111 protein-coding genes, 12 tRNA genes and 1 pseudogene (2 of these 124 only partly in view) are annotated in these 115343 nt (G+C 30.9%); 63 read left to right on the top strand and 61 right to left on the bottom strand.

Annotation, left to right across the window (positions count from 1 at the left end; all coding sequences use genetic code 11):
- The 8 genes from rpsB to FH779_RS12645 form a co-directional block, all read right to left on the bottom strand.
- On the bottom strand, window positions 1–499 hold the 5' portion of the coding sequence (gene rpsB, locus FH779_RS12680) for a 30S ribosomal protein S2 (RefSeq protein WP_038334479.1). It extends 248 nt beyond the left edge of the window; 499 of the gene's 747 nt are visible here — the first part of the coding sequence; its start codon is at window positions 497–499; the stop codon falls past the left edge of the window.
- A gap of 124 nt (window positions 500–623) precedes the next feature.
- Complete coding sequence (gene rpsI / locus FH779_RS12675) at window positions 624–1010, bottom strand: 30S ribosomal protein S9 (protein WP_038334481.1); 387 nt, start codon at window positions 1008–1010, stop codon at window positions 624–626.
- 9 nt (window positions 1011–1019) lie between these two features.
- A complete protein-coding gene (rplM, locus tag FH779_RS12670; RefSeq protein ID WP_038334665.1) occupies window positions 1020–1475 on the bottom strand; it encodes a 50S ribosomal protein L13 in 456 nt (151 codons plus the stop codon).
- A 354-nt stretch (window positions 1476–1829) separates the two neighbouring features.
- Window positions 1830–2690 (bottom strand): fumarylacetoacetate hydrolase family protein, encoded by an 861-nt coding sequence (locus FH779_RS12665; RefSeq protein WP_180904968.1) that lies wholly within the window; start codon window positions 2688–2690, stop codon window positions 1830–1832.
- A 122-nt stretch (window positions 2691–2812) separates the two neighbouring features.
- Window positions 2813–3952 carry an acyl-CoA dehydrogenase family protein gene (locus FH779_RS12660; protein ID WP_115001412.1) on the bottom strand — a complete coding sequence of 380 codons (1140 nt, stop codon included), beginning with the start codon at window positions 3950–3952 and terminating at the stop codon, window positions 2813–2815.
- A gap of 51 nt (window positions 3953–4003) precedes the next feature.
- Complete coding sequence (gene porT / locus FH779_RS12655) at window positions 4004–4804, bottom strand: type IX secretion/gliding motility protein PorT/SprT (protein ID WP_180904967.1); 801 nt, start codon at window positions 4802–4804, stop codon at window positions 4004–4006.
- A 26-nt stretch (window positions 4805–4830) separates the two neighbouring features.
- Window positions 4831–5571, bottom strand: a complete 741-nt coding sequence (gene ubiE / locus FH779_RS12650) for a bifunctional demethylmenaquinone methyltransferase/2-methoxy-6-polyprenyl-1,4-benzoquinol methylase UbiE (RefSeq protein ID WP_180904966.1) — start codon at window positions 5569–5571, stop codon at window positions 4831–4833.
- Between the two features lie 25 nt (window positions 5572–5596).
- Complete coding sequence (locus tag FH779_RS12645) at window positions 5597–6160, bottom strand: hypothetical protein (RefSeq protein ID WP_180904965.1); 564 nt, start codon at window positions 6158–6160, stop codon at window positions 5597–5599.
- A gap of 123 nt (window positions 6161–6283) precedes the next feature.
- On the opposite strand from FH779_RS12645, the gene FH779_RS12640 reads away from it, so the two are divergent.
- Window positions 6284–7357 carry a 3-oxoacyl-ACP synthase III family protein gene (locus tag FH779_RS12640; protein ID WP_180904964.1) on the top strand — a complete coding sequence of 358 codons (1074 nt, stop codon included), beginning with the start codon at window positions 6284–6286 and terminating at the stop codon, window positions 7355–7357.
- A 22-nt stretch (window positions 7358–7379) separates the two neighbouring features.
- On the top strand, window positions 7380–8438 hold the full coding sequence (aroC, locus tag FH779_RS12635; protein ID WP_180904963.1) for a chorismate synthase: 1059 nt from the start codon (window positions 7380–7382) through the stop codon (window positions 8436–8438).
- A 53-nt stretch (window positions 8439–8491) separates the two neighbouring features.
- On the opposite strand, the gene FH779_RS12630 is transcribed toward aroC, so the two are convergent.
- Both FH779_RS12630 and FH779_RS12625 read right to left on the bottom strand, forming a co-directional pair.
- Window positions 8492–9172 carry a LytR/AlgR family response regulator transcription factor gene (locus FH779_RS12630; protein WP_180904962.1) on the bottom strand — a complete coding sequence of 227 codons (681 nt, stop codon included), beginning with the start codon at window positions 9170–9172 and terminating at the stop codon, window positions 8492–8494.
- Window positions 9159–10226: a sensor histidine kinase gene (locus FH779_RS12625; protein WP_180904961.1), complete on the bottom strand. Its 1068-nt coding sequence runs from the start codon at window positions 10224–10226 to the stop codon at window positions 9159–9161. The genes FH779_RS12630 and FH779_RS12625 overlap by 14 nt, the downstream gene beginning before the upstream one ends.
- A 142-nt stretch (window positions 10227–10368) precedes the next feature.
- Here FH779_RS12625 and FH779_RS12620 point away from each other — a divergent pair, with 142 nt between their 5' ends.
- The gene (locus tag FH779_RS12620; RefSeq protein WP_180904960.1) at window positions 10369–11193 is read left to right on the top strand and encodes a DUF5694 domain-containing protein; all 825 of its coding nucleotides are present in this window, start codon (window positions 10369–10371) and stop codon (window positions 11191–11193) included.
- A gap of 209 nt (window positions 11194–11402) precedes the next feature.
- Here FH779_RS12620 and rplI read toward each other — a convergent pair.
- From rplI to rpsF, 3 genes and pseudogenes are all read right to left on the bottom strand, one after another.
- Window positions 11403–11900 (bottom strand): annotated as a pseudogene (rplI, locus tag FH779_RS12615) (50S ribosomal protein L9); the annotation flags it as partial.
- A gap of 21 nt (window positions 11901–11921) precedes the next feature.
- On the bottom strand, window positions 11922–12224 hold the full coding sequence (rpsR, locus tag FH779_RS12610) for a 30S ribosomal protein S18 (RefSeq protein ID WP_019976570.1): 303 nt from the start codon (window positions 12222–12224) through the stop codon (window positions 11922–11924).
- Window positions 12225–12232: 8 nt separating this feature from the next.
- A complete protein-coding gene (rpsF, locus tag FH779_RS12605) occupies window positions 12233–12580 on the bottom strand; it encodes a 30S ribosomal protein S6 (RefSeq protein WP_038334492.1) in 348 nt (115 codons plus the stop codon).
- Window positions 12581–12918: 338 nt separating this feature from the next.
- On the opposite strand from rpsF, the gene FH779_RS12600 reads away from it, so the two are divergent.
- A complete protein-coding gene (locus FH779_RS12600; protein ID WP_180904959.1) occupies window positions 12919–14223 on the top strand; it encodes an aminopeptidase P family protein in 1305 nt (434 codons plus the stop codon).
- 56 nt (window positions 14224–14279) lie between these two features.
- Here FH779_RS12600 and FH779_RS12595 read toward each other — a convergent pair whose 3' ends face one another.
- From FH779_RS12595 to FH779_RS12585, 3 genes are all read right to left on the bottom strand, one after another.
- On the bottom strand, window positions 14280–14840 hold the full coding sequence (locus FH779_RS12595) for a hypothetical protein (RefSeq protein ID WP_180904958.1): 561 nt from the start codon (window positions 14838–14840) through the stop codon (window positions 14280–14282).
- Between the two features lie 219 nt (window positions 14841–15059).
- Window positions 15060–16262 (bottom strand): nicotinate phosphoribosyltransferase, encoded by a 1203-nt coding sequence (gene pncB, locus FH779_RS12590; RefSeq protein ID WP_180904957.1) that lies wholly within the window; start codon window positions 16260–16262, stop codon window positions 15060–15062.
- Between the two features lie 96 nt (window positions 16263–16358).
- Complete coding sequence (locus tag FH779_RS12585; RefSeq protein WP_180904956.1) at window positions 16359–17117, bottom strand: hypothetical protein; 759 nt, start codon at window positions 17115–17117, stop codon at window positions 16359–16361.
- Between the two features lie 67 nt (window positions 17118–17184).
- On the opposite strand from FH779_RS12585, the gene FH779_RS12580 reads away from it, so the two are divergent.
- Window positions 17185–17598: an RNA-binding S4 domain-containing protein gene (locus tag FH779_RS12580; protein ID WP_180904955.1), complete on the top strand. Its 414-nt coding sequence runs from the start codon at window positions 17185–17187 to the stop codon at window positions 17596–17598.
- Here FH779_RS12580 and FH779_RS12575 read toward each other — a convergent pair.
- Together FH779_RS12575 and FH779_RS12570 are read right to left on the bottom strand one after the other, a co-directional pair.
- Complete coding sequence (locus tag FH779_RS12575; RefSeq protein ID WP_180904953.1) at window positions 17595–18122, bottom strand: shikimate kinase; 528 nt, start codon at window positions 18120–18122, stop codon at window positions 17595–17597. The two genes, FH779_RS12580 and FH779_RS12575, sit on opposite strands and share 4 nt — an antisense overlap.
- Before the next feature lie 2 nt (window positions 18123–18124).
- Window positions 18125–18730 carry a hypothetical protein gene (locus FH779_RS12570; protein WP_180904952.1) on the bottom strand — a complete coding sequence of 202 codons (606 nt, stop codon included), beginning with the start codon at window positions 18728–18730 and terminating at the stop codon, window positions 18125–18127.
- Window positions 18731–19028: 298 nt separating this feature from the next.
- Here FH779_RS12570 and FH779_RS12565 point away from each other — a divergent pair.
- The 5 genes from FH779_RS12565 to FH779_RS12545 all read left to right on the top strand — a co-directional run bounded on the left by FH779_RS12565 (window position 19029) and on the right by FH779_RS12545 (window position 19642).
- A tRNA-Lys gene (locus FH779_RS12565) sits at window positions 19029–19101 on the top strand.
- A gap of 96 nt (window positions 19102–19197) precedes the next feature.
- A tRNA-Lys gene (locus FH779_RS12560) sits at window positions 19198–19270 on the top strand.
- Window positions 19271–19321: 51 nt separating this feature from the next.
- Window positions 19322–19394: transfer RNA gene (locus FH779_RS12555), tRNA-Lys, on the top strand.
- Between the two features lie 51 nt (window positions 19395–19445).
- Window positions 19446–19518 (top strand) — tRNA-Lys (locus FH779_RS12550).
- A gap of 51 nt (window positions 19519–19569) precedes the next feature.
- A tRNA-Lys gene (locus FH779_RS12545) sits at window positions 19570–19642 on the top strand.
- Window positions 19643–19695: 53 nt separating this feature from the next.
- Here the strand turns inward: FH779_RS12545 and FH779_RS12540 are convergent.
- Both FH779_RS12540 and FH779_RS12535 read right to left on the bottom strand, forming a co-directional pair.
- Window positions 19696–20409, bottom strand: a complete 714-nt coding sequence (locus FH779_RS12540) for a LytR/AlgR family response regulator transcription factor (RefSeq protein ID WP_180904951.1) — start codon at window positions 20407–20409, stop codon at window positions 19696–19698.
- Window positions 20406–21485: a sensor histidine kinase gene (locus tag FH779_RS12535; protein ID WP_180904950.1), complete on the bottom strand. Its 1080-nt coding sequence runs from the start codon at window positions 21483–21485 to the stop codon at window positions 20406–20408. The genes FH779_RS12540 and FH779_RS12535 overlap by 4 nt, the downstream gene beginning before the upstream one ends.
- A 199-nt stretch (window positions 21486–21684) precedes the next feature.
- Here FH779_RS12535 and FH779_RS12530 point away from each other — a divergent pair, with 199 nt between their 5' ends.
- The 3 genes from FH779_RS12530 to typA all read left to right on the top strand — a co-directional run bounded on the left by FH779_RS12530 (window position 21685) and on the right by typA (window position 24963).
- Complete coding sequence (locus FH779_RS12530) at window positions 21685–22089, top strand: hypothetical protein (protein WP_038334505.1); 405 nt, start codon at window positions 21685–21687, stop codon at window positions 22087–22089.
- 6 nt (window positions 22090–22095) lie between these two features.
- Window positions 22096–23067, top strand: coding sequence for a hypothetical protein (locus FH779_RS12525; protein WP_038334506.1), 972 nt, complete (start codon window positions 22096–22098; stop codon window positions 23065–23067).
- A gap of 93 nt (window positions 23068–23160) precedes the next feature.
- Window positions 23161–24963, top strand: coding sequence for a translational GTPase TypA (gene typA, locus FH779_RS12520; RefSeq protein WP_180904949.1), 1803 nt, complete (start codon window positions 23161–23163; stop codon window positions 24961–24963).
- A gap of 56 nt (window positions 24964–25019) precedes the next feature.
- Here typA and FH779_RS12515 read toward each other — a convergent pair whose 3' ends face one another.
- From FH779_RS12515 to FH779_RS12505, 3 genes are all read right to left on the bottom strand, one after another.
- Window positions 25020–25340, bottom strand: coding sequence for a hypothetical protein (locus tag FH779_RS12515; protein WP_180904948.1), 321 nt, complete (start codon window positions 25338–25340; stop codon window positions 25020–25022).
- Window positions 25340–27634, bottom strand: coding sequence for a choice-of-anchor L domain-containing protein (locus tag FH779_RS12510; RefSeq protein ID WP_180904947.1), 2295 nt, complete (start codon window positions 27632–27634; stop codon window positions 25340–25342). Before FH779_RS12510 ends, FH779_RS12515 begins: the two co-directional genes overlap by 1 nt.
- 92 nt (window positions 27635–27726) lie before the next feature.
- Window positions 27727–28125 (bottom strand): hypothetical protein, encoded by a 399-nt coding sequence (locus FH779_RS12505; protein WP_038334509.1) that lies wholly within the window; start codon window positions 28123–28125, stop codon window positions 27727–27729.
- A gap of 41 nt (window positions 28126–28166) precedes the next feature.
- Between FH779_RS12505 and FH779_RS12500 the strand changes: the two genes are divergently transcribed.
- The 5 genes from FH779_RS12500 (at window position 28167) to FH779_RS12480 (ending at window position 30731) form a co-directional block, all read left to right on the top strand.
- Window positions 28167–28763: an NUDIX hydrolase gene (locus FH779_RS12500; protein WP_115001370.1), complete on the top strand. Its 597-nt coding sequence runs from the start codon at window positions 28167–28169 to the stop codon at window positions 28761–28763.
- 11 nt (window positions 28764–28774) lie between these two features.
- A complete protein-coding gene (locus FH779_RS12495; RefSeq protein ID WP_115001368.1) occupies window positions 28775–29341 on the top strand; it encodes a DUF4920 domain-containing protein in 567 nt (188 codons plus the stop codon).
- 75 nt (window positions 29342–29416) lie between these two features.
- Entirely contained in the window at window positions 29417–29845 is a 429-nt protein-coding gene (locus FH779_RS12490) for a chalcone isomerase family protein (RefSeq protein ID WP_038334512.1), read from the top strand.
- A 53-nt stretch (window positions 29846–29898) separates the two neighbouring features.
- The gene (locus tag FH779_RS12485; RefSeq protein ID WP_115001366.1) at window positions 29899–30240 is read left to right on the top strand and encodes a hypothetical protein; all 342 of its coding nucleotides are present in this window, start codon (window positions 29899–29901) and stop codon (window positions 30238–30240) included.
- Between the two features lie 107 nt (window positions 30241–30347).
- The gene (locus tag FH779_RS12480; protein ID WP_115001364.1) at window positions 30348–30731 is read left to right on the top strand and encodes a hypothetical protein; all 384 of its coding nucleotides are present in this window, start codon (window positions 30348–30350) and stop codon (window positions 30729–30731) included.
- Between the two features lie 49 nt (window positions 30732–30780).
- Here FH779_RS12480 and FH779_RS12475 read toward each other — a convergent pair whose 3' ends face one another.
- Window positions 30781–31383: a hypothetical protein gene (locus FH779_RS12475; RefSeq protein ID WP_180904946.1), complete on the bottom strand. Its 603-nt coding sequence runs from the start codon at window positions 31381–31383 to the stop codon at window positions 30781–30783.
- A gap of 4 nt (window positions 31384–31387) precedes the next feature.
- A complete protein-coding gene (locus FH779_RS12470) occupies window positions 31388–32614 on the bottom strand; it encodes an exo-beta-N-acetylmuramidase NamZ family protein (RefSeq protein WP_244957957.1) in 1227 nt (408 codons plus the stop codon).
- Window positions 32615–32688: 74 nt separating this feature from the next.
- Between FH779_RS12470 and FH779_RS12465 the strand changes: the two genes are divergently transcribed.
- The 4 genes from FH779_RS12465 (at window position 32689) to FH779_RS12450 (ending at window position 37008) form a co-directional block, all read left to right on the top strand.
- Window positions 32689–33918 (top strand): ABC transporter permease, encoded by a 1230-nt coding sequence (locus FH779_RS12465; RefSeq protein ID WP_180904944.1) that lies wholly within the window; start codon window positions 32689–32691, stop codon window positions 33916–33918.
- 33 nt (window positions 33919–33951) lie between these two features.
- Window positions 33952–35313, top strand: coding sequence for a pyridoxal-phosphate dependent enzyme (locus tag FH779_RS12460; protein ID WP_115001359.1), 1362 nt, complete (start codon window positions 33952–33954; stop codon window positions 35311–35313).
- Between the two features lie 30 nt (window positions 35314–35343).
- Window positions 35344–36072, top strand: coding sequence for an LPS export ABC transporter ATP-binding protein (gene lptB / locus FH779_RS12455; protein WP_125348857.1), 729 nt, complete (start codon window positions 35344–35346; stop codon window positions 36070–36072).
- A gap of 270 nt (window positions 36073–36342) precedes the next feature.
- Entirely contained in the window at window positions 36343–37008 is a 666-nt protein-coding gene (locus FH779_RS12450) for a polysaccharide deacetylase family protein (RefSeq protein ID WP_180904943.1), read from the top strand.
- 31 nt (window positions 37009–37039) lie between these two features.
- On the opposite strand, the gene FH779_RS12445 is transcribed toward FH779_RS12450, so the two are convergent.
- Together FH779_RS12445 and FH779_RS12440 are read right to left on the bottom strand one after the other, a co-directional pair.
- Window positions 37040–37279 (bottom strand): hypothetical protein, encoded by a 240-nt coding sequence (locus tag FH779_RS12445; protein ID WP_038334521.1) that lies wholly within the window; start codon window positions 37277–37279, stop codon window positions 37040–37042.
- Window positions 37280–37406: 127 nt separating this feature from the next.
- The gene (locus FH779_RS12440) at window positions 37407–37925 is read right to left on the bottom strand and encodes a nucleoside 2-deoxyribosyltransferase domain-containing protein (RefSeq protein WP_180904942.1); all 519 of its coding nucleotides are present in this window, start codon (window positions 37923–37925) and stop codon (window positions 37407–37409) included.
- Between the two features lie 148 nt (window positions 37926–38073).
- On the opposite strand from FH779_RS12440, the gene FH779_RS12435 reads away from it, so the two are divergent.
- On the top strand, window positions 38074–38667 hold the full coding sequence (locus FH779_RS12435) for a hypothetical protein (protein WP_180904941.1): 594 nt from the start codon (window positions 38074–38076) through the stop codon (window positions 38665–38667).
- 46 nt (window positions 38668–38713) lie between these two features.
- Here the strand turns inward: FH779_RS12435 and FH779_RS12430 are convergent, their stop codons facing one another.
- Window positions 38714–38848, bottom strand: a complete 135-nt coding sequence (locus FH779_RS12430; RefSeq protein ID WP_180904940.1) for a 30S ribosomal protein THX — start codon at window positions 38846–38848, stop codon at window positions 38714–38716.
- A 153-nt stretch (window positions 38849–39001) separates the two neighbouring features.
- Here FH779_RS12430 and FH779_RS12425 point away from each other — a divergent pair, with 153 nt between their 5' ends.
- From FH779_RS12425 to FH779_RS12415, 3 genes are read left to right on the top strand one after another with little or no spacing between them, the layout of a single operon-like run.
- Window positions 39002–39157 carry a hypothetical protein gene (locus tag FH779_RS12425; RefSeq protein WP_180904939.1) on the top strand — a complete coding sequence of 52 codons (156 nt, stop codon included), beginning with the start codon at window positions 39002–39004 and terminating at the stop codon, window positions 39155–39157.
- 2 nt (window positions 39158–39159) lie between these two features.
- Window positions 39160–40365, top strand: a complete 1206-nt coding sequence (locus tag FH779_RS12420; RefSeq protein ID WP_180906854.1) for a metallophosphoesterase family protein — start codon at window positions 39160–39162, stop codon at window positions 40363–40365.
- Complete coding sequence (locus tag FH779_RS12415; RefSeq protein ID WP_180904938.1) at window positions 40365–43406, top strand: SbcC/MukB-like Walker B domain-containing protein; 3042 nt, start codon at window positions 40365–40367, stop codon at window positions 43404–43406. The genes FH779_RS12420 and FH779_RS12415 overlap by 1 nt, the downstream gene beginning before the upstream one ends.
- A gap of 47 nt (window positions 43407–43453) precedes the next feature.
- Here FH779_RS12415 and FH779_RS12410 read toward each other — a convergent pair whose 3' ends face one another.
- The 4 genes from FH779_RS12410 to rlmH are packed head-to-tail and all read right to left on the bottom strand — an operon-like array spanning window position 43454 to window position 46255.
- Window positions 43454–44377, bottom strand: coding sequence for a ribonuclease Z (locus FH779_RS12410; protein WP_180904936.1), 924 nt, complete (start codon window positions 44375–44377; stop codon window positions 43454–43456).
- Window positions 44374–44955, bottom strand: coding sequence for an RdgB/HAM1 family non-canonical purine NTP pyrophosphatase (rdgB, locus tag FH779_RS12405; RefSeq protein ID WP_125348823.1), 582 nt, complete (start codon window positions 44953–44955; stop codon window positions 44374–44376). The genes FH779_RS12410 and rdgB overlap by 4 nt, the downstream gene beginning before the upstream one ends.
- Complete coding sequence (locus tag FH779_RS12400; RefSeq protein ID WP_180904935.1) at window positions 44956–45789, bottom strand: CPBP family intramembrane glutamic endopeptidase; 834 nt, start codon at window positions 45787–45789, stop codon at window positions 44956–44958. It abuts the gene before it with no gap.
- On the bottom strand, window positions 45782–46255 hold the full coding sequence (gene rlmH / locus FH779_RS12395; RefSeq protein WP_038334530.1) for a 23S rRNA (pseudouridine(1915)-N(3))-methyltransferase RlmH: 474 nt from the start codon (window positions 46253–46255) through the stop codon (window positions 45782–45784). The genes FH779_RS12400 and rlmH overlap by 8 nt, the downstream gene beginning before the upstream one ends.
- A gap of 26 nt (window positions 46256–46281) precedes the next feature.
- Between rlmH and FH779_RS12390 the strand changes: the two genes are divergently transcribed.
- Entirely contained in the window at window positions 46282–47253 is a 972-nt protein-coding gene (locus tag FH779_RS12390) for a YihY/virulence factor BrkB family protein (protein ID WP_180904934.1), read from the top strand.
- Here the strand turns inward: FH779_RS12390 and FH779_RS12385 are convergent.
- The gene (locus FH779_RS12385) at window positions 47250–48125 is read right to left on the bottom strand and encodes an ion transporter (protein WP_180904933.1); all 876 of its coding nucleotides are present in this window, start codon (window positions 48123–48125) and stop codon (window positions 47250–47252) included. The two genes, FH779_RS12390 and FH779_RS12385, sit on opposite strands and share 4 nt — an antisense overlap.
- A 45-nt stretch (window positions 48126–48170) precedes the next feature.
- Between FH779_RS12385 and FH779_RS12380 the strand changes: the two genes are divergently transcribed.
- The 3 genes from FH779_RS12380 (at window position 48171) to FH779_RS12370 (ending at window position 52927) form a co-directional block, all read left to right on the top strand.
- Window positions 48171–49061: a TIGR01777 family oxidoreductase gene (locus FH779_RS12380; protein WP_180904932.1), complete on the top strand. Its 891-nt coding sequence runs from the start codon at window positions 48171–48173 to the stop codon at window positions 49059–49061.
- A gap of 70 nt (window positions 49062–49131) precedes the next feature.
- Window positions 49132–51000, top strand: coding sequence for a DUF3857 domain-containing protein (locus FH779_RS12375; protein ID WP_180904931.1), 1869 nt, complete (start codon window positions 49132–49134; stop codon window positions 50998–51000).
- A 67-nt stretch (window positions 51001–51067) separates the two neighbouring features.
- Window positions 51068–52927, top strand: a complete 1860-nt coding sequence (locus FH779_RS12370; RefSeq protein ID WP_180904930.1) for a DUF3857 domain-containing protein — start codon at window positions 51068–51070, stop codon at window positions 52925–52927.
- Window positions 52928–52969: 42 nt separating this feature from the next.
- Here the strand turns inward: FH779_RS12370 and FH779_RS12365 are convergent, their stop codons facing one another.
- From FH779_RS12365 to FH779_RS12350, 4 genes are all read right to left on the bottom strand, one after another.
- Window positions 52970–53953, bottom strand: coding sequence for a long-chain-fatty-acid--protein ligase (locus FH779_RS12365; protein ID WP_038334559.1), 984 nt, complete (start codon window positions 53951–53953; stop codon window positions 52970–52972).
- A gap of 44 nt (window positions 53954–53997) precedes the next feature.
- Entirely contained in the window at window positions 53998–54516 is a 519-nt protein-coding gene (locus tag FH779_RS12360) for a DUF6584 family protein (protein WP_180904929.1), read from the bottom strand.
- Window positions 54517–54691: 175 nt separating this feature from the next.
- Window positions 54692–55081, bottom strand: a complete 390-nt coding sequence (locus FH779_RS12355; protein WP_180904928.1) for a hypothetical protein — start codon at window positions 55079–55081, stop codon at window positions 54692–54694.
- Between the two features lie 30 nt (window positions 55082–55111).
- The gene (locus FH779_RS12350; RefSeq protein ID WP_180904927.1) at window positions 55112–56758 is read right to left on the bottom strand and encodes a Na/Pi cotransporter family protein; all 1647 of its coding nucleotides are present in this window, start codon (window positions 56756–56758) and stop codon (window positions 55112–55114) included.
- Window positions 56759–57035: 277 nt separating this feature from the next.
- On the opposite strand from FH779_RS12350, the gene FH779_RS12345 reads away from it, so the two are divergent.
- The 5 genes from FH779_RS12345 (at window position 57036) to FH779_RS12325 (ending at window position 57519) form a co-directional block, all read left to right on the top strand.
- Window positions 57036–57109 (top strand) — tRNA-Thr (locus FH779_RS12345).
- Between the two features lie 17 nt (window positions 57110–57126).
- Window positions 57127–57207 (top strand) — tRNA-Tyr (locus FH779_RS12340).
- A gap of 7 nt (window positions 57208–57214) precedes the next feature.
- Window positions 57215–57291, top strand: a tRNA-Thr gene (locus FH779_RS12335).
- A 41-nt stretch (window positions 57292–57332) separates the two neighbouring features.
- A tRNA-Thr gene (locus FH779_RS12330) sits at window positions 57333–57406 on the top strand.
- Between the two features lie 32 nt (window positions 57407–57438).
- Window positions 57439–57519 (top strand) — tRNA-Tyr (locus FH779_RS12325).
- A gap of 99 nt (window positions 57520–57618) precedes the next feature.
- On the opposite strand, the gene FH779_RS12320 is transcribed toward FH779_RS12325, so the two are convergent.
- A complete protein-coding gene (locus FH779_RS12320) occupies window positions 57619–58377 on the bottom strand; it encodes a 5'-methylthioadenosine/adenosylhomocysteine nucleosidase (RefSeq protein WP_125348831.1) in 759 nt (252 codons plus the stop codon).
- A 218-nt stretch (window positions 58378–58595) separates the two neighbouring features.
- Here FH779_RS12320 and FH779_RS12315 point away from each other — a divergent pair, with 218 nt between their 5' ends.
- The 3 genes from FH779_RS12315 (at window position 58596) to FH779_RS12305 (ending at window position 60494) form a co-directional block, all read left to right on the top strand.
- Entirely contained in the window at window positions 58596–59249 is a 654-nt protein-coding gene (locus FH779_RS12315) for a YceI family protein (RefSeq protein WP_180904926.1), read from the top strand.
- Window positions 59250–59321: 72 nt separating this feature from the next.
- Window positions 59322–59648 (top strand): DMT family transporter, encoded by a 327-nt coding sequence (locus FH779_RS12310; RefSeq protein ID WP_180904925.1) that lies wholly within the window; start codon window positions 59322–59324, stop codon window positions 59646–59648.
- A 21-nt stretch (window positions 59649–59669) separates the two neighbouring features.
- On the top strand, window positions 59670–60494 hold the full coding sequence (locus tag FH779_RS12305; RefSeq protein WP_180904924.1) for a helix-turn-helix domain-containing protein: 825 nt from the start codon (window positions 59670–59672) through the stop codon (window positions 60492–60494).
- A 393-nt stretch (window positions 60495–60887) separates the two neighbouring features.
- Here FH779_RS12305 and FH779_RS12300 read toward each other — a convergent pair whose 3' ends face one another.
- Genes FH779_RS12300 through FH779_RS12290 form a run of 3 tightly spaced genes read right to left on the bottom strand, consistent with a single transcriptional unit; the run spans window position 60888 to window position 63807 of the window.
- On the bottom strand, window positions 60888–62240 hold the full coding sequence (locus FH779_RS12300) for a UDP-N-acetylmuramate--L-alanine ligase (RefSeq protein WP_180904923.1): 1353 nt from the start codon (window positions 62238–62240) through the stop codon (window positions 60888–60890).
- An 18-nt stretch (window positions 62241–62258) separates the two neighbouring features.
- A complete protein-coding gene (locus FH779_RS12295; RefSeq protein ID WP_038334575.1) occupies window positions 62259–63143 on the bottom strand; it encodes a lysophospholipid acyltransferase family protein in 885 nt (294 codons plus the stop codon).
- 19 nt (window positions 63144–63162) lie between these two features.
- Window positions 63163–63807, bottom strand: a complete 645-nt coding sequence (locus tag FH779_RS12290) for an NUDIX hydrolase (RefSeq protein ID WP_180904922.1) — start codon at window positions 63805–63807, stop codon at window positions 63163–63165.
- A 224-nt stretch (window positions 63808–64031) separates the two neighbouring features.
- On the opposite strand from FH779_RS12290, the gene FH779_RS12285 reads away from it, so the two are divergent.
- The 4 genes from FH779_RS12285 (at window position 64032) to FH779_RS12270 (ending at window position 67677) form a co-directional block, all read left to right on the top strand.
- The gene (locus FH779_RS12285; RefSeq protein WP_180904921.1) at window positions 64032–66140 is read left to right on the top strand and encodes a M3 family metallopeptidase; all 2109 of its coding nucleotides are present in this window, start codon (window positions 64032–64034) and stop codon (window positions 66138–66140) included.
- Window positions 66141–66235: 95 nt separating this feature from the next.
- On the top strand, window positions 66236–66967 hold the full coding sequence (locus FH779_RS12280) for a YebC/PmpR family DNA-binding transcriptional regulator (RefSeq protein ID WP_180904920.1): 732 nt from the start codon (window positions 66236–66238) through the stop codon (window positions 66965–66967).
- An 85-nt stretch (window positions 66968–67052) separates the two neighbouring features.
- Complete coding sequence (locus tag FH779_RS12275) at window positions 67053–67460, top strand: hypothetical protein (RefSeq protein ID WP_180904919.1); 408 nt, start codon at window positions 67053–67055, stop codon at window positions 67458–67460.
- Between the two features lie 132 nt (window positions 67461–67592).
- Window positions 67593–67677 (top strand) — tRNA-Ser (locus FH779_RS12270).
- A gap of 45 nt (window positions 67678–67722) precedes the next feature.
- On the opposite strand, the gene FH779_RS12265 is transcribed toward FH779_RS12270, so the two are convergent.
- Together FH779_RS12265 and FH779_RS12260 are read right to left on the bottom strand one after the other, a co-directional pair.
- The gene (locus FH779_RS12265; protein WP_244957956.1) at window positions 67723–68235 is read right to left on the bottom strand and encodes a hypothetical protein; all 513 of its coding nucleotides are present in this window, start codon (window positions 68233–68235) and stop codon (window positions 67723–67725) included.
- Between the two features lie 9 nt (window positions 68236–68244).
- Window positions 68245–69660, bottom strand: a complete 1416-nt coding sequence (locus tag FH779_RS12260; protein ID WP_180904918.1) for a hypothetical protein — start codon at window positions 69658–69660, stop codon at window positions 68245–68247.
- 200 nt (window positions 69661–69860) lie between these two features.
- Between FH779_RS12260 and FH779_RS12255 the strand changes: the two genes are divergently transcribed.
- Window positions 69861–71150: a DUF3748 domain-containing protein gene (locus FH779_RS12255; protein ID WP_180904917.1), complete on the top strand. Its 1290-nt coding sequence runs from the start codon at window positions 69861–69863 to the stop codon at window positions 71148–71150.
- A gap of 151 nt (window positions 71151–71301) precedes the next feature.
- Here FH779_RS12255 and FH779_RS12250 read toward each other — a convergent pair whose 3' ends face one another.
- Entirely contained in the window at window positions 71302–72813 is a 1512-nt protein-coding gene (locus tag FH779_RS12250; protein ID WP_180904916.1) for a carbon-nitrogen hydrolase family protein, read from the bottom strand.
- Between the two features lie 104 nt (window positions 72814–72917).
- Between FH779_RS12250 and FH779_RS12245 the strand changes: the two genes are divergently transcribed.
- A complete protein-coding gene (locus FH779_RS12245; RefSeq protein ID WP_180904915.1) occupies window positions 72918–73955 on the top strand; it encodes a hypothetical protein in 1038 nt (345 codons plus the stop codon).
- 51 nt (window positions 73956–74006) lie between these two features.
- Here FH779_RS12245 and FH779_RS12240 read toward each other — a convergent pair whose 3' ends face one another.
- The 3 genes from FH779_RS12240 to FH779_RS12230 form a co-directional block, all read right to left on the bottom strand.
- Complete coding sequence (locus FH779_RS12240) at window positions 74007–74261, bottom strand: hypothetical protein (protein ID WP_180904914.1); 255 nt, start codon at window positions 74259–74261, stop codon at window positions 74007–74009.
- A gap of 26 nt (window positions 74262–74287) precedes the next feature.
- The gene (locus FH779_RS12235) at window positions 74288–77284 is read right to left on the bottom strand and encodes a T9SS type A sorting domain-containing protein (protein ID WP_180904913.1); all 2997 of its coding nucleotides are present in this window, start codon (window positions 77282–77284) and stop codon (window positions 74288–74290) included.
- Window positions 77285–77465: 181 nt separating this feature from the next.
- Window positions 77466–78905, bottom strand: a complete 1440-nt coding sequence (locus tag FH779_RS12230) for a glyceraldehyde-3-phosphate dehydrogenase (protein ID WP_180904912.1) — start codon at window positions 78903–78905, stop codon at window positions 77466–77468.
- Between the two features lie 340 nt (window positions 78906–79245).
- Between FH779_RS12230 and FH779_RS12225 the strand changes: the two genes are divergently transcribed.
- Window positions 79246–79330: transfer RNA gene (locus FH779_RS12225), tRNA-Ser, on the top strand.
- A gap of 2076 nt (window positions 79331–81406) precedes the next feature.
- Here the strand turns inward: FH779_RS12225 and FH779_RS12220 are convergent.
- Entirely contained in the window at window positions 81407–81610 is a 204-nt protein-coding gene (locus FH779_RS12220; RefSeq protein WP_180904911.1) for a YwbE family protein, read from the bottom strand.
- Window positions 81611–81841: 231 nt separating this feature from the next.
- Between FH779_RS12220 and FH779_RS12215 the strand changes: the two genes are divergently transcribed.
- The 18 genes from FH779_RS12215 to FH779_RS12130 all read left to right on the top strand — a co-directional run bounded on the left by FH779_RS12215 (window position 81842) and on the right by FH779_RS12130 (window position 100734).
- Window positions 81842–82294 (top strand): hypothetical protein, encoded by a 453-nt coding sequence (locus FH779_RS12215; RefSeq protein WP_180904910.1) that lies wholly within the window; start codon window positions 81842–81844, stop codon window positions 82292–82294.
- Between the two features lie 21 nt (window positions 82295–82315).
- Entirely contained in the window at window positions 82316–84016 is a 1701-nt protein-coding gene (locus FH779_RS12210; protein WP_180904909.1) for a hypothetical protein, read from the top strand.
- Between the two features lie 18 nt (window positions 84017–84034).
- Window positions 84035–84247: a hypothetical protein gene (locus tag FH779_RS12205; protein WP_180904908.1), complete on the top strand. Its 213-nt coding sequence runs from the start codon at window positions 84035–84037 to the stop codon at window positions 84245–84247.
- Window positions 84247–84780 (top strand): hypothetical protein, encoded by a 534-nt coding sequence (locus FH779_RS12200; RefSeq protein ID WP_180904907.1) that lies wholly within the window; start codon window positions 84247–84249, stop codon window positions 84778–84780. Before FH779_RS12205 ends, FH779_RS12200 begins: the two co-directional genes overlap by 1 nt.
- 1 nt (window position 84781) lies before the next feature.
- A complete protein-coding gene (locus FH779_RS12195; protein ID WP_180904906.1) occupies window positions 84782–86335 on the top strand; it encodes an ATP-binding protein in 1554 nt (517 codons plus the stop codon).
- A gap of 253 nt (window positions 86336–86588) precedes the next feature.
- The gene (locus tag FH779_RS12190) at window positions 86589–87128 is read left to right on the top strand and encodes a hypothetical protein (protein ID WP_180904905.1); all 540 of its coding nucleotides are present in this window, start codon (window positions 86589–86591) and stop codon (window positions 87126–87128) included.
- Window positions 87129–88248: 1120 nt separating this feature from the next.
- Window positions 88249–88656, top strand: a complete 408-nt coding sequence (tssD, locus tag FH779_RS12185) for a type VI secretion system tube protein TssD (RefSeq protein ID WP_180904904.1) — start codon at window positions 88249–88251, stop codon at window positions 88654–88656.
- Window positions 88657–88842: 186 nt separating this feature from the next.
- Window positions 88843–90993, top strand: a complete 2151-nt coding sequence (locus tag FH779_RS12180; RefSeq protein ID WP_180904903.1) for a type VI secretion system Vgr family protein — start codon at window positions 88843–88845, stop codon at window positions 90991–90993.
- Window positions 90994–90997: 4 nt separating this feature from the next.
- Window positions 90998–92065 carry a LysM peptidoglycan-binding domain-containing protein gene (locus tag FH779_RS12175; protein WP_180904902.1) on the top strand — a complete coding sequence of 356 codons (1068 nt, stop codon included), beginning with the start codon at window positions 90998–91000 and terminating at the stop codon, window positions 92063–92065.
- Window positions 92065–93144, top strand: a complete 1080-nt coding sequence (locus tag FH779_RS12170) for a DUF4280 domain-containing protein (RefSeq protein ID WP_180904901.1) — start codon at window positions 92065–92067, stop codon at window positions 93142–93144. The genes FH779_RS12175 and FH779_RS12170 overlap by 1 nt, the downstream gene beginning before the upstream one ends.
- A gap of 3 nt (window positions 93145–93147) precedes the next feature.
- Complete coding sequence (locus FH779_RS12165; RefSeq protein WP_180904900.1) at window positions 93148–93753, top strand: hypothetical protein; 606 nt, start codon at window positions 93148–93150, stop codon at window positions 93751–93753.
- Window positions 93754–94356 (top strand): hypothetical protein, encoded by a 603-nt coding sequence (locus FH779_RS12160; RefSeq protein WP_180904899.1) that lies wholly within the window; start codon window positions 93754–93756, stop codon window positions 94354–94356.
- 38 nt (window positions 94357–94394) lie between these two features.
- Window positions 94395–95018, top strand: a complete 624-nt coding sequence (locus tag FH779_RS12155; protein ID WP_180904898.1) for a hypothetical protein — start codon at window positions 94395–94397, stop codon at window positions 95016–95018.
- A 196-nt stretch (window positions 95019–95214) separates the two neighbouring features.
- Window positions 95215–95742 carry a hypothetical protein gene (locus FH779_RS12150; protein ID WP_180904897.1) on the top strand — a complete coding sequence of 176 codons (528 nt, stop codon included), beginning with the start codon at window positions 95215–95217 and terminating at the stop codon, window positions 95740–95742.
- Window positions 95743–96485: 743 nt separating this feature from the next.
- Window positions 96486–97949, top strand: coding sequence for a helix-turn-helix domain-containing protein (locus tag FH779_RS12145; RefSeq protein WP_180904896.1), 1464 nt, complete (start codon window positions 96486–96488; stop codon window positions 97947–97949).
- 157 nt (window positions 97950–98106) lie between these two features.
- Window positions 98107–98973, top strand: coding sequence for a C1q-like domain-containing protein (locus FH779_RS12140; protein ID WP_180904895.1), 867 nt, complete (start codon window positions 98107–98109; stop codon window positions 98971–98973).
- A 10-nt stretch (window positions 98974–98983) separates the two neighbouring features.
- Complete coding sequence (locus tag FH779_RS12135) at window positions 98984–99787, top strand: hypothetical protein (RefSeq protein ID WP_180904894.1); 804 nt, start codon at window positions 98984–98986, stop codon at window positions 99785–99787.
- Between the two features lie 5 nt (window positions 99788–99792).
- Window positions 99793–100734, top strand: coding sequence for a hypothetical protein (locus tag FH779_RS12130; protein ID WP_180904893.1), 942 nt, complete (start codon window positions 99793–99795; stop codon window positions 100732–100734).
- A 157-nt stretch (window positions 100735–100891) separates the two neighbouring features.
- Here FH779_RS12130 and FH779_RS12125 read toward each other — a convergent pair whose 3' ends face one another.
- The 13 genes from FH779_RS12125 to FH779_RS12065 form a co-directional block, all read right to left on the bottom strand.
- On the bottom strand, window positions 100892–102616 hold the full coding sequence (locus FH779_RS12125; RefSeq protein WP_180904892.1) for a HAMP domain-containing sensor histidine kinase: 1725 nt from the start codon (window positions 102614–102616) through the stop codon (window positions 100892–100894).
- Window positions 102613–103743 (bottom strand): sensor protein KdpD, encoded by a 1131-nt coding sequence (locus FH779_RS12120; RefSeq protein WP_180904891.1) that lies wholly within the window; start codon window positions 103741–103743, stop codon window positions 102613–102615. The genes FH779_RS12125 and FH779_RS12120 overlap by 4 nt, the downstream gene beginning before the upstream one ends.
- Complete coding sequence (locus FH779_RS12115) at window positions 103744–104817, bottom strand: porin (RefSeq protein ID WP_180904890.1); 1074 nt, start codon at window positions 104815–104817, stop codon at window positions 103744–103746.
- Window positions 104817–105383: a K(+)-transporting ATPase subunit C gene (locus FH779_RS12110; RefSeq protein WP_180904889.1), complete on the bottom strand. Its 567-nt coding sequence runs from the start codon at window positions 105381–105383 to the stop codon at window positions 104817–104819. Before FH779_RS12110 ends, FH779_RS12115 begins: the two co-directional genes overlap by 1 nt.
- Window positions 105384–105464: 81 nt before the next feature.
- Complete coding sequence (gene kdpB, locus FH779_RS12105; protein WP_180904888.1) at window positions 105465–107480, bottom strand: potassium-transporting ATPase subunit KdpB; 2016 nt, start codon at window positions 107478–107480, stop codon at window positions 105465–105467.
- Window positions 107481–107483: 3 nt separating this feature from the next.
- On the bottom strand, window positions 107484–109178 hold the full coding sequence (gene kdpA, locus FH779_RS12100; RefSeq protein ID WP_180904887.1) for a potassium-transporting ATPase subunit KdpA: 1695 nt from the start codon (window positions 109176–109178) through the stop codon (window positions 107484–107486).
- Between the two features lie 18 nt (window positions 109179–109196).
- On the bottom strand, window positions 109197–109274 hold the full coding sequence (kdpF, locus tag FH779_RS17730; RefSeq protein ID WP_084106879.1) for a K(+)-transporting ATPase subunit F: 78 nt from the start codon (window positions 109272–109274) through the stop codon (window positions 109197–109199).
- Window positions 109275–109364: 90 nt separating this feature from the next.
- Window positions 109365–109655, bottom strand: coding sequence for a DUF7674 family protein (locus FH779_RS12090; RefSeq protein ID WP_114999274.1), 291 nt, complete (start codon window positions 109653–109655; stop codon window positions 109365–109367).
- A 367-nt stretch (window positions 109656–110022) separates the two neighbouring features.
- Window positions 110023–111357: a sigma-54-dependent transcriptional regulator gene (locus FH779_RS12085; protein WP_180904886.1), complete on the bottom strand. Its 1335-nt coding sequence runs from the start codon at window positions 111355–111357 to the stop codon at window positions 110023–110025.
- Between the two features lie 159 nt (window positions 111358–111516).
- The gene (gene abc-f, locus FH779_RS12080; protein WP_180904885.1) at window positions 111517–113103 is read right to left on the bottom strand and encodes a ribosomal protection-like ABC-F family protein; all 1587 of its coding nucleotides are present in this window, start codon (window positions 113101–113103) and stop codon (window positions 111517–111519) included.
- A gap of 197 nt (window positions 113104–113300) precedes the next feature.
- On the bottom strand, window positions 113301–113507 hold the full coding sequence (locus tag FH779_RS12075) for a (4Fe-4S)-binding protein (RefSeq protein WP_180904884.1): 207 nt from the start codon (window positions 113505–113507) through the stop codon (window positions 113301–113303).
- A gap of 29 nt (window positions 113508–113536) precedes the next feature.
- Window positions 113537–114931 carry a sensor histidine kinase gene (locus tag FH779_RS12070; protein WP_180904883.1) on the bottom strand — a complete coding sequence of 465 codons (1395 nt, stop codon included), beginning with the start codon at window positions 114929–114931 and terminating at the stop codon, window positions 113537–113539.
- Window positions 114924–115343 carry the 3' portion of a response regulator transcription factor gene (locus FH779_RS12065; RefSeq protein ID WP_180904882.1) on the bottom strand. Its footprint extends 264 nt past the window's final position, so only the last 420 of its 684 coding nucleotides appear in the window; the start codon falls outside the window, past its right edge; its stop codon occupies window positions 114924–114926. Before FH779_RS12065 ends, FH779_RS12070 begins: the two co-directional genes overlap by 8 nt.

The following is a 115343-nucleotide window of genomic DNA, read 5'->3' as shown; positions in this document are numbered from 1 at the left end:
CGATATCTACAATAAATACTGCAGATGGTAAACGTGTCATATCAGCGATAGAACCTAAGTTTTTCTCTAAAGATGCTCTTTGACGATCAACTTGTAATCTTTCTTTTTTAGATAGTGTTTCAAACGTACCGTCTTTTTTCATACGATCGATTGAATTCATTTTTTTAACTGCTTTACGGATAGTAACAAAGTTAGTTAACATCCCACCAGGCCAACGTTCTGTAATATAAGGCATGTTGATTTCTTCAGCATGCTTAGCTACAACATCTTTCGCTTGTTTTTTAGTTGCAACAAAAAGAACTTTACGTCCAGATGCAGCAATTTTTCCTAAAGCTTCAGATGCTTCATCTAATTTCACTGCAGTTTTGTGAAGGTCGATGATGTGGATTCCGTTTTTCTCCATAAAAATATAAGGAGCCATAGCCGGATTCCATTTTCTTGTTAAGTGACCAAAGTGCACACCAGCACCTAATAAGTCCTTTACATTTACTTTTGCCATTTTCTTTTTTTTAGTTTACGTTCCGTTATCTCAACAAGCAACAAACAAGTGGTCGAAAAATTCTAGCCTTATTTGTTTAGATGCTAAACCAACGGAAAATGGATTTTTTAATGAATTGAATAAATTAACGTTTAGAGAATTGGAATTTCTTACGCGCTTTCTTTTGACCGAATTTTTTACGTTCAACCATACGTGGGTCACGTGTTAATAACCCTTCTGGTTTTAATTGTAAACGAAAATCTGCGTCAACTTCACATAAAGCTCTAGAAATTGCTAAACGAATTGCTTCAGCCTGACCAGTGATTCCACCACCAAATACTTTGATATCTACATTGTATTTCTCTTTTGTACCAGTGATTAAAAATGGTTGTTCTACTTTGTATTGTAATACTGCCGTAGGGAAGTAGATTGCTAACTCGCGCCCGTTAATGAAGATTTCTCCATTACCTTCTTGTAAGTATACACGAGCAACAGATGTTTTTCTACGTCCGATTTTATGAACTATTGCCATGGAATTAGATTATAAATATTCGTTAATATCGATTTGTTTTGGTTGTTGAGCTTCGTGATTGTGCTCAGTACCAACAAATACATGTAAATTAGTCAATAATTTACTACCCAATTTATTTTTAGGTAACATTCCTTTTACTGACTTTTCGATTAAGCGTACAGGATCTTTTGCAAAAACTTCTTTCGCAGTTAAAGATCTTTGTCCACCTGGGTAACCTGTGTGACGGATGTATAATTTGTCATCCCATTTGTTACCTGTTAATTGAATTTTGTCAGCGTTTAAAACAATTACATAATCTCCACAATCTGCATGAGGAGTGAAGTTTGTTTTGTGCTTACCTCTGATAAGCTTCGCAACACCTGACGCTAAACGACCTAATGATAAGTCAGAAGCGTCCACAACTACCCATTCTTTCTGAGCAGTTTCTTTGTTGGCTGATGAAGTTTTGTAACTTAACGTGTCCACTATCTTGATTTTTAATATTTTATAAATTACCGACAATCCGATCGGGGTGCAAATGTACAAAATGATTCTGTTTTCCCAAAAGATTTTAGGAATTATTCATCATTTTGATGGATTTGTACCATTTAGACGGTTGTCAAAACCGTTTGCAAAATTACGTTAATTAATTGAATATCCAATATTTTTTTCGAATTAGACGTTCTATTTAACCGATTGATTGTTTTAAAATGATTAACAGATTACATAAAAAAGTATTCATTTTATCGTTTAATCAATTAAGTATGATGCTAAACAAAATTTAAAAACCGCGCAATTCAAAATTTAAATTGCACGGTTTTTATTGTAAGATATCTTATTTTAACCTCTTGAGAAAGGTAAAATAGTTTGAGTTGTAGAACCTAAACCTTCAATTCCATATTCGATAACATCTCCTGGTTTTAACCAAACTTGAGGTGTTTTCCCCATTCCTGATCCTGCTGGAGAACCTGTAGAAATAATATCTCCTGGTAAGAAAGACATAAATTGAGATAGGTAAGAAATTAATTTAGGAATACGGTAAATAAAATCACTTGTATTACCATCTTGCATTAATTCTCCGTTTAATTTTAACCAAACACGTAAATTATTTACATCCTCGATTTCGTCTTTTGTTGCAATAAAAGGTCCAACAGGTGCAAATGTATCACATCCTTTTCCTTTGTCCCAAGTACCACCACGTTCTGTTTGGAAAGCACGTTCAGAAATATCATTAATCAATGCATAACCATATACGTGATTCATTGCGTCTTCTTCCGTTACATTATTTGCTTTTTCACCAATAATAATACAAAGTTCTGTTTCCCAGTCCATTTTTGTAGAACCATTTGGTTGCATAATTCCGTCTTCTGGTCCGTTAAACGATTGATTCGCTTTGATAAACATAATCGGTTCTGCTTGTTGTTGTAAACCTGTTTCTTTTACGTGATCATCGAAGTTAAGACCTACACAAACAATTTTTCCTGGACGAGTTAAAGGTGTACCAATACGTACATCATCTTCAACTAATGGCAAGCTATTAATGTTAAGCTCGATATATTTTTGTAAAGTTTCTTGTTTTTCTGTATTTCCAAAAAAATCATCATCATAAATAATTCCAGATGCTGAAACATCGAATTTTTTCTCATCGATGATTACACCTGATTTCTCCTGACCTTTTGGTCCGAATCTAAAAATTTTCATCTTCTTTATATTTTTTCCGCCACAAATATACGACGTATTGTTTTTTGATTAAATAAATAAAAAAAGACATCTGTCATTAACAAATGTCTCATAAAGATAAAAATAATTATATTTATCTAAAATTATTTAGCAATTCCTCTCGAAATTACAATTTTTTGAATTTCTGATGTTCCTTCGTAAATCTGAGTAATTTTTGCATCACGCATCATACGCTCTACATGATACTCACGAACATAACCATTTCCTCCATGAATTTGAACGGCTTCCGAAGCAACTTCGTTCGCTGTTTTAGAAGCAAATAGTTTTGCCATTGCACCAGAAATAGAAATATCTTTTCCTTCGTCTTTCTCAACCGCAGCTTTGAAACATAACATACGAGCAGCTGTAATATTAGTTGCCATATCTGCTAATTTGAATGCAACAGCTTGATGATTGATGATTTCTGTTTTGAATGCTTTACGAATTTTTGCATAATCTAACGCTAATTCATAAGCACCTTGAGCAATACCTAATGCTTGAGAAGCAATACCGATACGTCCTCCGTTTAAGACATTCATTGCGAAAGCAAATCCAAATCCATCTTCACCGATACGGTTTTCTTTTGGAACTTTTACATCATTAAAGAATAATGAATGTGTGTCAGAACCACGGATTCCCATTTTTTGCTCTTTTGGTCCAATTTCGAAACCTGCCCATCCTTTTTCTACGATGAAAGCATTGATTCCTTTGTGACCTTTTTCTGGATCAGTTTGAGCGATTACTAAATAAGTAGAAGCTGTTCCACCATTCGTAATCCAGTTTTTTGTTCCATTTAATAAATAGTGATCTCCCATATCTACCGCAGTAGTTTTTTGAGAAGTTGCATCAGAACCAGCGTCTGGCTCAGATAAACAAAATGCTCCGATCACTTGACCAGAAGCTAATGGTACTAAATATTTTTGTTTTTGATCTTCGTTACAATATTTTTCCATACCAGCACAAACCAAAGAGTTGTTAACTGACATGACAACAGCAGCAGAAGCATCAACTTTAGCGATTTCTTCCATTGCAATGACATAAGAAACGCTATCTAAACCAGATCCTCCGTATTTTGGGTCAACCATCATACCTAAGAATCCAAGTTCTCCCATTTTTTTTACTGCATCAGTTGGGAAAGTAGATGTTTCATCGCGTTCGATAACTCCTGGTAATAATTCGGCTTTAGCGAAATCACGAGCAGCTTCTTGAATCATTAATTGTTCTTCCGATAATTGAAAATTCATGTGATTATTTATTTATGGTTTTTATTATTTTGTGATTATGACTTTTAATTTTTATTCAAATTTTAGAGAAAAAACAAATGCTCTGGTTGATAATGAATTCAAGCTTCCTGTCCAATAAGGGTCTGTAGAAGGTTTATCAGGAACAATTTCATTATTAAAGAAGAACATACCTTTTAGAGCTGGTGTAAGTTTAAATCGTTTGAAATAAATTTCAACTCCAATTTCAGCTTGCCAGTTAAAGTTATTCGTTGTTGTTCTAAAAACTCCAGTTGCGTTATCGTCTTCCTTATTTTCGTTAGATTGTAAATTCATTAGATAACCCAAACCTCCTTGAATGTATGGACGTGTATTGAACCAACGATCTCCGTGAAAGTTAAGTAACAATGGAATTTCGATATAAGTAGATTTTACTTCGCGTTTTACATTAGAATCTTCTAAATCTCCTTCATAAGTACCAGTTGATGTACCAGCTAAAGGGGCATTACGAAAATGTAAAATACGTTGAGCAAAATGCAATCCTGGTTCTGATTTTAAATCAATATAATCATTTACTCGCATTTTTGCGATTAATCCAACAGAGAAACCAGCTTTACTTTCTTGATCTAAATAAACTAAACCGTGTTCATTTACTCCATCATCTTCTGGAGTTTGAGGAGTTCCTGGTAACGGATTTGTTTGAGCTTTAGGAACAATCTTGTAACTCATCATATTAGTTCCCAAGAAATATCCAAAACTAAATTTTTTCTGATCAGTTTCAGTTCTGTTTTCGCTTCTGTCATTATTAGGGCGAAACTGCGCATTTGCAATGCTAGCAACAGTTAACGATAATGCGATGATTAGATTTTTTCTCATAGACTTTCAACGAATAACAAGCAATTTTATTTTATACTCTTATAAATGCTTGCAATACCAAAAGTAAGTTTTTTATCAATAGGTTGTGTAAATTTTACACTTTTCAGGATGTTTTTCATTTCTTCTCCATGTGGAAAAGCACGAACTGAATCTGGTAAATAGGTATAAGCACTTTGATCTTTCGAAACCATTTTACCAATTGCAGGTAAAATATTTTTAGAATAAAACGTGTACAATTGTTTCATTGGGAAAGCTGTAGGATAAGAAAACTCTAAAATAACAAAAGTTCCGCCTGGTCTTAAAACACGATTAATTTCTGCTAAACCTTTCTCTAAGTTTTCAAAATTACGAACACCAAAAGAAACGGTTACACAGTCAAAAGTGTTATCAGGAAAAGGTAAATTTTCCGAATCACCTTGTACCATTTCGATACGATTTTCTAATCCAGCTTCTTTTACTTTTTTGCGACCAACTTCCAACATTCCGTTAGATAAGTCTAATCCAGTAATTTTTGCATCGATATTTTTACCCATCATAATCGCTAAATCTCCTGTTCCAGTCGCGATATCTAAAATCGTTTTTGGTTGAGAAGCTTTTACCATTTTGATGACATCTTTTCGCCATTGAATATCTATTCCCATTGATAAAACACGGTTTAATAAATCGTATTTTGGCGAAATATTATCGAACATTTGCTCGACTTGTTTCTTTTTATTTAGATCTGATGCTTCGTAAGGAGTTACTGCATCGTGTTGATGATTTGCCATTTTGTAAAGTTATAAAATCTAAATCTTATTCGTAATTCTCGAAATAAAATTGTTTAAAATCTTCTTTGTTAAATATTTTCGATAAATCAGTTGCTTTCTCGCTTCCGCCACTTTTTATAAACATCTTAGGATAATCCTGATCGATGTTGTAGTAAAAGTTTTCGATGTATAATTGAGAAGATTTTTCGATAATTCCGTGATAAACCTTGTTATCTATTGCAATATTGTTTGATAAAAAGATAGAATCTTTGTTTTTTCTAACACCATAAGGTCGTGTAAATGTATAATATTCTTGATGCGTTGGATTTATAAAACCATTTGCTCTTGTAATATCTACAACTGTATCTACATTTTTGTTATTAAAACTATAAACGATATGCGCTTTTCCTTTTTTCAGGTCTACTCTTGCATTTTGTTGCGGTGCAATTGTAAAATCTTTATCGTTAATTTTGATTGTCAAGGTTTTGTTTGATGGATTGTCAATCACATACCCATCTTTTTTGCTCAAAAAAGTGTTATAAACAACAACGATCAAAGCAGCTAATCCACAGACGATTAAAAGACCAATTAATGAAGGATTTTTTTTCATGCTGCTAAATTAATTATACTTTATTAATTTCGGCATGAGTTATTACATATTTTTCATGACTATTTTAATGAAATGTGTAACTTTGTCGCTATTATTTTTTTATTAAAATTGAACAATATTAATATGATAAACTCTGTAATTACAGGTTCTGGACACTATTTACCAAATAGAATTGTTACGAACGAAGATTTTGTTAACCACGAATTTTATGACGAAAGTGGAAATCGTTTGGATAAAACTGGTGAAGAAATTACGCGTAAATTTGAGGAAATTACAGAAATCAGAGAAAGAAGATATGTAGAAGATGATTTATTAAATTCTGATATCGCAACTTTTGCAGCTAAAAAAGCAATTGAAGAATCTGGCGTTAATCCAGAAGAATTAGATTATATAATCGTTGGACACAACTTTGGAGATATTGATCCTGTTGGTCATCAAATTGATATTATGCCGTCAATTTCGGCAAAAGTAAAACACAATTTAGGAATCAAAAACCTAAAATGTAAACCTTATGATATGACATTTGGTTGTCCAGGTTGGATAGAATCATTGATTTTAGGACATCAATTTATTCAAGCAAATATTGCAAAGAAAGTTTTGGTAATCGGTTCTGATACGTTATCTCGTGCTGTAGATCCACATGATCGTTCTGCGATGATTTTTGCAGATGGAGCAGGAGCAGTTGTTTTAGAAGCAAAAGAAGCTGACTATAAATATGGAATCATCAATCATGAAACTTTAAGTTATACAGGTGATGAATTGGCTTACTTGACAAATGGACGTTCTGCAAATCCAGACTATAAAGGTTCAATCAAAACAATTAATATGAAAGGTCGTAAAGTTTACGAATTCGTATTAAAAAATGTTCCGCCGGCAATCAAAGAATTGTTAGACGAAACAAATTTATCAATTACTGATATTGATAAAATTTTATTGCACCAAGCAAATGCAAAAATGGATCATGCGATGATAGAGCGTTTATACAAATTATATGGTGTAGCTGTTCCAGAAAAAATTGATCCAATGACGGTTCAATTCTTAGGAAATACATCTGTAGCAACGGTTCCTACAATGTTTGATTTAATCAAAAAAGGAGAATTAGCTCCTCATCAATTTCACGCAAATGATACAATTATTTTAGCTTCTGTTGGAGCTACAATGAATGTTAATGCGGTGATTTATCAATTCGAAAAATAAAAACAAAAACTCATATACTATTGTGAATACATTCGGAAGACTATTTAAAATTTCAACTTTTGGCGAAAGTCATGGTGTAGCGATTGGAGGTGTAATTGATGGCGTTCCTAGTGGAATCGAATTAGATTTTGATTGGATACAAGCGCAATTAGATCGTCGTAAGCCAGGGCAATCTGCAATTGTGACACAACGAAAAGAACCAGATACAGTACAATTTCTTTCAGGTATTTTTGAAGGAAAAACAACAGGTGCTTCTATCGGGTTTATTATTCCGAATGATAATCAAAAATCTCACGATTACGATCATATCAAAGGCGTTTTTCGTCCTTCTCATGCCGATTTTACATACGAAACCAAATATGGTGTTCGCGATCATAGAGGTGGAGGAAGAACTTCTGCGCGCGAAACGGCTAATTGGGTTGTTGGTGGCGCTGTTGCAAAACATGTGATTCCAAATATCAATATTACAGCTTATGTAAGCGGAGTAGGTGAGTTGAAGTTGGATAATGATTATTCTACATTAGATTTTTCTAAAATTGAAGATACGGCAGTACGTTGTCCAGATCTAGAAATGGCAGAAAAAATGATTGATCGTATCAAAGAAATTCGCAAAGAAGGTGATACAATTGGTGGTGAAGTTACCTGCGTTATTCAAAATGTGCCAGTTGGTTTAGGTGAACCAATTTTTGATAAATTGCATGCTCGTTTAGGGCAAGCAATGATGTCGATAAACGCGGTGAAAGGTTTTGAGTACGGCGAAGGTTTTGCTTCAACATCAATGAAAGGTTCAGAAATGAATGATCAATTCAACCAAGATGGAACAACAAAAACCAATTATTCTGGAGGAATACAAGGTGGAGTTTCGAATGGAATGGATATTTATTTCAAAGTTGCTTTCAAGCCAGTTGCGACATTAATGCAAGAACAAACGACGTTGAATGCTGATGGCGAAATGGTAGAAATGCATGGAAAAGGTCGTCACGATCCTTGTGTTGTTCCAAGAGCCGTACCTATTGTAGAAAGTTTAGCTGCGATGGTTTTGGCTGATATGTTGCTGATACAACGAACAAGAAATATATAAATAACAAAAACTCCAACTTTTAAAGTTGGAGTTTTTTGTTTTGCTTAACGCTTTTAGCCAAAATCCTTCATTTCTTTTCTGTATGTTTCTCCAATTGGTACAATTTTCTGATTGAGATAAACAGAATTACCATCTATTGAAGTTAAAAAATCAAGATTGATGATATACGAACGATGAATTCTCTTGAAATGATTTGGTAATTTTTCTTCGAAAGATTTCATAGTTTCTAAGACTAATAATTTTTCAGTTTTAGTATGAATTCGAATATAATCTTTCAAGCCTTCAATATAAATTAAGTCCGAAAAATTAATTTTCACTTGCTTTCCATCTGCTTTTACAAACAAATAAGTCGATTGATTTTTAGTTGATGTCGTTTGAAAAAAATCAACATACTTTTTTACTGACGAATCAAAACGATCTTTCGTAATAGGTTTCAATAAATAATCAACCACATGAAAATTAAAACTTTCTAAAGCATAATCTTGATAAGCAGTTGTAACAATAAATTTCTGAGAATGATCAAGGATTTTCATCAATTGAATTCCTGTTAATTCGGGCATTTGAATATCTGTGAAAATAAGATCAACTTTATTATTTTTGAGAAAATCAATTGCTTCAAAAACTTCAGTTGTAGCAAGTGAAACAATTAAATTTTCATTTTCAGAAGCGTGTTTTTTTAATAATTCAACAGCCAAAGGTTCATCGTCTAAAATAATACACTTAATTTTCGTCATTTAATGGAATTTTTAGGTAAATATGAAAGGTTTCATAATCGTTTTTAATCTCGAAACTATAATTATTTCCGAAATAATAATTCAATCTTTTTTTCAAATTTGTTAATCCAATTCCTGAAGTTTCATCTTTTTGATGTTGATTAATTTTATTTGAAACGGAAATCTCAAGGTATTCAGAATTGGTTTTTAAATTGATTTTAATTGGATGATTAATGTCTTTTACAACACCATGTTTTATTGCATTTTCGATTAAAGGCGAAATAATATATGGATGAATTAATTTTTTAGAATTCTCGATCAAAAATTCTTTTTCGACATAAAATTTCTCTCCATAACGAATCTGCTCCAAATCTAAGTATTGATTGATGTAATCAATTTCTCGTTCAATTTCTATTTTATCTTTATTGGTTTCGTAGGTTGTAAAACGCATAATTGCACTCAAATTTTCGATAGCTTTTAACGAATGAGGAGAATTTACACTCACCAAACTATAAATATTATTAAGGGTATTAAATAAAAAATGAGGATTAATTTGAGATTTCAGAAAATTGATTTCAGCTTCTTTTTTCTCTTTCTCGATAATGTTATTTTGTTTTAGTGTATGGATTGAGTGGAATGTCATCCATAAAAAAAGTGACGAAAAAACGATAAAAGAACCATAATGTAAATTGTCGTAAATGTAAAAACTAATCGTTGTTCCTTCAAAATAATTGACTTTGTGAAACAAAAAATCTGTAATAATTTGCTCAATAAAATAACGAACAATAATGAATGTTGTAAAGGAACATATTATAGAGAATAATATCGATTTCCAATTGATATTTTTTAGAAAATAGGGGGCAATAAAAAAATAGATAATAAAAATTGTAATTAACTGAACAATATACATTGTTGATGCAAATAAGTTAATTGCTTCAAAAAATGAATTTCCGTTAGTTAGATTTACTAATCCAATTGTTATGTAGTCAAACAGAATGTAAATAAGCCAGAACCCTAAAAGTATAAGTATACTTTTTTGTTTCGAGAAACTTAAATTTTTTTTATCACGCTCCATTGTTTTTGTTTTTTGTAAAATTAGATTCTTTTCTACATAAAAGTGAAGTGATTCGTCGATAAATCAAATGGGTTAGTCGATAAATAGAAGTCAATTTTTTCAGAATCACAGAAATTTGAATCATAATTAAAAATTAACTCAAATGAAAAACTTATTTATTGCAATTGCTACATTTATTGGTACTATGAATTTATCTGCTCAAACAAAATATCAATTTCAAACAAAATTTGATGATGCTATTCCAGTTCTTAATATGGGAACTTTTCACATGGGATATACGCCAGATGCAAGTACGACTGAATTTGATGAGAATAATCAAGATAATGTTCGTCAAATACATGAAATAGCGAAGCAGATTGCGGCTTTTAAACCTACAATTATTTTAGTTGAACAAAATCCTTCTCGCAATAAAATGTTGAATAAACTTTTTCAAGATTATTTACTTAATCCTAAAATGAAGTTTGAAAATCCAAACGAAGTTGAGTTATTGGCTTATGAAGTTGGGAGATTAAGCGGATCGAAGAAAATTTATGGAATTAATTATCAAGAAGATTATCTTTATATGCTTGGTGATTTGTTGAAAGAGCAAGATGATTCGATTACATTCAAAAAATACATCGAAATGTTCCGAAATAATGAATCAAAAAATGGAGTAACAAAAAAAGATGTAAAATTAAAAGAGTTATTGCAATACTATAATCAACCAGAATTTTTAGATTTTTCGGTTGCAGTTAATGCAGATTTATTAACAACTGTTTCTGTAAATGGTTATCCATTGGGAGCGGAGCAAGCGGCAAAGTTTTATGAAAGAAATTTGTGGATGTTTGCGAATATGAACAATGTGCCAATTACAAAAGACGATCGTATTTTTGTATTAATGGGAGCTACACATACGGCTTTCTTCAAAGATTTCTTACGACGTTCGCCAAAGTTTAAAGAAGTAAATACGTTAGATTATCTAAAATAAAAACATAAAAAAAACCTCGCAAACTGCGAGGTTTTTTTATATATGTTGAATAATAATTATTCTTCTGTAGATGGAGTTTCTTCTGTAGCAACTTCTTCAGATACTTCCTCTTTTTTCGCTTTCTTGTCGTTAGCGTAAATTGGGTTATCATAGTTGAAGAAAGAACCTTCTTCTTTAGTAGCATTAGCTGCTTTTTGAGCATCTAATTTAGCTAATTCTGCTCTAGTTTTAGCAGCTTCTTCAGCAGCTTTGATAGATGCAGCATCTGGTACAATTTCAAATCCGAAATCTACTTCAACATCTCTGTGGAAACGAACTTTAGCTTCGTATTTTCCTAAACGTTTAATAGTATTTCCAGGGATTCTAATGTTTTTCTTCTCGATTTCAACACCAGCTTTTACTAAAGCTTCTGCTAAATCTGCATTGTTGATAGATCCAAATAATTTGTCTCCAGAACCAACTTTAGCGTCGATTTTAACAACTAAACCATCTAATTTAGCCGCTTTTTCTTTCGCTGCAGAGATTAATGTAGCTTCTTCTGCTTTACGAGCGTCTAAAACTTCATTTAATTCTTGTACATTTTTTGGAGTTGCAACTGATGCTAATCCACGAGGGATTAAGAAGTTACGTGCGTATCCAGGTTTTACTGAAACAACTTCAAATTCAAAACCTAAACCTTCTACATCTTGTCTTAAAATTACGTTCATGATATTTTAATATTTAGGTTATTATTTTAATTGATCACCAATAAATGGCATTAATGCTAAGTGACGAGCTCTTTTGATCGCTTTAGAAACTTTTCTTTGGTATTTTAAAGATGTTCCTGTGTAACGACGAGGTAAAATTTTACCTTGCTCATTCACGAATTGAATTAAGAAATCAGCGTCTTTATAGTCAACGTATTTGATTCCAAATTTTTTGAAACGACAATATTTTGAGTTTGATTGTGTTTCGATATCTAAAGGAGATAAATAACGGATTTCTGATTCGCTACCTCCAGCTGCTTTTTTTGCTAAATCGTCAATTGCCATAGCTTTGCTTATTTGTTAGAGTTAGACTTTAATTTTGTTCTACGTTTTTCTGCCCAGTCCATACCGTGTTTGTCTAATTTCACAGTTAAGAAACGGATTACACGCTCATCACGTTTGTAAGCAACTTCTAATTGAGAAACTAACTCGTTATTGTCTGATTTAAATTCTACTAAGTGGTAGAATCCATTTCTTTTGTTTTGAATTGGGTAAGCTAATTTTTTTAAGCCCCAGTTCTCTTTTGCTACGATTTCACCACCGTTAGCAGTAACAAAGTCATTGAATTTATTAACTGCTTCCTCTACCTGAGAATCAGATAGAACGGGAGTCAAAATGAAAACAGTTTCGTAATGTGTCATTTTTAACTTCTTTTAAGTTATTATTTATACTAAAATTCGAGGTGCAAATATAAGAATAATTATTTGAATATCGCAAATGAATAATTATTGAATTTTTATAGATAGCTTATTTGTTGAATATTATCGTTTTATCATATTGACGTTAAAAAAATATTGACTTTTTTAAAAAAAAATTTGCAGTTTAAAAAAAGTAGCTTACATTTGTCAACATAAAAGGCTAATGGCTTTTTCATAGGTTTAGGTTGGTTAAGGTTAAAACCCTCGTTTCTGCGAGGGTTTTCCTTTTTTTTCTAAAAACATCTTCTTAAATTTGGTCATAATAATTAATGTAAAATTTTATGACAACAAAATACAATCCTATTCCAAGCGAGTTATTCGTAAAGAACAGAGCGAAATTTGTAAAAGCAATGAAACCTCGTTCTCTTGCTATTTTCAATTCTAACGATATTTATCCAATTTCTTCAGATTCTACGTTACCGTTTGCACAACATCGTGATATTTTTTATTTATCTGGAGTTGATCAAGAAGAATCTATCTTATTAATTTTTCCTGACGCTTACGATCCTAAATATAAGGAAGTATTATTTGTTCGTGAAACAAACGATCATATTGCAGTTTGGGAAGGAGAAAAATTATCAAAAGCTCAAGCAACAGAAGTTTCTGGAATCAAAACTGTACTTTGGTTACAAGATTTACCAAATGTTTTGCGCAAATTGATGGTAGAAGCAGATAATGTTTATGTAAATAAAAATGAGCATTATCGCGTAACAGAAGCACCTCAAGTAGAAACGCGCGAAGATCGTTTTGTAAAACAATTGAAAGTAGATTATCCTGGACATACTTATTTACGTTCAAATCCTATTTTGCAACGTTTACGTTCTGTAAAAGAACCAGAAGAAATTCAATTGATTCAACAAGCGTGTGATATCACAGAAAAAGGTTTTCGTCGTATTTTAAATTTCGTAAAACCTGGAGTTTGGGAATTCGAAATCGAAGCTGAGTTTGTTCACGAATTTCTTCGTAATCGTTCAAAAGGTTTTGCATACACGCCAATTATTGCGTCTGGAAATAATGCAAATGTGTTGCATTATATTCAAAATAATCAAGAATGTAAAGACGGTGATTTGATTTTGTTTGATGTTGCAGCTGAATATGCAAATTATTCATCAGATATGTCACGTACAATTCCAGTTAATGGAAAATATACAAAACGCCAACGCGAAGTTTATGATGCAGTTTTACGTTGTAAAAAAGAAGCGGAAACGATGTTAGTTCCTGGGAATAATTGGTACAAATACCACGAAGAATTAGGAAAAGTTTATACTTCTGAATTGTTAGGTTTAGGTTTGTTGGATAAAGCAGATGTACAAAACGAAGATCCAGCTTGGCCAGCTTACAAAAAATACATGATGCATGGAACGTCTCATCATATGGGATTAGATACACATGATTATGGTTTATTGACTGATGATTTTGTGGCTGGAATGGTTTTCACAAACGAGCCAGGATTCTATATTCCAGCAGAAGGTTTTGGAATTCGTTTGGAAGATGATTATGTAATTCAGAAAGAAGGAAAACCTTTCAACTTGATGCAAAATATTCCGTTAGAAGCAGAAGAAATCGAAGATTTAATGAATAAGTAATTTATTAAATTTTAAATCATAAAAAATCCACTTCAAACGAAGTGGATTTTTTATGATTAATTGTTTGGATAAAACTTCTTAAAATCTACATAATACACACTATCCCAATTTATTTTAGAAAAATCATCCGAAGTATTATTGAATTTTGCATTAGCAACTAAACGTTCTCGAGTAGAAAGTGGACGAAAATTGTATCTATAATTTTTATTGATTAGATATTTTCTAAGTTGATTAAGCGACTTACTTTTTATTGAATCTTTATTAATTGCCAGAATTAAAGCAAAAGGATAAAATCCCTCATTAGAATTTTTAGTTTCTAACTTTTGAATAAAATGTTCAATAGTATCAGATTTAATATTAATCAGATCTTTCTTTTTAACTTTATATAATTCGGTAATTTTCTTGTCTTCAAAATCATTTATTGCACCAGTTCCACACATTTTATCGTAAGGAAATTCATTAAAATAGTAATAGGTTAAAGTGTCATTATAAAATATAAATTGATGTTCTGCAAAAGAAGGTGATACTATGCGGATTAAAGAGTCTGTATTATTTCTGTTCTTTAATTTTTTATTGTACTTATTATATGAAAACGATGAATCTGGATTTATACCCATCGCTAATATTATTTGATTGATAGAATCTTGGTGTAATTTTTCATGTTTTTCTCTTGTTAATTCGCGTTTACAAGATATCAACCCAATTAATAAAAAAAGTAAAAAATTATTTTCATAGCTATTTAATTTTTTAAAGTTAATAAATTAAATAGCTATTGTTGTAAAAAAATGTTCTGAGAATCATTTCAGAACATTTTTTATATGGATTATCGTAAGATTTTAATCATTTTCTGGCGCATCATGTGATGGAATGTCATCTAAATCTAACATTTCTTTTGCAAGAGCAATCATACGTGGCGTTCCGGTATGTTTATTTTTTTCGTCCGAAAGTTTTACAACACCTGTCCATTTTATATCTATCGAAGAAATTTCGGTCAATTTCATCACGATATTCATAGGTTTTAAATCAGTGTCGTTTGTTAAGTTGGTTCCAATTCCAAATGATAATCCAATTCTTCCTTTGAAAGCTTTTGTAATCATTTCCACTTTTTCTGAATTTAATCCATCCGAGAAAATAATCGTTTTGAATAAAGGGTTGATACCCATTTTTTCGTAATGTGCAATTGTTTTTTCTCCAAACTCAATCGGATCTCCAGAATCATGACGAACGCCATCAAATAATTTAGATAATTTTTTATCAAATTGTCCAAAGAAAACATCCGATGTATAAGTGTCAGTCAAAGCAATTCCTAAATCACCATAATAAACTTTTACCCAACGATCTAAACTGATTGAATTCGCAATTTTGAATCCGTAACGTGCACCATGAAACATAAACCATTCGTGAGCATGAGTTCCAATTGGTTTTACGCCATATTTATGTGCAAAGTGAACATTAGAAGTTCCAACAAAACTTTTTCCTTTATGGTTTGTTAATTCTTTCATCACGACATCATGAACTTCGTAACTGTGACGGCGACGCGTACCAAATTCCGCAACTGTAACGCCAAGACGATTGTATAAATCAACTTTATCGCTTGTACGTTTTGTGATTTCTTCGTTAGAAATGCGTTGCGCATTTGTCAATTTATAGAAAATTTCGCTAATCAAACATAAGATTGGAACTTCCCATAAAATTGTGCGATACCAATATCCTTCTACATGCACTTCTACATCAGGACCGTTTTGAGTGATTTTTACTTCATTTGGATCATAACGATAACCTTGTAAAAAATCTAAATAAGCAGGACTTAAATAAGGACAATTCGTTGTGAAAAAGTTTTTTTCGTCTTTGGTTAAAGCAAGTGAAGCCATTGCATTGATTTCTTTTTGCAATTCTTCTGCAAAACCTTCAGGAAATTGATGTTCACCACGATTAATGAAATTATAGCGAGCCATTACATCTGGATACAATTTTGTAACGCCAAATTGCATGGTAAATTTATAGAAATCGTTATCTACGATAGATTTTATAGTACTCATTTTTTAGGTTTAATTCTAATATATTTTGAAATTTAAAGATAAAAAAAAACCATCAATGTAGATGGTTTTTGTAAGATTATCTTGTTTTGAAGATAATTATTTTGTTGTTCTTTTCTCGATTTTAGGTAATTCGAAATTGAAAATTATAGTTGCGTCTCTGTATGTTGAATATTCAGTTAACCCTGTACTTTGAACGTAATATTTGTTTCTTGCATAAGCTAAACGAGAAGGTAAAATAATTACACCTTGAAAGTTATACAAATCAGTTGTAGCACGTTCAGTTGTTTTGAAATGTTTTAATCCTTCTACAAAGTTTTTTAATTCGATGTGTTCTCTTTTTACACCATTTTTAATTTCTGTTGCTGTTGGTGTAAAGTAATAAAAAGTTGGATCTTGTGTAGCAGAACCATCTCCAGTATTTATACTTGAATAATAAAACTGACCCAAAGAACCATATTTTCTTTTGTAGTCTGTACTATTTGTTGCAACAAAATATGTTGAAATAGAACTTAGATAAATAGATGTACTATCATTAGAAACAATAGATTCTCCTGTTCCTTTATGATTTGGATTTTCGGCATACCAAATTCCTAAGTTATCTTGTTTTGCTAAACTTTTTAATGTTGGATAAGCATCATCATCGTTTCCTTTTATGGTATCAAACTTTGTAAGTTTTCCATTTTTAGGATTGAAATAATAATCTTCCATATATTGTTGAATCGCTTCATCATCTAATGCATTACGTTCTTCAACTGGAATTTTAGTTTCTTTATTTACACCATTATCATCATCATTATTACATCCTACTAAAACAGCAGAACATGCAATTAAAGTAACGAAGAATTTCTTTATCATGTTATTTCGATTTATATTGCGAATTTAGAAAAAATATTAGTTTAACCTAACAAATATTCAGTTTTAAATGAGATTAGATAAATTTCTTTGGAGTGTTAGATATTATAAAACGAGATCTTTAGCGGCTGATGCGGTAAAAAAGAATCGTGTAAAAGTGAATGGAGATGTAGCAAAAGCGTCGCGAGATATAATTCCAGGTGATGCGATTGAGGTGAGAAAAGATCAAATTAATTTATCTTTTAAAGTATTGCAAGTGCCAAATAATAGAATTGGAGCTAAATTATTAACCTTACATATTGTGGATACAACGCCAAAAGAAGAATATGATGTGTTAGAGCTTCGTAAACTTTCGCAAGATTATTATCGTGAAAGAGGAGAAGGTCGACCAACGAAAAAAGATCGCCGAGATTTGGATGATTATTTAGAAGAGGGTGGAGAAGATACTGAAGGTATCATTATAAAAGGAGAAGATTTGGATTAATTCCAAATCTTCTCCTTTTTAAGATGTTTCATAATTTCGTCCAAAATCTCTAATGTACTTTGGTTTGAAATGCTGATTGTATATTTTGCCTTTTCATAATATTGATTGCGTTCAAATAAATGTTTCGCAATAAACTCCATCATTTCTTCATTAGAAAGATGAGCAATTAAAGGTCGAGTTTCTTTTTTATTTTCCAATCGTTTCACCAATTGCGGTAATTGTACACGCATGAAAAATGAAATTGAATTGTTGGCAATCTCATTCATATTATCGTAATAAACAGGAGTTCCACCGCCTAAAGAAAGCACAATGTTTGTTGAAGTCAGAACTTCTTTTAAGGCTTCTCTTTCTTTTTTACGAAAACCTAATTCGCCTTCTTTTTCAAAAATCTCACTAATTTTTGTTTGATATTTATTTTCGATAAAATCATCAAGATCGATAAATTCGAAACCCAATGCTTTGGCTAAATCTTTTCCGGTAGTCGATTTTCCGCTACCCATATATCCTACTAAAGAAATAATCATGATTAGTCTACTGGTAAGTCTTCTGAATAAAAAATAGTTAATCTCGCATATCCATCAAACGTATCAATTTGATATGAATACGTATTCTCCAAACGTCTTGCATCATAACGTTCAACATTATAAGTTACTTGATAATCTTCGTTAGTAACGATTGAATTTGAATGATGGTATTTAGATTTTGGCGCATCTTTTTTGATTTCTGCTCTATATTGATTCAAGAATTTAATAGGAAAAGAATATGTTAATTTATAAACAATCACTTGCGAAACCTGTATTGCTGTTATTTTATTCAAAAACATCGTTCCTTGATTATTGTTTTTAATCTTCAAAGAATCTAAACGATCTGAATTTTGAATGTATAAATTTTTTCCAAGTTTAGAAACCTTGAAACAACGATCATTCAATTTTTGATGAATAATCTGTGGTTGATCTTTTATTAATTCCTTTAATTCTTTCAATGCAAAATTAGACAAATGTGCATCTTTTGTTTCCTGATTACAATTGTTTGCATATTCAGAATCGGGTACGTCTGCCTCTGGGTTGTCAGATTTTTTACACGACACTATCGAAAACAAAGCAATAATAATATATAGTATATTCTTCTTCATTCTAAAATTTCAATCTTTAAATAGCGTTCCGAAAATAATTTCGGTTCACATAGATTTAGATTTGCTGGATGACAAATATAGTATATAAATCATTTATCAAATATATAAAATGATGTTTCTATGGCTTATTTTTTCAGTTTTCTTATCCGAAATTCTATCTTTCAAAAAAAAACTAAAAATTTATCTAAATTTAAGTTCTTAAAACCGAAATGATTAATTAATAAATTGTAAAAAACTTCACAAAACGTTTGTTAAATTAGTATTAAACGCCCTATATTTGCACTCGATTTAAGAAACCGACCTGGTAGCTCAGTTGGTAGAGCACAACACTTTTAATGTTGGGGTCCTGGGTTCGAGCCCCAGCCAGGTCACTTAGTCAAAACGTTCTTTTTTATATAAAAAAATAAAAACGTCTTTCGTTTTGTAAACTCAGATATAATCGTATATTTGCAGTCCGAAAAAACGGAGACCTGGTAGCTCAGTTGGTAGAGCACAACACTTTTAATGTTGGGGTCCTGGGTTCGAGCCCCAGCCAGGTCACAAACTTCTAGTTATTGAGAAGTCTAAAAACAATAACAACTCCAAAATGGAGACCTGGTAGCTCAGTTGGTAGAGCACAACACTTTTAATGTTGGGGTCCTGGGTTCGAGCCCCAGCCAGGTCACTAACTTCTAGTTATTGAGAAGTCTAAAAACAGTAACAACTCCAAAACGGAGACCTGGTAGCTCAGTTGGTAGAGCACAACACTTTTAATGTTGGGGTCCTGGGTTCGAGCCCCAGCCAGGTCACAAACTTCATGTTATTAAGAAGTATAAAAACTATAACACTCCAAATACGGAGACCTGGTAGCTCAGTTGGTAGAGCACAACACTTTTAATGTTGGGGTCCTGGGTTCGAGCCCCAGCCAGGTCACAAAGCCAAACAGAAATGTTTGGCTTTTTTTATTTACACTACTTTCTTTTAATCTAATTTCCTTTTGAGTATTTCAGCATGAATTCTGATCGATAGGTCTCTCCTATTGGAATTTCAAACTCGTTCATATAAATGGTATGATTATCAAATGAATTAATATGTTTTGAATTTATGATATATGATTTACTAACGCGTATAAAAAATTCTGAATCTATTTTCTGGTGAATCGTTTTTAAATTCATTGCTGTAATTAACTTCTGTGTCGTTGTATAAAGCACTACATAATCTTTCAAACCTTCTATGAACAAGATTTCAGAAAAACTTATTTTATATTGTTTTCTATCGGCTTTTATAAATAAAAAATTATCATCATTCTCTTCAACAGTATTTTCTTCAACCTTTTTATTAGAAAGGAAATTATAAAAAAACGTTGCCTTATTTATCGCTTTTTCTAAACGCTTTTTATCAATTGGCTTTAACAAATAATCGATAGCATCTAATTCATAACTATCTATTGCGTATCTTGAATAAGCAGTTGTAAAAATTATTAAAGTATTTTTAGGTACACTTTGCGCAAACTCTATCCCATTAATTAATGGCATTTCTATGTCAAGAAATATAACATCTGGTTGTATTGTACTTAAAAACTTTAAAGCTAAAGCTGCATTCGGAAACTTACCTAGAATTTCTAATTCAGAAACTTCGTTTATTAATAACTCCATTTCTTCTCTTGCCAAAGGCTCATCATCAATTATAATACAATTCATATTGGAATTATTAAGTTAACAACATATTCATCTTTTGTAGATTCTATATTTAAAGTATACATTTTTCCGTACAAAAGTTCTAATCTTCTTGTAATATTTGGAAGCCCTAAACCTTTAAATTTATTATTAGGAATGATGTAATTAGGATCTAAAGAATTTAAACAAACAAAGTGTAAATGATTATCAATAATCGAAACTTTTACCTTTATATAAATTGCTTCTCCATTTAAATTAACACTATGCTTTATAGCATTTTCTACAAATGTTGTAAATAAATTGGGCGGGATGTATGTAGAATTCAATTCACTTTTATTCGCTTCTGTCTCTATAACTACATTTAAATTTTCTTGACGAATTTTCTCTAAATCTAAAAAATTAGCTAAAAATTTCAACTCCGAAGAAACAGGTGTTTTTTCTTCATTATTTTCATATAATTGATATCTTAAAAAATCTGAAAGTTTCATAATAACGTCTGTCGCTACTTCAGGATCTTTTCTAATTAATGCTTTTACATTATTCAACATATTGAATAAAAAATGTGGGTTGATTTGATTTTTTAATTCATTTATCTCCATTGAAAATGTCAAATTTTTCAGTTCAGATATTTGTCTATTATCTTCAATCCATTTCTGAAAAAGTTTTAAGGTAGTTGTCATCATAATAATTGGCACAACAACTATAAGCCCTTCATAACTTCTCCTTATGTTTTCACCAAAATGTCTAGGATTAGCTATTCTATATTTTTCAAAAAACACATCTAATGATTGACCAATAATATTTATCCCCACATAAACTAAAATTGTTAATAACAATAGATATAAAATATAGTAACCTTTAAAAAAAAACTTTGGAACCAATATATAAATATTGATGTATGTTTTTAATACAAATACTACAAATAGTAAAAGAATAACATAATATCTATATACACCATAATAATTAGATGCAAACGTAGAACTATATATCACTAATAAAAATCCAACTATAAAAAGTAAATGACGAGAAAATCTAAACTTTTTATCTACTAGAAAATTTATGATTTTTTGATTTTTTGATTGAGGTAACAATGAATTCATTTTTATAAAAATCTTATCTATAACAAAGGTAATTGATTAATCTATTCCATTATTAAAGTTTATACGAACCAACGTTTTTATTATACTTCTTCTTTTTTTTTCTGGTTGGTATAAAAAAATCTAGTGTTGGTATAAAAAACGATCAAAACTATTTTTTTATACTTTTCTTAGCTATTCAATTTACAAAACATGAAATACTATGAGTGTGAAAAATTTTAATTTTTGGGTAAATAAGTTAAATCTTCTAAATTTTTCTGCAACAGAAAAAGAAGATAAAATTATTCAAATAACAGATTTAAATCGTTTTATACAATGCTACGATCCGACATTAGAAATTGTAGATTGTATACATCATGATTTTTGTATTATTGAGAAGAATGAACATATTAAAGAAGTAAAGTTAATGGATATTTCTAATCTTAAAAATAACGAAACAATTTCTATAAATAGAAACAAAGAATCTTGGTTTGTTCTTGTAAATGACAAATTAGACACAACCTTAAAATCAATTTTAAAAACAATAGAAGAACACAATATCAGTAAGATTTATGATAAGGTATTTGTCTTCAATTTTTTCCAATCGAGTATTCACGAAATCAAATAAAAATTAATGCATTCAATACAACAAAAAGCAATTACAAGCTTATTGCTTTTACTTTCAACTTTGTCATTCGCTCAAAAAAAAGATAGTATTCAAAAAAGAGCTGTCGTTTTTGTTGCAGATAAATTCCCCTCTACCCGTGTTCTTAATGTAGAATATACAAATCTTACACCTTATAAATTTTCTCAAAAGTTAGAAGATAGCAACTTTAATTTACCCGAAAGTAAAGTGAAAAACTTTCAACAAATAAAGGCAAATGCGAATTTATATTTTTTCAAAAAAGAAAAATGGACGATATCTACAGCACTTAATTATAAGTACACGACAGCAAATATAGATAACCTTAGTTCTACTATGAATGAAACGAAACAAAACTTTCATTATCATTCGGAAGCTGTAACTGCAAGTCATATTTCTAAACTATGGAAAAAAACAGCAATTTATTCAGCTACTCTATCAGTTGATGGTAACGAAAATAGTTTTGAAAGATTCCGTGGTTTACTAACAGGTAGTATAATGATTACAGCAAACGAAAGAACCAAATTACTTTTAGGTTTAGCTGTAATTATAGACCCTAGTTCGCAAGTACCTACATTCCCCATTATTTCTTATGAGCATAAATTTAAAAATGGTTGGATAGCCGATATCATACTTCCAAAAAGAGTAATGATGAAAAAAAATGTATTTAATAATGGTCGATTTTCTCTTGGTAGTGAAATGGATGTTACATCATTCTATTTTAACCAATCGAATAAAACATTTGAATTTAGACAAACAGAAATTAATAGTGGTGTAATGTATGAACATAGAATTGGTGATTTTATTGGTACTGTAAAAACAGGACTACGTAGCATTCCTACTGGAAGAATCTTTGAAAAAAATGAATCTTTTAATGACTATATATACGAGTATAAACCAAAATCATCTTTCTATTTCAACTTTGGTATATCATACAACCCATTTGGTAATAAAAAACGATAAATAACATACGTTTGTTGCGATTTCATTAAATTAAATAAAATCTATAGTAATTAAAAATAATTTATCGTAAATTCGCACCCATAAATTTCAAGGATGCAAAACATTAGAAATATTGCGATTATCGCACACGTTGACCACGGTAAAACTACTTTGGTTGATAAAATTCTTCACTCAACAAACGTTTTCAGAGAAAACCAAGATTCAGGTGAATTAATCATGGATAACAATGATATCGAACGCGAAAGAGGGATTACGATCTTCTCTAAAAATGCTTCGGTAGAGTATAAAGGTGTAAAAATCAATGTTATCGACACTCCTGGCCACGCCGATTTTGGTGGTGAAGTTGAGCGTGTGTTGAAAATGGCTGATGGTGTTATCTTATTAGTAGATGCTTTTGAGGGACCAATGCCTCAAACTCGTTTCGTATTAGGAAAAGCATTAGAATTAGGTTTAAAACCTTTAGTAGTAATTAACAAAGTTGATAAAGAAAACTGTCGTCCTGACGAAGTTTACGATAAAGTATTCGAATTATTCTTCAACTTAGATGCTACTGAAGATCAATTAGACTTCCCTGCATTCTACGGATCATCTAAACAAGGATGGTTTAATACAGAGAACGTTCGTACAGAAGATATCTTACCTTTAATGGATGGTATTTTAGAGCACGTTCCTGCTCCAGAAGCTAAAGAAGGTGACTTACAAATGCAAATTACATCTTTAGATTATTCTAAATTCTTAGGACGTATTGCTGTTGGTAAAGTAACTCGTGGAGAAGTAAAAGAAGGTGACTGGATTGCTTTAACAAAGCCAGACGGTTCTTTCAAAAAACACAAAGTAAAAGAATTATATACTTTTACAGGTTTAGGAAAAGTAAGAGCTACAGAAGTAAAAGCTGGTGATATTTGTGCTGTTGTTGGTATTGACGGTTTCCAAATTGGAGATACTATCGCAGATCCTGAAAATCCAGAAGCTTTACCTGTAATGCATATCGACGAACCTACTATGAACATGTCTTTCGGAATTAACAACTCTCCATTCTTTGGTAAAGATGGTAAATTTGTTACTTCTCGTCACTTAGTAGATCGTTTAACAGACGAGTTAGAGCGTAACTTAGCTTTACGTGTTGAACCAACTGAAGATTCTAATACACAATTAGTTTACGGACGTGGTATCATGCACTTATCTGTATTAATTGAAACAATGCGTCGTGAAGGATATGAGTTAACTGTTGGGCAACCACAAGTTATTTTCAAAGAAATTGACGGTGTAAAATGTGAGCCATACGAAACATTAGTAATTGATGTTCCTGATGATTACTCTTCTAAAGCTATTGACTTAGTTACACAACGTAAAGGAGATTTATTAGTTATGGAAGCTAAGGAAGGTATGCAACACTTAGAGTTTGAAATTCCATCTCGTGGATTAATTGGTTTACGTTCTTTAATGTTAACTTCTACTGCAGGTGAGGCTGTAATGGCACACAACTTCTTAGAGTACAAACCTTTTAAAGGTGCTATTGCTGGACGTTCTGCTGGTGTAATTATCTCTAAAGATCAAGGTACATCTACTCCTTACTCTATTGATAAATTACAAGATCGTGGAAAATTCTTTGTTGCTCCAGGAGAAGAAGTTTACGAAGGAATGATTATTGGAGAGCACTCTCGTAATAATGATTTAGTTGTAAACGTAGTTGAGGCTAAAAAATTAAACAATATCCGTGCAGCTGGTAAAGATGATTCATCTTCTATTGCTCCAAAAATAGAAATGACTTTAGAAGAATGTATGGAATACATCCAAGGTGATGAATGTATCGAGGTAACTCCAAATTTCATCCGTTTACGTAAAATTCACTTAAAAGAAGTAGATCGTAAACGCTTCGAAAAATCAATGAGCTAATCATTTGAAATTATATATCACAATAAAACCAGAAGTTAATCTTCTGGTTTTTTGTTTTAAATAGATTCGATTTTATTTTTAAGCGCTTCAATTGCGAAATTTAATTCATCTTTAGAAGCGTTATATTCTACTATTTCACCTTTAATTTTGAATCTTGAAACATTAAAACCTTCTTCAATATCATTGTACCAAATCAAATAATTTTCGTATACAGCAACTACCCAAAAATTATCCTCAATAACATCATCACATTTCCATATTTCAGGAGAAATTTTAATTTGATTCCAAAATAATAAAGTTTTGTCCTCCATATTTTGTTCAGAAAAATAAATTTCGAGCATCAAATCCTTTTTAGGAAAATTTATCCAATTATTCATTAATAAGTACTTTTTAATAAAATCCAATCTTCAAATTTTTGAGTTTGAGTTGAATTTGGTTCAGTCCATTCGATAATATACCAATAACTATCGGAAGGTAGCGCTTTTCCATTCAGTTTTCCATCCCATGTATAATTGTTTGCTTCCGAACCAGTAAATAATAATTTTCCTTTTCGATTATAAATGATAAATTTCGGATTGATTTTACTTTTTAATTGCGAATAATCCAACACATCATTTTTACCATCACCATTTGGAGAAATAAAATTGATTAGTTTAATCAGCGAAAATTCTTTCGAAATAGGCGAACAATTAGCTGCAGATTTCACAGAAATTGTATGAGTTCCTAAAGTTACGTTTGTGAAGATATTGGAAGATTGAAAAGTGCCGTTATCCAATGAATACAGATATGGAAGCGTAGATCCAGTGACTTTTATGGTCACCGTAGAACCTTGAATTTCGATAGATTGAATAGTTGGATCTTCGGCTTCAATAACTTTTACTTCTTGGGTATAAAAACAACCATTTAATCCTAATTTTACATAATAAGTTCCAACAGAAACATTTGTAATAGATTGATTTTTATTACCATTATGCAACCATTCGTAAGTGTCAAATCCTGTACTTGCATCCAAAGTAGTCGTTGTTCCTTTGCAAATTGTAACATCTTTTAAGGTTGATGATTTTCCAGATTGTTTGAAAATAAAATGAATTGGAGCAACATTTTCGCATAAACCATTTTGTTTAAATCTTACCCAAAATGTTTGATCTGAATTTATTATTTGTGTCGCGCTGATTGCATTTCGACTATTTTTTGCATCAGCTTCGCTTAAATAATAAGTTGGAGATCCGTATATATTCGTAATCAAGTCATCAATATAATCGGATAAAACAATTTCTTCATCGTTACTTAAATCCTCGTCACAAATTTCTATTGGAGGAATTATGTTTGCAATACTTAGATTATTTAATGTAAAAGTAATTTTTTTTATAACTGGATCACAAGTCCCGATTTGAACACGAATCCAAACTTCTTTAGATGTCTGAATTCCATTTAGTTCAAAATTCGTTATTCCTGCAGAAATATTATCTTTAGCATCTTGTTCGGTATCAAAATATTTCACTTGATGAGCAGAATAATAATCTTCTACAATTCGATCAGTATATTCGTCTAAATTTATTTGTGTTTTTCCATCTAAATCATCATCACAAATAGAAAAACGATCTTGATAAATTTGCGGTTCTTCTTGTACAGAAACATTAATATGACCTTTCAAAGAACAACCAGTATTCAATGTGATTTCTACTTCGTAATAACCTGTTTCATTTACCACTAATGTTGCATTTGTTTCACCACTAATTTCCACACCATCTTTGTACCATTTATAAGCTGTAGCATTTGTAGTTGTCGCATCTATTGTTTCAGATTTTCCAGGACATAATACAACATCAGAACCTAAACTTTTTGATCCTATAAAACTTCCAGCTTTCAAGAAAACAGCAGAATCATAAAGGCCATAACTATCTCCATGGTCAGCAATTACCAATTTTATGTGGTATTTTACGCCTGCTACAATTTGTGCATTTGCTTTCAAAACTTTTGTTTGTCCATTGAAATTTGTTGGACTATTCCTAGAATTAAACCCTCCAAAATATTCTTGGAAACTTTTACATCTATCTGCTCCATTAATTGTTTTAGTTGTTACAGGAATAGTTGTATTTGGAATTAATGCAATGTTTTGATAAGGTTCAGAATTATCTGCTTTTTTGATTAAGAAGGCAAAAGCATCAGAATAATCACAATTATCAATTCGATATTCTTCTGAAAGAAACATGTACTCGAAACTAATTTGATCTGTTGTAAGGTTTGATACAAAATCAAATTCGAGAGATGTAGCATTTAAAATTTTGTCATGAGGTAAATTAGATTGTATCAAAATATCAATTAAGTCTTGATCTCCTCCCCAATTAATTCCATAAAAACTTTGTAAAGTAGCATTTGGACCTTCAGCAGCTTTTGCTTTTCCAGTAGATAAAATAATTCCTTCGGAAAGATCAAAATTACTAGTTCCTTTTGTAAAATAACCATAGCTTATTTCATCATAAGATCTATTGTATCCAGAAATATTAATATTAGAAATAGTAATACAACCTGTGTTTGTTCCAATAAATTTATCAATTAATTCTTCTTTCGATAAAGATGTATCTACCAGAATATATTGACCAAATAAAAAACTATTTAGTGTAAAAGTAAAAAAGAGTAGGAGAATTATTTTTGAATAAAAGTGTTTCATAAAAAATAATTTAGATAAAAAAACTGCTAAATAACTTTAAAATATAAAGTTTATTTAACAGTTTTAGGAATTTTATTTATCGAAAAATAGTCTTAGCCTATTTTTCCTAAATTTTCTGCAATAGTTTCAATGAAAGATGTCAATGGTTTTTTTGCCATCATTTCGATCATCATATTGAAATTTCCATCAAAATCTAATGTAACATCAGACGAATTTTCATCAACTGCATCAATAGAAATTGTCAAAGTATATTCAAAAGCAGGTGCAGGAGATTCGAAAACAATTTTCGATGGCTCAACTGTCTCTTTCAAACGCATTCCAACCTTTGGTAAAGCGCCAACACCAACTGTAAAACCTTTTCCAGATTCGTGAATTTCAAACGATTTTGTGTCCTCTGGCATCAATTGCTCATAATTCTTCATATCCAACAAAAAAGTGTATGCTTCTTGTTGATTTTTTGCAAAACGGACTTTATTTGTATTTACCTTCATATCCTTGTGAGTTTTTTATAAATTTGTAACAAATCGTTCAAATGTACAAAGTTTTTTTTAATGAAAGTTTGTTAACTTTCAGCAACCAACCTAATCCAGAAGCAAAAAATATTTTGTTTCAAAATGAAGCTCAATTTGATGAATCTTTTCATTTATTATCATCAAAAACGGCAACTTTAGTCAATATTTTTAGTGAAGATATTGATGATGTTTGGACGAAATTCTTAAAATATTACAAGCATATACAAGCAGCGGGTGGAATTGTTCGTAATCCGCAAGACGATTATTTGTTCATTTTCAGACTTGGGAAATGGGATTTGCCAAAAGGTAAAATGGAGAAAGGGGAATCGAGAGAAGAATCTGCAATTCGCGAAATTGAAGAAGAATGTAGTTTGACAAATTTAGAGTTGAAACGATTTTTGATGCCTACTTTTCACATTTATTTTTTGAGAGAATATATTATCAAAGAAACATTTTGGTTCGAAGTTTTTTATGACGGTGTTGAATTGCCTTTGCCACAAACTGAGGAAGGAATTGAATCGGTTGAATGGAAAAAAGAGAATGAAATTCCTGAGTTATTAGAAAATTCTTATCCAAATATTAAATTATTGATGGATAATTATTTAAATTTGAACTAAATAAAATTAATATGAAAAAATATATATTAACTTTTTGTGCCTTAACATCTTTTGCTTTGACAACTAATGCTCAAACGAAAAAAGATACCAAGGTTAAAACTGAAAAAGCTTCTAAATCTCAATCAAAAATTTTAGATAACGGAACGGCAAAAATAGACGATTTATATGCGTATCAAGTGTATGGAGAATCGTTTGATATCAAAAATACATTAACAAAAAACGAACTTGGAAAGTTATACGATAACATGAAAAGTGGTGATTCTTTGGAAAATGTTCAGTTTGTTTCGACGATAGAATCTGTTTGCAAAAAGAAAGGTTGTTGGATAAAAGTTGATCTTGGAAAAGGCGAAGAACAGTCGTTTGTGCGTTTCAAAGATTATGGTTTTTTTATGCCTTTAGATGGTGAAAAAGCGAATGTTGTCGTGCACGGAAAAGCTTTTGTTAGTGAAATTTCTGTTGAGAAATTGCGCCATTATGCAGAAGATGCAGGACAATCGAAAGAAGAAATTGCGAAAATTACAAAACCTCAGTTGCAATATAATTTTGAGGCTGATGGAGTTTATTTAAAAGAAAACTAAGATTTTTAACTCAATAATTAATCAAAACCTTTCTATTTTTGGAAAGGTTTTTTTATGAAATCAATTCTATAAAATATGACAAACTTATTTCAAGCCAATCCAAATCAGTATTTTTCTTTGATAGGAAAATCGGTGAATGACGAATTATTTCAATCATTTCAAACTGAATTTGAATCTGATATTTCAGAGCAAAATATTCCTCAAGGAAAAATTGTATTGTACAAAGAAAAAGGTATTTCGGTGAAAATTGTTGATGAAATGATTGTTTCGATTAAGTTTTATCTTTCTCCAAATCCAATTTGTAAGGTTTATGAAGGTCAAAATATTTTTGATTTGAATCGAAATATTGATGAAACTCAAGTTCGTAAAAGTAATGATTATCAAAGAATTATTAATAATGATCCAAATCGTTTAGCAAATGATTATAGTCGTTTAAATTGTTTATTCTCTTTTGATTCGATGACAGGAGAATTCTTAACGATTGAAATATTAAACAAATTATAAGATGTTTTTCTGCTGAAAAATTTCATATATTTATCTTAAATAATAGACCTTAAATGAAAAAATATTTAAGCTTGTTCTTAATGTTATTAACGTTTGCAGTTTTTGCACAATTGAGAGCGAATAATACGGAGTCTTATTACTCGATGAAAGGAACTTTTAATTCGGATAAAAAAGAGATTATAAAGAAAACAATCGAGAAAGAATTTGGTGAAGGAATTTTGGAAGAATCTGGTTATATCTGGACTGGACGAGGAAGTTTTGAAATTATTTTGAATGATAATTCACTTAAAATGGAGATTCAAAAAAGTACAGATAATCAAGAAATTGTAGATAAAATTAAAAATCTTGGAGATAAAATTCTTGCGACAAAAAATATAAATAAATTTAATACTTAAAAACGAGCTACAATTATTTTGTAGCTCGTTTTGTGTTAACGCTTCGTTAACCGTTCATTAACCAATGCAAATTAATCTTTTTCAGAATTTTATAAAAAAATAAAAATATGAAAAAGACATTATTTATCGCAATAACTTTAATAGCTTTTGCTTGTAACGGACAAACAGCTAAATCACAATCAGTTAGCAAAAATTCAAGTTCAACAACTCATTCTAATGTTTCAGTTAGTGTGAGTGATAGCAACGAAGTATATTCATACTCAGCAATTTTTGATAAACCAAAGTCGGCAAATGCAATCAAAGAAATCGGAAAAGTATTTGGAAAACCAGTGACTGAAGGAAAAAATTACGTTTGGAGAGAAGGAGATTCCTTAGAAATAAAAGCAAGAGAAGGAAAAATTACAATTGAATTTGAAAAAGGTTCAACAAAATTATATGAAAAAGTAAAAGAATTAGGCGAATCTATTTCTGCTGTTGTAGGAGAAAAATAATCATTCTAAAACATATAAAACGGAAGTCAAATTTGGCTTCCGTTTTTAATTATTTTAATTCCCTATACTTAAAATCTTTTCCAAAAAAGTAATTCCATATTAAACTAATAAGAATGAAATTTGCTATTCCACGAATTGTTATAAATATCCCGAAATTACCAAAACGTTTGTATTTAATATGTGATAATTCTTCTTGATGATTAACTATATATTCGTACAAATAATAATCAAAAACTAACATTAAAAGGCTAAAAAGAACTAAAATGACATAATGAAAGAGCATAATGTCTTTAATTTTTTTTAGATTTTTATAGAATAATACAGCTCCAATAAAAGAAAAAAATACGCTTGAATGAAAAACAATTTCAGTTTTAGTATGAAGTTTTGGAACTTCATTATTCTCCTCAATGTCTTCAACTAAATTTGGTTCGAAAGAATTTTTCTTTTTTTCTTTTTCATGATAAATAATTTTAGATGAAATTAAATTTTTAATTCGAGTTGTTTCAATTTCAGAAAACTGAACATTTCGTTCATTTTTTAAAATTTCGAAAGCTATTTTTATTGCTTCAGGAACAAATCTAGAATCATCTTTGATATAAGAATTTAATTCATTTGTAGACAGCTTCTGAAGAACGCTTCTTTTAACTTGCATTAATTTAATCCTTATAAATCAAATATTTTGTTCTTATTTTCTTGAAAGCTTCCAAATCTTTTTGCCAAGTTGCTTTTATTTCTGCTTCTGATAAACCAGCTTCTATTTGTTTGCGCAATTCATCAGTTCCAGAAAGTTGATCAATCCACAATTTTTTACCATTCATCGCCCAAAAAGGTTGCTTCGTATTATTTTTATATGCATTGATTAACCATTTCAAATTGATGGCAGATTGATACGGAACATCCGATAAATCCTCTCCGTAACAAACTTCATCTTTGAATTTTGGACTTGTTGCACCAGGTTTTGAAGTTGGCGTATATTGAAAAGACATATTTTTTAGGAATGGTGAACCATAAACCTGAAACTGAATATCTGTTCCACGACCTTCGTTAACGTTTGTCCCTTCAAACAAACATGTACTTGGATATAAATTAATCGCGTGAGCATTTGGTAAATTAGGCGATGGTTTCACAGGTAAATTGTACTTGGACTGATGGGTATAATTGATAAGCGGAATAATTTCCAAGTCTGCTTTTATACTATTTGCTAACCAACCTTCACCGTTGATCATTTGCGCATATTCGCCAATCGTCATTCCATAAACAATCGGAACATTGTGCATTCCAACAAATGATTTATACTCGTTTTTCATCACAGGTCCGTCCACATAATGTCCGTTAGGATTTGGTCTGTCCAACACAATTACTTTCTTGCCATTTTCAGCCGCAGCTTCCAAAACATAATGCAAAGTAGAAATGTATGTGTAAAAACGTGCGCCAACATCTTGCATATCAAAAATCAAAACATCTACATCAGAAATCTGATTTGCTTTTGGTTTTTTATTATCACCATAAAGCGAAATAATTGGTAAGTTAGTTTTTGTATCAACACCAGATTTTACTTTTGTACCAGCATCAGCATCTCCTCGAAAACCGTGTTCTGGCGAATAAAGTTTAACCACATTGATTTTATGTTTTAGTAACAAATCAACTGTATGCATCGTTGTTCCATTAATGGTTGCAATTCCTGTTTGATTCGAGATTAATCCAACTTTTTTACCTTTTAATTTCGAAAGATAGTTAGCTGTATTTTCTGCTCCAACAAGAATAGTTGAATGATTATCTATTGTTTTTGATGTATTATTTTGAGCTAAAATTGGAGTAGAAAAGCCGAAAAAAATAACTGAACTAAGTAAACCAATTGATGTATATTTGACAAAGTTTTTCATTTCGTTTTGAATCATTTGAATTTAGGCGAATTTAAAGCCTAAAGTTAGTTTTAATCTTATAAAAAATATATAATTTGAGTTTTTCTTGGTGGTTTTCAAAAAAAATTGCGCTTGGTAAAAATACTAAAAATAACTTATCGAGTATTATTATTCGAGTAGGTCAAATTGCGGTAGCATTAGGGTTGATTGTTTCTTTGGTAACGATTTCGACTGGTGTTGGTGCAAGAAAGGCAATCAAAGAAAAGTTGGCCGATTTTAATGGTCATATTACGATTAGAAACTACAATAGTAATACGTCATTAAATTCTGATTCATTATCACTTCATCAAGCTTTTTATCCAAAGTTTAAATCGATTCCAGAAATAGAACATGTACAAGCAATTGCCAATAAAAGTGGTGTTATCCGAACGGATGAAAACTTTAGTGGGGTTGTGTTCAAAGGAGTTGGAACAGATTATGATTCGGTTCGTTTCGATAAATTTTTGGTAAAAGGACATTTTCCGCGAATCAATAAAGATTCGATAATGGATGAGGTTTTATTATCGAAAAAGATTGCGGATGAAATGAAATTGGATGTTGACAGTTCGTTTGTGATGTATTTTATTCAAGAAGATACAAAGCCTATTTATCGTCGATTTACCATTTCTGGATTATTCAAAACAGATATCAAAAACTTTGACGATCAAATTATGTTTGGTGATATCAAGCATGTGCAACGCCTTAATCGTTGGGATTCGACAACTGTTGGTGGTTTCGAACTATTTGTAAATGATGTCGAAAATATTGATCCAGTTGCAAAGCGTGTGCAAGAAAATATTCCATATAATTTGTATGCAGAATCAGCAACAGCATCTTTTGCTCAGATTAATGATTGGATTTCGATTTTCGACAAAAATATTGTCATTATTCTTTTTATCATGCTTTTTGTGGTGGTGATTAATATGGTGATGGTTTTATTGATATTAATTTTAGAACGAACACATTCAATCGGAATTTTAAAAGCATTTGGTGCGACAAATTGGCGAATCCGAAAATTATTCATCAATTACGCATTATTTATCATGTTACCAGGATTAATTGCTGGAAATGTAATTGGACTTGGATTATTATTCATTCAGAAATATTTCGGAATTATAAAACTTCCAGCAGAAAACTATTATTTATCAACAGCTCCAGTCTATTTAGACTTTGGCACAATTGTTTTATTAAATGCAGGAGCGTTATTAGTTTGTGCAATTGTATTACTTTTGCCTTCGTATATGATATCTAAAATTACACCTGCAAAAGCTATTAATTTTAGATAAAATTTAATGTTTTAATTTAAAAGTTAGAAAAAAATGAAATTCGCAAACAATATATTAGAAACGATTGGGAATACACCTTTGGTTAAAATTAATAAGATTACAAAGGATTTACCATGTACAGTTTTAGCAAAAGTTGAATATTTTAACCCTGGTCATTCTTGTAAAGATCGTATGGCGTTAAAAATGGTTGAAGATGCCGAAAAAGATGGTCGTTTAGTTCCAGGAGGTACAATTATCGAAGGTACTTCTGGTAACACAGGAATGGGATTGGCTTTGGCTGCTGTGATCAAAGGTTACAAATTAATTTGTGTGATTACAGACAAACAATCGAAAGAGAAAATGGATATTTTGCGCGCTGTTGGTGCAAAAGTTGTGGTTTGTCCTACGGATGTTGAGCCAGATGATCCACGTTCTTATTATTCAGTTTCTAAACGTTTGGCTCAAGAAACACCGAATGGTTGGTATGTCAATCAGTATGATAATCCATCAAATGCAATTGCGAATTATGAGCAAACTGGACCAGAAATTTGGGAACAAACAGAAGGAAAAGTAACGCATTTTATTGTTGGTGTTGGAACTGGAGGAACAATTTCAGGAGTTGGGAAATACTTGAAAGAAAAAAATCCTAATATTAAAATTTGGGGAGTTGATACGTATGGATCAGTTTTCAAAAAATATAAAGAAACAGGAATCTTCGACGAAAATGAAGTGTATTCTTATGTAACAGAAGGAATTGGTGAAGATATTTTACCAGAAAACGTAGATTTTGATATTATTGATGGATTTACAAAAGTGACTGATAAAGATGCAGCGGTTTATACGCGTCGTTTAGCTTTAGAAGAAGGTTTGTTTGTTGGAATGTCTTCGGGATCAGCGATCAAAGGATTGTTGCAAATGAAGGACGAATTCGGACCAGATGATGTTGTAGTAGTTTTATTCCACGATTCAGGTTCTCGTTATGTAGGAAAAATCTTTAACGATGATTGGATGCGTGACAGAGGATATTTGGACGAAGAAATCAAAACAGCTGTCGATTTAATCAAAGAACATGTTGATAAACCTTTGGTTACGGTTCGTACAGAGGAATTGGCTTCTCATGCAATTGATCGTATGCGTCGTTTCAAAATTTCTCAAATTCCAGTAATGGACGTGAATGGAATTGTTGGTTCTTTGGATGAATCAGATTTGTTTCAAGCATTTTTAGAAGATAGAAATGTTGCTGAAAAACCTGTTCACGAAATAATGGGAAAACCATATCCAGTCGTAAAAGCAGGAACATCTATCGAAGAAGTTTCGAAGTTAATTACAAAGGATAATCAAGCTGTTTTAATAGAATTAGAAAACGGAAAATATCATATCATCACAAAATATGATATTATTAACTCGATTAAATAACAAAAATCCTATCTTTGAAGCGATATGGGAATTGTATTAAAAGGTCAGAATTTAGTAAAAGATTACGGTAAAAAACATGTCGTAAAAAATGTGTCTTTTCAAGTAGAACAAGGAGAAATTATTGGATTATTAGGACCAAATGGTGCTGGTAAAACGACTTCTTTCTACATGATTGTTGGTTTGGTAAAGGCTACGCAAGGAAAAGTTTTTTTGGATAAACAAGATATCACAAACGATGCGATGTACAAACGCGCGCAAAAAGGTATTGGATATTTGGCGCAAGAAGCCTCTGTTTTTCGTAAACTTTCTGTAGAAGATAATATCAAATCAGTTTTACAATTCACGAAACATTCCAAAAAAGAGCAACAAATGCGCACAGATGCTTTGATTGAAGAGTTCTCGTTAGAGCATGTTCGTAAAAATCGTGGTGATTTACTTTCTGGAGGTGAGCGTCGTCGTTGCGAAATAGCACGTTGTTTGGCAACAGAACCTAATTTTATTTTATTAGATGAGCCTTTTGCTGGAGTTGACCCTATTGCGGTTGAGGATATTCAGAAAATTGTACGTTCGTTAAAAGATAAAAATATCGGAATCTTAATTACCGATCATAATGTATCGCAAACGCTTGCAATTACCGATAAAACATATATTATGTTCGAAGGTAAAATCTTGAAAGAAGGTTCGCCAGAAGAATTAGCAAATGATGAAGATGTTCGTCGCGTTTATCTAGGTGAAAACTTTATGTATCAGCAGATATAAATTACAATATAGTATTTTCTAAACCACTCAATTTTGAGTGGTTTTTTTTTAAAACTTCAAAATCATCTAAAATTAAAATTTGCTTAATTTTAAAAATTTCTGATTTTAATAGTTGCTTTTTCGATATATTTAACTACTAAAACTTACTGATAAAGAATGCTAAAACTCAACTATTATTTTGTTTGTCTGATTTCAATTTTTGTGTTGAATAGCTGTACACACGAATAAGATGCGATAAAAGAAACAAAAAAATCTACAAATAGAGGAGGAGTGGTGCTTACATTTGATGATGATTATGTGGACGAATGGTTCAATGCGAATTTAAAATTGAAACAATACAATTGGAAAGGAACGTTTTATGTAACGCATTTTGATAAGCTTTCGGAGAGTCAAATTCGTGAGTTAACTTATCTGCAACAAAACGGAAATGAGATTGCTGCGGATGGTTTAATTCATGTATATACAACAAAGTATATAAAAGAATTTGGAGGAAAAGAATTTATTGAAAAAGAAATCGCTCCAATGCTAAGTTTGATGAAAAACAAAGGTTTTGATGTAACCGATTTTTCTTATCCTTATGGCGATCGAAGTGTAGAATCGGGTCAATTACTTTTCAATCATTTTAAAACCTTAAGAGGAACAACTTATGGAAACGAAGCGCCTAATTTTCAGAACTGTTATTATCAAAATAAACCGTTATTTTTTGGTTTAGGAATCGATAATAGTTACGAGCATTTTAATGTGCCTTATTATATTTCGTTGTTGCAATATGCAAAGGATAACAATAAGATAGTCATTTTTTACGCGCATAAAACAGTTGCAAAAGCAATTAATAATTATGAAACTGAATTTAAAACCTTAGAAGAGATTTGCAAGTTTGTGAAGAATAATGATATGAAGTTTTATACAGTTAATGACTTACAAAAATTGAAATAAAAAAATGCTCAAATTCTTGAGCATTTTTCGTTTATTCTATAAAAAGTAAATCTCCTTTTTGATTAACAGCCTCTTTGAAATAAAGATAAACATCTTGTATATCAAAACGTCTAAAATTGATAGCGTTAGAAATATTTTGTTCAGGAAGTTGATAAATCATTTCAAAATTTAACATGCTACCAAAACCAGAACTCTCGATTTTTTCGACCAAAATTCCTAAAGATTCTAATCGTTCAATCAACCGATTAATTTCCAAATCATTATGTTTCATAATCTGTAAAACTTACTATTAAAGCGGTTTCAAAGCTAAAACATAAATTTTTAAAATAAGATTTTGAGAAATAAAATTATATGTTAAACCTTTCGATTCAAAACTTAATTCTCTCTCTTATAATTAATTATTTTAGAATATTTTTTAAATAATCTAACACATTTTCTATCGAATCAAATTGTTTTACACCATATTTTTCTGCCGTAATATCAACATTTCCTTTTCGCCAAAAACCATCTGGACAAATCACCAAAAGTTTTCCACTTTTTGCATACAATCCCATTTCTAACAAACTAATCGGACTTTTAGAATCTTTTCCAAAAAACATAATAATATAGTCTGCATTTTCTAATGCATTCAACTCCCATTCCACTTGTTTGCGAAATTCGGGCTCTTCTTTCACAGGCTTCCAAGCGGTATTCCAATCATCACGACGAGGATTTAGCAAGATGACTTTTTCATTTTTCAATTCTTTTGAAACCTTCGCTTGCCAATCTTCAGAATTTCTCATATCAATTGTTCCGCCCAAAAATATCTTTGTACGTTGATCATTTTTAGGAAGTTTATTCGGCGATTTTATTTCAAGAGATTGAGCAAAAATTGTAGTATTCAATAATAGAAATAAGGCAAATAAAATTGCTTTCATGTTGTTTTTGTTTCTGTAAATATAATGAGGTTGTTGATTTTGTATTTAATGACTTTTGTTAGAATTGGCTTGAAACAAAGAATATTTAACATAGATTTTATACTTTTTGAATAGATTTGAGGTTGTTTAGTATAAATAATAATCATACATGAAAAAGTTATTACCTTTTTTTGCTGCTTTTGTAATCTTTTCTTGTCAAGAAGACGAAGTGACAACTCCAGTCAAAGAACAGCCTACGAATCCTCAACCAACGGAAACTGAAATTTTCAAATTCGATAAAAATGTTTCAATTTTAGATAAACATTATTACAAAGGACCAGACGGAAAAGATTATCCAGCTGAATCTGAAACTTTCTTTAAGAAAACGTGGACGCTGTACGAAGATCCTTCTGTCAAATCTATTGAATTGAAAAAAGATTCGATTATAATCAATGAAGAATTGAAAACGTCTAAATATAAATCAACTGTAGAGGAAAATAATCTGTATGTTGCAGATGGTACAAGAAAAGTATTGTTAGGTCGAATTGATAAAACAACAAATTCATTTTATTTGTTCAAACATTTTGAGTCTTATGCTGTTGTAGATACTGAAAATGGAGGTGCTGCTTCTGGTAAAAGTTCTTCTTTTGGAAAAATTACAAAAGACAATATTTTTCCAAGAATTATAGATAAGCCTGAAAGTTTAAAACAAGAAGGAGCTTATGTTTTTTGGAATAATGTTGAATATAAATTCATCAAATAATCAATAAAAAAGCTGAAAATCAATCGTGATTTTCAGCTTCAAAAAATTACTTTTTAGCTTTTTTGGCTGGTTTTTCTTCAACCACATCTTCTTCATAATAATACTTATGTCTCGGACGTTTTACTCCATAAGAGCCATTCACAATTTTTCCTCTTCTCGATTTTTTATCGCCTTTTCCCATTATAAATGTTTTAAAATTAATAAATTCGATTACTTTCTACCCAAGTTAATAATTTCAATTTAGTTGGACAAAAGTTTTACAATTCTTTATCATTTAATCTAACTTTGCGACATCATTTGGCGTGGAGAAAAATTAATTTTAAACCAAATAGAAATGAGTAGAAATACAGACGCAAATAAAAAAGCGCACAAGAAAAAGTTAGATCAAAAGAAGCGTAAAGCGCAAGAAGCTGAAGCTGAACGTAAAGCTCGATTGAAAGTAATTAATCAGCAATTTAACGATAAAAATAAACCAGAAACGGAAGAATAATGATAAAAATTCTACATACAGCCGATTGGCATTTGGGCAAAAAATTAGATAGTTTTTCGAGATTAGAAGAGCAAATTTTAGTGATGAATGAAATTGTCGAAATTGCAGATCAAGAACAAGTCGATTTGGTACTTATTGCGGGCGATTTATTTGATAATTTTAATCCAAGTGTAGAAGCTGTAGAATTATTTTATAAAACATTAAAAAGACTTTCGAATAATGGAAAACGTCCTGTTGTAGCGATTTCTGGGAATCACGATTCTCCAAGTTTGATTGATGCTCCAGATCCTTTGGCGCGCGAATGTGGAATTATTTTGATTGGTTATCCAAATGCAAAAATTCAGGAATTTGAATTAAATGATTTCAAAATTTCGAAATCTGTGGAAGGAATGATTGAATTGAAATTAAATTCTTTCGATTTTCCGATTCGAATTATTCATACACCTTATGCAAACGAAATCCGTTTGAAACAATATTTTGGAGAGAATAAAGAAGAAGCTTTGAATGAAGTTTTAGCGACAAATTGGAAAAATATTGCGAATGAATATTGTGACGAAAATGGAGTTAATTTGTTGATGGCGCATTTGTATATGAACCAAAAAGGTGCTGAAATTTTAGAAGAACCAGAAGGAGAAAAACCAATTAAAATTGGAAATGCAGATATGATTTTTTCAGAAGCTATTCCGCCTCAAATTCAATATACAGCGCTTGGGCATTTGCATGGTTTTAAGAACATAGGGACGGAAGAAAAGCCTGTTGTGTACAGCTCTTCGCCTTTGTGTTATAGTTTTTCCGAAGCTGGTCAAACGAAATATGTTTCGATAATAGAAGCAGAACTAAATCAAGCTATTTCTTATCATAAAATAGAATTAAAGAACGGAAAACCACTTATTCGTAAAACTTTTGATGATATAAATGTAGCTGTAGAATGGTTGAATGAAAATCAAAATGCGTTGGTTGAATTGACTTTAGAAAGTGATTCTTTTTTGAAAGCTGATGAACGAAAATTGATTTATCAATCACATGATGGAATTATTCATTTGATTCCGAAAGTTAAAAATCAAGAAGTTGAAACGGTTGAATATAAGTTTGCAGATCAAACAAAAGATATGAAGGAATTGTTTACAGATTATTTCAAATCGAAGAACGGAAATCAAGAACCAAACGACGAAATAAAGGATTTGTTTAACGAAATTTTGAATTCATAATGATTCCAGTAAAATTAACCATAGAAGGACTTTATTCATACCAAGAGCGCCAAACAATTGACTTTTCTGAATTAACTGAAGCAGGATTATTCGGAATTTTCGGGAATGTAGGTTCAGGGAAATCGTCAATTTTGGAAGCGATTATGTACGTTTTATATGGTGAAACCGAACGTCTAAATTCTAAAGATAAACGCGCCTATAATATGATGAATTTGAAATCGAATTTGTCATATATAGAGTTTGATTTCTACAATTTTGAACAAAAATTATTCAGAGCGACGCGCGAATTTAAACGAAATTCGAAACGTTTTGAAGATGTAAAATCGCCAATAGTTGTTTTTTATGAACAAAAAGACAATGAATGGATTCCGCTTAATCATTCAAAAGCAGAGGAAATAATCGGTTTGAGTTACGAAAATTTCAAACGAACAATTATTATTCCGCAAGGACAATTCAAGGAATTTATTGAGTTGGGCGCAAAAGATCGAACACAAATGATGAAGGAGATTTTTGGACTTCATCGTTATGATTTACAAGATAAAGTTGCGGCTTTAAATTCTCAAAATTTAACGAATTTGAATCAGCTTGAAGGAAAATTATCTGGTTTTGAAGAAGTTTCGGAAGAAAGAATAAAAGAGCTTGAAGAAAATTTGATTGAACAAACAAAAGTTACCAATCAAGTTCAAGAAGAATATAATCAAATGAATGAATCATTTCAACGTTTAAAAGCGTTGAAATCAGATTTTGAGACGTTAAAACAAAAAAAAAATGATTTTGAAAAAGTTTCAGTTCAGAAAGATCAAATGGATCAACGAAAAGTTGAAATTGAGCGCTATGAATTGATTTTTAATGCGTTTGCTCAACTTTTAGAAAATCATAAAAAAGTTTCAAATCAGATTGAAGAAAAGTCAATTTCAGTTGAGAATCAGCAAAAACAATTGACTTTAATCGAAAATCAAATCAAAGAAATTTCTAACCAAATTGAAGCGATAAAAACTGATTATGAAACTTTACCAATAAAACGAAAAGAAGAAACAGATTTAGAATTAATAGTTCAAATTTTAACTTTTTCAGAGGAGATAGAAAAGTTAAAAGCAAGAACAGCAAAAGGTTTGAGAGAAGTTGAAGAGGTTCAGAAGAATGAACAAAAAATTGAAGCTTCAATCAAATCATCTGAAAAAGAAGTCAAAACTTTAGCTAAGTCAAAAATAGATTCTCAGACTTTGATTGAAGTTGGAAATTGGTTTGTTCAGAATCAAAATTTGCAACAATCTATTCAGAAACAACAATCTAAAATAGAAGAACAAAAGCATCAAATTAATGTTTTTGAAACTCAATTAAAAACTGAAAATATTGAGATTTCAAGTTTTGAAAATTGGTTTAATTCTGAATTTCAAAAACTTGAATCAACTAAAAAATCAATTGAAAAACAGAAAAATGAATTAGAAGTTCAGCAAAAGTTGGCGCATTTTGCACATAATTTACATGAAGGCGAATCTTGTCCGCTTTGTGGTGCATTAGAACATCCGAATATTGTTGAGATTGATGATGTTTCAACGAAATTTGAAGTTGTAGATAATGAATTAAATCAAATTGAAGAAAAGCTGAAATTACTCCAGAAAAAGCAAAATGAAATTCAGAAAATTATTGATCAAAAACAGTTTGTTGAAAAACAAATTGAACAAGAAAATCAAGCTTTGAATGCGTTAAAAATTGAACAAGAAAATCATTTGAATTTGTTTGTTTGGAAAGATTTTGATTCGAAAAATGTTGAATTGTTTGAAGAAAAAAAGAAAGCAGCTATTGCTTTGGATAAAACAATTTCGGATAAAAATAAAGAGATTGAAACTTTTCGCGAAACTTTAGAAAAAGAACGTCAATCTGTTGAAAAATATAAAAATGCTTTAGAAAAATTTAGATTAGAAGAAACTGAAAAAGCTTCGCAAATCAAGCAAAATCAAGCAAATTTAAAAGTATTGAATTTTGAAGATTTTAAAAATCAAACAACAGAAAATGTGCTACAGAATTTGAATGATTTAAAACTTAGTAATGCGAAAATTGAACAAAATTATATTCAATTTACAGAAAATTTAAATCAATTAAATCCGAAATTGGCTTCTCAGAAGACTTCAATCGAATTAGTTGAAAAACAAATCATTGATTTGAAAGAAGAATTGGCTATTAATCAAAATCAAATAGAAAAAGCTTTAGAAAAATATCAAATACAAAATATTGAAGAAGTTCAATTGATTTTAAATCAGCAATTTAATGTTTTTCAAATAAGAAAAGAATTAGAAGATTTTAGAATTTTGTTCGAAACTTTGAAAAGTTCAATTCATGAATTAGAGCAGAAATTAGCGGATGTTTCTTTTGATGAAATGATTTATAAAACACAAGAAGAAAAATTAATTTTTGTAACAAATCAATTAAAAGAAGCGACCGAAATTGTAACAAAAACAAAAACTGAAATTGAACGATTGAATAAATCTTTTGCTGAAAAGAAAGATTTGTTAATTGAATTGGAAAAATTGCAAAAACGAGCGACGAATTTACAAACGATGCGAAATTTGTTTAATTCAGCAGGATTTGTGCAATATGTTTCGTCAATTTATTTGAAACAATTATGTGATAACGCAAATGTGAGATTTCATCGAATGACAAGAAATCAATTGAGTTTACAAATGAATGACAATAATGATTTTGAGATTATAGATTATTTGAATGAAGGTCGTTCACGTAGTGTGAAAACACTTTCTGGAGGGCAATCTTTCCAAGTTTCTTTGAGTTTGGCTTTGGCTTTGGCAGAAAGTGTGCAAACGAATGCGAAGTCAGAAAAAAACTTCTTTTTTATTGATGAAGGTTTTGGAACGCAAGATGCAGATGCGGTAAATATTGTGTTTGAAACGCTGATGAGTTTGCAAAAAGAGAACCGAATTGTCGGTATTATTTCTCATGTTGATGAGTTAAAAGATCGAATTCCAGTTGCGCTTCAAATTACAAAAGATGAAGAAAAAGGCAGTTTGATAGAAGTTGTTTCGTAAACAAAAAAAATCCGTTCGACTATCGAACGGATTTTTTTATATTTTGATTAGAGACTTTCAATTTTTATAGTTTTTAACAATTCTGGTAAAGCGGTATTCGTAAATTCTTCTTGCGCTTCTATTAACAAAGGTTTATAATCGTGATAACGATTAGAGAAATGACCTAAAATTAATTTTTTTACATTGGCTTGTTTCGCAATCATTCCAGCTTCTTTTGCAGTTGTATGCCCTGTGTAAACCGCTAAATCTTTCAATTCGTGTAAAAATGTTGATTCGTGATACAACAAATCGACACCTTTTATAATTGGAACAATATCTGGTTTATATTTTGTGTCTGAACAAAATGCGTAACTCAAAGATTTTTGAGCATCAAACGTTAAATAATCATTCGGAATTATTTCTCCAGATTCTAACATAAAATCTTTTCCATTTTTCAAATTTTGATAATCGCAGATTTCAATTTCAGGAAATTCTTCAATTGTATCCATGTTCAATTTTCGAGGTTTTGGTTTTTCTCGAAAAAGATAACCATTTGTATAAACTCGGTGATTTAGCGGAATAGAATACACTTCAACTTTATCATCTTCAAAAACTAAAACAGATTCTTTTGTATGTAATTCATTGAAAATAATCTCGAATGAATTATTAGATTCTGTTAAACGTAATTGTGTCGTAATAAATTCCTCAATTCCTTTCGGACCATGGATGTACAAAGGCATATCGCGACCAAGTAATTGAAGTGTAGAAATTAATCCAATCAATCCAAAAACATGATCGCCGTGCAAATGCGATATAAAAATGTGATTTATTCGGTTGAATTTTGCCTTCGCTTTTCGCAATTGTACTTGTGTTCCTTCTCCGCAATCAATCAAAAAATAGCGTTCTGCGATGTTTAATAATTGAGCGGTTGGATGCGTGAAAGCCGTTGGTAATGCCGAATTAAATCCTAATATTGTTAGTTGTAAACTCAATTTACGTTTAGATTAGTTAAAAAATCGTTTAATTTTTCGACAGCTTTTCCTCGGTGGCTAATTGCATTTTTTTCTTCTGGAGACATTTGCGCAAAAGATTTTGAAAAACCATCAGGAATAAAAATTGGATCGTAGCCAAAACCATTGTCACCCATAATTTCAGTTGCAATAGTTCCGTTTACTCGACCTTCGAAAAAATATTCCTTTCCATCCAAAATTAAACAGAAAATAGAAATAAAATACGCTTTCCGATTCGTTTTTCCTTCCAATTCTTTCAACGCTTTTGCAATATTATCTTCGTCTTTTCCTGTACCAGCATATCGAGCAGAATATACACCAGGTGCGCCATCTAACGCTTCTATCACTAATCCAGAATCATCTGCAAAGATATTTTTTCCAGTTTTATCGAAAATAGTTTTCGCTTTCAGTTGTGCATTTTCTTCGAAAGTTGTTCCAGTTTCTTCAATTTCATCAAAGAAATTAATATCAGTCAACGATTTCATCGATAGGTAAGAAGGCAACATTTTTGTAACTTCTTTTACTTTATTGTTGTTATGTGTGGCAAAAATTAATTCCATTTATATTGTTTTTTGTTCTGTTTTTTTGATTAATAAATAGACAGATAAAATTCCGATAAGTGTCATTCCTCCAATTAATAAATAATCTCTTTGCGCAAAAACTTCGCCTTCCATATCGCCCTGCATTAGCATTAAAGAGTAAGAAAGAGTGTTGTTTAAGAAATGTAATAACATGGGCAAAAACAACGATTTTGTACGATAATAAACTATTCCAAAAATGATTCCTAAAAGTCCAGCGCCTATAAATTGCCAAGGATTCATGTGTGCACATCCAAAAATAAATCCATTGATTAATATTGCAGTAGTAGGATTTACATTGAAGTTTAGCATTCCTTTCAAGATTATTCCTCTAAAAATAATTTCTTCGAAAATTGGAGCCAAAATACAAATCATAACAAACCCAGCGATTTTGTAATCTAACATCATTTCAAAAGAAGCTTGAAAAATTTTATAGATTTCTTCTAAAGGTCCAGTTGTCGGAATTAAACTTGTTGCAACTTCGGCTAAAGGCAAAAGAAATAACCAACAAGCTACTGATAATATGAGCTGAATTGGTGTAAAAGAATGTTTGATATCTTTTAAAATTGATGCAAATTTAGTTTGTGTCAACATCAATAAAATAACAATTGCGCAAACCGTTCCTGTTAAAAATCCTAACGGTAAAAGTAAGTGATTAAGCGGTTTGTAAAAAAGTGCTGGAGCAGACACAATTCCGCCAGCAAATTGCATCATAATCACTGCAATCGCGCTATATAAAAGTGCTTTTCCAATGCCAAAACTTAGTTTATTTTCTTGCTTTGGAACAAATTCTTCAAACGGAGAGGTGTTATTCATGATGATAAGGTTTACCCTGCAATATACTAAATCCTCGGTAAATTTGCTCTGTCAAAAATAAGCGAACCATTTGATGCGTAAACGTCATATTGGATAAAGACATTTTTTTATTTCCACGATTATAAACAGATTCGTCAAAACCATAAGGGCCACCAATCACAAAGACAAGATTTTTGACAGATTGATTCATGTAATTCTGAATATCATCTGCAAATTGCTTCGAAGTAGGCTGTTTCCCTTTTTCATCCAAAATGATCACAAAATCTGTATTGACGATTTTACTCAAAATTTGCTCAGCTTCTTTTTGTTTTTGTTGAATTTCGGACAAATTTTTACGATTTTTGATGTCAGGAATTTCAATTCTTTGATAATTAATGTGCGAAGGCAATCGATTTTCATACTTTTGTAATAGCATTTCGATGGCTTTTTCGTCTGTTTTACCGATACAAATGGTCGTAATATTCATTCAAAATTATTTATTGAGACAAAAATATGCGCATTCTACAAGATTTTAAAACATATACAGGAATAAATTATTTTCGAGATTGGTCGAAAACAAAATTGATGAACAAAAATACGGGCATCACGGTATATGATTTCTTGAAAGTTTTTTGGATTCGCGTTATGAAAGGTAATTTTCCGTTGCGTTCGGCAGCAGTTTCTTGGATTTTATTTTTTAGTATGTTTCCATTTTTGCTTTTTTTGTTTAGTATTTTGCCACATTTGGTTTATTATCAAGAAATAAAAAATCTATTATTTACACAACTTCTTCCTCAACTTTTACCTAAACATGTGAGTAACGAAGTGATTTCGTATATTGATAAAACGACGGCTGTACAAGGAAAACGTAAAGTGAATTATTTCTTGATTTTGATTACAATTTTTATGTCATCAAATGGAATACAGGGGATTATTAATGGATTTAATGTCTCGTATCAAGATGTTTATGTGAAACGCAAAAACTCAAAATCGAGAATGATTTCGATAATTTTGACATTATTTTTCACCGCATTTATTGTATTGCAAGTGTTTTTATCGTATTCGACATCAATTATTTGGAAATACTTAACCAACGTTTCATTCCTAAGTAAACTTGGACAGTTTTCGTATTTAATCAACTATTTTTCGGTATTTCTTTTCTACTTTGTTTCGATGTGTATGTTGTATTATTTCGGACCAAATCACAAAAAATCGCGTAGTACAGTTTTACCTGGTGCTATTTTGACTTCAGTTTTGTTCTTGTTAACTGTGATTGGTTTTAATTCGTATTTAAGTTATTTTACAAACATTGATTTGTTGTATGGATCGCTTGGATTAGTGATGATTATGATGATTTTTGTATACATCAATGTGATTTTGATGTTAGTTGGCTATGAATTGAACATGTCAATTAATTACACCAAAAATTACGAATACGTTAATCATATCGACAATAATCGATTTATTAATTTGGATAAATTTTAAGGCTCATTTAAAAGATGACCGCAGGTTTTGCAATAAATAGCACCATCTAGGTGATAGTCATCGCCACAATTGCGGCATCTTTGTGTGTTTGTAGGAATGTCTTCTTTGTGTCTAGCCGCTTTATTCATTTCCATTGTTACAATACTTGTGGGAACAGCAATTACACCATAACCTATAATCATAACAACAGATGCTAAAAATTGTCCCAAACCAGTGACAGGAGAAATATCACCATAACCTACTGTTGTTAAAGTGACAATTGCCCAATAAATACTAATAGGTATACTTGTAAAACCAGATTCGGGATGATCATGTTCCACCATATACATGATCGAGCCAATTACAACAACAATTAATACTACAAATGATAAGAAAACGATGATTTTATCTTTACTTTCTTTCAGCCCTAACACCAACACATTTTTCCCACGTGTAAATCGTGTAAGGTTAAAAATTCTGAAAATACGTAGCAATCTTAAAATACGAATACTTGCTAGGTACTTACTTGTAGGTAAAACTAAACCAAGATAAAATGGTAAAATAGACAATAAATCAATAACTCCATAAAAACTAAAAATATATCGCCAACGATTTTTAACACAGTAGATTCTTAATAAATATTCTATAGTGAACAAAAACGTTAAAATCCATTCTAAAGATACTAAAACTGTATGGTGTCTCGCATTAATTGCTGGAATAGACTCCAACATAACCAAACCTACACTTAATAAAATTAAAAGTAATAACGAGATATCAAAAAGTTTTCCATAAGGTGTATCAGCTTCAAAAACTATATCGAATATTTTTTGTTTTAGCTTCTTTTCTTCATCAGCCCCCATTCTTTTTAGATAAGGAAATCTACCTTTAAACATTGGTTTATATTTTTGGAATGAGCTAAATTAGGAAAAAATTTTAGTATGAATATTCTATTGACTGGTGGAAGTGGATTAATTGGTTCAGAATTAACGAAGATTTTAATTGAAAATGGACATCAAGTTCGCATTTTGACAAGAGAAAAACAGATTGAACATCCTTTTTATCATTGGGATAAAGATACAATTGATGAAAAAGTTTTTGAAAATTTGGATGGAATTATTCATTTGGCTGGAAGCTTAATTGCGAAAAGATGGACAAATTCTTACAAAAAAGAAATTTTTTCGAGTAGAGTTGATACAGCGAATTTACTTTTTGAGTATGTCAAAAAATTGAATATTGATTTGAAATTTTTTATCTCCGCGTCTGGAACAGCTTATTATGGACAAATTACTTCGAACAAGATTTTCAAAGAGTCTGATGAACCGAATATTGATTTTTTAGGTAAAGTTTGTGTCGCATGGGAAAATGCTGCTTATCAGTTCGAAAAAATAGGAGCGAGAGTGGTTTGTCTTAGAACTTCGTTGGTTTTGGCAAAGAATGGCGAAGGTTTCAAATTATTGAAAAAACCTATTCAACTTGGCGTAGGAGCAAATCTTGGTGACGGAAAACAATGGATGCCTTGGATACATATTACGGATTTGTTACAGATTTATGCGCAAGCTGTTGAAGATGAAAAAATGAATGGAAATTATAATGCTTCATCACCAGAAAATATTAATCATTCAGAATTCAATCATATGTTAGCGACAAAAATGAATAAACCGTTTTTTATGCCAAATATTCCTGCTTTTGTAATGAAATTAGTATTAGGACAAATGAGTGATTTAGTTTTGAAAGGTACTCGAATTGATGCAACTAAAATTCAAGAAACAGGTTTCGAATTTCAATATCCTACCTTAGAAAAAGCGTTGGAGGAATTGATAGAAAAGTAACCAAAATTTTATTTAGATTATTCTTTATATCTTGTTGCGTATCGTACTTTTGCAGGAATTACAAATTGAAATGAAATTAAAAATTACTTTACTCTTTTTATTTATTGCATTATATACAAATGCGCAATCGAAAGATTTAAAATTCGGAAAAATTTCGGAGCAAGAAATTAATTTAACTCAAGTTCCTTTCGAGAAAAATGCAGATGCTGTTATTCTTTCAGAAGAAGGAAAAATGGATTTAACTTCGTCTAATTATTATTTGACTGTAAAACGAAGAATCAAAATTCTGACTGATAAAGGACTTGATGAAGCAAATATACAACTGAATTATTACAGCAAGAATAGAAATGAATCTATAAGCGGAATTAAGGGAGGTACAATTAATATTGTAAATGGAGTAGAGCAAATGACTCCGATTGATGAGAAAGAGATTTTTGATGTTTCTCTAAATGAATTGTATGCTGCAAAACGTTTCACTTTTCCAAACGTAAAAGTTGGTTCTATTATCGAGTATACTTATATCAAAAGTAGCGAACATAATTTTTCTATTGATGCGTGGAATTTTCAACACGATATACCAACGCTTTCGAGCAAGTTTCGATTAAATAATCAAGCTTATGGTACCTATTCGATTATTACAATTGGTGATGGTTTGAATACAAAGTATAAAGGTAAATCAAGTTCAACGGAGTGGTTATTACATAATATCCAAAGTTATAATCAATTAAAATACGTTTATAATCCTGAAGATCAAAGTGAACGTATCAAAATACAGGCTGCTACTTATCATACAGATGGTGCAAAAAAAACTACGATGAACGCGTGGAGAGATTTGATTCAAGATATAAATGCACAATATGATTTGTATCGAAATCCTTCTGCAATCAGAGATTTAGCGCAAAATATTCCGAATGGAAAAGATGAGGTAGAAACTTTGAAAAATGTGATTGAATATATTGATTCAAATGTAAAATGGAACAGATTTTATGGAATTATTCCAACGCGTTCAAATAAAACTTTATTGAAAGAAAAGTCTGGTTCTACGGCAGATATGAATCTTTTATTGAATGAAATTTTAACAGCCAAAGGTTTCGAAACTTCGATGGTTATGTTTAGTAGTCGTCATCACGGACAAATTTTGTTTTCTTATCCAATTGTCAATCAATTCAATTCTGTTTTAACAGTTGTGAAATTGAATAATGGCGCTTCAAATATTATTTTAGATGCTTCGAAATTAAATAAAGAGCAAATCGAATTTGGACCTTTAGACGTGTTTAATTATCACGGAATTGTCATCAAAAAAGGTGAAGCTTCTTTTGTAAAGTTGAATCAAAAATTGTCTTATTATGAATCATCATTAAAGTATGATTTTATGAATAATGGAAATTTAGTTCTCTATCGTAAAGACAAATTCAATGGTTATTTTTATGATAATGATGTAGAAGAAAAAAAAGTTTTGAATAGATATTTGACTGAATCTTTAGATGTACGTTTGGACGAAGAGATTAATGATAAAACGATTTTCGAAACCGATTCTTACGTTAAAAACTATAAAGCAAAAACTGTAATTCCGAATGCTCCATTTTATACATTTATTAATCCTTTGCGCGAATTTCTAAAACAATATACTTTTGACGATACCAATCGTCAACGCAAAATAGAATTTAATTATCCTTATTTATTTAATATTCAGGTAAAATCTAAAATTCCAGATGGTTACGAAATGATAATTGATGAAAAATACAAAGCGCATCACAAAACTGAGCTTGGTTTAGAATATTATGAAGAAGCTAAAGTAAAAGATGGACAATTCACGTTAGCAATTCAATTTTTATTGCCAGAAGGTGTTTATGAAGCGGATAAATACAATGAATTGAAACAGTTTTTTGAGAAAATAAAAACAGAATCTCTGAAAGAAGTTTTAATGAAAAAGAAATAAACCAAAATCCCGCACTGAATTTCTCAGTGCGGGATTTGTTTTTTATATTTATACAATAACACTATGTATGAAATTTAATATTTATTTTGTTTTTAGTTTTTTATTGGTTCAATTAAGTTTAGCCCAATCAACTAAATTTGAATTCGGAAATATATCCGAAGAAGAATATAACTACACAAATGTTCCATTTGAGCTAGATGCTTCAGCTGTTATTCTTTCAGAATACGGAGAATTGCAAATGAAAAATTATGGATATGTTATAAAACAATATATTCGCAAAAAGATTTTAAAACAAGATGCAATTGAAGGAAATATTCTAGAATTTACTTATAATCCTAATAATAAATATAATCGTCCAAAGATTAATAAAGTTCAGGTTTATAATAAGATTAATAATGAAATAATTATTTCTAAACTTAATAAGGCTGATATTGTAGAGGAAACAGTAGATGAAAACACTAGGAGAATAGTTTATGCTATTCCAAATATTAAGGTAGGCTCTATAATAGAATATGAAACGGAAGATGTACGTACAGCAGATTTATATGCGACACCGTGGAATTTTCAGAATGATTATCCAACTTTAACATCAAAACTAGATATTAGAATGCATACAGATTTTGATTATCGAATTTACTTGATTGGTCAAAAGCTGAATGAGAAATATGGAAACAGAAAGGCAAACAGATCTTGGGAAATTGAAAATGTTCCAAGTGTAAAGAAATTCAATAAAGTATATAATATTAGAGATTTTAAAGAGTCAATAGGATTTCAATATACAGCGGAGCAAGATTGGCATGGTACTATTTTTTCTTCTCCAACATGGACTTCATTTCGATCTGTTTTTACAAAGAAAATAGAAACTAATTTAAGAGGAGTTAATTTTAATGAGATTGCTTTAAAAATTCAGAATGGATCTTCTCAATTAGAAACATATAAAAATGTGATAGAATATGTGAAAAAAAATTACAAGACAGACAATTCTAATACTATTGATAAAATCTCAAATTTTAATTCTGGAATTTTAAGAACCAAAATAGGTTCTAATTTAGAGCTAGTTATTTTAGTTAATAAACTACTCAAATCAAAAGGAATAGAATCTCATTTAGTCATAAATAGTTATAGAGGTAGAGGAAGATTAATTATGAATTTTCCTATTGTATCAAGAATTTCGAATATTCAAAATATGTCAGTTTTAGATAATCAGATTTATCTTTTTGATGAAAATATTTTAAAAATAGTTGATGATAGTTATAAGGAGAAAATTGTTTTTCCTTATTTAGATTACTATAATCAATTGGTTTTAAAACTTGAATCTAAACAAGATGAGTTCTTTAATATTAATCCTCCCTTATCGGAGAGTTATTTAATTAATGAAATAGAGTTTAAACAAGATGATATTAGAATGAAGTCTTTAAATAAATTCAAAGGTTATTTTAACAAAGACAATCAAAAGAAATATGATTTTCCAATGTTTAATGAATTAATGTATTCGTCAGATGATATAAATAATCAAGGAGAATATTCTTCTATTAATAAGATATTTGCTGTAAAAGAGAAAAAAATAGATTATTTTGGATTTGAATTTCCGTTTAATGAAGATTTAAATTTTTTAGCCATTGATAAGGATAGAAAATATCAAGTTGAATTAGATTTTCCATTTCAAAAAGTGATTCAATTTAAATCTAAAATTCCAAATGATTTTACATTAAAACATGATAGTTTTGATAAAGAAATTAATGCTTTAGGAAATAAATTACAATATAAACAACATCTCGAAATTAAAAATAACGAATTTGTTATTTCCTATATTTTATTGATTAATCAAGCAATTATAACCAATAAAGAACTCAAAGAATATTCAGAATTTTTAAACAAAATAGCAGAAAGAAATAAGGATACAGTCATTTTAATGAAAAAGAAATAAACAAAATCCTGCATTGAATTTCTCAGTGCGGGATTTTATTTATTATTCAATCACCATCAAATTACAACCTCGCACATCCGAATGATCGAAACGTCCTAAGATTTCAAATTGATTGTGAGTTATTTTTTTACCTAAATCATCAGTTGCAATAAAACTAATCGAATTGTAATTTGCCAAATCAATCACATTTACGCCACCTGTTTTTCCCTCTTCAACATATTGGAAAGGATCTTCGGTTTCTCTGATCAAAATTCGCATCCAATTTGGCGATTTAAACGTCAAATCTCCTCGAGAATAACCTTGCGAAAGCAATTCCGTCATTCCATATTCCGAATGAATTTCATTTGTTCCGAAACCATTTTTCAAAATTGAATGCAATTCTTCGCGCGTAATTTCTTTCTTGCGACCTTTCATTCCGCCAGTTTCCATGACAATTGTATGTTGCAAATTCATTTTATAATTTTCGACAAAATCTAACAAAGCAAACGAAACACCAATCAAAATTGCTTTCTTGCCCGTTTTTTCGTGGGCAATAAGATTTTCGTACAATTCATCGTGATTATACAAGTAGAAACCACTTTTATCGCTGCCGGATTTCTCAATCCAATACTCCACCATATCAATTAGAGACGAACCTGTGCGCTCCAAATACGAAGGCAAAAGAGCAAAAATAGTGTAATCGGAAAGTGGACCATAAAATTGTTCGAAACATTTTTCTAAACTGTAATGATACAATGCCAAATCCGTAACCAAATGCTTGCTTGTCGCCATTCCAGTTGTTCCAGAACTTGTGAAAATTTTTTCCACTTCACGATTTCCCGAAATCAATTCAAATTTCTTAAAAAACTGAATCGGTAAAAAAGGAATTTCGTTGGTGTGTTTTACAGTAGAATAATCAACGTTCAAGAAATTTAAGAAGTTTTTGTAGACTTCATTTTCTTGCGCTTGATAACGGAAAACTTCCAATGCAACGTTTTGGAAATCTTCTTCGGATTGAATAGAAAAAATTTGCTTTGAATCAAACATTTTGCAAAATTACAAAATAGAGTAGAAGTGTGCGAATTTAGAAGTTAAAACCATTCAATTAATTTTATAAATCCAAGAATTATCAATAGAACTATAAAAATTAGAAATCCAAAAAATAAATATTTTATAAGTTTATCTTTAAAGGTTTCTTTATAATTATTTTCTTCTTGGTAATTTTTCTTAGGTAGAAAATTGGGAATATTTTTAGTCTTTTCGAAACTATCTTTTTCTAATTCGTTTAAAATTGATTGCAGATGAGGTGATAATTTAGTTTTATCTCCACGAAAAAGAATGTCTTTCAAAATCTGATTTCCAGAATTATTGACAGAGTTTTTGTAAATTTCGATACATCGCTCAATTTCTGAATTTCTTTCTTCTGATAAAATCCAAAATTTACCAGCTTCATCTAAAAAGCCACTTTCATAATAAATTTCAGCCAGTTTATTTCTTAAAGTCAAATCATTTGGAAATTCATTGATAAGATTTCTTAATCGTAAAGTTGCTTTGTGCTTTCGACCTTGTTCCAAATCATAATTTATTTTTTCAGATAAACTTCTTTGCATGCTATTTTTATGAAAATTTATAAATAAAACCGTCAATTCGAGTGAAATTCGTTTAGAATTTTGTATCGAGAATAAGGTTTTAGTATTTAAAATTCATCTTAATTCTCGATACAATTTTTAGAAATATATTTCTAAAAATCACTCGAATTGATGAATTTTAATTCAAGATAAGCTATTATTTAAAATATTCATCAAAATGATGTTTGAATAAAGTTGACATCGTTTCTGAAATTACACCACCAAATTGAATTTCAAAATAGATTTTATTATCTAAAAATTCAGAACCAGTAATTGCAGCTCCCCAGCCTTTTAATTCTTCTTTAAAATCATTATAATAAATTCTAAGATTTGGAATAACAACAGTATCTATCATTCTAGAATCTTCAAAATCATCATTGATTTGGATGTTATTTTCTAAACAATAATTTTTGAATAATAAATAAGGAGATTCAATATCTATAAAATTTATTTTGCCATAAACAACTCCCATCGGAACATCTGCAAATTCAAATTCTGTAGTTCCAATAATTTGCTCTTCAAGCTTTATTGTAAATGTAGTAGCCATGCAATATAATTTCTTTAAACTTACAAAAATCTACTGATTTTTTAGCTTAACAATTGTTGCATTAGCTTTGTATAGATGATCACCAAGAATTTCGTAATTCTGAATTAAATCTTTGTAGAAAAGCGCACTTGTAGTCAAAAGCTTCTCTTTTTCGATTGTCTTCATCAAATTGGCTTCGGCATCTTTGTAAATTGTATTAATCGTTTTTTCGATAAACTCCGCTTGTTTAATAGAAACTTCTTCTTGTGTTTCGTTCAAATTTTGATTTAAAATTCGCGTTGTTTGATCTAAATTGTTTTGAAATTCGACCAAATAGGTTCTCATTTTTGGTGTAAAATAACTATTTGTCATTCTACGACGACGATGAATAGACGAAATCTTAATCGCAATATCACCCACACTTTCCAAATGATGACAAAGCGTAATTAGTTGATGAATCGCAATTTTATTTTCGTTTGGTAAATCTAAATCAGCAATTTCATTCAAAAATTCATTGACTTCTCGCTCCAATTGATCACCTTCTTTTTCGAGTTCCAAAATTCGTTCACGAAAAACCAAAATTTTCTCTTCATCACTTTCAGTAATCATTCGACCAAGCGTATAAATCGTTTGTTTTGTTGTAGAAGCAAGTTTCAGAAGTTTTTTGTTGGCTTCATTTTTATATAGGTCAGAATTTGTTCCAAATGGAATCGCATAAAACTCTAACTTATTATCTGTAGATTTTACCGAGAAATACTTTTTCTGACAGTAGAAAGCCAATTTATTGATAAAAGGAGCAAATAAAATTACACCAACCAAATTACTAATGGTATCAAAAGCAATAAGCTGTATAGCAATATTCGATGAAATTGCTGAATCAATAAATTTTAAAACAATATTAGCAATCAACATAAAAATAAACGCAATTACAACATTGAAAAATGTATGAAATGCTGCGACTACTTTTGTGTATTTATCTCCAATTGCTGCAACTAAATGCGCTGTAAAAGTTGTTCCAATATTAGCTCCTAAAACAATCATTGCGGCTAATTCGATAGGTAAACCTTTGCTTGCTAATAAAATTGCAATGGTAATTGATGCTGACGAAAAGTGGACTAAAACTGTTAATAATATTCCAAATAGAATAAATAATAAATTAGTCAAAAAACCATAATGCGATAAATGTTGAAAGAATTCTTGTAACTTTTGATGACTTTCTATAGAAGGTAAAAAAGTTTTCAAGAAATATAGCGAAAGAAAAAGTAATGAAAGTGAAAATAAAATTCCACCTACTTTTCTTTGATTACGTTTTTTTGATAAATAAAATGGAAAAGCCACTAATATAAGAGGCAATGCAATTTGTATCAAATCGAATTTCATTCCGAAATAGACCAACCATAATGTAAGCGTAGTTCCGATATTTGCACCTAATATCAAACCAAATGCTTTTCGCAAATTAATCAATCCAGCATTTACAAATCCTAATATAAATACACTTGCAGCCGAGGAAGATTGTATGGCTGTTGTAAAAAAAGTACCTGTAACAATTGTCGATAAATTGTTTTTGGTTAATTTGTTTAAAGTGCGTTTAAAATTCGATCCAGATAACGCTTGTAAATTTTCGCTTAATAGTTTTATCGCAAAAATGAACAGAGCAATTGCTCCGAAAAGTTGCAAAATTTGTATGATAAGATGCATTAATGATTAATTGACCACAAAAATAGGGACTCTAATGTAAATAGAATATTATCTTTTTTACTTTTATTGAAAAAAAGTTTGATTTTTTTTTGAATTCTAAAATTCTGATTTTCAAAATTGAAGTGGTTTTTTCGAAAAAACTTCTACTTTTTTTTGAAAAAACATTTGCGAGATTCGAAAAACTGCCCTAATATTGCACCACGAAAAAGGAACAACACTTCTTTCGAGAAATGAATCTCCTGTTTTCAATTTGAAATATTCAAATAATAATATTTTTGCCGATGTAGCTCAGCTGGCTAGAGCAGCTGATTTGTAATCAGCAGGTCGTGGGTTCGAGTCCCTCTATCGGCTCAGCAAAAATATAGGTCGGGGAGATACTCAAGCGGCCAACGAGGACGGACTGTAAATCCGTTGGGTAACCTTCGCAGGTTCGAATCCTGCTCTCCCCACTAAAAAGCCGATGTAGCTCAGCTGGCTAGAGCAGCTGATTTGTAATCAGCAGGTCGTGGGTTCGAGTCCCTCTATCGGCTCCAAAAAAGTTTATATTTTACTTTTAAAACAAAAATAAAAAATCGCCGATGTAGCTCAGCTGGCTAGAGCAGCTGATTTGTAATCAGCAGGTCGTGGGTTCGAGTCCCTCTATCGGCTCTTCTTTTTTGAAGAATACTTTATTATTAGGCGGGGAGATACTCAAGCGGCCAACGAGGACGGACTGTAAATCCGTTGGGTAACCTTCGCAGGTTCGAATCCTGCTCTCCCCACAATCCATTTTAAATATTTGGAAAGCAAATCATCAAATCTTTTGATGATTTTTTTTATTAATGTGTGCATCATAAAAAAAGCCCTTTTTAAAGGACTTTTTACTTGATGATGTTCTTAATAATCTCTATTGAATATACATTCGAAATTTTTTCTATAAAACTATTAAAATCTAATGTAGAATGATCGTCGGCATCGTCTGATATTGTTCTGATGATGATAAAAGGAATATCAAATTCGTAGCAAACTTGTGCTACTGCAGCGCCTTCCATTTCGACACAAAGTATTTCGGGTAAGTTTTGTTGTAATTTTTCTTTCTGAGAATTTGTCGAGAAAAATAAATCTCCAGAACCAATTAAACCGACATGTAGTTGAGGTTGATGAATATTAAATTTATCCAAATCTTTTTCAGAAATCACATTATGCAAATGTTGCTCTTCTAAAATTTCTAAAATAGCTGTTGTCGCAACTTCTAATTGAGAAGAATCAGCCTCAAAATAAGCTTTTCCTAACATAGGGATTTCATAAGCAGGAAAAAGAGGTTGTGCATTCATATCATGTTGAATCAAACTTTGTCCTAACACAATATCTCCAATTTTTACATCAGCATGAATTCCGCCTGCAACACCTGTAAAAATCAATTCAGAAACTTTAAATTCAAGGATTAAAGTTGTAACCGTAGCAGAAGCAGCAACTTTACCAACACGAGAATAAACGACCACAACTTTTTGATTGTTTAATTCTCCAGTAAAATAACTTCTTCGACCAATTTTATGTTCTTGCTTGTTTGTTAATAAGTTGACTACACCGTTTATTTCTTGCGGTATAGCACCCATTATTCCTATTATTCTTTCGCTCATCTTTTCAATTTGAAAGCGAAGTTACCAATTTATTTTCTGTATTTGTAAACCGAACAATAAATCTCATAAATTAAGATAAATGGCAAACAAATGATAATCAAACACGTATTTAGAAGATTTTTTATCATGTTACAAAAGTAGACTTTTTTCAGAATATGTTAAAAATCAATTGTGAATTAGTCTTGGCTTGTTGTACTTTTGTAACATAAAAGTTTGAAATGAAAAAATTATCTATAGCGATTATATGCTGTGCATCAGTAATGTTGATGAATTGTACGAATAAAACAGAAGAAAAACCAGTAGAACAACCTGCTAAAACTGCTGTTACAGTGGAAGAACCAACTGAAATTGTAGAAGGTGTGATTAGAAAATCTGGAGTTGAGTGGACGGCTTATAAAACGACAGAAAAAGTAGCTGTTTCAGGACGTTTTGATGTTGTTTTGGTGAAAGATGCAAAAGAAGATGGAAAAACGCCTCAAGAAGTTTTAGAAGGTGCAAATATTATTGCAACAGTTGCTACATTAAATTCTGATCAAATTGATCGTGATCAAAAATTGAAAGATATTTTGTTCGGAAACATGATCAATACAAGCGAAATCAAAGGTCAATTACATTTCAGAGATGGTAAAACTTTCTTGAATTTAACGTTGAATAATGCTTCTAAAGAATACGAAGTAAAATCGACGTTTGAGAACAATGTTTTTTCAATTGAAACAGATGTTGATTTGATGGATTTTAACGCAGGAAAAGCGATGGAAGCTCTTAATCAGGCTTGTTTCGAATTACACAAAGGTGCGGATGGCGTTTCTAAAACATGGAGCGAAGTACACATCAAAGGTCAAGTAGAATTTAGCGATAGTTTCGGTAAATAATTCAAAAAATAAATAATTAATTTTAAGGCTACATTTTTGTAGTCTTAATTTTTATAAATAAATCAGTAAAAAATGAATTGGATAATTTTACTAATCGCAGGTTTGTGTGAAGTCGGTTTCGCATCATGTCTTGGAAAAGCAAAAGAAGCAACCGGAAATGACACCTATTTATGGTATGGCGGCTTCTTATTTTTCTTAACGGTGAGCATGGTTTTGTTGGTAAAAGCAACGCAAACATTACCAATCGGAACGGCTTATGCAGTTTGGACGGGAATTGGAGCGGTCGGAACAGTTTTGGTCGGAATTTTTATTTTTAAAGAACCGGCAAGTTTTTGGCGCGTTTTTTTCTTAACGACTTTAATCTGCTCAATTATTGGATTAAAATTTGTGTCAAATTAACTAAAACTATTGTGTTGATTTATGGAGAATTTTAATGTTTTTGATCAAGAGGAATTTATTCAGCAAACTGTCGAGAATAAACGTTTGAAAAAAGATTTGATTCAAACGATTTTTATTCAGCATGGTTATTTAATTATTTCTCAAAATGACCAAGAAATTAAACTTAAACAACACGATGTTTTCTTCCCAGAACCTAATAAATCTTATCAAATAATTTCAAAATCATCTGATTTAGAATTATTGAGTTTAGTCTTAACCAAAAAGATTTTAGATACGTCGATTATCGATTTGAGTGGTTATGAATACAACCAATTTTTTGGCGAAAGCAGAGTTAATAATTATCATTTCAATGAAATAGAATTTTCTGCTTTAATAGAGCTTTTATTGCAGTTAAAGTTGCGTTTGCAAGAGAAATCGACCAAATTCGTGCGTTATTTACAATTCAATTTATTTTATGCGATTGTTTACACAACGTTTAGCGAACTTTCGAAACAACAAACAATTATTGTAAGAAAAGGAACGCGAAAAGATGATATTGTAAAACGTTTTTTGAATGACTTAAATAAGGGTTATACAGAAAATAGAGATGCAAAATATTATGCAGATAAACTGAATATTACAGTTAGATATTTAACTGAATGTTGTAAATCAATAACGGGTAGAACGACAAAAGAATTAATCAGTTCTGTTGTGATTCGCGAATCGAAAGTATTGTTGAGTGAAACAACTAAAACAATCTCTGAAATTTCGAATGAGTTAAACTTTTCTGACCAATATTCATTCGGAAATTTTTTTAAAAAACATCTAAAAATTAGTCCAACTCAATTTAGAAAAAGTTTACAATAACTTCCGTTTTGGACATCTTTAGGCTACTTTTCAAACTTTTTTTAATCTCGATTTTTATCATCTTTGTTACTATCAAAAGGGTCACTATAATTTTATAGTAAAAACAGAGGTGTTTTTTTGATGGCGAAAGCTAACAAAAGTGAGTAGAGTATTACTAAAAGTTTATATCACCTCTGTTTTTTCTAAAATAATGTTTTTAAAATTAATAGTTCCGAAAAAGTTTAAAATAGTTCTAAGTTTACTGATATTTGAAAAGAAGTAATCCAAAAACCCAAAATGATTATTTTGACCATTTGACAAAAAATAAAAAGAGAACCTAAAAAATTAAGTTCTCTTTTTCTATATTTTATAGATATTTAAGTGGAAATCACCTTTTTTTGAAAGGTGATTTTTTTATGCTTTAAATAATTCATTCAAGTTTACTCCACCGAAGTTTCCTGAACTCATCATCAAAAATACTTTATCTTTTTTATCTAAACTTTCGATATAATCTTGCAATTGTTCACCATTCGTAAACACCAAAATCGAATCGTCTCCAAACGCTTTTTTGATATCTTCTGGAGAAATCATTTCCATACGTTTTATTTCTAACGCTTCTGGGCTATACATTACAATTTTGATATCAGCTTTATCTAAAGCGCTTTTGTATTGAACCAAAAACTCAGGATTCAAAGACGAATAGGTATGGATTTCTAAACATCCCACAACTGTTTTATCTGTATATTGTTCTTTTACAGCATTGGTTACCGAAGTTACTTTACTTGGCGCATGAGCAAAATCTTTATACGCAACAAAATCAGAAGTACGATTAATTAATTCCAAACGTTTAGATGCTCCCTTAAATGATTGAATTGCTTCGTTGAAGTCATCATCCATTACACCTAATTGTTTACAAATTGCACGAGCGCCTTCTAAATTCATCAAATTATGATTACCAAAGACTTCTAATGGAATTGGACCATCTTCTGTTTCGATAAAAGTGATTCCATTTTCGATAAAATGTTCTGGTAAATGATAAGGAAATTTCTTGATTGCTTTCTCAGTTTCTTCTACAACTTTTACAACTTCTTCATCTGTTTCATTGTAAATTAAAGCACCTCCATTCACGATAGATTCTACGAATTTTGAGAATTGAGAAGTATAATCTGCAAACGTTGGAAAAACATTGATATGATCCCAAGCAATACCAGAAATCAACGCAATATTTGGTTGATACAACAAGAATTTTGAACGACGATCTAAGGCAGAAGATAAATATTCATCTCCTTCCATAATCATAAATTCGTTGTCTTCTGTCAATTTTACCATCACATCAAAACCATCTAATTGCGCACCAACCATATAATCTACATCGATATTATGATAATGCAAAACGTGAAGAATCATTGATGTAATCGTCGTTTTTCCATGTGAACCACCAATCACAACACGCGTTTTATCTTTCGATTGTTCGTACAAATATTCTGGATATGAATAGATTTTTAAACCTAATTCTTGCGCACGTAACATTTCAGGATTATCAGCGTGAGCGTGCATACCTAAAATCACAGCATCTAAATCTGTTGTAATTTTTTCTGGAAACCAACCCATTTCTTCTGGTAAAATACCACGTTGATCCAAACGTGTTTTCGAAGGTTCGAAAATTGCGTCATCAGACCCCGTTACTTGATAACCTTTTTCGTGCAAAGCAATCGCCAAATTGTGCATTGCACTTCCACCAATTGCAATAAAATGAACTTTTTTCATTTTGTATGTTGTATTCTTTTAGTCTTTTTTATTTTCTTCGTCGTAGCCCATTTCTTCGAAATCATCAAACTCTTCGTCATCTTCGTTCAAATAATCATCCAATGATTTTTCACTATTTTCAGCAAGAATTTCGTCCATTGGTCGAACCTTATTAAACTCTGGCGCTTGCTCAATTGCATTCATAATTTTTTTCATGATTGCATCGCTCGAATCATTTTCATAATCGATTTCCAAAGGCTCTTTGAATGTCATTGTCGCATTAATTCCACGTTTTTTGATGCGCAAACCTTTTTTATCAAAAGCTCTACGAAAACCATCAATCACAACTGGAATTACAATTGGTTTATTCTTCTTGATTAAATGCGCAGTTCCACGACGACCAGGCGCAAATGCAGTTGTGGTCCCTTGCGGAAACGTTACGACCCAACCACTTTGCAACGCAATATCGATATTGTTAATTTCGCTTAAATCTACTTTTCTATTTACATTTTCTCCTTTTGCACGCCACGTTCTTTTTACGGTTACCGCTCCTGTGTAGGCAAATAATTTCGTCAAAAGATTATCTTTCATCGTTTCCTCTGCGGCAACGTAATAAAAATCAATCTTAGGATTAAGTAAATAAATTGGATTTTTAATAGTATCAATAAAACCATTTTTTACACTACAAAATACATGATACATCGCAAAAACATCAGCAAAATAAGTTTGATGATTCGAAACGAATAATACATTTTGAGCTGGCAAATGAACCAAGTTTTTTGTACCACTAACTTTTAGTTTATTAAAACCATTATAACGGTTATAGGTAAATGATCCTAATAAGAAAATTAACGTCCTTTTTAGGAAATATAGATGTCCAAATGAATCGCGAAATGCGTTCTTTTTCTTTGCTTTTTGAGACACGAGTTCTTAATTGTTTAAGTTACAAATTTAATACGATTTTTAGATAATCTTTAAATTCTTCTAAAATCATTGCCGTTGCGCCCCAAAGAAATTCATCGTCACCAATGTTATAACCAGGAATTTCGACAACTTGACCAGAAAATTCTCTCTCAAAAACTTCGTAATCAGCATTCAAAAAAGCTTCCAAATTTAATGGAACAACATATTGTACTTCACGCTCATCTGGATTGAAATGTGGCTCTCCATGATAAATTCCGATATAAGGATAAACCAAGAAATTGCTTGGCGGAATATACATTTCGCTCAATTGTCTTACAATCTCAATGTTTTCGTAATCTACACCAAGTTCTTCCACTGTTTCACGAATAGCAGTTTCATCAAAACTAATATCTTGTTCTTCAAATTGTCCACCTGGTAAAGAAAACTGATGCGAATGCGCTCCTTCGTACGAAACACGCATGGTTACTGGAAATTCAATTTCGCCATCTTCGTTTTGATACAATAAAATCATGACAGACGCACTTCTTGGATTGGTACGTTTTACATATTCTAAATCAAATTTTTGACGATATGGAGGTGAAAGCTTTTGGTGTGATTCCCAACTAGGCAATTCTTCAACACTTTCGGCTAATAAATATTTTAATTCTTCTAAATCTAAATACAAAATGGATTGATTTTTAGGGTAATAAAAAAGAGTGAAATTTTTCCTCACTCTTTTTCAAAGATAATTATTTTCGTCGAAGAAAATTCAATCTTTTCGGTAAGGTTTATTAATTATTTAACTTTTAAGATTTAGCTTAAATATTTTCCATCGTTTGAATGAAAAACAGAATGTTTTTGAAATTTCACATTATAAGTTTAACTTCGTTAGGTCTAAAAATAATAAAAATGTTTAATAAAAAACTTTTTTACGGAATGATGGTAGGATCGTCAATCCTAGCCACTTCTTGTAGCGAAAAGTCAACAAATAGTATGTGGAACGATAAAAATCCTTTTTTTGAAGTGAGCACTTTGCCTTACCAAACTGCTGATTTTTCGAAAATTAAAAACGAAGATTTCAAACCTGCTTTGGTGCAAGGAATGGCTGAACAATTAGTCGAAATCAATAAAATTGCTAATAATTCTGAAGCACCAACTTTTGAAAATACATTAGTTGAGATGGAAAAATCTGGTCAATTATTAACACGAGTTAATCATGTTTTTGGATTATTGACAGGTGCAAATACAAACGAAACATTGCAAGCAGTAGAGGAGGAGATGTCTCCTAAATTTGCCGCTCATAGCGATGCAATTTATTTGAATGATAAATTATTTCAACGTGTAAAAACTTTACATGACAATAAAAAATCATTGAATTTAGATAAAGAATCATCTCGTTTGTTAGATGTGTATTATCAACGATTTGAATTGGCTGGAGCAAATTTATCTGCTGCACAAAAAGATGAATTGAAAAAATTGAATGGAGAAATTGCTTCTTTAGAAACTAAATTCTCAAATCAATTATTAAAAGGAACAAAATCTGGTGGCGTTACTTTTTCGAAAGAAGAATTAGCTGGTTTGAGTGATGCTGATTTAGAAGCTTTCAAACAAGCTGATGGAACATATTTAATCAGTTTATTGAATACAACGCAACAACCTGAATTGCAAAATATGATTAATGCAGCTTCAAGAAAAAAATTATTTGATGCAGCTTGGATTAGAACAGAGAAAAAAGACGAAAACGATACACGTGCTACAATTTTAACTTTGGTTAAAAAACGTGCGGAGAAAGCTAAATTATTAGGTTTTTCGAATTATGCAGAATGGAATTTGCAAGATCAAATGGCGCAAAATCCTACAGCAGCAAAAGGAATTTTGAATCAAATGATTCCAGCGGCAACTGCAATGGCACAAAAAGATGCAAAAGAATTTGAAGCGTTAGCGAAGAAAGAAAATCCTGCAAATACATTAACAGCTGCGGATTGGAATTATTATGCGGAGAAAGTACGTAAAGAGAAATATGATATTGACGAAAATGAAATGAAACCTTATTTCGTTTTGGATTCAGTTGTAGAGAATGGAATTTTCTTTATGGCGAAAGAATTGTACGGAATTTCATTCAAAAAGCGCACAGATATTCCTACTTGGCACGAAGATGTAAAAGTGTACGAATTGTTTAATGAAGATGGTTCTCAATTGGGATTATTTTATACCGATTATTTCAAAAGAGATTCTAAACAAGGAGGTGCTTGGATGAGTAATCTTGTAGAGCAATCGCACTTATTTGGAACAAAACCTGTTATTTATAATGTCGGAAACTACACAAAACCTGCAAATGGTCAACCTGCGTTGATTTCGTATGATGATGTAGTGACGACTTTCCATGAATTTGGACATGCGTTGCACGGTTTCTTTGCAAATCAAAAATATCCAACTTTATCTGGAACAAATGTTTCGAGAGATTTTGTTGAGTTTCCATCGCAATTTCACGAGCATTATGTAACGGAACCATCTATCCTAAAAAATTATGCGAAGCATTACCAAACAGGAGCTGCTATTCCTGATGCGTTGGTAGAAAAAATGAAAAAAGCATCTAATTTTAATAAAGGTTATACGTTAACAGAATTACTTTCTGCTGCGGCTTTAGATTTGTCTTGGCACACTGTTTCTGTCGATAAAACAATAACAAGTGTAGATGATTTTGAGAAACAAGCCTTAATTGATAATAAAACAAATTTACCACAAGTTCCGCCTCGTTACCGTTCTTCTTACTTTAGCCATATTTTTGGCGGAGGATATGCAGCTGGATATTTTGCGTATATCTGGGCAGAAATGTTAGATCATGATGCATACCAATGGACAATAGAAAATGGAGGAATGTCACGTAAAAATGGTCAAATTTTGAGAGATAAAGTATTTTCTCAAGGAAATTCGGACGATTTGAATGTGATTTACAAAAATTTTAGAGGTAAAAACCCTTCAATTGAGCCTATGTTAAAATATCACGGATTGAAATAATCATTCTAAAATATTAACATCTTAAAAATCCAAGACATAGTTCTTGGATTTTTTTCGTTTTATGAATAAATTTGCAGCTATAAAAACAAGTATAAATGGGAAGAGCATTTGAATTTAGAAAAGGACGTAAATTAAAACGTTGGGCGGCAATGTCTAAAGCGTTTACTAAAATTGGGAAGGATATCGTAATGGCAGTAAAAGCAGGAGGACCTGATCCGCATTCAAATTCTCATCTTCGTGCGGTGATTCAGAATGCGAAGGCTGTTAACATGCCAAAAGATAACATCGAACGCGCAATCAAAAAAGCATCTGATAAAAATACAGAAAACTATAAGGAAGTTATTTTCGAAGGTTATGGACCTCACGGAATTGCTATTTTAGTTGAAACTTCTACAAATAACAACAATCGTACAGTAGCTAACGTTCGTTCTTATTTCAGTAAATGTAATGGACAATTAGGAACGCAAGGTTCTGTTGAATTTATGTTTGATCATATCTGTAATTTCAAAATTCAAAAACCTGAAAATTTAGATTTAGAGGAATTAGAATTTGAAATGATTGACTTTGGAGTAGAGGAGATTTTTGAGGATGAAGATGGAATTGTATTAATTGCACCTTTCGAGAATTACGGAACAATCTTCAAATCTTTGGAAGAAGGTGGATATGAAATTATTTCATCAGAATTTGAAAGAATTCCACAAACAACAAAAGAATTAACAGAAGAACAAAAAGCTGACATCGAGAAATTGTTGGAGAAATTTGACGAAGATGAGGACGTCAATAACGTTTATCATACGATGAAAGAAGACGAAGAAGAGGAAGAATAATCTTTTTTGAAAAGAATAATATGAAAACCGTTTAATTTATTTTAAACGGTTTTTTTTATCTTTAACTATAATTGAATTTTTGAGAATGATAAAAATTTTTACTTTACTTGGTTTGATTTTACAATTTGTTGCTTTTTGGATGGCTGCGCCAGAAATTCTTGGAGCTGATTGGTTAAAAAAGACTGAAGAAATGATTCGAAAAGCAATTAATCAATTACCACAATTGATACTAGCTGTATTAGGAATGGCGATGGGAATGATGTTTTATCATTCGATGAGTTCTATTTTGATATTTACAGTTGTTATGGTGATTATAATTTTATTATTGATTTTCTATAAAAAAGTAGAAAAGCTTTTGGACGAAAAAATCTCGAAACCATTGGTCAATAAATTAATCATAAACGAAACATTTCGCTTTACTTTATTGAAGTTTGCAGCCTTGTTTTTCACGCTTGGTTTCCTTATTCAGATAGCTTTGGTAATTATTGTATAATTTTTTTAAAAAATATTTATTTGATACTGAATAAACTAAGTTTTTGTATTAAAAAAACTTTAAATTAAGGTTTGCAAATTCGAAAAAGCGTTCTATATTTGCACTCGCAATACCGCAATAAACTGCGTTATTGGAGAGTTGGCAGAGTGGTCGAATGCGGCAGTCTTGAAAACTGTTGAGGGTCACACCTCCGGGGGTTCGAATCCCTCACTCTCCGCTAAAAGCTTGAACATTTGTTCAAGCTTTTTTTTTGTATTATTTTCTACTTCCAAAAATTCCAAACTTTACCATCAAAAAAGGCAATTGTTTTTGATGTGATATCGTAACACATTAGTCCTGGATAAGGAGAAATAATATCATTGATAACGTCGTTTACACGAGGTAAAACCATTGCTTTATCAGTAGATTCTAAAACTAAAATTCCTTTTGCATCAGTTTTTTCAGAACCAACTATTACACCCTCGCCATTATCTGTTGAAGAATTAGTAATGATTGAAGATTTATCTCCGGTATCTGATAAATCAATCCAACTATTGTTTTCGTACATTTTTACTTTAGCATCTGTTTGATCAAACATAAAAGTACCATTAGTAACTTCGGTAGATGTTGTTGTGTTTGCAGGTAAAATTATTCCTTTAGAATTATTGTCTTCGAATTGTAAAAGTGTTGATTCTGTAGTGTTTACACTTTTTTCATCCGTTGCTATAATTAACTGAGCTTTCGCTTCATTCATTGCAAGTGCAACAAATAAAGATAGATATATTAAAAATTTCATGTTTATTGTTTAATTATTACAAGATTTTTTGATGCAGCTCCAAGCAGAGCCATTATAAAGTTTGACACATTTATCTGTAGTATCGTAAATAATCATTCCTTCAAGAGGTTTTAAAATCTGAGAAGAAGTTGTACGACTTATCACCAATCCTTTGTTACTCGATTGCAAAGCAAGAAATCCATTTGCAATATTAGAAGGAAAATTATCATTTTGACTATAAGAAGAAATTCCAACATTTGTATATCCTTTTGGAGTTCCAATTATAGGATTTTGAGTACATGTTGTCGTATCAAAAGAGAATTTCAACGTTATAAGTGCCGTCGAACAAACTCCAAGTGTATTACATACTTGATAACGCAAAGGTTCAGTCGGAACAGTTGCACCTTCTGCTACTGTAATTTCTCCAGTTTCTGGATTTAACGTAATTCCATCAGGCCAATTATCAATTGTTGCAATTGTTGTGTTTTTATCATTTCCAGATAATATTATTTTAGCTAATTCTTCATTATAAGTGTCATTAGAAATAATATTAAATGTACGATCTGTAGAAGTTACAATAAAAGAATCGTTATTCGCTTTTATGACAGCGTCGATTTCTGGGCTATTTGAACAATCAATTACATTTGCATCATCAGTTGTTTCTTCAAGTATAATGTCGTCTACGTAAAAATCGTTTCCTCCATCTGCTATTACATTATTACGTAACGCAATTGCAATCGAAGAGCAGCTTTTACTATCAGGTACTTTGAAACTCCAAGATTTTTGTTCCCATTTATTTGCTTCCGTTAATCTCATTACATTATTGGAACCATCATAGAAATTTGTGATACCTAAATCTTTGTTCGATGATCCTAAAATTTCTTCTGTTGTAATATTCTGCGCTTCGAAATTTACACCAACATTATTTCTTCCAGAGCCATAAAACCAAGCTGATATTTTATACGTTTTTCCTGGTTCTAAAACCACAACACGTCTATAATATTGATTCAAAACTTTACCTCCATTTACGACTAAGACTGCGCCATCATCAGAAGAGTCGGTATGATTTTGAATTTTCTGCCACCAACTACCTTTCCAGAAATTATTTCCATCAGGAGCGTCAGTTGTAAAATCGTAAATATTTTTTGGCGCAATTACAGCGTAATATCCGTTATCAATATTCCAAATATCTTGGTTTGATGTAGCTCGACTTGTTTTACTTGGATTTGGTGCTTCTTGAAAATATTGATCTGCCAAATGATAAAAACTAGATCCGTGACTATCAAATTTCTCTAAATTATTATCGTTTCCAGATTGTGGTACATATTGCGAACCAATTCTTGTAGTAGATTTTCCAAAATCTTCATTAAATATTACATTTATAGTTTGACTGTAAAGCATACCAACGCTCAGTACAAATCCTAAAAGGAAGTATATCTTCTTCATATTCTCTCTTCATTTTTATACAGAAAAAATTATCTTTACGAGAACAAAATTATGTTTGTAAAAAATAAATAATCTGTAATTTATCTAAACCGGTGAAAATTAATTTACATAATTTCAATAAATACTATACAAAGTGTTAAAATTCAATAAGTTTAACATTTTGTAAAATATTTATCGATTAAAAACGTTTAAATCATTTTATGAAACTAAATTATCCAATTCAACTTACTTATGATGATTTTGGACATACGCTTCATCATAATCAAATTCAATCGGTTGATGGCAATTATCTTGTTTTTGATACACGTAATGATGACACAAAAATAGGAGAAACTTCTTCCATCTGTTTACTTCACACGAATACTTACGAATCCGAAATTATTTATACCACAAATAGTCAAACAGAATTTGGTCCTGGTGTTGGTGCAGCCTCATTTTCGCAAATTGAGAATAAAGTTATTTTTATACATGGTATTCGAAATGCAAATCAAGCAAATCCATATTCGCCAACAAGAAGAACAGGTGTCGCAATTGATCTAGAATTTCCAAATCAGCCTATTTTTATGGATGCACGAAATATAAATTTTCCCTTTACAAATGGTGCTTTGCGTGGAGGAACACATTCACATTCTTGGAAAAAAGAAAAGAATTGGATTAGTTTTACCTACAACGATTATGTCTTGGAACAAGAATCTAAACAAAATTCTACCATAAAAGATCAGCGAGTGGTTGGAATGATGTTTCCAAAAAAAGTTGAGGTTGATTTTGATAAAACATTAGAAAATAATTCTGGTGAAATGTTCTCGATTATCGTTTCGAAAATAGTGACAAATCCTAAAAATGGAAGTGATGAAGTCGAAAAAGCTTTTGATGAATGTTGGATTAACTCAACAAACAATATCGCATTTCAGGGACATGTGCGTGATGAAAAAGGGAATTTGAAAACGGAAATTTTTATTGCTGAAATTCCAAATGAAATAAGGTTTGATGAAAACGATAATTTAAAAGGAACTTTAACTACTTTGCCAGATGTACCAAGTTGTATTTCGCAGAAACGAATCACTTTTACTCAACATGGAATTAGTAATTTTAGACATTGGTTACGTTCTTCTCCTGATGGGAAAATCATCTATTTTTTGATGGAAGATGAATTTGATAAGACGCAATTATTTGGTGTAAATTTAGTTTCGAATGAAATTATTCAATATTCTTTTTTAGAAAATTCGATTACCTCTCCATTCAATCTTTCACCAAACGGAAAATATGCTATTTATTTTGTTAACGATAAAATATATCTAAATGATTTAACCGAAAAAAAATCTAAACAAATCTATCAAGTTCAAAAAATCAATAATGAATTAACGGGAATTCCGCATTTTTCTAACGATGGAAAAAAAATCTATTTTAATCAATTTGTTTCAAATAATTTCAATGAAAAGTTTATTCAAATCTTCGAATTAGAGTTATTAAACAAAATTGAAATATGTTAAAGTTCAAAGTTTTCTAAAAAATATTTGTCCCTTATAAAAAATATTTCTAATTTTAGTACAGATACTTAACCGAACCTAAGGTCTATGCTCTTATTCGAGTCTAACCAATGGGAATAAGAACTAAAAAAAACCTCCAATTTGGAGGTTTTTTTTATGTTTTTATTAGTCTTACTTCATACAAATCCTTGCGTCTGTCTTTCATCGTTTTTACAGTTCCATACTCATGCAACTCTTTTAGAAGATAAAGATCAACATCAGAAATCAGTACCATTTCTGTATTCGGAGTTGCTTCTGCTTTAACTCCATTGTTTGGAAAAGAGAAATCTGAAGGTGTGAAAACTGCCGATTGTGAATATTGAATATCCATATTATTCACACGCGGTAAATTTCCCACAGAGCCTGCAATAGCCACATAACACTCATTTTCTATTGCACGAGCTTGCGCACAACTTCTTACACGAGTATAGCCATTCTGTGTATCTGTCATAAACGGAACAAACAATATTTCCATACCTTGATCGGCTAAAATACGGCTCAATTCAGGAAATTCGACATCATAACAAATTAGCAAACCTACTTTTCCGCAGTCGGTATCAAAAACTTTTATTTCGTCACCACCATTCAATGCGTAATATTTGAACTCGTTTGGTGTAATATGTATTTTACTATACGAATCTAATTTCCCCGAACGATGACATAAAAATGACGTATTATACAGTTTTCCTTCCTTCAGATGTGGCATCGAACCTGATATAATATTGACATTATATGTAATTGCAAATTCTTGAATTTTCTTTACAATATCATCTGTCATTGTAGCTAATTGATGCATCGCCTCAATCTCTTTCAAGTGATTATACGGACTCATCAATGGTGAATTGAAAAATTCTGGAAACATGATAAAGTCAGAGCCATAGTCGCTCACCGCACTTACGAAAAACTCAATTTGATCATAAAAATCTTGTAAACCATTAAACAAACGCATCTGCCATTGTACCAAACCAAGACGAATAGTACGTTTTGTAGGCGAATTAGATTTCAATTCAGGTTCGTAATAGATATTATTCCATTCTAATAAAGTGGCATATTCTAAGGATTCTTTATCATCTTTCAGATAATTTTTCAAGATTTTTTTGACATTAAAATCATTCGAAATCTGAAAAGCTAAAGTTGAATCAAAAATCTCTTTACTTTTTACTTTTTCTATATATTGTCTAGGAGATAATTCTTGCGAATATTTATGATAATTTGGAATACGACCTCCTGCAACAATTGATTTTAGATTCATTTCTTCACAAAGCGCTTTACGTTCATCATATAAACGTCTTCCTAAGCGCAATTGTCGATAATTTGGATGAACAAAAACTTCAATTCCATACATTACATCACCTTCTGGATCATGTTTTAAAAATTTACCATTAGATGTTATCGTATCATAATTGGATTCGATGTTCGTTTTTTTCGAATTAACCACAATACTCAATGCCGAAGCAACAACTTTTCCATCCACTTCAACACAAAGTTGACCTTGCGGAAAAATAGCTAATAATTCTTTAATTTCGTCGACAGTCCAAGTTCCAAGCTGATTGTGATAGGCTTCTTTTGTAGATTCAGTCAAATCACTATAATCTTCAAGAGTCAAATTTCTGACCTGAATATTCATTTTATTTAGATTTAGATTATGTTTGAATTTAGCAAATATTAATCCAATAAACAATTTTAAAAAATAAATTTAGACCTATCTTCGTATAGACTAATAAGCATGAAATGAAAGATGTAAAAATAGAGTTTAGAAAGCCTATTTATCCTGTGAGTGACGAATTAAATCATTATTTAGAGAAATATCATCGCAAAACAAAAGCGAGTGTAGAATATGATGATTTGATGCGTTTTTCGGGTTGTGTAGCATTGGAAGATAAGGAAGGAAATGATACGCATTGGTTAGGTGTTTATTATACCGACTCGGAACATCAGGAAATACAAGATAGTCTAAACAGAATTTACACCTACTTACATTCAGACGGAGATGAGGAGTCTTTGCCTTATCTTGTTGTTGATTCTATTGATTATTGTACGTTCGGAAATTCGAAACCTTTTCGTATTCGGGTTCGTAATATTTTGAATGATAATTATACCAATTTTTACATCAAAAAAGCAGATGCTTCGCGTATTTATGGTTTAGAATTAGAAGATATTTTGTCTCCACATCGAATCAATTTTTTGGTCTACAAAAATACATTGATTGAAGAGCATATTTTAGGAATTCCAGGAGATGTTTTTATCAAAAATTATTTGGATAAATGTAATGATTTAGAGAAAAATCAGATTGCAAAAGAGTTTGTAAAGTTCAATGAACGCTGTTTTATTGGTCTTTTAGGTGATATGCGATCGTATAATTATGTGGTGATTCCAATTCACGATTTTGATCAAGTTATCTATAGAATTCGACCAATAGATTTCGATCAACAATGTTATGAAGGAAATTTAAAAATTTATCGACCACAGTATTTCAAAGAAAATAAAATTATGGTTGATTTGGTGAATAATCGCTTGAAACCAAATTCTGTCGATCAATATAGAAAAGAAGTAAAATCCTTGATTTCGAAAAGAATTTCGAATAGTTCGAAACGTTTTCGTGATTTAATGAAAATCATGAAAAATGATCATATTTCTAAACCAGAAAATGTTGCACAATTACGAACTGGTTTTGCAAAGTTTTATAAAGATCAATCTTACGAAAATTGTGAAAGAATGGGTGAAGTTCTATATAAAGCAATTGCGAATAGTTTGGAACAGATAAAATAAGAAAAGCTTCTCAAAAATAGAGAAGCTTTCTTTTTTGATATAATTTAGAAATTAGTTTTTTAATAACTGCTTTCTGAAACGTAAAGCAACCAATCCTGCCCCTATTACCAATAATGGTAAATAATCATCGATTGGTGCTGGATCAGCATCTTCAACATCTGTTCCACCACCACCGGTTCCTGGTCTAGCAGAACTTTCATTTTGATTAGTTGATTCAAAGAACGAAATCTTATTTTCTTGAGCAGATAGACCTATTGAACAATGCAAAACTCCTGCAACTAAGATAATTTGTTTTATATTTTTCATATTGTACTATTTTATTAGATGTTAAATTATTTGTTTACAACTTTTTGAGTCTTAACTTTTCCGTCTTCAGTCAGAACTTTTATAACTAAAATTCCTTTTGCAGAAGATTCAACTTGGTAAACACTTGCACGAATGTTATTTTTCACAAATATTTTTCTTCCTTGAATATCATACAACTCTACCGAAGAAATTTTATTTTGTTTTGCATCCACTACAATTGTATTGTTTTTAGTATAAACAATAACATTTTCTTTTGACAATTCATCTGTACCTAATGTTTTATTTGTATACACAAGTTCAAAACGAGTATCAAATATTCCTGCTTTAGAAGTGAATGAATAAGCTGATTCTGATAAGTTATGTACTTGATTTAACTCTTTATCTCTTAAATAAACAATCTGTCCTTTTTCAAACAACCCATCAGCTTTCTCTATATTGATTGTGTAATTTCCTTGCTCTAAAGTTTCAAAACCTAATTTTACGACATCATCAGTTTTAAAAGGTAAGCTGCGTCCTTGGATTGCATATGCTTCATTATTAATCAATGAGTAGATTGCTGAAGATCCTCTTTGCATCACTTTTGCATCAATTTGATTATCCGCATCGTTTGTAGCTCCATCCATATAAGCTAATAAAATTTGGCTAATTGTTTTACTTTCTTTTGATAAACTTAACCAAATTCTGTTTTTCTCTGCAATTGAATTTTTATAGAAAAATGCATCTTGCGAAGTTCTCATTGTATTGTTAAAATTAACTGTAGGTGTAGCTTGAGAAAGTCCTACGATAAATCCTTGTCCAACAGAAATGTTTGACAAATCAGGAATAACACCACCTACAACGTTGAATGCGGCATAATTATTTGCATATTCTGAAGAACCAACAGGGAATTGATGTGTCCAGAAATATAATGAATTAACATTCTCATTTGCTAATAAGAATTTTTCCACATTAATGTTAGAAGCATAAGGGTTACCAACTAAATTGTATCCATTTGCTGTAAATTGAACAGGAACTGTTATATCTCCATTGAACGGAACACCTAAAAATGCACCATTATGAATTGTATTTTGCCCTGTTGGTAAAGTGTTTTTAACACGGATAGAAACCCCTTTACCTGGTTCAAATAATTTTGAGTCTGTATCTGAAGTTAAAATCTGAGTAAATTCATCTGTTGTTTCATTATATGTCCAAAAACGATTGTATAATGTTTCCGGAGAGAATGAACGTATAGTTTGTTGCGATGCTTCCTGCTGAACCGGAGAAGACCAGAACGTCATATCATTACGAACCATCGATTTACTATCGCGGTTAACTGTAATTGCTCCTGAGTTAGCAACGTTTTGATTTTGGATTAAATTACCACCATTTTCTACAACTAATCCTGTAAGACCAGCTTGATTGTCGATCTTCCCATCAACGATTAAACGAGCACCTGACTTTACGACAACTGAACCTCCAGCATCTGAAACTGTAAACGTTTTAGCTTCTAATTGCGTATCAACTGTTACTTTACCTTTGATGATTACATCTTTTGTAAGATCCGGTGTTCCGTTAGACCATGCAGTTCCGTCCCATGTTGTAGAATTATTACTAGAAGAACATTGGATTCTCACATTATCAATAAATGCTCTTTTCGCTGATGTTTCTAATTTTAAAGTAGAACCTGCTACAACATTTTCAAAACTTACAGTTACATTTTCAAAAGCATCACCCATTTTTGCTGTATAAGGTATATTTTTAGTTTCTGTTCCGAATGTAACATTTATACTACCTTCAACAGATGTCCAACCTTTTACGTCAAAAGAAACTGTAACATTCCCTGAAATTTGGTCTAATTTTTTTGACGTTATTGATCCTTTATTAGAGCTAGAACCTATTCTTACAGCATCGCCAGCTTGAAAAGCTTGAACTAATGAAGTGAAGTTTTCATTTCCATTCCAAACTGTTGCGGATCCATTTGAACTTATATTATCTCCTTTCAATCCAGTAAAATTCTCTTCAAAACAATAAGTGGCATTAGGATCATTTGAATTTACATTAAAAGTCGTCGTATAATCATTAAAATTATTTCCTCCAATTGCCGTAGCTGTAATTGTTGTAGAACCAATACCATCAAAAGATAATGTATTTCCATTTGCAGAAACAATAGAATTATCTGCAGATGTATATACTATATTTTGCCCTTGATCTGTTTTCGTTGGTAAATCTGAGAAAGTAGTTCCTTTATTTTGAGAAATACTAACAAAAGCATGGTTTACTGTTTGGTTAGCTTTAGCTATCTCGAATGTAATATTAGCAGGAGATGACGTACCTATCATATTTGTTGCAGTAACTTGTGCGATAAAAGTACCTGCTTGTTTTGGAGTTCCTGAGAAAACACCTTTGTCAAAAGAAATTCCTGTCGGTAAAACACCTGTTTGAGTCCAAAAAGTAGGATTATTAGTAGCTGTTATTGTGCCATCAGTTAATAACACACCATATGTACCTATAATCGTTTTAGAATTTACTACAGGAGCTTCTGTAATTTCTGGTCCTTTTGTCCAAGAAATATTATCTAAAGTAATTTGTGGTCCTGCATTTCTAAACGCTATAACAGAAGAGCTTGTTTTATTTATATCTACTTCGTAATGATAAATCGTATTATCGGTTTGTGCTGTACCAAATGTAGGAGAAGTAAAAACAACATTTCCATCTACAAGAATTTCTATTTTTCTAGTATTAGTTCCAGCCGTATAAGCTTTTCTTACATCAAAAGATAGTTTACCAATACCATTAGAAATTGTAGTTTCTAGTTTATTTCCTGAACTTTGAAATAAAATTCCTTTATTCGTGATTGGATAAGTAGCTTCATTTCTCGCATTTGTATAATTCCATACAATTCCAGCTGTTTCTCCACTAAAGCTTCCGTTAGCATAAGAATCTGTTAATTTTGTTTGAGACTCAAAAGTTTCAGAACCTTGTCCAAAGGCAAATCCTGATAACAATAAAGTTAGCAAGGATGATCTAAAGTAAAATTTTTTCATAAATAAAATGTTTTTTTTAGTTGTTCAAAAATAGTGTTAATTTTTATAATCAACATTAATATAATATTAACAAAAATAAAACAATTAATTTATTTAGCTATTTTTAAACGAATAGATTACAAAGAAAATCCACTAACTAAAAAGCTAGTGGATTAATTTTAAATAAAGGGAAAAAATACTATTAATAGTATGTATATCTTCTAACACCCGCAATGTGTTTCGCTAAACGCATTACTTGGTGGCTATATCCATATTCGTTATCGTACCAAACGTACATCACAACATTTTTACCATCTGCAGAAACAATTGTTGCATTACTATCAAAGATAGATGGAGCAGTAGTTCCAACGATATCCGAAGAGACTAATTCATTGTTCAACGAATATTTAATTTGCTCTACTAATTCTCCGTTCAATGCAGCATCTTTCATGATGTTGTTTACATTTTCAACAGATGTGTCTTTACCAACTTCTAAATTCAAGACAACCAAAGATCCATTTGGAACTGGAACACGAATTGCATTCGAAGTTAATTTACCTGTTAAACTTGGTAAAGCCTTCGCAACTGCGCTACCAGCACCAGTTTCAGTAATTACCATATTCAAAGCAGCAGCACGTCCACGACGGTATTTTTTGTGCATATTATCAACCAAATTTTGGTCATTTGTATACGCATGAATAGTTTCTAAATGTCCTTTTACAACACCTAAATTATCTTCAACAACTTTCAAAATAGGCGTAATTGCATTTGTTGTACAAGAAGCAGCTGAGAAAATATTTACATTTTCTGGGCTATATTCTTCATGATTAACACCGTAAACAATATTCGGAACACCTTTTCCTGGCGCTGTTAATAAAACTTTATCAGCACCAACAGATTTTAAATGACGAGATAACGCTTCTTCATCTTTAAAAACACCTGTGTTATCAATAATTAAAGCATTATTAATTCCGTAAGCAGTATAATCAATATCTTCTGGTTGAGCTGCAGAAATCATGTAAACAGAAACTCCGTTGATGATTAACGCATTATTTTCGTGATCAGCTACAACGTTTCCATCAAAATCACCATGAACAGAATCATGACGTAACAAAGAAGCTCTTTTTTCTAACAAAACAGGATCGTTTTTATCACGTGTTACAACAGCGCGTAATCTTAATTGTTGACCTTTTCCCATTTGAGAAGCCAACTCACGAGCTAATAAACGTCCGATACGACCAAAACCGTATAAAACAACGTCTTTTGGTTCAACACTTTTTACATTTTTGCTTGCACCTAATTTCTCTTCAACGAAAGCTTCTGCCGAAGCGTAATTCCCAGAAATATATTCTTTAGCTAATTTTCCAACATCAAGTCTAGAAGCTGGTAATTTAGCTTCAGAAATAGCTTTAGCAATCGCTAATGTATCGTCGATAGCAATCTTTTTTTCTACAAATTCCTCAGCATACTGATGTAGATTTACGATGTCACTAACGTTTTTATCAACTAATTGATTACGGAAAATTACCAATTCAACAGATTGATCATACCATAAATCTGAAACAATTTTAATGAATTCTACAACCTTTTTGCTCATTTCATTGAAAGATGCAAGTTGTTGATCATAAGAAGAGCGGTTCATTTAATAAATGTTTATTTGTGTTTATTTACTTAATTCTTGGCAAAAGTAATCAATTATAACGATTTCGTACATTTTTTTTGCAAAAACTAATTATTGTCATAAAAAAGCAACTATTCCTACGAAAATACTAAAATATAGAAAAAAAATAAATTTTTAGTGAGAAATTTTAAATTTTACGAATACTAATAAATAGCTATTAACCATTGTTTTATTGTTTTATTTGAATTGAATTTTATTTTACGAAAAGGTTTTCGTAAAATAATTGTTAAAAAGTTTTATTTGCAAATTCGAAAAAGCGTTCTATATTTGCACTCGCAATACCGCAATAAACTGCGTTATTGGAGAGTTGGCAGAGTGGTCGAATGCGGCAGTCTTGAAAACTGTTGAGGGTCACACCTCCGGGGGTTCGAATCCCTCACTCTCCGCTGAAAGGGATTCTATGATTTAGAATCTCTTTTTTTGTATAAATAAGTAAGTTTTCTTCCTTTCTTGCTGTCACATTTATTAAGTCGAAGAATAAGAAGAAAATCGTTTTAAAACGTCTAACTTCTCGATACAATTTTCTACATTACATTTCGAAAATCACTCGAAGTGACGGTTATTTAATATCTTCTGAACAGGGGTACTGAATTTCAGTTACTGAAAGTCTACCGAAGTATCGAAGTGAGGAACTGAATCCTTTAATTTTCTAACCACAATAGAAACATAGGTTTTATAAAGTTTTGCGGACTTTGTCATTCTGAGCTTGTCGAAGAATCTTTATGTCACTTTTTTTATTCATTGAATATCTATTTTGATTATCGGTATTCATATGTCCTTAGGGGAAGCTTATCCAAAAAAAACATGAATAACAAGATTCCTCATTCCGTTATCACTCTTTTAGAATGACAGTCACCTATTATCTTCGATGTCTGCTGAATGAATCGAAGTGATCGAGAAATCTCTTTCTTTCATTTTTTATTCATGACCTATATTATTTTATGAACATTGAATTCATATGCCCTTAGGGGAAGCTCATCCAAAAAAACATTTGAAATTAAAAGGAGGAGCCATGTTATGGCTCAGGTATTTTAAATAAATTATTTCCATAAAGTAGGCAACTCGCTTTGTTCAAACACTCCAACTTTTTATTCCAATAATTTAGAGTTGAATCGCATTTAGATTCTAAATCGTCGGTTTTTTTTTAATTCCTTTTTCAATATTCAAATTCATTTTAACAATGATTCTTAAAATCCGTCATTACTGAAGAGTCGAGTGTTAATTCGGCGTAGTGAGCGTCAAAAATGATTTATGTTCACATTTTATATGTGAATGATCTAAAGCATTTAGCGAGTAGTCGTTATAGACCGACTTGTAAGTATGGACTTGACTTTTTTGGTTCGTTTTTGTGTCAAGACAAAAATGAACATATAATTATTAATCAACTTGTAACAATTTTTACCTAAGCTCCACTGGAGCTTCTCCTTTTAATTTCAAATTCTTAATCTCAAATGTTTTTGCGTCAAGGTAAAAATGAATGAAATATAGTTTTGAAAAACGAGAATAATCTTTCTATCACTTTTTTATGAGCAAAAAAGTAATCAAAAAACTCTTAGCTGTAAACCTCTCGGCTAAAAATGTTCTCATTCCACTAAAGATTTTAAAAACCCTACGGGCTAAAACCTTTTTTACGTTTCATTCAAACATTTTCTTAACGTGTGAGTTTTAATGCCGTTTTTTTAATTCTTTTTCAATATTCAAATTCACTTTTAACAATGAGTTTGTAGATCGTCATTACTGTAAATAAGAATTTTAAAGCCGACATACGATTTGCAGACGAGCTTCAATCCATTGAAACGAGCGTTAAAAAGATTAGTGAGCGATAGCGAGTCATTTAATATTTTTAGTGAGTAAAATGAAGATTGAACGTCGAAAATCGCAGTCTTGACGTTTTTGGTTCGTTTTTGTGTCAAGACAAAAATGAACGTAATAAAATAATGAACTACTAATTATCTTCATATTATCATAAATTATATTCAGAATAACATCTCGCTGTCATTCTGAGCTTGTCTCAGAATCGCATCCAATATGCCATTTCGAGATATCGAGAAATCTTTTGTCACTTTTTTTAGTCAAAAAAACTAACGAAAAAAGACTTGGCTGTAAACCTCTCGACTAAAAATGTTCTCATTTCACTAAAGATTTTAAAAACCCTACGGGCTAAAACCTTTTTTACGTTGCATTCAACCATTTTCTTAACGTGTGAGTTTTAATGCCGTTTTCTTAATTCTTTTTCAATATTCAAATTCACTTTTAACAATGAATAAATAAAGTAATTAGTGAGTAATTGTTATTTATCGTCTAAGTCTTCGATACAACGTTTTACAAACGTCACTCTGACTGACGATAAAAAGAAGCTGAAATGAAATCAGTTTGACAAATTACATCTCACATCTATTATCTCAAATCTCACATCTCCTACTAATACTGATAAGAGCTTTTAATTTATAATGTGATGCGTTCTAAAAATCGTCTTCAATAATTTCCTGCACACGTCCAATTTGTCCATCCGTCAAACGCACTTTTATACCATGATGATGATAAGGCGAAGAAGTCAATAAATCTTTCACGATACCCTCAGTCAATTCGCCAGTTCGTTGATCCTTTTTCAATACAATATTAACCAGCATACCAGGTTTTATATTTGCTCTTGTTTTACCATCCATATTACAAATATCTTAAAATAAATGGAAAAGATATTCATTCTGTTGTAAAGGAAATTAAAAAATACATTCATCTGGAAGGTAATAATGAAATTGTAGTTGTATTTGATCCTCTTTTTCAATAAAAATTAAAATTTAGATTTTTTGAAAGCGTTTTTTTGCTTTTACGTGAAACCATAATTTATTGTGAGATAGTTTTTTGATATTTGATAAAATAGTATAAAACTAAAAATAATGACAAGAATAATTTTACAAAATGACAATATAAATCTTGATACCAGCAAAAAGTCAACAATTACCGCAGGTTTTATTAGTGATAGAGATATTTTAAGAAAGCGATCAAAAAAATACATGGATTTGATAGCTGGACTTGATGCAAAAACCCTGACAGAAACAAAAGGAATGGAGGAGTTAATGAATTGTATACAAGAAGAGTTTGGTACAGCCGAATTAGCGAGTTTGCCCCTGGGTATAGTTTCTAAATGTTTTCTTGGACATCCTTATGAAGTACATACACTTGATTTGATTGGTAATCAAATTATTAAACATTACAAAAGTAATGAAATAATGGAGGGTGATTTTGAAAAAGCTAGAACAGTAGCTATGCATAATGCTTATGCAATGGTTGAGGTTTATACTGACAAAATGATCTTAATTCGCGAAGACGGAACAGCATCTAAATTATAAATTTAATAAACACGTATAAATATGTCACAACAGGTAATATCATATGCAGACCTATCTATTATTAATAGTGCTTTACGGTCAATTAGTAGTGATCTTTCAGGCGTACATTCCGAATTAGGAACACTTAATTTTAAACAAGATCAATTAGAAAGTGAATTAGTGAAACTTGCTGAGGCTTTTGCAGATTTTGTTGCAGCAGATATTAAACATAAAGCTTTGCAACTTGCTGAAACACGACAAGGTAACTTGAAACAAGATTTACAGATTAAATTTGGTTATTATGCAGATGTACGAAGAATGGCAACTGGAATTTTACAAGGTGTGGATACAGGTGTTGTGAGTGATGATACATTAAAATTTACAACCGAAGAGGTGATGATAAAAGCACCAGGTTACTGGTTAGCACCCGCTTTAGTAGCGTTAGCAGCTTGGGTAAGAAGTGATAGAGGTACAAATGAAAAAGCATTGAATGAGGCATTAAAAAGAGATGATTATAAAACAACACTTTTCTTTATGCTAATTATGAGGAGGCTTGCAAGAAATGAAGCGAGTATGAAATGGTTAGAACGCTATTTTATGCATCAAAATCCACATCATTTGGACAGAGAATTTATCGTTATTCTTGAGGCTGTAACAACCGGTGTATTTCCTCCTGCTGCAAGACAATTAATGATAACAAATGTAAAAAATTGGTTAGATCAGCTTACGCAAGGAGATACGTATATTAACGAGCAAAAATCACAATGGGTAGCATTCTTCGAAGCTAAAGGTTCTTTACCAGAAGGTAAATATCCTTTATTAGAGAAGTTTTCAACCAATTGGGATCTTTTAGAAAATTCTTTGAAAGAAGCTAAAACACATGATATTTTAAATACTCATTTTAATGACATCGTATCTTCTTCAGCAGATTTTTCAAAAAGTGTTAAAGTTCAATTAGATGAGATTCTTTCTTTATTGGTAACAAACTTTGATGATGAAGAATTGCCATTGCAAGAAGAAGTTAGATTGAATCAACTTATCATTCAAATGCATGGAGATAAAACAGCTGCGCAAGCAATGATGAATGCTGAAAAACATATTTTCGATGAAAAGGTTGACTTTTTACAACTTCTAACAAACGCATCGTTTAATCCTGAATTGGCTGGGGCAACAAAAGTTACTCAAGCACTAGCTGTTTCGATAAGTCAACCTTGGATAATTGAAGCTCACGATACATTTACTGCACAAAGTAGAAGTAAAATTCCACAACTAGTTGAACTTAATATAGACGATTTCAAAACAACTACTAAAGATGGTAGTAATGAAAATGAACTTATAGAAGAGCAAGAAATCTTTTATAAGAATATGTTAGATGCTAAACTTCGTGAACTTTCATTTCCTTTTGCTGGTGTATTGATTGGAGCATTTATTTGTATACTAGGTTTTTGGGCTTTTAGTTTGCATCCTATAGCGGGTATAGTTGGACTTGGTATTGGAGCAGTTTTGATATGGAATGCTCTAAATAGTCATAAGAAAAAGAAAAAAAGAATAATAGAGAATATCGAAGAACGTAAGCAAAAAGCAAAAGAAGTTTTAAGAGGATGTATAGCTGAAACAGTTGATTACAGAAAAGAACATACAATGGAAGATAGAAATGCAGAAAAAGTAAGAGAGCTTTTACAATCAATTATTCCCGAAGATTTCTCGAGCATATCAAAAGAAACGGCAAGAAATATTATTTAACATTTTAAACTTAGATTGATGAATAAAATTATTTTAGGTGACAATACCAATGAAAACCCAATAACTAATCAAGAGAATAATATCGAACAAAAGAAAGAAAGCAGTGTGACTAATCCGAAACCAAATTTGTTTCAGGGAAGAACAGAAGCTGAAAAAGGAAATTCTAAATTTCCTGATTGGGATATAGTTCCGCCAAACCAATTTATAAATCCACGAATCAAACCGCAATAATGGTAGGGCTAACAACATATTCGGACTGGGTTAAACTATTGGATGAATTCGGGAATGGAAATGATACGGTTTTCGAAGACTTGAGTAATGGAAGTTTTACCGTAGATGCTGGAACAGTTTCACGTTTTTATTCAAGAGTAGAAGAAGCTTATAAAAAACGTAAACAATCTTGGCTTGATCAATTTCACCGTTCATTTCAATTTCAAAATTTTAAAACTATGAATGACTTTGAAATTGCTTTGAGAAATGGAAAGCAAAATTTATACCCATTAAATAAATTCGTAGGATTAAAAGGTTTTCCTGAAAATTTACAAAAAACACTAAAGAAAGATCTTGAAGACTTTGTAAATGAAATTAAACAATCTTTAAAAGATAATGTTTCAAAAAATTCTAATGGTAAAGAACAAATGTTAATTATGTTGAATGCATTTTATTTGAGTGAATTACCAGAAGAAATTAAATCTGAAAACAAAAAGAGTAAAGAGATAACAAATACATTAATACCACCAACAGGTAGAAAGATACTATTTTAATATGGCAAATAAAACAGAGTTCAAAACTTCGCTTTTACGAATGTTTCGAGCAAGAATACCTTTTATCTCAATTAGAAGTATAGAAAGAGCACGGGTTTTAGAAGTTATTCAACAATTAGCAGAAGAAATTAATATACCAATTTATGTCCATAGTTTATCTCATGGTACAATGGATATAAAATCAAAGAAGAGTGTAAATGAAGATCGTTCTGTAGCAGGAGGTTTAGATTATGCCGTACAAAATATTTCGCAAAGACAGAATTTAACTTTTGTATTTACAGAAGTTAGTGATGTAGAAGATGATAATTTAGTTTCGAGACATATCTACGATTGTATTGTACAGGCAATAGAAAGAGGAGGAAGTATTTGCTTGATTACGACTAAGAGTATTTGGCCTCAGTTGCAACGTTTGGGAATGACTATAACGCTTGATCCGCCTAATGAAGAAGAAATGCTAGAAGTGGTTAAAGAATGTGTTATTCCTTACAAAGGATCTATACCGCTAGAATGGGAAGAAACAGAATATAGAATGGCTGCATCTATTTTAGCTAATATGACAAAGATTGAAGCAGAAAATGTATTGGCAACTCAAATGGCAAAAGGATCTTTGACAAAAGATGATATCAAAGAGTTGAGTAATGCAAAGGATAAGTTATTTAGTGATATATCTGGATTAGAAAAAGTGAAGCTTGATCCTTCTACTTTATCAGTAGCTGGTCTTAGTGGACTCCAAAGCTGGCTTGATAATCAAAAGCAATTATTAACAGCTGATTTAAAAGCTAGAAAGATGAGACCTCCGCGTGGTGTATTATTAGTTGGTGTACCTGGTTGTGGAAAATCATTATCAGCAAAATTTATTGCTGCAAATTGGAATTTACCTTTATATCGACTTGATCTTGCAGCAATACAAGGACAATATTTAGGACAATCTGAAAATAGATTAAAAGAAGCATTGGCTTCTGCAGATAATGCGGCACCTTGTATTTTATGGATTGATGAGATAGAAAAGGGGCTTTCTGGTGCTACTGGCGCTAATGATGGAGGAACTTCAACTCGAATGGTTGGACAATTCTTATTTTGGCTTCAGGAAAGTATGGCAAAAGTATTTGTAGTTTCAACGGCAAATGACGTTTCTAAATTACCTCCCGAACTTTTACGTAGAGGACGTTTTGATGAATTATTTTTTGTTGATCTACCAGGAGAAGCTGAACGAATGGATATTATTAATTTATACATAAAACGTAATCTTTTAAATCAACCATCTGCTGAGACTCTCAATCAACTTGTTGAAATTTCAGAAGGATTTGCAGGATCAGATATTGAGGGTGCAGTAAGAGATGTAGCAATACAGGCTGTTATCCATGGGGATGAGATAGTAGATGATACACTTTTTGAAAAATGTTTTAAAAATATAGTTCCATTGAGTAAAACAGCTCCTGAAAAAATTGAATCAATTAGAAATTGGGGTAGAGAAAGAGCTGTACCTGCTTCTGGAGTTTCATGGGGAACCTCTCCATACGATAAAGGAATTGGTAAACGTTCTATTATTATTTAAGCTTATTTATTTTTATCAATTTAGAGATACACATTTTTCTATATTGAAGGAAAGAAATCAATAACCTCGTTTAAATATTTTTAAATGAGGTTTTTCGTTTTTACATGTAATCGTAATTTATTGTGAGATGGTTTTTTTTATATTTATAGGAATATTATATAAAATAAGGATGTCAATAGTATTTTCAGAAACATTTATATTAAACTTAGTTAATTGATATATTAGCGAAAATATATCGAATTATCGTCAAACTATGAAATTTATAAAAGGTTGCCTTCTTACGTTACTAATTTTTATTACTGCAATAACCTCTCTGATTTATTTTTACAATCTTAGATTATCAAAAGAACTAATTAAAGAAAACGAAAAACCTAAAAATTCTTTACTTGCATACAAAGACAAAATGTCTGAAAGAAATAAATTAATACTTAATTCTAATGTTTCTGATAGTCTAAAAGTTTTAGCAAAAAAATCGGATTCAATCATCAAAAATTCTAATAAAATAAATGATAATTTATGGACAGAATACAAGATTAATCAGAAACTTTATGATGATAAAAAGTTCAAAAAATTAAATGAAGAATTGCAAGAAAAATATAATCAATATAACTCAGATGCACAGGAATTTAATTTTCGCTGGCTTTTATTTCCTTTAAATATTGTTTTATCTAACAATAACCTTAGAAGTTATGATAATATGTATACAATTGATTATGGAATAGATAATTCCGAAAATATGATAAAACGTAAAAAAGTTGACCATTGGATTGAAACTGGAGAAGTAATAAACTAGAAACCTTTTACTGACAAGTGGAACTACTGTACAAGTATAAAAAAACGTTAGCTGTATTTATAAAATTAAAATCACTGAACCTTAAAAATGCTATTTTCAATTAAGAAAATTCTATCAATATTATTGATCATATTTTTTATCTCTTTCTTTATAGAATCTCCGTTCAGAAAAGGAGGAATTTCTCTAAAATCACAATTATTATTAATAGGTCTAACTTTTGGATTATCGCTAATCTACTCAATTCAAACACAAAATAAAGAATTTAGTCAAATTCAAAAGTTCGTTAAATTCCTATCAGTTGTTTTATCTACCGGAATTGGTTTAGCTATAAGTACGATAATAAGTCATGATTATTTAGAGAAATTGTATGGTTTGGATTTTCAACTATATTTAAATGAAACAATTTCAACTATTTCATTTTTAACCATAGCATTTTTGATATCAGCACTACAAATAGAAATATTAAATAAGATACTTAAAAGTTATAACTACAATTAACTGCGCGATTTTAATTTTAGGCACAATCTCTTTAGAATTAATTTTATAGTTTTTGCTTTTACGTGAAACCATAATTTATTGTGGGATGGTTATAGTATGTTTGAGGATAATTGTAAGAAGTAATGATATGTTTTTAGGAAACTTGACTATATTTTACGTCGTAAAAATAATAGTAGTTGTATTCTAAATAAACACTCTAAAATTATATTATGTACATTTTCTCTGAATATTTTTCTGAGTTTATAAAGTCTTATAAATCTAAAACTGAATTACCAAAAGGATTTACGCTTATTTAGATACAATCCACAACACTTTTATAATGTTAGTTATAAAAGAAATATATTTCACGCCAAAAAATTCTAAACTTCTTCAAAAAATATTTTTTACAAGAAGTTAAATGTTAACAATTTGGCTTGATTTAATTAAATACACTAAAAATATTATTAGAATAAATATTCATTTTAAAAATATTTTCCTGAATTAATGCGCTACTATGTTATGCATATGTCGTAAAACTACTACATATTCGATTGTAAACGTTTAAAAACGGTTAATTAAAATATCTGTTTCTAATTTAGTCCTAGATAAAAATTAAAATAAATCAATCTTAAAATTTACAACTATGGCTAACAATTCAAGAGGAGTCTTAAAATTCAACGGAGGTGAGGATCAAAAAATCATCAAATTAGATTATCAAGTTTCAAGAACTACTGATGTTTCGGGGCGTGTAGCTTCTGATCCATCTAACGCTTTAATTAAAGTGACGGTAGAAGCAACTGAAAGTTCTACGATTTTGGAAAGTTTATTAAACGGAAAATATAAACCAACTGTTGGTGATATTACGTTTAATAAAGCACACGAAGAAGGTGTTTTAATCAACTTGAAGTGGGAAAACGGTTACGTTATTCAACACGAATTAAATTTTGATGCATTAAACGACAACAATATGTTAATTTCATTTGTAGTGAGTGCAGAGAAAATCGATTACGGAACAGCTTCTTACGACGGTGTTTGGCCTTCAGCTCGATAATTTATTTCAATCGAAAATCGCATAAGTTTACTAACCAACCAACTTATGAAAATTTGAAACTCTTGGTGCGATGCGAAGGCTGCATCAGGAGTTTTTTGTTTGTAAATGAGATGTTTTAACAAAAAATTAATGCATTCTCATTCCTTAATTGTATAATTTTAAGCTAAATACCTAAACTCTATTACTATGTTTCAAGATGATAAACTTCCAAAAAATAAACCATCTGTTGATCCATCTAAACTAAAAGATGATGCAATAAATGCTTTGGACAACAAAATAACGTCGCAAGTTGATGCTAAAATTGCAAAAGTAACGGATGGAAAATTGAATCAATCGTTTGAAAAAACACAAGATTATTCGAAAATGTTCATGAATCAACCGATTGTTCCCAATGCGAAAACGTATGTGGACAAGGATTTATGGGGAAATCAACCTACTTCAAAAATATACAATGCGAAAACAATTCCTGAACATGATATACTGGGAATTAATCGTGTTGTAAAGCTTAGTTTGGTGATTGAAGGTGAAATAATCAATTTTTTCAAACATTTCAAATTGGTTCAAAGTGCAAAAAAACACCATGAATTTTCGCTAGAATTAGCGCATGATGTATTGGGTGATGCAGAGAATTACCGCTTGGAGAATGCACAGAAATTTTTAGGAAAAAGATTAACTGCAATTTTTAGATACAGCGGAGTTGAGGATAGTCCAGAACGTGTTTTTGTTGGTGTCATTACCGAAGTTGGTTTTGTACAAGAACAAGGGAGTTTAGGAAATATTCTGTTAACAGGTTATAGCCCAACAATTTTGCTAGATGCAGCTCCTCACACTCAAAGTTTTGGTGGAACAGATTCAATCAGTCTAAATAGTATTGCAGATCAAGTGATCAAACAAGGGATAAGCAAAAGTAAATTTGATTACCGCATTGCAGCAAAATATGGGAGTATTACCTATTCTACGCAATATGAAGAGACCCATTATAATTATTTGGCGAGAATGGCAGAAGCTTATGGTGAGCAGTTTTTTTATGATGGAGAGGTCTTACATTTTGGAGAACTTCCGCCTCAACAGAAACCAATTACTTTAACATACGGAAGTAGCGTAAATGATATAAAAGTGAATATGCGTGCCCAACATATTAATCCTTCATTTTATGGCTATAATAGTAGTAAAAATGAAAAATTAACGACAGGAACTTCACAAATTAGACATACTTCTGATATTGCAAAACGAGCTTACTCTATTTCAGAACAAACGTTTAAAACACCCTCGCTACGTGTTGCCCCAATCAAAGCAGCGACTTTCTTAGATATTAGTGCTTCTCAAAAAGGGACAGCTGGTAGTAAGGCAGTTGATGTTTTTGTGACGTCTGGTACCACGACGATTCCATTTTTATATCCAGGTTGTATTGCAGATATCGAAATGCGTCAAACAGATACAAATAGAACCTCTTATTTTACTAAATTAATGATAACCGAAACGACACACGAAGTTGATGCACGTGGTTATTACAACGGAACTTTTGAGGCGATTGCTGCGGATACAGGATTTTTACCTCGTCCAGAATTTAAGATGCCGAGAGCCGAAATTCAAGTAGCGAAAGTAACTTCGAATACTGATCCTAAAAATCAAGGACGTGTACAGGTGCAATTTGATTGGCAAAATGGCTATGATAAATCAGAGTTTATTCGTGTGATGACACCTGATGCTGGAGGAAGTGATAAAGTAAAAACAAACCGTGGCTTTATGGCTATTCCAGAAGTTGGTGATCAAGTAATGGTTGCTTTTCAACATCATCATCCTGATCGTCCTTTCGTAATGGGTGGTATGTTCCATGGAAAAGTTGGCGGCGGCGGTGGTCAAGGAAATAATGTGAAAAGTTTGAGTAGTAAAAGTGGTAACATTATTTGTCTAAACGATGGAGCAGGTATCGAAATTAAAGATAAAGCAGGTAATCATGTTACTTTAAGTGGAACAGGAAATTTAACGACTGAAATAAGTGCTGATTGTACTGATAATATAGGTGGAAATCAAACTATAAATATTACAAGTGCAAATAGAATTAACATTGGTACAAATAGTGTTGAAAATGTTGGAGAAAAAGGAACTTCAACTTTTGCAAGTAGTTCGGGATATTATTATGTTAAGAGTGAAACCGCAACTTTATTAAAATCAGGTGAAGGTTCCATTATATTAACAAAAGATGGAATCATTAAAATAAAAGGAAAAGCAATTATTATAGAAGGTACTGATCTTGTAAGTATTAATGGAAAAGGAGCGAAAGCATTATTTAGTACATCTACAACAATTTCAGGAAGTCAAGTTGATATAAATTAAGAGAATGGAAATTATAGAATACGAAATACAACAAGACGATACATTAGCATCAATAGCAGAAAAGCACAATATTACTGTTGAAGAATTGGTTAATTTTCATAATCAACATTGTGGGATTACGCAACAGATTATTGGAAATGAGATACCGTTTCATGTTATGCTAATTTTGATAAATGATTTTATAAATGAAGATATTTCAGAATCTAATACTAATGTTCAGATTGCACACGATTATCAAGCAAGATACAGATGTGAGCAGTCTGTTATGACTTATGTAGGTGATATTATGATGAATCATGCGGACACAAAACGAGAGTTTTTTGTAAATAAGTATCAAGAAAATGGAGAAAGTTTAGTAAAGGTAGAGTTGATAGAAAATATTATTGAAACCTATCCTGAGCAAATGAATGAAGCTGTAGAATTGATGTCTGATATAGATCTTATAGCATGTAATTTAGAGACAGGTTTAGATTCTCATTCTGGTAAAATAAAATATATCAAAAATTACAACGAAGTTTTAGAAAAATGGAAAAGACATAAGAATAATCTAGCTTCTAAATACAGTTATTTAAGAAATCCCACTTCAAGTAATGATCTTAAAACTTTTATTACTATTTATGATGATATTTTTAATCATCAAGAAAAACTAATATCATGGGTAAATACCAAAATGTTTTTCGATTTATTTTTTGACAAATACTTAGTAACCAATAAGAAATTAACAGATGACTTTAAAAGAACTGCCTACTCTCAGCTTTTTGAAGGCTTGCCTGTGCAGTTAAATTTTAGACAAGATATAATTGGCGAAACCCCCGAAACTATAAATCTTCGTAAAGTAAGCGAAATGCAAGATGGAGGATACGATATAGACTCTTTTAAGAAAATATATACCGAAAAATTTTTACCACTCGTAAAATACAAATTCTCTGAATTTAAACTAAGTTGTAGGGAAAACTCAACTTATGACCTTGTTGATAGATGGATTACCAAGTCTGATGTTACCATTATTGAAGAAATAAAAAATAATGTAAAGATTATGATAACCTACAAACTAACCAAAATAGAAGCATAATGGCAGAATCTTATGTACCACAAGATACAATGGCAATTTGTACCATGATGACCAATGGCGCACCGCAGATGATAAAAACTACTACACCTAGTAACGTTATGTATAGCACCAAAACACAGCCCTTCTTAACCATGTCCGATAATAAATTAGGTGGATCTTTTGCCTGTAAAAAGCCTGCAAAACTTTGGGGTGGGTTACAAACCTTAGCATTAGGCATTGCCCTTGGTGCAGCAATAGTGCTTACAGGTGGTGCCGCAGCAGTGGTTATTATTGCTGCTTGCGCAGTAAGTGTTGTTGCAGGAGGTGTTGCCCTCTTTAAAATGGCACACGATTGTGATGCTACTTTAAGCATAAAATGGAGTGAATCTCATAAAAAAGTTCGTTTTAATCAAGATTTTGCTCTCCTTAATCGTTCTTTTTTAGATTGTCCGCAAAAAGGTAAAATTACAATTATCATGGATCCTGTAATAGCACAAAAAGCAGCAGATTTTATCACAAACAACAATACCAAAGAATATTTATGGCAAGCAGGCAGCCAATTTGTAATGGGGTTTATTGGCGGGGTTACAGCGGGTACAAGTGCAGTAGCAGTTGGTGTTTCTGCGATAATATCTGGGGTAATGTATTTTCCGAGCGAGTGGCTTGGTGACACCGATTGGGGTGGCGAAAATGTAGCTACTGCAAGTACGGCTTCTGCTATGGCAACCGACGGGGTAACTGCTACAACGGGTGCAGGTCTTTCTGCAGCAGGTGTTACAACCGAAGTTGGTGGTACCATTATCAATAAAAATGTAGGTAATGCAGTGGGTGGTGCAGTGCAACATGCAGCAGGAGAAGCTACAGGTAATGTATCGCAAAGTTTAACAGGTGCTTTGCGTAATTATATAGGGCATAGTGGATTAAAAGCTGATAAATACCAAGGTTACAAAGGAATAGCCGGTTTTATAGCCAATATTGCCATTGGTACCTATGCCGATAAAAAAGAAAATAAATTGGCTGATGAAACAAAAAGAGTTGCAGAAGACTTTAATGAATCTGATAAGAGTAATGGTATTAATGTAATTGCTTTAGATGTTTAAAATATGAAAACACTATTAAAAATATTAGGAGGAATTATTATAATTTTACTACTCAATTTTTTAATTAACTTATTTTTTGTTAGTAAAAATAAAGGAGAAAAGTATGTTGAACAATATAAAAGTTTATCAAAAGAATTAAAAGTAAAAGTAAATCCAGTTTTTTTTGCAGGTAGAAATACACAGGATAGTTATTTTAAAGGAACAGCTTTTTTTAAGGGTTTATATGGAGGTTATTCTGGGAAAATAATTAAGGATGATTATAGTGGGCGTTATTTCAAGATAATACGTTTCGATCCTTATGGTGATAAATTTTATTTAGCACAATCTGCTAAAATCGACAACAAAGAACTTATTGTAAAAGTTGATCCTTTGCAATACAATGATAAGACTTTTGGCACCAAAGAAAATCCTATTTTAGTTTTTTGGTATGAAGGTGCTAACGAAAAGCTAATGACAGATATACGCACGGATGAAAAAGATAGTGATGGGTTTTATATTAATAAAGATGTACAATTATCCCCAACCGAAGAAGAATACCGTTATAATGTAACGCAATATTTAACGTATGTAATGCCAAAGGAAGAATTCAAAAAACGTTTTAAAAACTAAGTGAAATCACTATTAAAAATATTGGGTGGAATTGTTGTTATCTTATTATTAAATTTTTTGATTAATTTACTTTTCGTAAGTAAAAATAAAGGTAAAGATTTTGTTGAAACATATATCAAAGAATCCAAGAAAATTAGAATTAGAGTTGATAGTAAAGATTTTTCAGGTAAGTTTACTCATGTTAGTTATTTTAAAGGAACAGTTTTTTTTAAAGGACTCTATGGGAATAGTCAAGATGAAATAGTTTTAGATAATATTAATCATAAATATTATAGAATAATGCGCTTTGATCCTTATGGTGATAAATTTTCATACGCACAAACCTATAAAATCGACAACAAAGAACTTATTGTAAAAGTTGATCCTTTGCAATACAATGATAAGACTTTTGGCACAAAGGAAAATCCTATTTTGGTTTTTTGGTATAAAGGCGCCAACGAAAAGCTAATTATGAATATGGATATTGACGAATTGGATGAAGATGGTGTTTACAAACAAGCACCAACATTAATATCCCCAACCGAAGAAGAATACCGTTATAATGTAACGCAGTATTTAACGTATGTAATGCCTAAGGAAGAGTTCAAAAAGCGTTTTAAATAGGACATCTAAAAAAATAAACTATTTTTCCCAACAAGTAAATGAAAACAATTGGCTATTTTTTAGGGTTACTTATTGGTGCACCGCTGGTATTTTTCTTAATTAGTTATATCTTTTTAAGACCACGAAATATAGAAGAAATTCAAATACTAAATTATATTGATAATTCTGAAAAAAAATTATTGAAAGAACCGATTCCATATTTAAGTAAATATGATGGAGATGATGAAAGATTAGGTGGTAGTACAATTAGTAAAACAACTTATTTTAGTAATCGTAATATGTCATACTTGAGAGGAGATTCGTATATATTTTTTTCTAAAGAATTAAATAAATATGTACAAACATTGGTTATAAGTGAAGGTGCTTATTTAAATAAAGAATTACTTGATTTTGGCAATTCAAAAAAAAATAAAAATGTTTATCCAGATATTATTTTTTACTATAATAAAATACAAAATGAAGACCCTAGTTATGGTACGATAGACAAGCCTTTGCCTATTTTACACTTCAGAAGTGCTAATCCAGCTCTTCGATCAATGCGGAAAGAAAATAAAGATACAGATGAAGCGTATCTAAAAAAAGTTTACGAAGAAAACGTGAAGTTATATCTTCAATATTTTATAGACAAAGAAGATTTCAAGAAACTTTTCCCAAAAGAATAAATGAAAACAATTGGGTATTGTTTTTAAGGATCTAGTATTGTTGTTTTACAAACATCTTATTTATATAAAACTCTTAAAAATAACCTACAATATTTAGCGTATCATTTAAAGCTATAATAATAAATGAACCCAAAGAAATTAGAATATCTATGAAAATTTTATTTTTTAATAGTCGTTTAGAAAAGCAGAATTATAAATGAATGTTCAAAAACAAAGTATAGGAAAAGCATATTATCATCAGCAAATGATTAAAATGACGTATGCTTATCTACCAATATTTTCACTTGTTGTTTTAGTGTGTTCTGCTTTTGAAAAGTTAAGATTCTTTTTATATCTGGCAGTGGTAGGAGCAACTTATGGATATATACTCAATCAAATGAAGAAAAAACATTTTTGGATTGAGTTTAGAGAAAATGATATCATGGTGGATAAGACTTCTTACAATTTTAAAGATATAGAAAGCTATCATCTCTCTTTACCTTTGAATGAGTTATTAATGTTAAGAATAAGAACAATAGATAAAAAATATCTAGCTGTCTATGTTGATAAAGATTTAAAACAAACTATTGAAATGTTTTTTAATAAACATTTTATAATATCCCATAAAACTAATCATGATAATTATCTACAATACGGACATTTAATATTTTCTCTTTTATGTATTTTTTTATGTGGAATGATGTATGCTCTTTATAATCTTATTTATTATAAAATATTAAATTAATCTTTATGAGTAAAGTTTATATACCTAAAAATACTTGAGTTGTTTGCACCATGCAACAAAACTCTACTCTTAAAAAAAATCCTATATAAATCTTATTAGACAATCGGTAGGAAAGATTATTGATTTGGAATAGATATTCAACCGCCAATTGGCGGTTTTTTTTATTTAAAATTTAAAGGTTAATTGCTAAAAATAATACGAATGAAAAAAACTATTTTAGAAGTAAAATGAAATATCTTTAATATTATATATTTAATTAAGATTTATCGTTATATGACTTCTTGTACAAAACTACGTTATGATTTCACGATTATCAATTATGATGAGAATAACATAGAATGTAGTAAAATTAACCTTTAGAGAAACAAGTTAAGTAGGAGTGACGAATGACGAACCTAATTGGTTAATGGAGGTTGTATGCCTTAAAATTATTTTTTTATGTATCGGTTGTGTATCTTTGCTATATTGATTCTGTATCAGTTGTATATCCATTTCGTATGATTTGTTCGATGCTCGTGTATCGATGCATGGATTACCTTTTAGTCAAAAAAATACCTATTCAACTAAAAGAATAGATTTATTACATAAAGGTTTACTGAAAAAGTGATTCAAAATTTGTTTTCATTAAAAATAAATTAGAGTTACTTTGAATATCGAAAACGAAGGTTCCTTTGGCATATTTTATGAAATACTAAAGTTATCTTTCTACTATTACATATTTATAAAAAACCTAAAGCTTATATATGAAAAAGACTCTTTACTTTTTTATGGTATTATTCTGTTCTGTAATTTCTGCTCAAAAATCTGAATATATTTATGAAAAACTGCGAACAGAATTAACTACTTCTCCTAATGAATTCTTTAAAAATATTGAAAAAGAAAAATTAAATGCATTAGCCTCGCAAGATTTAAAATTGGTAACAAAGCTAGATTATTTGAAAGGTTTTGGCTATTATTTGAATAATAATGCCGATTCATGTGTCTTCTACGCGAATGAAGCTATAAATAGAGCAGAGCATATTTCTTATATAGAAGGAGAAGCAATGGGATTGCGACTTCTGGGGACTCAGTATGCGAAAATGGGATTGTTAAGTGAGTCTGATTCTGCTTTAGATAAAGGGTTGGTATTAATAAAACATCTAGATAATGAGGAAGCAAATGATTTAATAGGAAGTCTGTTTGCTTCAAAACTTGTTTTAATGGATGATACTGTAAATCTAGAAGAAAAACTAAATGTTGCTAAAAAATCTATCGATTCTTATGAACGTTTAAAGTCATTAAAGAGGAAAAAAGAAGTTTTGCCATCTGCTTATACAAATGTAAGTTATATGTATACAAAATTGGAAAAGTACGATTCTGCATATAATTACTCAAAAAAAGCTATATCTATAGTAGATCCTTCTGATAAGTATATGAATGCAGCAATATATCATGATTTAGGTTTGATTTTTTTGAGAAAACATGAGTATAGTAAAGCGATAAATTACTTAGAAAAAGCATTGGATTATTGTAAATCAACAGACTTTTTAAGTAAGAAACAAGAAATTCTAAAAAGATTGGTTGAAGCTTATACTGGGTTAGGAGATTATAAGAAGGCAAATGAAGTGAACGAAGAGTTTATGGAATTGACTCATGAAATAGATAAGTCAGCAAAAACTGCTGTAAGTTCAGTTGTTCAACAAAAAAATTCTAAAATAAATAGTTTGACAAAGTATGAAAAACTGTTTTATATTGGTTTAATCTCCTTTCTACTTGTAACTGTTTCAACAATAATTTGGTTTTATACTAAAAGAAGAACTAAAATTTCAGATGATAATTCTATTGATTTAACTGAAAAAGAAGATTCGTTTTCGATTAATGATTCAACAAAAAATAAAATTATTGAAGAATTGAAGAAATTCGAAAAAGAAGAAGGCTTTATCGATCAACATATTACTTTATATCATTTGTCTAATAAAATAGGATGTAATACAAAATATCTTTCACGTACAATTAAAGAAGAATACGGAAAGAGTTTCTCAAACTATATTAATGAACTTAGAATTGAATATTTACTCGAAAAGTTGAAAAATGAAGAATCTTTTCTAAATTATAAAATAAGTCACTTATCTAAGTTAGCTGGTTTTTCATCTGATCCTACTTTTATAAAGGCATTTCAAAAGAAAACAGGAATGAACCCTTCCGAATATTTAAAACTGAATAAATAATTAGAGTGTTTATTTATAGTTGTTTAGGTTTTTAAAAATAAGAATATTTAATTTAAATATTGAAAGAATTCTGAATTTTTAAAATATGTGAAATGACAAAACCATTATATTAATTAACCATAGTTTTGTAGGATCAATTTAAAAACCAAATCAACCAATGATCAAAGACCTTAAAAAAAGATTACTTCTTTTATTTTTTTTTGGTAGTACTTTCAGTTTATTCGCTCAGATAGGAATTAATACAAAAGATGTAAAAGGGGCATTTCATGTGGATGGAAAGATAGACAATTTTAGTACACCTACTAATGAACAAGCCAATAATGACTTTGTAGTAACAACGAATGGAAATATAGGAGTAGGGACGATAACACCTGTTACAAAACTTGATCTAAGATCAACTTCTAACTCTAATAATGCTTTGGGTATTGGTTTTACATCTAGAACAGCAGAGTCAGTAGGAGCAGGAGTTATTCGTTATGTTAATACTTCTGGAGGAAAGTTGCAAATTTCTGATGGTATTCAATGGATGGATATTTATTCTGTTCCAAAGAAATCGTTTGTAGTGGCGAGAATTAGGACTGCAGATAAAGCAATTAAGTTTACTTATAATACTGCAACTATAATCGCTGGTTGGGAGATTACAAATGATATTTCTAATAATTTTAATGCTACAACTGGTGAGTTTGTTGCTCCTAGAGATGGCGTTTATACTTTTAGTTTTGCTTATGATTTTGTTCAAGAAGGGAATGCATTCTTGGCAAATAGTTCGGTTGAGAGTCAGTTTGTGAAAAATACTAATGTAATTGAAGTAAAATGTTTAAAAACATATGGTAAATCAACAAGAGGAGCTCAAGCTGGAGGAAGCTGCGTAAGTAGTATGAAATTAAAACAAAATGATAAGGTAGTTGTAAAATTGCTACAAAAGATTGACAACTCTACGAGTGGAGGGAGAGGTCTTCGCTCGGATGCTGTAGTAAATAAGCCCAATTTTGGATTCAATAATTTGACAATTGTAGAGCAGTAAAATATAGCATATGAAAAATATTTATTTAATTCTTAGCTTTCTGATTACAACAGCTCTTTTCGCGCAAGTGGGAGTGGGAACAACTAATCCTCAACAAGTTTTACATATAGACGCTTCAATGAATAATGATAGTTCTACTCAAAATATTTACGAAGATGATGTCGTTGTAACAGCAGAAGGTAAATTAGGTGTTGGAACTATAAATCCTATAACAAAAGTTGATTTAAGAAGTAAGACGCTAACAGATAATGTGATAGCTATAGGTTCTACTACACAAACGGCTACTCAAGCAAAAGAAGGTGCTTTGCAATACAATGGTAATTTAAAACTTTCTGATGGTACAAATTGGATAAATCTTCCTGGTAAATCATTAAATGCTTTGGTATACGCTAATAACTCTTCTAATCAATCTTTAGCAAATAATACACAAGTTTTAATAAAAAGTTGGACAAAACAAGAGGATGTAACCAATAGTTTGGATGCTGTAACTGGAATTTTTACAGCTCCTAAAGACGGAGTTTATGTAGTAAGTTTTAATGCAGCTTTGTCATCTGCTGCTATTCCTAATAATAGTTATATCGAAATACATTTAAAATCTAATGCAAGTCAAGGTGTTCCTGAATATAGATGTTTAAACTCTTATCCAGGATTCTCAACTGGGAATGCAACGAATATCAGTTCTATAAACTGTACAGGTATTTTTTATCTGAAAAAAAATGAGACATTATCACCTAACATTTTCCATACTTTTGGCGGGAGTCGAAACTTAATTAATGATGCAAGTTATAATACCTTAACAATTTACGGCTTATGAAAAATATGATTATATTTTTAACATCCTCTTTTTTCGTTCTTTCTATAAATACGAATGCACAAATAGGAGTAGGGGTAGAACAACCAAAAGGAATTTTGCATATTGATCCTTTAAAAAATACAGTTAACACAATTTCAAGTGCAACAGATGATTTTTTAGTAGAAAATATAACAGGAAATATAGCGATAGGAAATAACCTGCCTAAGGTTAAATTGGATGTTAGAGGAGCTACAGAAAGTGCTATAGGGTTAGGAAATACAAGTCAAACAGCAATAGAAGCAGAAGAAGGAGCGATTCGATACAACACAGAATCTAAAAAAATACAATATTCTAATGGAATAGAATGGAATGATGTAATTATTAATCCAATTGAGAAATCAGTATTTATCGCGACTAAAAATTCGCAAGAAGTGGTGTGTTATGAACAGGGAGGTGTAAGTCCAGGAACCTATAACGGTATGCCACATCGTACTCCTTGTTATCTAACATCATGGACTCAGAAGTATAATAATTCCAATGGTGGAGGAACTTTTAATCCTGCTACTGGAGAGTTTACAGCAAAAAGAGATGGAGTTTTTACAGCAACTTTTACATTTGCTTTAGAGTCAGGAAGAATAAGGGCTTTGAATGGTTCTAGTGCTGCTATTGATAATAACCAAATTGAAGCTATTTGGAGATTAAAGGACTCTAATAATGTGGAAATAAATGCAGTTAAATGTGCTAATAATTTCCCTAGTGATAGTAGAAATAATACAAATGATGCGGGGAGTGCACCTGCTGCATCTAATTGTACAGCGAGTTTTTATATGCTAACAGGACAAAAAATTAGACCTGAAGCTTGGATCGATTTAGATCCAGGTCAACAAAAGTTATTCAATTCTACAGCATCGGGAAGTGGAGCAACTTTAAATTCATATTATAATAACATGACTATTATAGAGAACTAAGTATTATAAAACTGAGCCATAAAAACTTTGAATAGAATAATATAAATTATTTAAAAATGTAAAAGAATATCAAGTCTCCTGTTGGAGTAATTCTTGGCTTGCAAAAAGTTTGAACACTGGTTCAAGCTTTTTTGTTTTCAAGCCAAACGAATAGATTTTATGAATATTCTTTTTGTGATAACTTCATCACGAATTCGCTTCCAACGCCATATTCGCTAAATACATCCAACGTTCCTTTTTGAGCTTCGATAAATTCTTTGCTAATAGCCAATCCTAAACCTGTACCTTCTTTGTGAGTGCCTGGTACACGAAAATAGCGGTCGAAAACTTTGGGTAAAAATTCGGTTGGAATCCCAATTCCTTCGTCTTTAACTTTGAAGGATGTTTCGGTTGTTGTTTGTTCAATAGTAATCCAAATTCGAGCATTTTCGTGAGAATAATGTATTGCATTTGAGATTAGATTTGATAAAACCCAAGCTGTTTTTTCAAGATCAACTTTTATAGATTCTAAATGATTTGGAATATTCGTTTCTATGATTAAATGCTTTTGTTCAGCTAAAGTTTGATTGGCTTTAACTGCATTTTCTACAATTTCGATAGGGAAAACTTCTGTTTTATTCATTTGAATTGTACCACTTTCTATCTGTGTTAAGTTGAGTAATTCTTTTGTTATTCGCAATAAACGATGTACATCATCGTCAATACTAGTTACCAAATCATTTTGTTCTTCGTTTAATGTTCCTATTTGCTTATTTCGAAGCAATTGCAAACTCATTTCCATAGATGAAATAGGCGTTTTAAATTCATGCGAAACTGTAGCAATAAATCGTGTTTTGGCTGCATCTAGTTCTTTAAATTCGGTAATGTTTCTAAGAATGATCACATGCCCAACAACTTGTTTTATCGTTTCTCCTGTTGGAATTATTTCGATATGAAAAATTTCTTTGGTAAAAAATTGTTCTTTTTCATCCACTACAATTTGCAAAGGTTTTTCGTCTTTTATAATTTCTGTTTCGATATTTTGCAATAACAATCGAATCAAATCATTGTGCAAAGCCAAATCTTTACCTGCCTTATTTACCATTTGTTTAGCAGATAATCCTGTTACTTTTACAGCTTCATTATTCGCGAAAATTACTTGCATTTGTTCATCCAAACCAATTACAACATCGTGCATATTATTAATCAGCGTTTCCATTCTTGTTTTTTGTTTAAGAATAGTTGCTAAATGACTTTCGTTGTATTCTTCTAATTTAGAAGCCATGGTGTTAAAAGATTGCGCTAAATCGCCAAACTCATCTTTTTTGTCTAAATAGACACGCTCTTTGTAATTATTTGAAGCAATTTCCTTGATACTATTCGTTAATTTCTGAATAGGATTTGCAATATTAGACGGAATTTTAATCAAAGAATTAAAGGCTATAAAAATACATGCGATACCTGTGAAAATGATTAATAAAATGGCTTGATTAGCGGTCTTTTCAGCAAATTCACTTTTAATTTCTATGGCTTGCATATTCATTTCCATCATTTCTAAAAGCGAAATTCTAACATCTTTTAATAGTTCTGGAGAATGATTTCCTTCTTTATAAGCATCAAATTTATCTCGAATCTGTTGATTCAATTCTTTTTCACCTTGTTCTGTTGCGTTTAATTCTTGATTTGCTAATTGCTTTTCAAACGATTTGGAATTAAAGTTTTCCGCATCATTTAAATTTCGCATCATACTTTTTGCATAAATCAACGAGTTGTAATTATCATGCAAAATATTTTGTGTATCATTTTTCAATGAATAAATAGACCTAGTTGCTACAGCTGCCAATAATACAATCAATAAAAACAGCAAGCCTAATCCTAAGCGAAGTTTAGTTTTAATTCTCATTTTGATAAAATAATCACATCAACATGTAACGAAGATAGTTTTTTTAGTAATTGATTAAATACATTCGTAGCCAAAATAATCTGGATTAAATTTAACTTTGGTTTTCCCAAACAAACAGTGGTAATATTTCGCAATTCAATTTGTTGAATGATAGCTGTAGAAACCCGTTGATTCTTTACCTTAACAATTTCAGCACCTAATTCTGTAGCTAATTTTAAATTATTGATGAGATGTCGTTGTTTGTCCAAGGCAATTTTATTAGGATGTTCTTTTGGCGTTTCTACGTACAATACAAACCAACGTGAATTATAATATCCAGCCAAACGAGCGGTTTTTCGAATAACAGTTTTGGCATTTTTATCATTGCTACTAATGCATGCCAAAAAACGCGACGGTTTTGCATAAACAGATGATACATATTCGGTTTCAACCTTTTTTTCTACATGAGAAGCAACTTCTTTTAAAGCCAATTCACGTAATTGTAAAATATTTGAAGGAATAAAAAAGTTATTTAAAGCCATTTGAATTTTATCTTTCGGATAAATTTTCCCTGTTTTTAATCGTTCAATTAAATCATCTGCTGTTAAATCAATATTTACAATCTCATCTGCTTGTTCCAAAATTATATCAGGAATTCTTTCCGAAACGTCAATCGAGGTAATCTCCGAAATACTATTATTCAAACTTTCTAAATGTTGAATATTTACAGCAGAAATAACATTGATACCAGCATCTAAAATTTCCATAACATCTTGCCAGCGTTTCGCATGTTTGCTTCCAAAAACATTAGAATGCGCCAATTCGTCCACAATAACAATTTCGGGTCTTTGTCTTAGGATTTCTTCCAAATCCATTTCTTCGACAGATTTACCTTTGTAGTAAATTACTTTTCGTGGAATTATGGTTAATCCTACAACAAGATTTTCTGTTTCGGCTCGCTTATGGGTTTCGATATATCCAATTTTTACATCAATCTTATTTTTTTGCAATTCGTGTGCTTCTTGCAACATACGATAAGATTTTCCAACGCCGGCGCACATTCCAATATACACCTTAAACTTGCCTCGTTTCGATTTCCGAATCAAGGCAAGAAAGTCTTCTGCTGTATGTTGTGTTTCTTTTTCCATTTATAATTTTAATGCTAAAGAAGTTGTCAAAAATGTTTCATTCGATATATTTTTATCATTTCGAAAATAGATATCATCCTTACTCGAAAAACTTCTAATTTCTATTCTCCACATCAAATTATTTGTAAAATAATGATCTAAATTCAAAGAAAAACCAACTGTTTTGAAACCATTTTGTGTATTCGTTGAGATTATTACACCTTTTTCGTCAGCATAATATTCGGCACGTGCAGTTGCAGACCATTTTTCATTGAATGTATATTGCCCAACTAAAATAGGACTGTACCAAATATTATAACTGTCTGATCCTTTCGATTTTTGTTGTGCACCAATATCAAAACCTGCGGTTATTGAAAGCTTTTTAATAGGTTTAAAAACAGCATAAAGATGATGGAAATAACGCATTTGACGCAAAGAATCAGGAGTATCGCTACCAATAAACGAACTGCTGTTGATCGAAAATTTTTCATTTGGTGTGTAAGTAATTTGATGTCCAAAAGCTGGTGTAGAATTACCATCAAGACGCTTGATACGTTGCCAACCATTTAAATAATGCAAACTCATTGCCCATTTGTTATTAGGTGAAATATAACTCAGCTTAACGCCAGTTGAAAAATACGGTGAATTCTCTGCCTGAATACTTCGTGTAAGTGTTGCAACATTAGCACCAATTGCGCTTTCAAATCCAATGTGAGAAGGCATAATACCTGCATCTAGCCATAAATTTTTATTCTTTGAAAGTTTGATACCGATATTTGCTTCGTAAATATTTCTTAAACCATCAGGTTCTGCAGCAAGATTTGATTGCGCATAAGTTCCTGCCATTAAAGCAAGATTTCCTCGAACTCGTTCATCATTATATTGCAATTGAATTGTACCGAAGTTTAAATTCATCTCATTGTGTCGATTAAACGAATACAAATAATTAGGAAGCTGATTGTTTTTTGGTTGATTAAAATCGTAGGTATAATAAACTTCTGCATAGCCAGAAAGTTTTAATTTCTGAATAGAATCGTTTTGAGCTTGAACATTTAAACCCAAAATAAAAGCACCAAAAGCAAGTATTTTTTTCATTATTTCGATAATTTATCCAATTCGATATTCAGTTTTAAGACATTGATTTTATCAGGACCTAAACTTCCTAATAAAGGTTTTTCAATTTGGTTATCAATCAATTCTTTTACTTTTTCGTGATCTAAACCTCGAGCTTTTGCAATTCTATCAACTTGCACAATTGCTCCTTGAACTGAAATATTAGGATCTAAACCACTTCCACTAGCCGTAATTAAATCTACAGGAACGTCTTCTTTTTTTACCGTTGGATTTTTTTGAAGAAAATCATTTAAGCGTTTTTCAACTTCTTGCAAATATTCTTCATTATTTGATCCTTTGTTACTTGCACCAGAACCTGCTGCATTGTAATCTACAGCCGATGGTCGTCCCCAGAAATAATGATCTTTTGAAAATGATTGTCCAATATTTTCGTAATAATGCTGATTGTTTTTATCGGCAACTAAAAAACCTTTTCCTTGATTTGGAGAAAGTTGAGCAATTCCCCACATAGCTAACGGATATAGTACCATTAAAAGGAGCATTAAGCTTAATGTTAGTAAAATTGCTTTTATACTATTTTGTTTCATTTTGTATTAGTTTTAAAAATTTGCTGTTTTGAATTTTATTAATAGAATATTGAACTCCTTCAAAACAGCTCATTACATTAATTAAAAAAATATGGAAATAAAGATGTCGATTAGTTTTATCCCGATAAATGGAACGATGATTCCTCCAATTCCATAAATCAGTAAATTTCTTCTCAAAAGTGCACTTGCTCCAATTGGTTTGTATGGAACACCTTTTAATGCTAAAGGAATCAAGAAAGGAATAATAATCGCATTGAAAATAACAGCCGATAAAATAGCGGTTTCTGGACTATGTAAATTCATGATATTCAATCCTTTTAAGGCCGGAATTGCTGTAATAAATAAAGCGGGTATGATGGCAAAATATTTTGCTACATCGTTGGCAATACTAAAGGTTGTTAAGGTTCCGCGCGTCATTAATAATTGTTTTCCGATTTCAACAACTTCAATTAATTTGGTTGGATCATTATCTAAATCTACCATATTTCCAGCTTCTTTTGCTGCTTGCGTACCACTGTTCATGGCTACACCAACATTAGCTTGCGCTAGAGCAGGAGCGTCATTTGTACCATCGCCCATCATCGCAACCAAACGACCTTCGGTTTGTTCTTTTTTGATGTAATTCATTTTATCCTCCGGTTTTGCTTCCGCAATAAAATCATCTACACCTGCTTTTTCTGCGATAAATTTTGCAGTCATAGGATTATCACCTGTTACCATAACCGTTTTAATTCCCATTTTACGTAAACGAGCAAAGCGTTCTTGAATTCCAGGTTTGATAATATCTTGTAATTCGATCACTCCTAAAACTTGTTCATTTTGAGAAACAACTAAAGGTGTTCCTCCATTTTGAGCAATTTCATTAGCTTTCAATTGAATTTCGTTTGGAAAAGTATTTCCAGCATTTTCAACCAAATTTTTGATAGCATCTACAGCTCCTTTTCGAATACGAGTTTGATCAAAATCAATTCCTGAACAACGTGTTTCTGCGCTAAAATTGATGAAAATAGGATGTTGAATTGCATACTTTAATGGATCTATCTGAACTAATTCTATAATTGATTTTCCTTCTGGCGTTTCATCACTCATCGAACTAAGAACTGCTGCTTTTTCTAAAGCTTCCATTTCTATTCCAATTGCAGGATATAAAGCCGTCGCCTTACGATTCCCGATTGTAATGGTTCCTGTTTTATCCAATAATAAAACATCTATATCGCCTGCTGTTTCCACTGCTTTTCCACTTTTTGTAATAACATTTGCACGCAAAGCTCTATCCATTCCAGCAATTCCGATTGCGGATAATAAACCTCCAATAGTGGTTGGAATTAAACATACAAATAATGAGATTAAAGCGCCAATGGTAATGGGAACATTTGCATAATCAGCGAATGGTTTTAGGGTAACCATAACTATGACAAATACTAATGTAAAAGCAGCTAATAAAATGGTTAAAGCAATTTCATTTGGTGATTTCTGACGATTTGCACCTTCAACTAATGCAATCATTTTATCTAAAAAACTTTCTCCTGGTTGTGTCGTAACTTTGACTTTAATTCGATCCGAAAGAACTTTTGTTCCTCCAGTAACCGAGCTTTTATCACCACCAGCTTCACGAATTACAGGTGCACTTTCTCCTGTAATAGCACTTTCGTCGATCGTTGCTAAACCTTCTATAATTTCACCATCGGTTGGAATTATATCTCCAGCTTCACAGATGAACATCATATCTTTGATTAGAGCAGAGGATGAAATCGTTTCACCATTTTCTAATTTTGCAGGCGTTTCTTCTCGTGTTTTACGTAAACTGTCGGCTTGAGCTTTTCCTCTTGCTTCGGCAATTGCTTCAGCAAAATTGGCAAATAACAATGTAAAAAGGAGTAAGATGAAAATTGAAAAATTATACCCAAAACTACCTTGAGATGTTTCACCTAAAAGAATCCAAAAACAAACTCCTAACATAATTGCAGTACCAATTTCTACAGCAAACATGACAGGGTTTTTATATAAAGTTGCTGGATTTAGTTTGATGAAAGCTTCTTTGAAGGCTGTTTGTACCAATGTTTTTTCAAATAAATTGGTTTTATTTTCTCGTGTCATTTTCTAAAATTTTGGAGTTGAAAAATAATCTGCAATGGGACCTAAGGTTAAAGCTGGAAAAAATGCTAAGGCTGCAACAATTAAGATGATGGCAAAAACAATACTTCCAAAAGTTGCTGTATCGGTTGCTAAAGTTCCTGAACCTTCTGGGACAAAATGTTTTTTTGCTAATAATCCAGCAATTGCAACAGGACCAATTATAGGTAAGAATCGTCCTAAAATCAATACAAAACCAGTTGCAATATTCCAAAATGGAGTGTTGTCTCCTAAGCCTTCGAAACCAGAACCGTTATTTGCAGCAGATGAAGTAAATTCATATAACATTTCACTAAATCCATGATACGAAGAGTTGTTTAAGGTTGATAGTGTTTCACTTGGTATTCCAGCAGCCAAAGCTGTTCCTACTAAAATCAAGAATGGATGTAAAAGGGTAATCATCATGGCGATTTTCATTTCTTTGGCTTCTATTTTTTTTCCAAAAATTTCAGGTGTTCTACCAACCATCAATCCACTAATAAATACCGCTAAAATTACAAATACAAAGAAGTTTAAAATACCAACTCCCACACCTCCATAAACACTGTTGATCATCATAGCTAACAATTCGTTCATTCCAGATAATGGCATTGTACTATCGTGCATAGAATTGACTGAACCTGTAGAAATAACGGTTGTTGCGATGCTCCAAAATCCTGAAGCGGCAGAACCAATTCGAACTTCTTTACCTTCCATTGCACCTAATGAATTATCAATACCGAGTTTTTCAATCATTGGATTTCCTTGCGATTCCATGTAAACATTCGGAATCGTTAAACATAGAAAGCCTACAGTCATTACACCAAACATCATCCAAGCGAATTTTCTGCGATTTGTATAAACGCCAAAGGCAAATAACATCGCCAACGGAATTAGCATTTGTGCAATCATTTCCGTCATATTACTTATATATGTTGGGTTTTCGAATGGGTGTGCAGAGTTGGTTCCAAAGAATCCGCCTCCATTTGTTCCTAGATGTTTTATGGCTATAAAAGCTGCTGCAGGTCCTCGAGAAACTTCCACTTTATTTCCTTCTAAAGTCATCATTTTATCTTTTCCTTCAAATGTCATTAGAGTTCCTTGAAAAATTAAGATTGAAGATACAATTACACATAATGGCAATAAAATACGCGTAATAGATTTGATGAAATAGGTATAAAAATTACCTAAAGTTTTCGTTGTTTTTTGTCGAAAAGCTTCAAATAATGTAACTGCTGCTGCCATACCAGTTGCTGCACTCACAAATTGTAAAAACATCAGCCATAATTGTGCTAAATAACTTACGCCTGTTTCTCCTGAATAGTGTTGTAAATTACAATTCACCACAAACGAAATAATCGTATTGAAAGCCAAATCAGGGCTCATACTTGGATTTTTATCTGGATTAAAAGGCAACAAACCTTGTGTCATTAATAGAATAAATCCAATGACAAACCAAATCAAATTAATCGTTAACAATGCACTTAAATGTTGTTTCCAATTCATCTGCTCCTCTGAATTGATACCTGATATTTTGAATAACAACTTTTCTATTGGGGAAATTAATCGGTCTAAAAAAGTTGGTTTATTGAGATACACTTTTGCAATGTAATTTCCTAACGGAATGGAAAGAGCGATCGCAACTAAAAATTGTACGATAACGCCAAATATTTCTGAATTCATTTTTACGAATAATTAAGTTTAAAATTTTTCGGGTTTTAATAGCACATATACTAAGTAAACAAACAAAGCAATAGCGATGAGTAATAAGAAAATCATGGTGAATGAATTATATATTATCAAAAAAGTCAATGGATTTGAAGAATACTCCAAAACATAAAATCCCAGCTAATAGTAATACAATTGTTATCATATTCCTGAATGATAAATTTGTTTAACATATTCTGATTTCAAATTCATTGGAAACAAATTCAAAAACTGTTTTCGGTTTTTGAAATCCGCTTCAATCATCAAAGTAACGGGTAGTATAAACAGATTATTGATGTATGTTTTACCCAAATCATTTGTTTTTGAAAACAATTTTCCTACACTATAACATAGCTGTTTTACACGTGCTGGATTATTATCTAAAATGTTTTGCAGTACTTTACTTTTAAGTTCTTTGACTTCATCTAATGAAATCGTTTGTTTCATTTTCATTTTGTAGATTTTTAAATTTCTCTACATAAGCCAATCAAAATGCCAAAGCAATTAGAATTAATTAGACGAAACAAAATCAATACGTTATGTTTTTATGGTTTTTTACTCAAATAAAAAACCCTTCCAAAATGGAAGGGTTTATTTTCATTATGATAAAGTATTTTATATCTGTTTTTCATTTTGAACAAAAATTCGTCAGTTCGAGTTATTTTCGTTTCGATAGAATAAGAAAATAGTATCGAGAACTTAGACGAATATATACCTAAAACCATCTTACTTCTCGATATAAAATTCTTTTCAGAATTTCACTCGAACTGACGGTTTTATTGATAAAATTATCAAAATATATAATGGTCAGTATTCTAAATTAATTCAGTTCATATTCGGCTATTTTTCGATAAAGCGTTGTTAAGCCAATACCTAATAATTCTGCCGTTTTTGTTTTGTTTCCTTTTGTAAATTTTAAAACTTTCTGAATATGTTTTTTTTCCATTAAAGCTAATTCTAATGAATTTTCGTTCTGATCAATTTCGCTTGTTTGAATAAATGAAGGAAAATCATTTGTAGAAAGTTCTTCATTTTCCGACAAAATAATAGCACGTTCGATCGTATTTTTTAATTCACGAATATTTCCCGGCCACGAATATTTTTTTAGAAAAAGTAAAGTTTCCTGATTGATAGATTTTATATTTTTTTGATAATACTGATTGAAGTGTTTTATAAACTGATTCACGATTAGTTCGATATCCGAAACGCGTTCACGTAAGGAAGGTAACTCGATATGGAACACAGAAATTCGATAAAATAAATCTTCGCGAAATGTTCCGTTTGCAATTTCCTTTTCCAAATTTCGGTTAGTGGCTGCAATAATTCGTACATCAACTTTTGTAGGTTTTGTTTCGCCGATTTTAATAAACTCACCCGATTCTAAAACTCGCAATAATTTTGCTTGTAAATCCAAGGCCATTTCGCCAATTTCATCTAAAAAAATAGTTCCTAAATGAGCTTCTTCAAACAAACCTTTTTGATCTTTCATTGCGCCTGTAAATGCACCTGCTTTATGACCAAATAATTCACTTTCTAATAAGTCTTTACTAAAAGCAGAACAGTTAATAGCAACAAAATTTTGGTCTTTTCGCAAACTTGATTGATGTATGGCTGTCGCAAAAACTTCTTTTCCAGTTCCTGTTTCTCCGGTTAAAAGAACGGTAGCATTTGTTGGTGCAACTTTTTGAGCTAATTGTAAAGCTTGTTCAAAAATTGGAGATTTACCCAATAATAAATTACTGTCTAATTTTGTTGATGTTGTTTCTTGAGAAATTTCATTCTCTTTATTATATTTCACACGATCCAAAGCTCTATACAACAAGGGTAAAATACGATTGTTATCATCCCCTTTTGTAATATAATCAAAAGCTCCGTTTTTAATAGCTTGAACGCCATCAGGAATATTTCCATAAGCTGTAAGCAGAATAATTTCTATCAAAGGAAATTTTTCTTTGACTTCTTTTGCAAACTCAACACCATTACCATCAGGTAATTTTACATCACATAAAATAACTTCAGGAGTAAGTGTTTTAATTTTCTTAAGCCCTGATTTTAAATCTTCTGCTTGATGTATTTCAAAACCTTCTAATTCGAGAATTCGAGCTAGGAGTGTTCTGATTTTTGTTTCATCGTCTATGATTAAAATTGAATGCATTTTTATTACTTGTGAACAACGAAGGTATTGTTTTTATGCATATAGCTTTTATAAACTCATTATTTTTTTCTTCTTTCAACTTTTTCAAAAATTTCAAAAACGCATCAAATGTAGGATTGAGTAACTTTTGAATCTATTGGAAGGAAGTTGATTATTTTTTTATAAATCAATCGTCCGCTCTATTTTTATTTGCTCCAAAAATGCTTCGTCGTGTGATACAACGATTAGCGTTCCTTGATATTCGTTTATGGCTTTTGTCAAAATTTCAATGTTCTGAATATCTAAATTATTGGTAGGTTCGTCCAAAATAATAATGTCAGGAGCTTTGCTGTTTATTGTTAAACAACAAAGTAATAAACGCATTCTTTCACCACCACTCAATGTTAAGCAAGGTTTCTCCCAATCATCTTTTGAAAACAAAAATCGGTTTAAACGAATCTTGATTTCGTGTTCTTGTAATGCTGAGGTATTAAATTGTTGTGCTTGCTCGTAAACTTCTAGTTTATTATTAAGTAACGAATAATCTTGGTCAATGTAAATGGATTTATTTTCTGCTCGATAAATTGTTCCTTTTTGCGGTTTTATCTTTCCTAAAATAAGCTTTATCAACGTAGTTTTTCCTGAACCGTTTTTTCCTTTTATTGCAATGCGTTCACGACTTATAATCTCAAAATTTAAGTTATTTTCCCAAATCAGTTTATCGTTATAACCAAAGTTAATGTTAGTTGCAGTAAGTAAAACTTTTCCTTTGTGCAAGTGAGAATGATCAAAACCAAATTTCATTTTATCTAAAGGAGATAGAGAGGAGCGAAGCGTTTGTAAATCCTGAGAAATTCCATTAATTTTTTCTGTATGAACACCTTTTAATTTTGATGTACTATTTTCGGCATTATTTCGCAAAGTGTTCATCATTATTCGAGCAACACCTGATTTTTCTTGTTTACTTTTTCCACGATTATCCAATTTTTGTTGCCGTTCTAAAGTATCTCGTTCTTTCTCTTTGGCTTTTCGCAATGCTTTTTCTTTACTTTGAATATCTTGACTCAAGGCATTGTTTTCAATCTGTTTTTGAGCTTTATAAAAGTCGTAATTTCCACCATAAACTTTAATCCCGTGTTTACTTAACTCATAAACACTATTTAGAAGGTTTAGAAGTTTTCTGTCATGGCTTACGATGATTAACGTGCTTTTTGTATCGAGAACTAGATCGTATAAAAGTTGACGGCTTACATTATCGAGATGATTGCTAGGTTCATCCAATAAAATTAATTCGGGCTGATGAATGGAAATTCCAGCTAAAAAAACCTTTGTTTTTTGTCCACCACTTAGAGTTTCCATTTTTTTGGATAAGTCTAAATTATTGAGTTGCCAATAACTTAATGCTTCATTGCAACGGTCTTCGATTGTCCAATCATCATCGAGTGAATTGAAATTATCTTCACTTGTGTTTCCGTTTAAAATTTCGTGCAATGCACTTAATTTATCTTCAATTTTCAGTACTTGAGCTATTGTTAACTGATCGAATTGTCCGAAAATTTGTGGAACATAATAAGGTTCGGTTTCAATGTTTATTATTCCGTTTGATGATTGACTTTTTTTGGCGATAATTTTCAATAAAGTAGATTTTCCTACTCCGTTATTACCAATTAAAGCAATTTTTTCTTGATTTTGTACTGTTAAATTAATGTCGCTAAACAGTATATCCTTGTTTGGATGTTGATATGAAATATTTTGTAAAGTAAGCATAATTCCTTTCTTTAGAAGTGAAACAATACAGCAACCGTTTTGAGGTTGTTGTTCTGATTTGTCTGAAAGAAATTATTTTTTACATTGTATCTTACTTAAATTTTGATTCTGCGAATATACGAAGTTTATTTAATTAATAAGAAATCAGAGGGAAGCTAAAGATTAGCTACATAGGAACATTAAATACTGATAAAATTTTACTTCTTTATACTCAACGCGCCTGAAGGACATTGGTGAACTTGTTTGATAAGTTCATCACTACTTGCATTTTCTGGTTTTAGCCAAGGTTTTTCTTTCGGATTATATACATTTGGAAGTAGTTTTACGCAAATACCTGCATGTTGACATAATTCAGGCTTCCAGATTATAGTAATTTCTCCGTTGGTATATTCGTGTTGGTTCATTTTGATATTTTTAGATGAATTGAAGTTACTTAAAAATTTTCAATATTCAACGTTAAAATAATTTTAGTTCCAATATTTTGCTTACTCTCAATTCGCATTTTAATATCAGACATTTTAGCTAATTGTGTTGCAATATTTAGTCCTAATCCAGAACCAGAAATATGGAGTGTTGAATCATTTTTAATTCGGAAAAATCGTTCTTGAACAAATTTTAAATCTTCTTGATTCATTCCAATTCCATTGTCTTCAAAAATCAATTCATAGCAATCATTTTCGATGTTAGAAAGAATTGTGATTTGACCTTTTAAGTTCGAATATTTTATGGCATTTGATAAAATGTTATCTATAATAATCTCAAAAAATTCTTGGAAATTATCAATTTCATAAGCTTGAAGTTGTTCCGTATCGACAGAAATTTGTTTTTCTTGTAACAAAACATCAAAACGTTCAATTGATTTTAAAACTTCTGATTTTAGTTCAAATAATGAAGTTTTTAGCTCCAAACTATTATTTTCGACACGAGAAAGCAATAAAAATTGTTCCACCAAACGATCCAAACGATTCACTTGTTTCAATGTGTAATCTATTTTTTCATTATATTGTTCAGGCGTACGTTCGCGTCGAATCAAAATTTCCAATGTTCCTTTTATAATTGCTAAAGGTGTTCGAAGTTCATGTGAAGCGTCAGCCGAAAACTGTTTAGCTTTTAAAATTTGAAACTCTAATCGATCTAACAGTGAATTTATTGTCGCTGAAAGTTGAAATAATTCATCTTTATTTTTAGGTAATTGAATACGTTCTGAAAGATTATTTTCTGTGATAGACTGCGCTGTATGAATCACATTGAAAACAGGTTTAATCGATTTAGCAGCAATAAAACGAGCTAAAAGAAACGTCAATAAAACCGAAATAGGAAAGATAATAAGTAAGGCAGTTTTCAAATAATCTAGCGCTAATTGATTGTGTTTTGTTGAAACGCCGACGACCAAATATCCCACAACTTCGCCGTGATGAATCAATTTTGCTTGAGAAATTAATAACTGAATTGAATTGTATTCAGCGTAAAAAGGCTTATTTTCTGGTTCTTCATTGTTCCAATCCAATTGATTTTGCACCATATTTGGAGAGCTCTCAATTAATTTGAAATTTTTATTATAAATCGAGATAAAAACAGGATTCAGTGCAATGTCTGTATGTTCAACTTCTTCCCATTCACGTGGTTGAACAAAGTTCTCTAATGTTGGTTCGTGTAAAACATAATCAACGTGACTATTGATTTCTTCCTCCAACGTTTCGTACATCGTTTTGTTGATACCTCGGTTTACAGAAAAATAAATTAAATAAAATATAATCAGTAAAATAACCGAAAAAGTAAGACTGTAGAAAAGCGCAATTCTATTTTTTACTGAAAATTTTTTAAGCATCTTTCGAAATGTAACCAACGCCACGAATAGTATGCAAACGCGGATCGTCTTTTTTTAGATTCAATTTTTTACGAATCGCATTAATAAAAACATCAATCACACTTGTATCATATTCAAAATGAATGTCCCAAACGTTTTCAATGATTTCTTTGCGTGTACAAATTCGGTTTTTATTCTTGAAAAGATAAGCTAAAAGTTGAAATTCTTTTAGTGTTAATTCAACTAAATTATTGTCTAAAAAAGTTTGATGCGTTTCTGTATTTAATGAAATATTTCCGAAATTCAAAAGATTATTCGATTCATTTTGACGAAGATAAACGTTGATTCGTGCTACTAATTCATTGAAATCAAATGGTTTTTTGATGTAATCATTTGCACCAGTATTCAAACCTTCAATTGTATCTTGAACTGT

Origin of the sequence: Empedobacter falsenii (genome assembly GCF_013488205.1) — a bacterium.
Lineage (GTDB): Bacteria > Bacteroidota > Bacteroidia > Flavobacteriales > Weeksellaceae > Empedobacter > Empedobacter falsenii_C.
The sequence above is the reverse complement of the archived record's forward strand: the minus strand, read 5'-3'. Positions and strand labels throughout refer to the sequence as shown.

Bases quoted from the DNA above. Each gene is read 5' to 3' on its own strand.
- FH779_RS12525 (WP_038334506.1), top strand. From the start codon at position 22,096: ATGCATTCAATACAACAAAAAGCAATTACAAGCTTATTGCTTTTACTT.
- FH779_RS12200 (WP_180904907.1), top strand. From the start codon at position 84,247: ATGGTAGGGCTAACAACATATTCGGACTGGGTTAAACTATTGGATGAA.
- FH779_RS12540 (WP_180904951.1), bottom strand. From the start codon at position 20,409: ATGAATTGTATTATAATTGATGATGAGCCTTTGGCAAGAGAAGAAATG.
- FH779_RS12070 (WP_180904883.1), bottom strand. From the start codon at position 114,931: ATGCTTAAAAAATTTTCAGTAAAAAATAGAATTGCGCTTTTCTACAGT.
- FH779_RS12195 (WP_180904906.1), top strand. From the start codon at position 84,782: ATGGCAAATAAAACAGAGTTCAAAACTTCGCTTTTACGAATGTTTCGA.
- FH779_RS12135 (WP_180904894.1), top strand. From the start codon at position 98,984: ATGAAAAATATTTATTTAATTCTTAGCTTTCTGATTACAACAGCTCTT.
- FH779_RS12085 (WP_180904886.1), bottom strand. From the start codon at position 111,357: ATGCATTCAATTTTAATCATAGACGATGAAACAAAAATCAGAACACTC.
- pncB (WP_180904957.1), bottom strand. From the start codon at position 16,262: ATGAGTACTATAAAATCTATCGTAGATAACGATTTCTATAAATTTACC.
- FH779_RS12280 (WP_180904920.1), top strand. From the start codon at position 66,236: ATGGGAAGAGCATTTGAATTTAGAAAAGGACGTAAATTAAAACGTTGG.
- FH779_RS12460 (WP_115001359.1), top strand. From the start codon at position 33,952: ATGAAATTCGCAAACAATATATTAGAAACGATTGGGAATACACCTTTG.
- rpsR (WP_019976570.1), bottom strand. From the start codon at position 12,224: ATGGCAATTGACGATTTAGCAAAAAAAGCAGCTGGAGGTAGCGAATCA.
- FH779_RS12155 (WP_180904898.1), top strand. From the start codon at position 94,395: ATGAAAACAATTGGCTATTTTTTAGGGTTACTTATTGGTGCACCGCTG.
- FH779_RS12265 (WP_244957956.1), bottom strand. From the start codon at position 68,235: ATGAAATTTTTAATATATCTATCTTTATTTGTTGCACTTGCAATGAAT.
- FH779_RS12570 (WP_180904952.1), bottom strand. From the start codon at position 18,730: ATGAAGAAGAATATACTATATATTATTATTGCTTTGTTTTCGATAGTG.
- FH779_RS12285 (WP_180904921.1), top strand. From the start codon at position 64,032: ATGTTTAATAAAAAACTTTTTTACGGAATGATGGTAGGATCGTCAATC.
- FH779_RS12355 (WP_180904928.1), bottom strand. From the start codon at position 55,081: ATGGCTACTACATTTACAATAAAGCTTGAAGAGCAAATTATTGGAACT.
- FH779_RS12320 (WP_125348831.1), bottom strand. From the start codon at position 58,377: ATGAGCGAAAGAATAATAGGAATAATGGGTGCTATACCGCAAGAAATA.
- FH779_RS12315 (WP_180904926.1), top strand. From the start codon at position 58,596: ATGAAAAAATTATCTATAGCGATTATATGCTGTGCATCAGTAATGTTG.
- FH779_RS12485 (WP_115001366.1), top strand. From the start codon at position 29,899: ATGAAAAAATATTTAAGCTTGTTCTTAATGTTATTAACGTTTGCAGTT.
- FH779_RS12630 (WP_180904962.1), bottom strand. From the start codon at position 9,172: ATGACGAAAATTAAGTGTATTATTTTAGACGATGAACCTTTGGCTGTT.
- FH779_RS12260 (WP_180904918.1), bottom strand. From the start codon at position 69,660: ATGAAGAAGATATACTTCCTTTTAGGATTTGTACTGAGCGTTGGTATG.
- FH779_RS12235 (WP_180904913.1), bottom strand. From the start codon at position 77,284: ATGAAAAAATTTTACTTTAGATCATCCTTGCTAACTTTATTGTTATCA.
- FH779_RS12140 (WP_180904895.1), top strand. From the start codon at position 98,107: ATGATCAAAGACCTTAAAAAAAGATTACTTCTTTTATTTTTTTTTGGT.
- FH779_RS12250 (WP_180904916.1), bottom strand. From the start codon at position 72,813: ATGAATATTCAGGTCAGAAATTTGACTCTTGAAGATTATAGTGATTTG.
- FH779_RS12445 (WP_038334521.1), bottom strand. From the start codon at position 37,279: ATGAAACATAATGATTTGGAAATTAATCGGTTGATTGAACGATTAGAA.
- FH779_RS12625 (WP_180904961.1), bottom strand. From the start codon at position 10,226: ATGGAGCGTGATAAAAAAAATTTAAGTTTCTCGAAACAAAAAAGTATA.
- FH779_RS12475 (WP_180904946.1), bottom strand. From the start codon at position 31,383: ATGCAAGTTAAAAGAAGCGTTCTTCAGAAGCTGTCTACAAATGAATTA.
- rpsF (WP_038334492.1), bottom strand. From the start codon at position 12,580: ATGACACATTACGAAACTGTTTTCATTTTGACTCCCGTTCTATCTGAT.
- FH779_RS12205 (WP_180904908.1), top strand. From the start codon at position 84,035: ATGAATAAAATTATTTTAGGTGACAATACCAATGAAAACCCAATAACT.
- FH779_RS12150 (WP_180904897.1), top strand. From the start codon at position 95,215: ATGAATGTTCAAAAACAAAGTATAGGAAAAGCATATTATCATCAGCAA.
- FH779_RS12425 (WP_180904939.1), top strand. From the start codon at position 39,002: ATGAGTAGAAATACAGACGCAAATAAAAAAGCGCACAAGAAAAAGTTA.
- FH779_RS12495 (WP_115001368.1), top strand. From the start codon at position 28,775: ATGAAAAAATATATATTAACTTTTTGTGCCTTAACATCTTTTGCTTTG.
- kdpA (WP_180904887.1), bottom strand. From the start codon at position 109,178: ATGAATTCAGAAATATTTGGCGTTATCGTACAATTTTTAGTTGCGATC.
- FH779_RS12500 (WP_115001370.1), top strand. From the start codon at position 28,167: ATGTACAAAGTTTTTTTTAATGAAAGTTTGTTAACTTTCAGCAACCAA.
- FH779_RS12180 (WP_180904903.1), top strand. From the start codon at position 88,843: ATGTTTCAAGATGATAAACTTCCAAAAAATAAACCATCTGTTGATCCA.
- FH779_RS12145 (WP_180904896.1), top strand. From the start codon at position 96,486: ATGAAAAAGACTCTTTACTTTTTTATGGTATTATTCTGTTCTGTAATT.
- FH779_RS12370 (WP_180904930.1), top strand. From the start codon at position 51,068: ATGAAATTTAATATTTATTTTGTTTTTAGTTTTTTATTGGTTCAATTA.
- tssD (WP_180904904.1), top strand. From the start codon at position 88,249: ATGGCTAACAATTCAAGAGGAGTCTTAAAATTCAACGGAGGTGAGGAT.
- FH779_RS12075 (WP_180904884.1), bottom strand. From the start codon at position 113,507: ATGAACCAACACGAATATACCAACGGAGAAATTACTATAATCTGGAAG.
- FH779_RS12375 (WP_180904931.1), top strand. From the start codon at position 49,132: ATGAAATTAAAAATTACTTTACTCTTTTTATTTATTGCATTATATACA.
- FH779_RS12470 (WP_244957957.1), bottom strand. From the start codon at position 32,614: ATGAAAAACTTTGTCAAATATACATCAATTGGTTTACTTAGTTCAGTT.
- FH779_RS12275 (WP_180904919.1), top strand. From the start codon at position 67,053: ATGATAAAAATTTTTACTTTACTTGGTTTGATTTTACAATTTGTTGCT.
- FH779_RS12595 (WP_180904958.1), bottom strand. From the start codon at position 14,840: ATGGGTATAAATCCAGATTCATCGTTTTCATATAATAAGTACAATAAA.
- FH779_RS12620 (WP_180904960.1), top strand. From the start codon at position 10,369: ATGAAAAACTTATTTATTGCAATTGCTACATTTATTGGTACTATGAAT.
- FH779_RS12480 (WP_115001364.1), top strand. From the start codon at position 30,348: ATGAAAAAGACATTATTTATCGCAATAACTTTAATAGCTTTTGCTTGT.
- FH779_RS12575 (WP_180904953.1), bottom strand. From the start codon at position 18,122: ATGATTATTTCTTTAGTAGGATATATGGGTAGCGGAAAATCGACTACC.
- FH779_RS12435 (WP_180904941.1), top strand. From the start codon at position 38,074: ATGAAAAAGTTATTACCTTTTTTTGCTGCTTTTGTAATCTTTTCTTGT.
- FH779_RS12535 (WP_180904950.1), bottom strand. From the start codon at position 21,485: ATGAATTCATTGTTACCTCAATCAAAAAATCAAAAAATCATAAATTTT.
- FH779_RS12300 (WP_180904923.1), bottom strand. From the start codon at position 62,240: ATGAAAAAAGTTCATTTTATTGCAATTGGTGGAAGTGCAATGCACAAT.
- FH779_RS12240 (WP_180904914.1), bottom strand. From the start codon at position 74,261: ATGAAAAATATAAAACAAATTATCTTAGTTGCAGGAGTTTTGCATTGT.
- FH779_RS12415 (WP_180904938.1), top strand. From the start codon at position 40,365: ATGATTCCAGTAAAATTAACCATAGAAGGACTTTATTCATACCAAGAG.
- FH779_RS12090 (WP_114999274.1), bottom strand. From the start codon at position 109,655: ATGAAAATGAAACAAACGATTTCATTAGATGAAGTCAAAGAACTTAAA.
- FH779_RS12245 (WP_180904915.1), top strand. From the start codon at position 72,918: ATGAAAGATGTAAAAATAGAGTTTAGAAAGCCTATTTATCCTGTGAGT.
- FH779_RS12585 (WP_180904956.1), bottom strand. From the start codon at position 17,117: ATGATAAAGAAATTCTTCGTTACTTTAATTGCATGTTCTGCTGTTTTA.
- FH779_RS12130 (WP_180904893.1), top strand. From the start codon at position 99,793: ATGATTATATTTTTAACATCCTCTTTTTTCGTTCTTTCTATAAATACG.
- FH779_RS12310 (WP_180904925.1), top strand. From the start codon at position 59,322: ATGAATTGGATAATTTTACTAATCGCAGGTTTGTGTGAAGTCGGTTTC.
- FH779_RS12505 (WP_038334509.1), bottom strand. From the start codon at position 28,125: ATGAAGGTAAATACAAATAAAGTCCGTTTTGCAAAAAATCAACAAGAA.
- FH779_RS12430 (WP_180904940.1), bottom strand. From the start codon at position 38,848: ATGGGAAAAGGCGATAAAAAATCGAGAAGAGGAAAAATTGTGAATGGC.
- porT (WP_180904967.1), bottom strand. From the start codon at position 4,804: ATGAGAAAAAATCTAATCATCGCATTATCGTTAACTGTTGCTAGCATT.
- FH779_RS12125 (WP_180904892.1), bottom strand. From the start codon at position 102,616: ATGAGAATTAAAACTAAACTTCGCTTAGGATTAGGCTTGCTGTTTTTA.
- FH779_RS12175 (WP_180904902.1), top strand. From the start codon at position 90,998: ATGGAAATTATAGAATACGAAATACAACAAGACGATACATTAGCATCA.
- FH779_RS12365 (WP_038334559.1), bottom strand. From the start codon at position 53,953: ATGTTTGATTCAAAGCAAATTTTTTCTATTCAATCCGAAGAAGATTTC.
- FH779_RS12440 (WP_180904942.1), bottom strand. From the start codon at position 37,925: ATGAAAGCAATTTTATTTGCCTTATTTCTATTATTGAATACTACAATT.
- FH779_RS12255 (WP_180904917.1), top strand. From the start codon at position 69,861: ATGAAACTAAATTATCCAATTCAACTTACTTATGATGATTTTGGACAT.
- FH779_RS12640 (WP_180904964.1), top strand. From the start codon at position 6,284: ATGATAAACTCTGTAATTACAGGTTCTGGACACTATTTACCAAATAGA.
- FH779_RS12210 (WP_180904909.1), top strand. From the start codon at position 82,316: ATGTCACAACAGGTAATATCATATGCAGACCTATCTATTATTAATAGT.
- FH779_RS12390 (WP_180904934.1), top strand. From the start codon at position 46,282: ATGCGCATTCTACAAGATTTTAAAACATATACAGGAATAAATTATTTT.
- FH779_RS12115 (WP_180904890.1), bottom strand. From the start codon at position 104,817: ATGAAAAAAATACTTGCTTTTGGTGCTTTTATTTTGGGTTTAAATGTT.
- FH779_RS12645 (WP_180904965.1), bottom strand. From the start codon at position 6,160: ATGAAAAAAAATCCTTCATTAATTGGTCTTTTAATCGTCTGTGGATTA.
- FH779_RS12165 (WP_180904900.1), top strand. From the start codon at position 93,148: ATGAAAACACTATTAAAAATATTAGGAGGAATTATTATAATTTTACTA.
- FH779_RS12510 (WP_180904947.1), bottom strand. From the start codon at position 27,634: ATGAAACACTTTTATTCAAAAATAATTCTCCTACTCTTTTTTACTTTT.
- FH779_RS12360 (WP_180904929.1), bottom strand. From the start codon at position 54,516: ATGCAAAGAAGTTTATCTGAAAAAATAAATTATGATTTGGAACAAGGT.
- FH779_RS12580 (WP_180904955.1), top strand. From the start codon at position 17,185: ATGAGATTAGATAAATTTCTTTGGAGTGTTAGATATTATAAAACGAGA.
- ubiE (WP_180904966.1), bottom strand. From the start codon at position 5,571: ATGGCAAATCATCAACACGATGCAGTAACTCCTTACGAAGCATCAGAT.
- FH779_RS12110 (WP_180904889.1), bottom strand. From the start codon at position 105,383: ATGAAACAAAATAGTATAAAAGCAATTTTACTAACATTAAGCTTAATG.
- FH779_RS12220 (WP_180904911.1), bottom strand. From the start codon at position 81,610: ATGGATGGTAAAACAAGAGCAAATATAAAACCTGGTATGCTGGTTAAT.
- FH779_RS12170 (WP_180904901.1), top strand. From the start codon at position 92,065: ATGGCAGAATCTTATGTACCACAAGATACAATGGCAATTTGTACCATG.
- rpsI (WP_038334481.1), bottom strand. From the start codon at position 1,010: ATGGCAATAGTTCATAAAATCGGACGTAGAAAAACATCTGTTGCTCGT.
- FH779_RS12530 (WP_038334505.1), top strand. From the start codon at position 21,685: ATGAGTGTGAAAAATTTTAATTTTTGGGTAAATAAGTTAAATCTTCTA.
- FH779_RS12350 (WP_180904927.1), bottom strand. From the start codon at position 56,758: ATGCATCTTATCATACAAATTTTGCAACTTTTCGGAGCAATTGCTCTG.
- kdpB (WP_180904888.1), bottom strand. From the start codon at position 107,480: ATGACACGAGAAAATAAAACCAATTTATTTGAAAAAACATTGGTACAA.
- FH779_RS12400 (WP_180904935.1), bottom strand. From the start codon at position 45,789: ATGAATAACACCTCTCCGTTTGAAGAATTTGTTCCAAAGCAAGAAAAT.
- FH779_RS12380 (WP_180904932.1), top strand. From the start codon at position 48,171: ATGAATATTCTATTGACTGGTGGAAGTGGATTAATTGGTTCAGAATTA.
- kdpF (WP_084106879.1), bottom strand. From the start codon at position 109,274: ATGATTTTCTTATTACTCATCGCTATTGCTTTGTTTGTTTACTTAGTA.
- abc-f (WP_180904885.1), bottom strand. From the start codon at position 113,103: ATGCTTACTTTACAAAATATTTCATATCAACATCCAAACAAGGATATA.
- typA (WP_180904949.1), top strand. From the start codon at position 23,161: ATGCAAAACATTAGAAATATTGCGATTATCGCACACGTTGACCACGGT.
- FH779_RS12665 (WP_180904968.1), bottom strand. From the start codon at position 2,690: ATGAAAATTTTTAGATTCGGACCAAAAGGTCAGGAGAAATCAGGTGTA.
- FH779_RS12385 (WP_180904933.1), bottom strand. From the start codon at position 48,125: ATGTTTAAAGGTAGATTTCCTTATCTAAAAAGAATGGGGGCTGATGAA.
- FH779_RS12190 (WP_180904905.1), top strand. From the start codon at position 86,589: ATGAAATTTATAAAAGGTTGCCTTCTTACGTTACTAATTTTTATTACT.
- FH779_RS12215 (WP_180904910.1), top strand. From the start codon at position 81,842: ATGACAAGAATAATTTTACAAAATGACAATATAAATCTTGATACCAGC.
- FH779_RS12305 (WP_180904924.1), top strand. From the start codon at position 59,670: ATGGAGAATTTTAATGTTTTTGATCAAGAGGAATTTATTCAGCAAACT.
- rdgB (WP_125348823.1), bottom strand. From the start codon at position 44,955: ATGGAATTAATTTTTGCCACACATAACAACAATAAAGTAAAAGAAGTT.
- FH779_RS12515 (WP_180904948.1), bottom strand. From the start codon at position 25,340: ATGAATAATTGGATAAATTTTCCTAAAAAGGATTTGATGCTCGAAATT.
- FH779_RS12600 (WP_180904959.1), top strand. From the start codon at position 12,919: ATGACAACAAAATACAATCCTATTCCAAGCGAGTTATTCGTAAAGAAC.
- FH779_RS12490 (WP_038334512.1), top strand. From the start codon at position 29,417: ATGACAAACTTATTTCAAGCCAATCCAAATCAGTATTTTTCTTTGATA.
- FH779_RS12660 (WP_115001412.1), bottom strand. From the start codon at position 3,952: ATGAATTTTCAATTATCGGAAGAACAATTAATGATTCAAGAAGCTGCT.
- FH779_RS12230 (WP_180904912.1), bottom strand. From the start codon at position 78,905: ATGAACCGCTCTTCTTATGATCAACAACTTGCATCTTTCAATGAAATG.
- FH779_RS12120 (WP_180904891.1), bottom strand. From the start codon at position 103,743: ATGGAAAAAGAAACACAACATACAGCAGAAGACTTTCTTGCCTTGATT.
- rlmH (WP_038334530.1), bottom strand. From the start codon at position 46,255: ATGAATATTACGACCATTTGTATCGGTAAAACAGACGAAAAAGCCATC.